The organism is Salegentibacter agarivorans (genome assembly GCF_900113135.1).
Taxonomy (GTDB): Bacteria; Bacteroidota; Bacteroidia; order Flavobacteriales; family Flavobacteriaceae; genus Salegentibacter; species Salegentibacter agarivorans.
The window spans coordinates 1-115,343 of sequence record NZ_FOOH01000002.1 but is presented as its reverse complement, the minus strand read 5'-3'; the positions used below and the strand labels follow the sequence as shown (position 1 = coordinate 115,343).

Annotated in this window: 106 protein-coding genes and 1 tRNA gene (1 of these 107 running past the window's edge); 46 read left to right on the top strand and 61 right to left on the bottom strand. The window is 36.3% G+C overall.

Annotated features, from left to right (window positions below):
- The 12 genes from BM084_RS02525 to BM084_RS02470 form a co-directional block, all read right to left on the bottom strand.
- Positions 1–1,238 carry the 5' portion of a serine hydrolase domain-containing protein gene (locus BM084_RS02525; protein ID WP_093302591.1) on the bottom strand. 61 nt of this gene lie to the left of the window's left edge, so the window shows 1,238 of its 1,299 coding nt (coding positions 1–1,238); its start codon is at positions 1,236–1,238; the stop codon falls past the left edge of the window.
- A 10-nt stretch (positions 1,239–1,248) separates the two neighbouring features.
- Entirely contained in the window at positions 1,249–2,067 is an 819-nt protein-coding gene (locus BM084_RS02520; RefSeq protein ID WP_093302589.1) for a prohibitin family protein, read from the bottom strand.
- Positions 2,068–2,081: 14 nt separating this feature from the next.
- Positions 2,082–4,112 (bottom strand): hypothetical protein, encoded by a 2,031-nt coding sequence (locus tag BM084_RS02515; RefSeq protein ID WP_075326773.1) that lies wholly within the window; start codon positions 4,110–4,112, stop codon positions 2,082–2,084.
- 66 nt (positions 4,113–4,178) lie between these two features.
- Positions 4,179–4,925, bottom strand: coding sequence for a 3-oxoacyl-[acyl-carrier-protein] reductase (fabG, locus tag BM084_RS02510; protein WP_075326772.1), 747 nt, complete (start codon positions 4,923–4,925; stop codon positions 4,179–4,181).
- Between the two features lie 132 nt (positions 4,926–5,057).
- The gene (gene sucD, locus BM084_RS02505) at positions 5,058–5,933 is read right to left on the bottom strand and encodes a succinate--CoA ligase subunit alpha (RefSeq protein ID WP_075326771.1); all 876 of its coding nucleotides are present in this window, start codon (positions 5,931–5,933) and stop codon (positions 5,058–5,060) included.
- Positions 5,934–6,074: 141 nt separating this feature from the next.
- The gene (locus BM084_RS02500) at positions 6,075–6,470 is read right to left on the bottom strand and encodes a nuclear transport factor 2-like protein (protein WP_075326770.1); all 396 of its coding nucleotides are present in this window, start codon (positions 6,468–6,470) and stop codon (positions 6,075–6,077) included.
- 6 nt (positions 6,471–6,476) lie between these two features.
- A complete protein-coding gene (locus tag BM084_RS02495; protein ID WP_075326769.1) occupies positions 6,477–7,406 on the bottom strand; it encodes a UDP-3-O-(3-hydroxymyristoyl)glucosamine N-acyltransferase in 930 nt (309 codons plus the stop codon).
- A gap of 169 nt (positions 7,407–7,575) precedes the next feature.
- A complete protein-coding gene (gene efp, locus BM084_RS02490) occupies positions 7,576–8,142 on the bottom strand; it encodes an elongation factor P (protein WP_075326768.1) in 567 nt (188 codons plus the stop codon).
- An 8-nt stretch (positions 8,143–8,150) separates the two neighbouring features.
- Positions 8,151–8,936, bottom strand: coding sequence for an acyl-ACP--UDP-N-acetylglucosamine O-acyltransferase (lpxA, locus tag BM084_RS02485; RefSeq protein ID WP_075326767.1), 786 nt, complete (start codon positions 8,934–8,936; stop codon positions 8,151–8,153).
- A 5-nt stretch (positions 8,937–8,941) separates the two neighbouring features.
- Positions 8,942–10,342, bottom strand: coding sequence for a bifunctional UDP-3-O-[3-hydroxymyristoyl] N-acetylglucosamine deacetylase/3-hydroxyacyl-ACP dehydratase (locus BM084_RS02480; protein ID WP_075326766.1), 1,401 nt, complete (start codon positions 10,340–10,342; stop codon positions 8,942–8,944).
- Complete coding sequence (lpxD, locus tag BM084_RS02475; protein ID WP_075326765.1) at positions 10,332–11,360, bottom strand: UDP-3-O-(3-hydroxymyristoyl)glucosamine N-acyltransferase; 1,029 nt, start codon at positions 11,358–11,360, stop codon at positions 10,332–10,334. The genes BM084_RS02480 and lpxD overlap by 11 nt, the downstream gene beginning before the upstream one ends.
- A gap of 24 nt (positions 11,361–11,384) precedes the next feature.
- Positions 11,385–12,614 carry an HD domain-containing protein gene (locus BM084_RS02470; protein ID WP_075326764.1) on the bottom strand — a complete coding sequence of 410 codons (1,230 nt, stop codon included), beginning with the start codon at positions 12,612–12,614 and terminating at the stop codon, positions 11,385–11,387.
- Positions 12,615–12,800: 186 nt separating this feature from the next.
- Between BM084_RS02470 and porX the strand changes: the two genes are divergently transcribed.
- The 6 genes from porX (at position 12,801) to BM084_RS02445 (ending at position 17,480) form a co-directional block, all read left to right on the top strand.
- Entirely contained in the window at positions 12,801–14,351 is a 1,551-nt protein-coding gene (gene porX / locus BM084_RS02465; RefSeq protein WP_075326763.1) for a T9SS response regulator signal transducer PorX, read from the top strand.
- Positions 14,352–14,436: 85 nt separating this feature from the next.
- Positions 14,437–14,841 carry a tRNA (adenosine(37)-N6)-threonylcarbamoyltransferase complex ATPase subunit type 1 TsaE gene (gene tsaE / locus BM084_RS02460; RefSeq protein ID WP_075326762.1) on the top strand — a complete coding sequence of 135 codons (405 nt, stop codon included), beginning with the start codon at positions 14,437–14,439 and terminating at the stop codon, positions 14,839–14,841.
- 281 nt (positions 14,842–15,122) lie between these two features.
- Complete coding sequence (locus BM084_RS19075) at positions 15,123–15,269, top strand: hypothetical protein (RefSeq protein WP_177195643.1); 147 nt, start codon at positions 15,123–15,125, stop codon at positions 15,267–15,269.
- Positions 15,208–15,804, top strand: a complete 597-nt coding sequence (locus tag BM084_RS02455) for a hypothetical protein (protein WP_093302586.1) — start codon at positions 15,208–15,210, stop codon at positions 15,802–15,804. Before BM084_RS19075 ends, BM084_RS02455 begins: the two co-directional genes overlap by 62 nt.
- 59 nt (positions 15,805–15,863) lie before the next feature.
- The gene (locus tag BM084_RS02450) at positions 15,864–17,063 is read left to right on the top strand and encodes an alanine dehydrogenase (protein ID WP_075326760.1); all 1,200 of its coding nucleotides are present in this window, start codon (positions 15,864–15,866) and stop codon (positions 17,061–17,063) included.
- 42 nt (positions 17,064–17,105) lie between these two features.
- The gene (locus tag BM084_RS02445) at positions 17,106–17,480 is read left to right on the top strand and encodes a DUF4258 domain-containing protein (RefSeq protein WP_075326759.1); all 375 of its coding nucleotides are present in this window, start codon (positions 17,106–17,108) and stop codon (positions 17,478–17,480) included.
- Positions 17,481–17,562: 82 nt separating this feature from the next.
- Here BM084_RS02445 and bcp read toward each other — a convergent pair whose 3' ends face one another.
- Positions 17,563–18,018 carry a thioredoxin-dependent thiol peroxidase gene (bcp, locus tag BM084_RS02440; RefSeq protein ID WP_075326758.1) on the bottom strand — a complete coding sequence of 152 codons (456 nt, stop codon included), beginning with the start codon at positions 18,016–18,018 and terminating at the stop codon, positions 17,563–17,565.
- Between the two features lie 118 nt (positions 18,019–18,136).
- Between bcp and BM084_RS02435 the strand changes: the two genes are divergently transcribed.
- The gene (locus BM084_RS02435; protein WP_075326757.1) at positions 18,137–18,793 is read left to right on the top strand and encodes an endonuclease III domain-containing protein; all 657 of its coding nucleotides are present in this window, start codon (positions 18,137–18,139) and stop codon (positions 18,791–18,793) included.
- 376 nt (positions 18,794–19,169) lie between these two features.
- On the opposite strand, the gene BM084_RS02430 is transcribed toward BM084_RS02435, so the two are convergent.
- Positions 19,170–19,754 carry an RNA polymerase sigma factor gene (locus tag BM084_RS02430; RefSeq protein WP_075326756.1) on the bottom strand — a complete coding sequence of 195 codons (585 nt, stop codon included), beginning with the start codon at positions 19,752–19,754 and terminating at the stop codon, positions 19,170–19,172.
- Positions 19,755–19,992: 238 nt separating this feature from the next.
- Between BM084_RS02430 and uvrA the strand changes: the two genes are divergently transcribed.
- Both uvrA and BM084_RS02420 read left to right on the top strand, forming a co-directional pair.
- Positions 19,993–22,779: an excinuclease ABC subunit UvrA gene (gene uvrA / locus BM084_RS02425; RefSeq protein ID WP_075326755.1), complete on the top strand. Its 2,787-nt coding sequence runs from the start codon at positions 19,993–19,995 to the stop codon at positions 22,777–22,779.
- 190 nt (positions 22,780–22,969) lie between these two features.
- Positions 22,970–24,175: a hypothetical protein gene (locus tag BM084_RS02420; RefSeq protein WP_075326754.1), complete on the top strand. Its 1,206-nt coding sequence runs from the start codon at positions 22,970–22,972 to the stop codon at positions 24,173–24,175.
- 80 nt (positions 24,176–24,255) lie between these two features.
- Here BM084_RS02420 and BM084_RS02415 read toward each other — a convergent pair whose 3' ends face one another.
- From BM084_RS02415 to BM084_RS02400, 4 genes are all read right to left on the bottom strand, one after another.
- Positions 24,256–25,719 carry an MATE family efflux transporter gene (locus tag BM084_RS02415; protein WP_075326753.1) on the bottom strand — a complete coding sequence of 488 codons (1,464 nt, stop codon included), beginning with the start codon at positions 25,717–25,719 and terminating at the stop codon, positions 24,256–24,258.
- A 4-nt stretch (positions 25,720–25,723) separates the two neighbouring features.
- The gene (locus tag BM084_RS02410; protein WP_075326752.1) at positions 25,724–27,013 is read right to left on the bottom strand and encodes a glycosyltransferase family 4 protein; all 1,290 of its coding nucleotides are present in this window, start codon (positions 27,011–27,013) and stop codon (positions 25,724–25,726) included.
- Positions 27,014–27,021: 8 nt separating this feature from the next.
- Entirely contained in the window at positions 27,022–29,439 is a 2,418-nt protein-coding gene (locus BM084_RS02405; protein WP_093302584.1) for a YfhO family protein, read from the bottom strand.
- A 79-nt stretch (positions 29,440–29,518) separates the two neighbouring features.
- Positions 29,519–29,794 (bottom strand): DUF4834 family protein, encoded by a 276-nt coding sequence (locus BM084_RS02400; RefSeq protein ID WP_093302581.1) that lies wholly within the window; start codon positions 29,792–29,794, stop codon positions 29,519–29,521.
- A 106-nt stretch (positions 29,795–29,900) separates the two neighbouring features.
- On the opposite strand from BM084_RS02400, the gene BM084_RS02395 reads away from it, so the two are divergent.
- Positions 29,901–30,875 carry a transporter gene (locus BM084_RS02395; protein ID WP_075326749.1) on the top strand — a complete coding sequence of 325 codons (975 nt, stop codon included), beginning with the start codon at positions 29,901–29,903 and terminating at the stop codon, positions 30,873–30,875.
- A 184-nt stretch (positions 30,876–31,059) separates the two neighbouring features.
- Here the strand turns inward: BM084_RS02395 and BM084_RS02390 are convergent, their stop codons facing one another.
- The 3 genes from BM084_RS02390 to BM084_RS02380 form a co-directional block, all read right to left on the bottom strand.
- Positions 31,060–32,325: a cysteate-C-fatty acyltransferase gene (locus BM084_RS02390; RefSeq protein ID WP_093302578.1), complete on the bottom strand. Its 1,266-nt coding sequence runs from the start codon at positions 32,323–32,325 to the stop codon at positions 31,060–31,062.
- Between the two features lie 145 nt (positions 32,326–32,470).
- Positions 32,471–33,511, bottom strand: a complete 1,041-nt coding sequence (locus BM084_RS02385) for a cysteate synthase (protein ID WP_075326747.1) — start codon at positions 33,509–33,511, stop codon at positions 32,471–32,473.
- 87 nt (positions 33,512–33,598) lie between these two features.
- Complete coding sequence (locus tag BM084_RS02380; RefSeq protein ID WP_075327961.1) at positions 33,599–35,659, bottom strand: S9 family peptidase; 2,061 nt, start codon at positions 35,657–35,659, stop codon at positions 33,599–33,601.
- A gap of 107 nt (positions 35,660–35,766) precedes the next feature.
- Here BM084_RS02380 and BM084_RS02375 point away from each other — a divergent pair, with 107 nt between their 5' ends.
- Positions 35,767–36,111, top strand: coding sequence for a YbaB/EbfC family nucleoid-associated protein (locus BM084_RS02375; protein ID WP_262506662.1), 345 nt, complete (start codon positions 35,767–35,769; stop codon positions 36,109–36,111).
- 87 nt (positions 36,112–36,198) lie between these two features.
- Here the strand turns inward: BM084_RS02375 and BM084_RS02370 are convergent, their stop codons facing one another.
- Positions 36,199–36,711: a redoxin domain-containing protein gene (locus tag BM084_RS02370; protein WP_093302573.1), complete on the bottom strand. Its 513-nt coding sequence runs from the start codon at positions 36,709–36,711 to the stop codon at positions 36,199–36,201.
- Positions 36,712–36,800: 89 nt separating this feature from the next.
- Positions 36,801–37,829 carry a threonine aldolase family protein gene (locus tag BM084_RS02365; protein WP_075326744.1) on the bottom strand — a complete coding sequence of 343 codons (1,029 nt, stop codon included), beginning with the start codon at positions 37,827–37,829 and terminating at the stop codon, positions 36,801–36,803.
- A 272-nt stretch (positions 37,830–38,101) separates the two neighbouring features.
- Here BM084_RS02365 and prfB point away from each other — a divergent pair.
- The 4 genes from prfB to BM084_RS02345 all read left to right on the top strand — a co-directional run bounded on the left by prfB (position 38,102) and on the right by BM084_RS02345 (position 42,662).
- Positions 38,102–39,200, top strand: a protein-coding gene (gene prfB, locus BM084_RS02360) for a peptide chain release factor 2 (RefSeq protein ID WP_143083614.1) whose coding sequence is annotated in 2 segments (ribosomal slippage) — positions 38,102–38,164 and positions 38,166–39,200 — 1,098 coding nt in all. Because the reading frame shifts where the segments join, the coding sequence is not laid out codon by codon here.
- Positions 39,201–39,270: 70 nt separating this feature from the next.
- Positions 39,271–39,615, top strand: a complete 345-nt coding sequence (arsC, locus tag BM084_RS02355) for an arsenate reductase (glutaredoxin) (protein WP_075326743.1) — start codon at positions 39,271–39,273, stop codon at positions 39,613–39,615.
- Between the two features lie 28 nt (positions 39,616–39,643).
- Positions 39,644–40,015, top strand: coding sequence for a hypothetical protein (locus tag BM084_RS02350; RefSeq protein WP_075326742.1), 372 nt, complete (start codon positions 39,644–39,646; stop codon positions 40,013–40,015).
- Between the two features lie 118 nt (positions 40,016–40,133).
- Complete coding sequence (locus tag BM084_RS02345; RefSeq protein WP_075326741.1) at positions 40,134–42,662, top strand: TonB-dependent receptor; 2,529 nt, start codon at positions 40,134–40,136, stop codon at positions 42,660–42,662.
- A 92-nt stretch (positions 42,663–42,754) separates the two neighbouring features.
- On the opposite strand, the gene BM084_RS19070 is transcribed toward BM084_RS02345, so the two are convergent.
- Positions 42,755–42,931 carry a hypothetical protein gene (locus BM084_RS19070; RefSeq protein ID WP_093302571.1) on the bottom strand — a complete coding sequence of 59 codons (177 nt, stop codon included), beginning with the start codon at positions 42,929–42,931 and terminating at the stop codon, positions 42,755–42,757.
- 182 nt (positions 42,932–43,113) lie between these two features.
- On the opposite strand from BM084_RS19070, the gene fumC reads away from it, so the two are divergent.
- A complete protein-coding gene (gene fumC, locus BM084_RS02335; RefSeq protein WP_093302564.1) occupies positions 43,114–44,511 on the top strand; it encodes a class II fumarate hydratase in 1,398 nt (465 codons plus the stop codon).
- A 167-nt stretch (positions 44,512–44,678) separates the two neighbouring features.
- Here fumC and ccsA read toward each other — a convergent pair whose 3' ends face one another.
- Positions 44,679–47,867, bottom strand: coding sequence for a cytochrome c biogenesis protein CcsA (gene ccsA / locus BM084_RS02330; protein ID WP_093302561.1), 3,189 nt, complete (start codon positions 47,865–47,867; stop codon positions 44,679–44,681).
- 122 nt (positions 47,868–47,989) lie between these two features.
- On the opposite strand from ccsA, the gene BM084_RS02325 reads away from it, so the two are divergent.
- From BM084_RS02325 to BM084_RS02285, 9 genes are all read left to right on the top strand, one after another.
- On the top strand, positions 47,990–48,751 hold the full coding sequence (locus BM084_RS02325) for a Rossmann-like and DUF2520 domain-containing protein (protein WP_093302560.1): 762 nt from the start codon (positions 47,990–47,992) through the stop codon (positions 48,749–48,751).
- Positions 48,735–49,244, top strand: coding sequence for a KdsC family phosphatase (locus BM084_RS02320; protein WP_075326737.1), 510 nt, complete (start codon positions 48,735–48,737; stop codon positions 49,242–49,244). The genes BM084_RS02325 and BM084_RS02320 overlap by 17 nt, the downstream gene beginning before the upstream one ends.
- A 3-nt stretch (positions 49,245–49,247) precedes the next feature.
- Entirely contained in the window at positions 49,248–49,574 is a 327-nt protein-coding gene (locus tag BM084_RS02315) for a DMT family transporter (protein ID WP_075326736.1), read from the top strand.
- A 6-nt stretch (positions 49,575–49,580) separates the two neighbouring features.
- Positions 49,581–50,498: a geranylgeranylglycerol-phosphate geranylgeranyltransferase gene (locus BM084_RS02310; protein WP_075326735.1), complete on the top strand. Its 918-nt coding sequence runs from the start codon at positions 49,581–49,583 to the stop codon at positions 50,496–50,498.
- 78 nt (positions 50,499–50,576) lie between these two features.
- Entirely contained in the window at positions 50,577–51,167 is a 591-nt protein-coding gene (locus BM084_RS02305) for a Maf-like protein (protein ID WP_075326734.1), read from the top strand.
- Between the two features lie 152 nt (positions 51,168–51,319).
- The gene (locus BM084_RS02300; protein WP_075326733.1) at positions 51,320–51,859 is read left to right on the top strand and encodes a mechanosensitive ion channel domain-containing protein; all 540 of its coding nucleotides are present in this window, start codon (positions 51,320–51,322) and stop codon (positions 51,857–51,859) included.
- 166 nt (positions 51,860–52,025) lie between these two features.
- On the top strand, positions 52,026–54,512 hold the full coding sequence (locus tag BM084_RS02295; RefSeq protein WP_093302557.1) for a PIG-L family deacetylase: 2,487 nt from the start codon (positions 52,026–52,028) through the stop codon (positions 54,510–54,512).
- Positions 54,513–54,620: 108 nt separating this feature from the next.
- Positions 54,621–56,327: a sodium:solute symporter family protein gene (locus BM084_RS02290; protein WP_075326731.1), complete on the top strand. Its 1,707-nt coding sequence runs from the start codon at positions 54,621–54,623 to the stop codon at positions 56,325–56,327.
- A gap of 63 nt (positions 56,328–56,390) precedes the next feature.
- Positions 56,391–57,359 (top strand): Gfo/Idh/MocA family protein, encoded by a 969-nt coding sequence (locus BM084_RS02285; protein ID WP_093302555.1) that lies wholly within the window; start codon positions 56,391–56,393, stop codon positions 57,357–57,359.
- Between the two features lie 143 nt (positions 57,360–57,502).
- Here the strand turns inward: BM084_RS02285 and trxB are convergent, their stop codons facing one another.
- Positions 57,503–58,495, bottom strand: coding sequence for a thioredoxin-disulfide reductase (gene trxB, locus BM084_RS02280; protein ID WP_075326729.1), 993 nt, complete (start codon positions 58,493–58,495; stop codon positions 57,503–57,505).
- A 250-nt stretch (positions 58,496–58,745) separates the two neighbouring features.
- Here trxB and BM084_RS02275 point away from each other — a divergent pair, with 250 nt between their 5' ends.
- On the top strand, positions 58,746–59,375 hold the full coding sequence (locus BM084_RS02275) for a trimeric intracellular cation channel family protein (RefSeq protein WP_075326728.1): 630 nt from the start codon (positions 58,746–58,748) through the stop codon (positions 59,373–59,375).
- Between the two features lie 30 nt (positions 59,376–59,405).
- On the opposite strand, the gene BM084_RS02270 is transcribed toward BM084_RS02275, so the two are convergent.
- From BM084_RS02270 to BM084_RS02230, 9 genes are all read right to left on the bottom strand, one after another.
- Positions 59,406–59,819 (bottom strand): DUF6691 family protein, encoded by a 414-nt coding sequence (locus tag BM084_RS02270; protein ID WP_075326727.1) that lies wholly within the window; start codon positions 59,817–59,819, stop codon positions 59,406–59,408.
- 9 nt (positions 59,820–59,828) lie between these two features.
- On the bottom strand, positions 59,829–60,386 hold the full coding sequence (locus BM084_RS02265; RefSeq protein WP_075326726.1) for a YeeE/YedE family protein: 558 nt from the start codon (positions 60,384–60,386) through the stop codon (positions 59,829–59,831).
- 124 nt (positions 60,387–60,510) lie between these two features.
- Positions 60,511–61,407 carry an NAD(P)-dependent oxidoreductase gene (locus BM084_RS02260; RefSeq protein ID WP_093302552.1) on the bottom strand — a complete coding sequence of 299 codons (897 nt, stop codon included), beginning with the start codon at positions 61,405–61,407 and terminating at the stop codon, positions 60,511–60,513.
- Between the two features lie 30 nt (positions 61,408–61,437).
- Complete coding sequence (locus tag BM084_RS02255; protein ID WP_075326724.1) at positions 61,438–62,037, bottom strand: helix-turn-helix domain-containing protein; 600 nt, start codon at positions 62,035–62,037, stop codon at positions 61,438–61,440.
- A 125-nt stretch (positions 62,038–62,162) separates the two neighbouring features.
- A complete protein-coding gene (locus BM084_RS02250; RefSeq protein WP_075326723.1) occupies positions 62,163–63,704 on the bottom strand; it encodes an acyl-CoA carboxylase subunit beta in 1,542 nt (513 codons plus the stop codon).
- Positions 63,705–63,752: 48 nt separating this feature from the next.
- A complete protein-coding gene (accC, locus tag BM084_RS02245; protein WP_075326722.1) occupies positions 63,753–65,195 on the bottom strand; it encodes an acetyl-CoA carboxylase biotin carboxylase subunit in 1,443 nt (480 codons plus the stop codon).
- A gap of 47 nt (positions 65,196–65,242) precedes the next feature.
- The gene (locus BM084_RS02240; protein WP_075326721.1) at positions 65,243–65,728 is read right to left on the bottom strand and encodes an acyl-CoA carboxylase biotin carboxyl carrier protein subunit; all 486 of its coding nucleotides are present in this window, start codon (positions 65,726–65,728) and stop codon (positions 65,243–65,245) included.
- A gap of 180 nt (positions 65,729–65,908) precedes the next feature.
- Positions 65,909–67,249 carry an MBL fold metallo-hydrolase gene (locus tag BM084_RS02235; RefSeq protein WP_075326720.1) on the bottom strand — a complete coding sequence of 447 codons (1,341 nt, stop codon included), beginning with the start codon at positions 67,247–67,249 and terminating at the stop codon, positions 65,909–65,911.
- A gap of 29 nt (positions 67,250–67,278) precedes the next feature.
- Positions 67,279–68,160: a sterol desaturase family protein gene (locus BM084_RS02230; protein WP_075326719.1), complete on the bottom strand. Its 882-nt coding sequence runs from the start codon at positions 68,158–68,160 to the stop codon at positions 67,279–67,281.
- Positions 68,161–68,383: 223 nt separating this feature from the next.
- Between BM084_RS02230 and BM084_RS02225 the strand changes: the two genes are divergently transcribed.
- On the top strand, positions 68,384–69,376 hold the full coding sequence (locus BM084_RS02225; protein ID WP_093302550.1) for an aldo/keto reductase: 993 nt from the start codon (positions 68,384–68,386) through the stop codon (positions 69,374–69,376).
- A 109-nt stretch (positions 69,377–69,485) separates the two neighbouring features.
- Here the strand turns inward: BM084_RS02225 and BM084_RS02220 are convergent, their stop codons facing one another.
- Genes BM084_RS02220 through BM084_RS02205 form a run of 4 tightly spaced genes read right to left on the bottom strand, consistent with a single transcriptional unit; the run spans position 69,486 to position 73,122 of the window.
- Positions 69,486–70,439, bottom strand: a complete 954-nt coding sequence (locus BM084_RS02220) for a Fic family protein (RefSeq protein ID WP_075326717.1) — start codon at positions 70,437–70,439, stop codon at positions 69,486–69,488.
- 56 nt (positions 70,440–70,495) lie between these two features.
- Positions 70,496–71,734: an MFS transporter gene (locus BM084_RS02215; protein ID WP_093302547.1), complete on the bottom strand. Its 1,239-nt coding sequence runs from the start codon at positions 71,732–71,734 to the stop codon at positions 70,496–70,498.
- A gap of 15 nt (positions 71,735–71,749) precedes the next feature.
- On the bottom strand, positions 71,750–72,826 hold the full coding sequence (locus tag BM084_RS02210) for a hypothetical protein (protein ID WP_093302545.1): 1,077 nt from the start codon (positions 72,824–72,826) through the stop codon (positions 71,750–71,752).
- Entirely contained in the window at positions 72,805–73,122 is a 318-nt protein-coding gene (locus BM084_RS02205) for a hypothetical protein (protein ID WP_093302542.1), read from the bottom strand. The genes BM084_RS02210 and BM084_RS02205 overlap by 22 nt, the downstream gene beginning before the upstream one ends.
- Positions 73,123–73,257: 135 nt before the next feature.
- Here BM084_RS02205 and BM084_RS02200 point away from each other — a divergent pair, with 135 nt between their 5' ends.
- From BM084_RS02200 to BM084_RS02180, 5 genes are all read left to right on the top strand, one after another.
- Complete coding sequence (locus BM084_RS02200; RefSeq protein WP_075326714.1) at positions 73,258–73,959, top strand: acetolactate decarboxylase; 702 nt, start codon at positions 73,258–73,260, stop codon at positions 73,957–73,959.
- Positions 73,959–74,315: a hypothetical protein gene (locus BM084_RS02195; RefSeq protein WP_075326713.1), complete on the top strand. Its 357-nt coding sequence runs from the start codon at positions 73,959–73,961 to the stop codon at positions 74,313–74,315. The genes BM084_RS02200 and BM084_RS02195 overlap by 1 nt, the downstream gene beginning before the upstream one ends.
- A 152-nt stretch (positions 74,316–74,467) precedes the next feature.
- Positions 74,468–74,875: a DoxX family protein gene (locus BM084_RS02190; protein ID WP_075326712.1), complete on the top strand. Its 408-nt coding sequence runs from the start codon at positions 74,468–74,470 to the stop codon at positions 74,873–74,875.
- 31 nt (positions 74,876–74,906) lie between these two features.
- The gene (locus BM084_RS02185) at positions 74,907–75,323 is read left to right on the top strand and encodes a DsrE family protein (protein WP_075326711.1); all 417 of its coding nucleotides are present in this window, start codon (positions 74,907–74,909) and stop codon (positions 75,321–75,323) included.
- Positions 75,324–75,494: 171 nt separating this feature from the next.
- Positions 75,495–77,150, top strand: coding sequence for a bifunctional metallophosphatase/5'-nucleotidase (locus BM084_RS02180; RefSeq protein ID WP_093302539.1), 1,656 nt, complete (start codon positions 75,495–75,497; stop codon positions 77,148–77,150).
- A 54-nt stretch (positions 77,151–77,204) separates the two neighbouring features.
- Here the strand turns inward: BM084_RS02180 and BM084_RS02175 are convergent, their stop codons facing one another.
- The 9 genes from BM084_RS02175 to trhA form a co-directional block, all read right to left on the bottom strand.
- Positions 77,205–77,822 carry a class I SAM-dependent methyltransferase gene (locus BM084_RS02175; protein ID WP_075326710.1) on the bottom strand — a complete coding sequence of 206 codons (618 nt, stop codon included), beginning with the start codon at positions 77,820–77,822 and terminating at the stop codon, positions 77,205–77,207.
- Positions 77,823–77,828: 6 nt separating this feature from the next.
- On the bottom strand, positions 77,829–78,443 hold the full coding sequence (locus BM084_RS02170; RefSeq protein WP_075326709.1) for a class I SAM-dependent methyltransferase: 615 nt from the start codon (positions 78,441–78,443) through the stop codon (positions 77,829–77,831).
- A gap of 12 nt (positions 78,444–78,455) precedes the next feature.
- Positions 78,456–79,490 (bottom strand): MBL fold metallo-hydrolase, encoded by a 1,035-nt coding sequence (locus BM084_RS02165; protein ID WP_075326708.1) that lies wholly within the window; start codon positions 79,488–79,490, stop codon positions 78,456–78,458.
- A gap of 51 nt (positions 79,491–79,541) precedes the next feature.
- On the bottom strand, positions 79,542–80,579 hold the full coding sequence (locus tag BM084_RS02160; RefSeq protein ID WP_075326707.1) for a cytochrome d ubiquinol oxidase subunit II: 1,038 nt from the start codon (positions 80,577–80,579) through the stop codon (positions 79,542–79,544).
- A 2-nt stretch (positions 80,580–80,581) separates the two neighbouring features.
- The gene (locus BM084_RS02155) at positions 80,582–81,949 is read right to left on the bottom strand and encodes a cytochrome ubiquinol oxidase subunit I (protein WP_075326706.1); all 1,368 of its coding nucleotides are present in this window, start codon (positions 81,947–81,949) and stop codon (positions 80,582–80,584) included.
- 53 nt (positions 81,950–82,002) lie between these two features.
- The gene (locus tag BM084_RS19650; protein WP_198036109.1) at positions 82,003–82,425 is read right to left on the bottom strand and encodes a methyltransferase family protein; all 423 of its coding nucleotides are present in this window, start codon (positions 82,423–82,425) and stop codon (positions 82,003–82,005) included.
- A gap of 54 nt (positions 82,426–82,479) precedes the next feature.
- Positions 82,480–83,277 (bottom strand): sulfite exporter TauE/SafE family protein, encoded by a 798-nt coding sequence (locus BM084_RS02145; protein ID WP_093302537.1) that lies wholly within the window; start codon positions 83,275–83,277, stop codon positions 82,480–82,482.
- 70 nt (positions 83,278–83,347) lie between these two features.
- The gene (locus BM084_RS02140; RefSeq protein ID WP_075326703.1) at positions 83,348–83,980 is read right to left on the bottom strand and encodes a Crp/Fnr family transcriptional regulator; all 633 of its coding nucleotides are present in this window, start codon (positions 83,978–83,980) and stop codon (positions 83,348–83,350) included.
- A gap of 99 nt (positions 83,981–84,079) precedes the next feature.
- Entirely contained in the window at positions 84,080–84,721 is a 642-nt protein-coding gene (gene trhA / locus BM084_RS02135) for a PAQR family membrane homeostasis protein TrhA (RefSeq protein ID WP_075326702.1), read from the bottom strand.
- Positions 84,722–84,908: 187 nt separating this feature from the next.
- Between trhA and BM084_RS02130 the strand changes: the two genes are divergently transcribed.
- Together BM084_RS02130 and BM084_RS02125 are read left to right on the top strand one after the other, a co-directional pair.
- Positions 84,909–86,126, top strand: a complete 1,218-nt coding sequence (locus BM084_RS02130; protein ID WP_093302534.1) for an exonuclease SbcCD subunit D C-terminal domain-containing protein — start codon at positions 84,909–84,911, stop codon at positions 86,124–86,126.
- 3 nt (positions 86,127–86,129) lie between these two features.
- Positions 86,130–89,153 carry an AAA family ATPase gene (locus BM084_RS02125; RefSeq protein WP_093302533.1) on the top strand — a complete coding sequence of 1,008 codons (3,024 nt, stop codon included), beginning with the start codon at positions 86,130–86,132 and terminating at the stop codon, positions 89,151–89,153.
- A 49-nt stretch (positions 89,154–89,202) separates the two neighbouring features.
- Here the strand turns inward: BM084_RS02125 and BM084_RS02120 are convergent, their stop codons facing one another.
- Positions 89,203–90,078 (bottom strand): cation diffusion facilitator family transporter, encoded by an 876-nt coding sequence (locus BM084_RS02120; protein ID WP_093302530.1) that lies wholly within the window; start codon positions 90,076–90,078, stop codon positions 89,203–89,205.
- A 168-nt stretch (positions 90,079–90,246) separates the two neighbouring features.
- Between BM084_RS02120 and BM084_RS02115 the strand changes: the two genes are divergently transcribed.
- The 10 genes from BM084_RS02115 to BM084_RS02075 all read left to right on the top strand — a co-directional run bounded on the left by BM084_RS02115 (position 90,247) and on the right by BM084_RS02075 (position 97,404).
- Positions 90,247–91,509, top strand: coding sequence for a carboxypeptidase-like regulatory domain-containing protein (locus BM084_RS02115; protein ID WP_143083613.1), 1,263 nt, complete (start codon positions 90,247–90,249; stop codon positions 91,507–91,509).
- A 329-nt stretch (positions 91,510–91,838) separates the two neighbouring features.
- Positions 91,839–91,915 (top strand) — tRNA-Pro (locus tag BM084_RS02110).
- A 212-nt stretch (positions 91,916–92,127) separates the two neighbouring features.
- Positions 92,128–92,802: a hypothetical protein gene (locus tag BM084_RS02105; protein WP_093302525.1), complete on the top strand. Its 675-nt coding sequence runs from the start codon at positions 92,128–92,130 to the stop codon at positions 92,800–92,802.
- 124 nt (positions 92,803–92,926) lie between these two features.
- Positions 92,927–93,217 carry a helix-turn-helix transcriptional regulator gene (locus BM084_RS02100; RefSeq protein ID WP_093302523.1) on the top strand — a complete coding sequence of 97 codons (291 nt, stop codon included), beginning with the start codon at positions 92,927–92,929 and terminating at the stop codon, positions 93,215–93,217.
- A gap of 33 nt (positions 93,218–93,250) precedes the next feature.
- Positions 93,251–93,406: a hypothetical protein gene (locus BM084_RS19065; protein WP_177195642.1), complete on the top strand. Its 156-nt coding sequence runs from the start codon at positions 93,251–93,253 to the stop codon at positions 93,404–93,406.
- Positions 93,393–94,577, top strand: a complete 1,185-nt coding sequence (locus BM084_RS02095) for a VapE domain-containing protein (protein WP_093302520.1) — start codon at positions 93,393–93,395, stop codon at positions 94,575–94,577. The genes BM084_RS19065 and BM084_RS02095 overlap by 14 nt, the downstream gene beginning before the upstream one ends.
- 196 nt (positions 94,578–94,773) lie before the next feature.
- Positions 94,774–95,643, top strand: a complete 870-nt coding sequence (locus BM084_RS02090; protein ID WP_093302518.1) for a toprim domain-containing protein — start codon at positions 94,774–94,776, stop codon at positions 95,641–95,643.
- A 125-nt stretch (positions 95,644–95,768) separates the two neighbouring features.
- Complete coding sequence (mbpA, locus tag BM084_RS02085) at positions 95,769–96,065, top strand: mobilization protein MbpA (protein ID WP_093302517.1); 297 nt, start codon at positions 95,769–95,771, stop codon at positions 96,063–96,065.
- Entirely contained in the window at positions 96,062–96,934 is an 873-nt protein-coding gene (locus BM084_RS02080; protein WP_093302514.1) for a relaxase/mobilization nuclease domain-containing protein, read from the top strand. The genes mbpA and BM084_RS02080 overlap by 4 nt, the downstream gene beginning before the upstream one ends.
- Before the next feature lie 11 nt (positions 96,935–96,945).
- Positions 96,946–97,404 (top strand): DUF6730 family protein, encoded by a 459-nt coding sequence (locus BM084_RS02075; protein ID WP_093302513.1) that lies wholly within the window; start codon positions 96,946–96,948, stop codon positions 97,402–97,404.
- Positions 97,405–97,734: 330 nt separating this feature from the next.
- On the opposite strand, the gene BM084_RS02070 is transcribed toward BM084_RS02075, so the two are convergent.
- The 10 genes from BM084_RS02070 to BM084_RS02025 all read right to left on the bottom strand — a co-directional run bounded on the left by BM084_RS02070 (position 97,735) and on the right by BM084_RS02025 (position 111,338).
- Positions 97,735–98,694, bottom strand: a complete 960-nt coding sequence (locus tag BM084_RS02070) for an arsenic resistance protein (RefSeq protein WP_093302510.1) — start codon at positions 98,692–98,694, stop codon at positions 97,735–97,737.
- An 8-nt stretch (positions 98,695–98,702) separates the two neighbouring features.
- The gene (locus BM084_RS02065) at positions 98,703–99,494 is read right to left on the bottom strand and encodes a cation efflux transmembrane domain-containing protein (protein ID WP_177195641.1); all 792 of its coding nucleotides are present in this window, start codon (positions 99,492–99,494) and stop codon (positions 98,703–98,705) included.
- A complete protein-coding gene (locus BM084_RS02060) occupies positions 99,491–102,037 on the bottom strand; it encodes a heavy metal translocating P-type ATPase (RefSeq protein ID WP_093302508.1) in 2,547 nt (848 codons plus the stop codon). Before BM084_RS02060 ends, BM084_RS02065 begins: the two co-directional genes overlap by 4 nt.
- Entirely contained in the window at positions 102,018–102,173 is a 156-nt protein-coding gene (locus BM084_RS18995) for a SpoIIAA family protein (RefSeq protein WP_394333631.1), read from the bottom strand. Before BM084_RS18995 ends, BM084_RS02060 begins: the two co-directional genes overlap by 20 nt.
- Positions 102,174–102,428: 255 nt before the next feature.
- Positions 102,429–103,040: a cation efflux transmembrane domain-containing protein gene (locus tag BM084_RS02055; protein ID WP_093302506.1), complete on the bottom strand. Its 612-nt coding sequence runs from the start codon at positions 103,038–103,040 to the stop codon at positions 102,429–102,431.
- A gap of 75 nt (positions 103,041–103,115) precedes the next feature.
- The gene (locus BM084_RS02050) at positions 103,116–103,532 is read right to left on the bottom strand and encodes a Fur family transcriptional regulator (protein ID WP_093302505.1); all 417 of its coding nucleotides are present in this window, start codon (positions 103,530–103,532) and stop codon (positions 103,116–103,118) included.
- A gap of 140 nt (positions 103,533–103,672) precedes the next feature.
- Positions 103,673–104,926, bottom strand: a complete 1,254-nt coding sequence (locus BM084_RS02045) for an efflux RND transporter periplasmic adaptor subunit (protein WP_245764323.1) — start codon at positions 104,924–104,926, stop codon at positions 103,673–103,675.
- Positions 104,927–104,944: 18 nt separating this feature from the next.
- On the bottom strand, positions 104,945–109,378 hold the full coding sequence (locus tag BM084_RS02040; protein ID WP_093302503.1) for a CusA/CzcA family heavy metal efflux RND transporter: 4,434 nt from the start codon (positions 109,376–109,378) through the stop codon (positions 104,945–104,947).
- Positions 109,379–109,500: 122 nt separating this feature from the next.
- Positions 109,501–109,827 (bottom strand): DUF6660 family protein, encoded by a 327-nt coding sequence (locus BM084_RS19580; protein WP_317040634.1) that lies wholly within the window; start codon positions 109,825–109,827, stop codon positions 109,501–109,503.
- A gap of 302 nt (positions 109,828–110,129) precedes the next feature.
- Entirely contained in the window at positions 110,130–111,338 is a 1,209-nt protein-coding gene (locus BM084_RS02025) for a site-specific integrase (RefSeq protein WP_093302499.1), read from the bottom strand.
- A gap of 491 nt (positions 111,339–111,829) precedes the next feature.
- On the opposite strand from BM084_RS02025, the gene BM084_RS02020 reads away from it, so the two are divergent.
- Complete coding sequence (locus BM084_RS02020) at positions 111,830–113,038, top strand: site-specific integrase (RefSeq protein ID WP_093302497.1); 1,209 nt, start codon at positions 111,830–111,832, stop codon at positions 113,036–113,038.
- Between the two features lie 240 nt (positions 113,039–113,278).
- Complete coding sequence (locus BM084_RS02015; RefSeq protein ID WP_093302495.1) at positions 113,279–113,680, top strand: hypothetical protein; 402 nt, start codon at positions 113,279–113,281, stop codon at positions 113,678–113,680.
- Here the strand turns inward: BM084_RS02015 and BM084_RS02010 are convergent.
- Together BM084_RS02010 and BM084_RS02005 are read right to left on the bottom strand one after the other, a co-directional pair.
- Positions 113,677–114,297 (bottom strand): SOS response-associated peptidase, encoded by a 621-nt coding sequence (locus BM084_RS02010; RefSeq protein ID WP_093302493.1) that lies wholly within the window; start codon positions 114,295–114,297, stop codon positions 113,677–113,679. The genes BM084_RS02015 and BM084_RS02010 overlap by 4 nt on opposite strands.
- A gap of 791 nt (positions 114,298–115,088) precedes the next feature.
- Positions 115,089–115,343: IS66 family transposase (locus BM084_RS02005; RefSeq protein ID WP_143083611.1), on the bottom strand; the 255-nt coding region annotated here is incomplete at its 5' end.

The following is a 115,343-nucleotide window of genomic DNA, read 5'->3' as shown; positions in this document are numbered from 1 at the left end:
TTTCCTTGAGTTTGCTTCAACAAAACACCAATTATTTGCTCTTCGGGATCGGCGAAATACTGGGTATTGAAATAACCACCCCAATCAAAAGTACCGGCACTACCCTGCCCTCCTGCAATTTCTCCTTTTTTGCTAACTACGCCAAAGGCAATACCATAGTACTGATTTGGAAAATTAAATTTTTCTCCTGTTTGATTTCCCATTATGATATCTACCGTTTTTCGACTTAATAAGCGAGTACCATTATATTCACCTCCATTTAGATACATTTGAAGGAATTTAGCATAATCTTCTGCGGTACCCGATAGCCCGGCTCCTCCTGAAAAAAATGTCCCATCTTCTGTTAGCGGATAATTGGTATTATAAAATGTATTCGGAAAGTTTTCCCATTTTCCATCTTTTTTATGCTGTACAGTCACTAACCGATCTTTTTTCGATGAAGGTTGATAGAACCTGGTGTCATCCATTTGCAGAGGATCGAAAATTCTTTCTTTCAGAAATTCATCAAAACCCTGTCCTGAAATTACTTCTATAAAATAACCCAGTACATCTAAACCTAAACTATAAGTGAATTTTTCACCGGGTTCGTGATGTAAAGGTAAAACAGCCAATTTTTTTACATTTTCTCCAATCCTTACTTCTTCTTCAGTGAACAATTCGGTAATTCCAGCCTTTGCATAAATCTTTTTAATACGCTCGTCACTGTCTATTGCTCCATAACCAAGTCCGGAAGTATGTGTTAGCAAATGCCGAATAGTTATTTCATTCTCAGCTGGCGTAGAAGTAAAACTACTATCAACTTCATTAAAATTCTTTAGAATTTTGGGATCTTTAAATTCAGGGATATACTTTGAAATAGGATCGTCTAAACGGAACTTCCCTTCTTCCCAAAGCATCATCACGGCAGTTGCAGTAATCGCTTTTGTTTGAGAAGCCAACCTAAAAATAGCGTCCTTTTCAAGCTCTTTACCTGAAGCATTTGCATCTCCAAATGCTTCGTGAAAAACAATTTTGCCGTCGCGAGCTATTAAAGCTACCGCTCCGGGAATTTGGTTATCTTCAATTGCCGATTTTAGCATTGCTTCAATCTTCTGTATCCTTTCTGAAGACATTCCAACTTCTTCGGGAGCAGCTGTTTCAAGTGTTCCCGAATTATTTAAAGAACTGGTTTGTGCAGAAAGAGCAAGGCTTCCTATAAAAATAGAAAGCCTTGCGATATTTAATAAAATAGATCTCATCTTTAATAGTTTAATTTGAACCACCTAAAATTAAAGGCATACCATCTTCACCTGAACCTATAATAACGGTTTTAGAGTTACCCGATTTCGCAAGTTCTAATGTTGCCTGAATTCCTTTTTCCTTTAGAATATTGGGTGTTAAAGAGGCGTTTAAGATTTCGTTAGCACGAGCTTTACCTTCAGCATCAATTCGTTGACGTTCGGCTTCTTGTTCAGCTTTGGTCAAGCGAAATTCATATTCTAAAGATTCCTGCTCCTGGCGTAATTTACGCTCAATCGCATCTTTAATATTTGGCGGAAGGGATACATCACGTACCAAAACCTCGTTTACCTGTACATATTGGTCCTGTAGCAAAATTTGAGTTTCTTCTAAGATCTCTTTCTGAATAGCTTCTCTCTTACTGGCATAAAGTTGCTCTGGGTTATATCTTCCTACAACAGATCTTGCAGCTGATCTTACTGCGGGTTGAAGTAAACGCCTAATATATTCTTCACCTTTTTCCCTGTGTAGGCTTCCCAGGTTTGCATAAGAAGGTTGAAACCAGGTAGAAGCATCAATATCAATTTGAAGTCCGTTAGAACTTAGCACTTGCATTTGTTCTTCCAGCGACTGTTGTCTTACTTCATAAACAAAAACCCTGTTCCAGGGAGCTACCAGGTGAAAACCTTCATTTAACGGTGGCTCATCTGTAACTACACCGCCACCAAAAGTTTTATAAAGCACACCGGCTTCACCAGAACCTATGGTAACAGTAGATTTTGCAACAAATATTATTAAAAGTACGATTCCTATAATAATAGGAATTCCGAGTTTAGGTAATCTTTCCATCTATATAATTGTATTTAAATTAATCCTTTGTATTTTCTGAAAAACCATTCTGCGGTGAGTATCAAAACAAGCAGAAATAGAAGGTAATACCAGTCTACCAAAGGTACAATTTTTTGACGGCTTTTCTGAACAGGTTTGTATTTATCGTTGCTTAAAAGTGCATTGCTTATTTCCTGAAGTTCATCTTTGTAATAAACCCTGGTTCCAGAATTTTCTGCAAGCGCCTCCATCGCATTTTTATTAGCTGAAATAAACTGCTGCTCAATATTGTAGGCAATTACTTCAAAGCTACCTGAACGGGATATTTGAGATGTTGTTTCGGTAATAGTAAAATCATAATTTCCGGCAGGTAAATTGCCTAAATCTACTTCATAACCGTTGTTTCTTAGAACTAATTGAGACTCTAGATTCTCTACAGCATTTTCTGCGGAAATCACCAGGTTCGCGTTAGGATCAAACTGATAATTTTGATCGAAGAAATTAGCGGTTATTTTTACAGCTTCATTTTCGTAATAAAATGAATTATAATCTACTGTTAATCGTTCTCGTTGTTGTGTTGAAGCAATATTCTGAACCAGCTTACCAATAAAATTATCAAATTTTTCAAAAGATTTATGCTCTAAAAAGGTATTAGAACGCCATCTCCAGAGATTTTCTCCAAAAATAAAGGCATTTTTATTTTGGCCTTTTCCGGCAATAGCGATTAAAGGCTGTGAAGTTTCTACATTTTCAATTTTCTGAAAATAAATGCTTTCAAAACTATTATTTTGAATATTGATATTTCCAAACTTATCTTCCAACGGAGGAAATTCTGAAAACCCGGTTTCTTCAAACTGAAATTGAATAAAATTGGAATTTTTTACAGCAAAAATTTCCTGTGACTGATTAGTAAAATCTTTTGCCACAAAATCCTGAATTCTATTAATAAAATTCCAATCGGTTTGAGTTCCAGTAACCAGTAGGTAATTTTGATTATTCTCTTTTAAATCTTCAAAGATAGTGGCAAAACCTGAAGTTGGCTGGTACAATATAACTAGCTGATAATCTTCTAAATTTGATAAATTATCCTGAAGATATTTTATATCAAGTTGTCGTTGTTTATTGGTTTCAATAGACTTTTTAAAAGTTCCTATATCGGGATGTGGCGCAGCACTTATTAACAGAATTTTACTGCGTTCGTCAATGACTTCAACGGCAAACTTTTTAGAATTATTTGCTTTGTTTTTTTCATTTTCTAACGGAATAATTTCGGCTTTATAAGAAAGAACACCAAGCTTTGAAGCCGGAAGCTCAGTACGAATTACAGCCGAATTGTTATCTGAATTAAGAGAAATTTTTTCTGAAAAAATTATATTCTCCTCAGATTTAATTACGAATTCTGAATTTATTTGTTCTTCGCCAGAATAGGAAATAAAAGCTTCAACGGGAAAGCGATTATCTAAAAAAGCGTAGGTATTTACATTAAGTTGAGCTAATTCTAAATCTGAATATTGCGTGGTATCACCTACCACTAAGGGATAAATTTCCTGGTTATTTCCGGGTTTAAAGTAACGAAAATCCCTACCCGTGCTTTGATTACCGTCAGAAATAAGAATTACGGCCGTAGCTTTTTTTCGAAATAATTCTTTTAATGATTCCAGCGCAGCGTAAATATTGGTTTGGGAAGCTTTAAATTCGGGTGTGTTAGAGTTTATCAGTTCATTCTCAAAGTTATATTGCACCAACTCAAAACGCTCCTGAAGCGCTTTATTCGACTTTAAGTCTTCTAAAATATCCCGCACTGTATCTTCCTGCTCTAAATGCGCGATAGATTCAGAATCATCTACAGCCAAAATTAAATTCGGTTTTTCGAGTTCGTAAGTTGTTGAAGAAATTTTAGGATTAATAAGTAGCAAAAGAAGTATAAAGACTGAGAAAAATCGTAGAGCAAAAAGAATGTAAATTTCCCTTCTTTTATTTTTATTCTTAAAGAGATACTGAAAAAAAGCAAACCCCAGCGCAGTAATTATGGCCAGGGCTATGAGTATGATGTTGCTTATATTCATTTATGGGAAATAGAGTTAAAAGTTAATGGTAAATCTTTTAACTAATAACTATTCACTTTTATCTGACTAGGTGTGCATTCCGCCGTCTACGTGAAGTACCTGGCCGGTAATATAAGAACTAAGGTCGCTGCCAAGAAAGACACAGGCGTTTGCAATATCTTCTGGAGCTCCACCTCGTTTTAACGGGATAGCCTGTCTCCATCCATCCACAACTTTTTCATCAAGCTTTTCTGTCATTTCGGTTTCTATGAATCCTGGAGCAATCACGTTGGTTCTAATATTCCTGGAACCAAGTTCCTGTGCCATAGATTTAGAAAAACCAATAATCCCGGCTTTTGAGGCTGCGTAATTTGCCTGGCCGGCGTTTCCGGTAACTCCAACTACCGAACTCATATTAATAATACTTCCTTTGCGTTGCTTCAGCATAGTGCGCTGTACAGCTTTGGTCATATTAAAGATAGATTTCAGATTAACTTCAATCACCTTATCAAAATCTTCTTCGCTCATTCGCATTAGCAAGTTGTCTTTGGTGATTCCGGCATTATTAACCACAATATCTATATCTCCAAAATCGGCAGCTACATCCTTTACCAATTGCTCTGCTTCCTTAAAACTTGCCGCATTAGACTGGTAAGCTTTAGCTTTTACTCCAAGTTTACTTAATTCATCGGCTAGTGCATTTGCAGATTCGGCCGAAGAGTTATAGGTAAAAGCTACATTTGCCCCGTGTTGTGCAAACACTTCTGCAATACCTTTCCCTATTCCGCGACTACCACCGGTTATTATGGCATTTTTTCCTTCTAATAATTTCATATTTATAAAAAGATTGGTGTTTATTTAATAGTTTCAAATATAGCAAAAGCTGAAGGCAAGAAATAAAAAATCCTCCTGTATTTAGCCATTATGCCAAATAAGGAGGATTTTAATATAGTTTTAAGCCAGATATTATCCTTTCATAACTTCGGCTACTTTTTTTCCAATTTCAGCTGGAGAATCAACAACGTGAATTCCATTTTCTTTTAGAATAGCTTTTTTGGCTTGGGCGGTATCTTCGCTGCCGCCTACAATTGCTCCTGCGTGCCCCATTGTACGGCCTGCTGGTGCAGTTTCTCCGGCGATAAAACCTACAACCGGTTTTCTGTTTCCATTTTCTTTAATCCACTTAGCCGCATCTGCTTCTAATTGACCTCCAATTTCACCAATCATTACGATGCATTCGGTTTCTTCGTCGTTCATCAATAATTCTACGGCTTCTTTAGTAGTGGTTCCAATAATTGGATCTCCACCAATACCAATTGCAGTGGTAATTCCAAGACCTTGTTTTACAACCTGATCTGCTGCTTCGTAAGTTAAAGTACCCGATTTAGATACAATTCCTACTTTTCCTTTTTTGAAAACAAAACCTGGCATAATCCCAACTTTTGCTTCTCCCGGAGTAATTACACCCGGACAGTTAGGACCTACCAAACGGCAATCTTTATCCTGAATATAATCGTATGCTTTTACCATATCGGCAACAGGAATACCTTCTGTAATTGTAATAATTACTTTAATACCTGCATCTGCAGCTTCCATAATTGCATCTGCAGCAAAAGCCGGTGGTACAAAGATTATTGAAACATCTGCCTCTGTTTTTTCAACAGCCTCAGATACTGTATTAAAAACCGGTTTATTAAGGTGTTTTTGACCTCCTTTACCGGGAGTTACACCTCCAACAACATTGGTTCCGTATTCTATCATTTGTTCAGCGTGAAAAGTACCTTCGCTACCGGTAAATCCCTGCACTATTATTTTTGAATTTTTATTGACTAAAACGCTCATAAATTTTTTGATTTTTGCGATTACAAAAGTAGGTTTTTAAATATAAAACCTAAAGTTTTTTGGTGGTTTATTGGGCTTGTACTCTTAAAATTGAATTAAAGTTTTAACTCAAAATCTTGAATTAATGCGAATCTTTAAAATTTAAGACCAGGGACTTTCATCTATCTCTTCTCCAAGTTGCGAGATTTGTACCCCTTTAAAAAGTTTATTGTCTTTTAATTCCCAAATGGCCATAAAATGCGCAAGCGGCATTTCTTCATCGGGATTTTCTATGGTTTTTACGTGATAAGTAAACTGAATAGCGATTTGATGATCTTCTTCTACTGTCTTTTCAACTTCAGCTTTAAGCGATTCGTAGTTTTTAGACATATCATTTCTAATGGAAAGAATCTCATCAAAATTCAGCTTTTTAAGTCCGGTAGTACCATACCAGGTGAGATTTACATTGGGATGCAAATAATTGTCTAATGTTCCTTTTTCATCCTTAAATAAGGAGGTATAAAAATTCTCAACAATCTCTTTACTTTTTAAGCCCATAGTCTTTTACTTTAATTTTTCCAGCAATTTAGGTAATTGCCTTAAGAGCGCCAACTCTTTTAATTTGGCCCGGGATTCCATTGCCGGGTTTCCTGTATAAATTTTATTAGCCTTTGTAGATTTCGTGATGCCGGCCTGGCCCATAAGAATTCCGCCTTTTTCTACGGTTATCCCGCTGCGCATCCCAACCTGGCCCCAAACAGTAACTTCGTCTTCAATAGTTACAGCACCGGCTATGCCTACCTGGCTGGCGATAAGGCATTTTCTACCAATAACGGTATCGTGACCAACCTGGATTAAATTATCCAGTTTGGTTCCTTCTTTAATCGTAGTATCTCCCGTAACTCCTTTATCTATAGTGCAATTTGCGCCAATTTCTACATCATCTTCTATAACCACACGTCCGCCAGATCTTAATTTATCAAAACCTTCTGGCCGGGTTTTGTAATAGAAAGCATCACCACCCAAAACAGTACCGGAATGTATAATCACGTTATTCCCGATAACCGCATTATCATATATACTTACGTTGGAATGAATTAAGCAATTACTACCTATTTTCACATTATTCCCAATAAAAGTATTTGGTTGAATATGCGTACCCTCCCCTATTTGAGCCGAATCTGAAATAGATTTTTCAGATTTCTGAAAAGGTTTAAAATATTGGGTAAGCTTATTAAAATCTGAAAAAGGATCTTCTGAAATAAGCAAAGCTTTACCTTCAGGACAATCGACTTTTTTATTGATTAAAATTACGGTCGCTGCCGAATTTAAAGCTTTATCGTAATATTTTGGATGATCTACAAAAACAATATCGCCGGGTGTTACCACGTGAATTTCATTCATACCCAAAACCGGAAAATTGGCATCCCCAATGTATTGAGCATCAATAATAGTGGCAATTTGTTGCAGCGTATGTTCTTGTGGAAATTTCATATTGATTAATGTTAACTATAGAAAAAGATTAAAAATCCTGTAACGTCAAGCTGAACTTATTTCAGCTTCTAACATGAATATTAATTTTTATTCTTAGATCCTGAAATATCCCGAAACTTAGGGACAGGATAACGATCTTGTAAATTTTCAATCCTTAATTCTGAAAGAACTACTCTTTAATTCTTTCTTTGTAAGTACCCTTTTCGGTTTCAATTTTAATTTTGTCGCCTTCATTAATAAACAAAGGAACGTTTACTTCAGCGCCGGTTTCAACAGTTGCCGGTTTTGTAGCATTTGTAGCTGTATTACCTTTAACTCCAGGCTCAGTGTGTGATACTTCTAACACAACGCTGGCAGGCATTTCTACTGAAAGAGGAGCGTTATCTTCGGTATTGATTATAACTGTAACCACTTCGCCTTCCTTTAAAAGTTTTGGCTGATCTAAAGCTTGCTCTACAAGACGAATTTGGGTATAATCTTCAACATTCATAAAATGATAAAATTCACCATCATTATATAAATACTGAAACTTATGGGTCTCTACACGAACATCTTCAATTTTATGACCGGCAGAAAATGTGTTTTCTATAACTTTCCCTGTAGTTACGCTTTTAAGTTTAGTTCTTACAAAAGCAGGTCCTTTTCCAGGTTTTACGTGTAAAAATTCAGTTATCTTATAAATATCGTGGTTGTAACGAATACACAATCCGTTTCTAATATCGCTTGTACTAGCCATTTTTTAATTTAATTAGAGCTAAAGTATCCTTTCATGATACCTCGCTGTGAGTTTTTAATGAATTCTAAAATTTCGTCTCTTTCTGCAGTTGCTTGCATTTCAGCTTCAATTATAGCAACAGCCTGGGAGTTGTTATAGTTTTTCTGATATAAAATTCTATAAATATCCTGTATTTCACGAATTTTTTCGGTAGTATATCCTCTTCGGCGTAAGCCAATAGAATTAATACCAACATAAGAAAGTGGTTCTCTTCCCGCTTTTACAAACGGTGGCACATCTTTTCTAACCAAAGATCCACCCGTTACAAAGGCGTGCCTCCCAATACTACAAAACTGCTGAATTGCTGCCATTCCTGCAAGAATCACGTAATCTCCAACATTTATGTGGCCGGCAAGGGTACTGTTATTAGAGAAAATACAATTATCTCCTACAATACAATCGTGTGCAATATGGCAATAAGCCATAATCCAGCAATTTTTCCCAATTACCGTTTTCATTCGGTCTGTAGTACCACGATTAATAGTTACACATTCCCTAATGGTTGTGTTATCTCCAATAACCGTAATGGTATCTTCGTCGTCAAATTTTTTATCCTGCGGAATAGCAGAAATAACGGCTCCCGGAAAAATACTGCAATTCTTTCCAATGCGGGCACCTTCCATTATAGTTACGTTAGATCCTATCCAGGTTCCTTCGCCAATTACCACATTATTATGAATAGTGGTAAAAGGTTCTATCACTACATTTTTAGCAATTTTGGCTCCCGGATGTACGTAAGCTAAAGGCTGGTTCATATTTTTTATTTTGATTTTACAATTTGCGCCATTAGTACAGCCTCGGTAGCTAATTTTCCATTCACATAGGCATAGCCCTGCATTTGGCAAATTCCGCGGCGTATAGGCGCAAGTAATTCTAATTTGAATATTAAAGTATCGCCAGGTACTACCTGTTGTTTAAATCTTACATTATCTATTTTCATAAAATAAGTAAGATAATTTTCTGGATCTGGCACCGATTTTAAAGCAAGAATACCCCCGGTTTGAGCCATAGCTTCTACCTGGAGTACGCCGGGCATCACCGGTTTTCCCGGAAAATGGCCTACAAAAAAAGGCTCGTTCATGGTTACATTCTTTAAACCAATCACACAGCTATCTGTACAGCTATAAATTTTATCTACCAGGAGAAATGGAGAGCGATGTGGCAATATATCCATGATATCGGTAACATCCATTAATGGTTTTTGATCAAAATCTATTTTTGGAACATTATTGCGTTTTTCGGCTTTAATTATTTTAGCCAGTTTTTTAGCAAATTGGGTATTTACATAATGCCCAGGCTTGTTGGCAATAACTTTTCCACGAATTCTGGTTCCTATTAAAGCAAGATCTCCCACCACATCTAAAAGTTTATGTCTTGCAGCTTCATTAGGATAATGTAAGGTTAAATTATCCAGAATTCCATTTGGTTTAACCGAAATATTATCACGATTAAAAGCAATGCGAAGTTTTTTAAAGGTTTCTTCGTTTATTTCTTTGTCTACATAAACAATAGCATTGTTTAGATCGCCTCCTTTAATTAATCCGTGATCTAACAAAGCTTCAAGCTCGTGTAAAAAGCTAAAAGTTCGCGCATTTGCAATTTCATTCTTAAACTCAGAAAGGTGTGAAATTGTAGCGTTTTGCGTGCCCAAAACTTTTGTTTCAAAATCAACCATGGTGGTTACCTGGTATTCATCGGCGGGCATTACAATTATTTCGCTTCCACTTTCATCGTCGTGATAAGTAATTACTTCTTCTACTACAAATTCTTCACGCTCTGCTTCCTGTGCAACTACCCCGGCTTTTTCTAAAGCTTCAACAAAGAACTTTGAAGAGCCATCCATTATTGGAGGTTCAGATGCATCTAATTCAATTACAATATTATCTATATCCATACCTACACAAGCGGCCAGCACGTGTTCTGAAGTTTGGATTTTCACCCCTTTCTTCTCCAGGTTGGTACCTCTTTGGGTATTTACAACATAACTTACATCTGCTTCAATCTCGGGTTCTCCTTCAAGATCCATTCTTTTAAAAACATAACCGGTATTTTCTGCAGCAGGTTTAAATGTCATTTTCACTTTCTGCCCGGTATGCAGCCCAACCCCTTGAAGAGAAATCTCTTTATCTATGGTATGTTGTTTCGCCTGTTTATAAGCCATTTTTAATCTTTTTTTCTAATTGGTTAAGTGTATCTATGGTTTTAGGTAAGTTTTTAAAATGAACATAAGATTTGGCAAAATCTCCATAGCCAAAAGCGGGAGAACCCTGTAGCATTTCATCATCTTTCACATTTCGACCAATCCCAGATTGCGCCTGAATTTTCACCCTGTCTCCAATTTGCAAATGTCCTGCGATGCCGGCCTGTCCTCCAATTAGGCAGTTTTTACCAATTTTAGTAGAACCTGCAATTCCCGCTTGTGCAGCGATAGCTGTGTTAGAGCCAATTTCAACATTATGTGCAATTTGAATTTGATTATCCAGTTTTACACCTTTTCTTATAATAGTAGAACCTAATGTGGCACGGTCTATTGTAGTACCAGCCCCAATATCTACATTATCTTCTATAATTACATTTCCAATTTGAGGAACTTTTGAATATATCCCATCTTCTCCAGGGCTAAATCCAAAACCATCTGCTCCTACTATCACGCCGCTGTGTAATACACAATTATTACCTATAATTGTTTCTGAATAAACTTTTACACCGGGAAAGATAATAACATCATCTGCTATCTTAACATTATCCCCAATATAAACATTAGGATAAATTTTTACGTTTTTACCAATTTTCACATTGTCACCAATATATGCGAAAGCACCCAAATAAAGATTTTCTCCAAACTCAGCTGAATCTGAAACAAAGCTGGGCTGTTCAATTCCTTGCTTGTTTAATTTTATCTGGTTGTAATATTCAAGTAATTTAGAGAATGCTTTGTAAGCATCTTTTACCTTTATTAAAGTGGTTGTAATTGGTTCTTCGGCTACAAAATCACTATTTACAATGGTTATAGACGCCTGGGTAGAATATATATAAGAAGTATATTTAGGATTACTCAAAAAGGTAAGGGAACCTTCCCCGCCTTCTTCAATTTTAGCTAATTCAGATACTTCGACCTCAGGATTGCCCTCAATTTTTCCGTCGAGAATCTCTGCTATTTGTGCTGCTGTAAATTTCATTCTGGCAAAAGTAAAAAAAAAGCGTTAATGTTTGGCCTTCGGGTAGCATATATAATACTTAACCACAGTTTTTGAAAGGGCTTTCAGGTTTAATTGGTCTGATGCTTTAGCTACATCGCTAATCTTCCCATTTTTATGTAAAATATTAATATTATTATTTTCACTTTTATAAGCGGTGTTTGTCACTTCGCCGCTAAACACAAAATAATCTGCTTCTTCTGCTGAAATACTCTCTTTTTCCTGCAGTGCTATGCGACGTTTTTCAAGCTTTTCTACCGATGGTTTTTTCTTCTTAATCTTTACTTTTAGAAGATCCCGGTTTATAATCATATTACATAAATTACTCAGCACAAAATCGTTGTGATATTGCCATTCTTTCATTGCAGAAATAATATCGTAATCGTCTAAACGAGCAAAAACCGATAGGGTTTCAGAAGAAAAATTCTCTGGACCTATCTTATTATAAAGAAAATACGAAAGCGCTTTACTGGCATTAAGTTTTTCACCTTTTTCAACCAGCTCTTTAGCACGTTTTAAAACTCTTATTAAAAGTTGCTCTGCTACCAAACTGGTTTTATGCAGATAAACCTGCCAGTACATTAGTCTTCTTGCAACAAGAAATTTTTCTACTGAATAAATTCCTTTTTCCTCAATCACCAAATCGTCATTTACCACATTTAACATGGTTATTAAACGTTCGCTATTTATGTTTCCCTCTGCGGCTCCGGTATAAAAACTATCACGCTTTAAATAATCAAGCCTATCCATATCCAACTGACTTGAAATTAACTGGTTTAAAAATCTTCGGTTATATGTTCCGCGGAAAATTTGAAGTGCCAGCGTTAAACTTTGGTTAAAGTCACGGTTCATTTCTTCCATAAAAAGCAAAGAAATACTTTCGTGATCTACGCCTTCTACAATGCTATGTTCCATTGCGTGAGAGAACGGGCCGTGGCCAATATCGTGCAGTAAAATGGCAATTTGCAGAGCTTCTTCTTCGGCTTCAGAAATTATAACTCCTTTATGCCGAAGTATCTGCACTGCTTTTTGCATTAAATGCACACAGCCAATAGCATGATGAAAACGGGTATGATGCGCACCGGGATAAACCAAATAAGACATTCCCATTTGTGAAATTCTGCGTAAGCGCTGAAAGTAAGGATGCTCAATAATACTGAAGATTCGCTCACTCGGGATGGTAATAAATCCGTAAATTGGATCGTTTAATATTTTAAGTTTATTAGTTGAAGTCAAGCTTTGTAACGTATTAATTTAAAACAAAGATACATAGATAGACTTTGGAAGTTGAAAAACCAATTATTAAGTTATAAAAAACCTCAATTTTCAATAAACTAATTAGAACAAGTAATTGAAAAACGACTTAAAGTCAAAAATACATAGAAGAAGAAAATCTCATTAAATGAGTAAAAAATATAAGATATGAATAAGATAAAAATACTTTGGGTAGATGATGAAATAGATTTACTGAAACCGCATATTTTGTTTCTTGAATCTAAAGATTATGAAGTGGTTACCAGCCAAAGTGGAACTGAAGCACTAGAACAAATTGAAGAAGAAAGTTTTGATATAGTTTTTCTTGATGAAAATATGCCCGGACTTACCGGCCTGGAAACTCTTGCTGAAATTAAAGAGAAAAGAGAAAATCTTCCTATTGTAATGATTACCAAAAGTGAGGAAGAATATATTATGGAGGAAGCTATAGGCTCTAAAATAGCCGATTATCTTATAAAACCGGTAAATCCCAACCAGATTCTGCTTAGTATAAAAAAGAACCTGGATCACTCCCGACTTATTTCTGAAAAAACCACTTCAAATTACCAGCAGGAATTTAGGAAGATCGCGATGGATTTAAGCCAGGTAAATACTTTTGAAGAATGGGCAGAACTTTATCAGAAACTAATTTACTGGGAACTTCAACTCGAAGGCCTGGAAGACAGTGGAATGTTCGAAATTCTGGAATCGCAGAAAAATGAAGCCAATACACAGTTTTGCAAATTTATAGACAAAAATTATCCTTCATGGTTTGAAAAAGGTGTAGAGGCTCCAATTATGTCGCATACCATTTTTAAAGAAAAAGTTGTTCCAGAAATTAACAACAAACAGCCTACCCTCTTGGTTGTTGTAGATAATTTAAGATACGACCAATGGAAAGCTTTAGAACCGGTGATTTCTAATTATTACAAAAAAGAAAAGGAAGAACCTTATTACAGTATTTTACCCACCGCTACCCAATATGCTCGTAATGCAATGTTCTCTGGCTTAATGCCCAGTGAAATGGAAAAGTTATTCCCACAATACTGGAAAAACGACACTGAAGAAGGCGGGAAAAATAATCACGAAGCTGAGTTTTTAAATGAACAATTAAAAAGACTGGGCAAAAGCTTTAAAAGTGAATATCATAAAATTACGAGTTTAAAAGCAGGTAAGAAACTTGCAGAAAACTTTAAAACTCAAAAAGATAACGATCTTACTGTTGTAGTTTACAATTTTGTAGATATGCTTTCTCACTCAAAAACAGAGATGGAAGTGATTAAAGAATTGGCTTCTAACGATAAATCTTATAGATCTTTAACTTATAGCTGGTTTAAGAATTCCCCGTTATTAGATATTATTCAGCAAGCGCGACAACTTGGTTTTAAATTAATTCTTACCACAGACCACGGAACTATTAATGCTAAAAATCCTTCAAAAGTAATTGGAGATAAGAACACCAGTTTAAACCTTAGGTATAAAACGGGTAAAAGTCTAACTTATGAAGAAAAAGATGTATTGGCGGCTACAAACCCAAAGAGCATACATCTACCCAGTATTAATATGAGCAGTTCTTTTATTTTCGCAAAGGGAGATCTTTTCTTTGCTTATCCTAATAATTACAATCATTATGTAAGCTACTACAGAAACACCTATCAACACGGTGGTGTGTCCCTGGAGGAAATGATTATACCATTTGTAGTAATGGAGCCAAAATAGGGGATTAATCCCTGATTTCTAGCAGAATATAGGGTATATTAAATTATTCCCTATCTTTGTATTGCCCAAAATTTATATATTTAATATGCCGGTTACCTACAATTTAGCCCAAATTGATGAGGCTGTACAATACATAATAAAGAACGCTAAAAATAATGTTCTGTTATTTTATGGTGAAATGGGTGCCGGAAAAACCACCCTTATCAAAGCTTTAGTAAAAGCTTTAGGGAGTGAAGACAAAGTATCAAGCCCCACATTCTCATTAGTGAATGAGTACCATACTCCCCAGGAACCAATTTATCATTTTGATTTTTACAGACTTGAAGACCCCAATGAAGCCCTGGATATAGGTTTAGAAGAATATTTAAATTCACCTGGATGGATTTTAATAGAATGGCCACAAAAAATACAGGATTTCCTGGAAGAAAACTTTCAGAAAATTGAAATTTCAATTCAGGATGAAAATACAAGAACGTTAAATTTATGTTAATGAAAAGTTAATAAAACTCTAAGTGCTTAAAAAATCCAGTGTTAGTATTTTTGGGTGTTTTGGTAGACAGTATTAAACAAAAAAACATAATAAACAGAAAATTTTTATATTTTTGGCTATTAAATTTTTAGCAGTGTAAATTAAAAACCGCTAGAAAATAGCCATTTTTTTGCTTAAAAAAAGGCGCAAAAGTACGATTAATGTATTAATTTATAGCGTTTTATAATTTTATAGGTTTGCTTCAGTAAACAAAACGAAACAACAATCTAAACTATATTATTATGAAACTTAAAGCAGTACTTTTCGCAGCAGCAATTTTTGGAGCAAGTTTTTTTGTAACTTCAACTACAGATAACGATACTAATAATGACCAAATCAAAGAACAAGCTGTCGACAGAACAAAGATCAAAATTCCTGCTGCTGGGTAGTATTATTGCACTTAGTATCGCATTTTCACCTTATTTATTTTATTTATATGAAATTTTCCCAAGCGGCCCCGTTTGGGAAAATTCCTTATTTACTTACAAAAGTCTTTACTATGAAGATGTAATGACAGCTGCCTGGACATATTTAGGTAAAATCACCCCGCTATTTCTTCTTCTTATTTGGTTCTTTACATGTAAACATTGGTGGTATCATGCAATTTTGGTTCCTATAATAATGTACGGTTTTCAATTAGTAGTAGCTTTTTACGAAGATGTTTATTTAGATACTAATCTTGCACTGGATACTGACGGCTTACTATATCTTGCACCTTTCTTTATAATTATTCTTTCACTAGTTTATCTAATTAGAATCAAAATTTTCGATAGAATTTACGGTATAGACCTTAGCGAAATTGATGAAACCGATGTTTCTGTCTTTTCCCCTATTTCAGAATTAGACCGCAGGGAGGTTAAATCTTTTCAGGAAGAAGAGGAATATTGGGAACCAACTCAGGAAGAATACTATACCCGACTTTAATTCTCGGTGTTTTTAAAAATAGTTGTAATTTCCCTTTTCTAAAGTTTTAGCATTTAACTATGGGCAAACAGGTTTCGCCTTTTACCAAAGAGCAATTAATTCCGCAGGAAGAAACCCTGGAAATCTACAAAAACAAGGGACAGTTATTTATTGGCGTTCCTAAAGAAACCTCTTACCAGGAAAAACGTATTTGTTTAAGTCCCGATGCTGTTGCTGCAATCACTGCTCACGGCCATAGGGTTATGATAGAATCTGGAGCCGGAAAATGGGCTCGATTTAGCGATAAAGATTACTCTAACGCCGGTGCCGAAATCACCAAAGACACCAGTAAAGTTTTCTCCTGCCCTACTATTCTTAAAATAGAACCACCTTCTTTAGAAGAGCTAGATTTAATTAATCCGCAAACCATTTTAATTTCTGCGCTTCAGCTTAAAACCCAGTGCAAAGAATATTTTCAGAAATTAGCTTCTAAACGAATTACCGCTTTGGGCTTTGAATTTATTCGGGATGACGACGGGAGTTATCCCATTGTTAGGGCATTAAGTGAAATTGCAGGTACCGCTTCTGTATTAATTGCTTCAGAAATTATGAGCAATAATGTAAACGGAAATGGTTTAATGTTTGGAAATATAAGTGGAGTTCCACCGGTAGAAGTGGTAATTCTTGGCGCGGGTACAGTTGGTGAATTTGCTGCCCGTTCGGCTTTGGGACTGGGTGCAGGTATTAAAGTTTTTGACAGTTCGCTTACCCGGCTAAGAGATATTCAAACCAATCTTAATCAAACATTTTACACCTCTACCATTCAACCTAAAAATTTGAGTAAAGCGATTAAGCGTTGTGATGTTCTAATTGGCGCAGTTCGCGGTAAAAACCGTTCTCCGGTGCTAATTACCGAAGATATGGTAACCAGTATGAAACGTGGCGCTGTAATTATAGATGTTAGCATAGATATGGGAGGTTGTATTGAAACCAGCGAAATTACCACGCACGATAAACCAATATTTACTAAACACAATATTTTGCATTATTGTGTTCCAAATATTCCTTCCAGGTACGCTAGAACTTCCTCACTTTCAATTAGTAATATATTTACGCCATATCTTTTACATATTGCTGAAGAAGGCGGACTCGAAAACACCTTGAGATTTAATAAAGGTTTGAGAAATGGTTTGTACTTTTACCATGGAATTTTAACCAACAAATCTATAGCCGATTGGTTTGATCTTTCTTACAGGGACATTAATTTGCTCATTTTTTAGATCAGTTTCTAATCAGGTTTACTTTCTCAAATTTATAAATAGATGAAACTTATTCATAGAATTGGATATTTCTCGGTGGGCTTGTTCTTCGGGATTGTGATTTTACTTTTCTTTTTAAGCGGAAAGAAAACTTCTTGCGATTATTCTCCCGATGCCCGTGTTTTGAAGAATATAAGGATTAAAGAGCGTATTTTTACTGAAGAGGCTTTTAGCTATTTTGAGAATAATAAATTAGATACCGCCCTGGTTTCTCAAAGTTTAGAAAATGGCGATGTAGACTTTAGCCGAAGCAATACCGATACCGAACCTTGTAATATTTATCTAATTACCAACAAAGTCGATTCAGCAATCCTGGAGCTTCAAATTGAAAATTGCGATAGCACGGCCACTATTCAAAAGGCAATTTTAAAAGATTAATTCTAAAAAGAATTGTCAGCCAGAGCGCAGTCAGAGAGTTTTTAAACATTTCAACTGCACCCAGAGTGACATTTACTTAAATTTATTCAGAGAGAATTTGAGCTGTATGCTCTTTGGTTTTTACCTTTTTAATTACCTCTTCAATTTTACCATCTTCATCAATAATAAAGGTGGTTCGGTGAATTCCGTCATATTCCTTTCCCATAAATTTCTTTGGTCCCCAAACACCGTAAGCCTGGATAACTTCCCTGTCTTCATCGGCTAACAATGGAAAAGGAAATTCGTATTTATTTTTAAAATTGCTTTGTCTTTTCTGTGTATCGGCACTCACGCCCAGAATCGCATAACCTTTTTCCTGAAAACGCTCCCAGTTATCTCTTAGGTTACAGGCCTCTGCTGTGCAACCCGGAGTACTCGCTTTGGGATAGAAAAACAATACTAACTTTTTACCTTTAAAATCTGATAATTTTACTGTATTTCCATCCTGATCCTTTACTGAAAATTCAGGGGCTTTGTCACCCGCTTCTAATGTTGTCATAATTCTTATTTTTGCAATAATTTATCCTTCGGCCTAACCAAAGGATTAGATTTAATTTTTAAAATTTCGACATAAAGGTCGAAGTTATAATCTCACTTATCGAGTAAATTTAAACAATATGACCAAACAAGAAAAGGTACAGTTCGTAATTGATACCTTAAACGATATTTATCCTGAAATTCCAATTCCTTTAGACCATAAAGATCCTTATACTTTATTGATTGCAGTACTACTTTCAGCACAAAGTACCGATGTAAAGGTAAACCAGATCACGCCAAAACTATTTGAAATTGCCGATAACCCAAAGGCTATGGTAAAACTTTCAGTAGAAGAAATTCGGGAAATTATTAAACCAGTGGGTCTTTCTCCTATGAAATCTAAAGGAATTCACGGTTTATCTGAAATTTTACTGGATAAATACAATGGTGAGGTTCCCCCAAATTTTGAAGCCCTTGAAGCTTTACCGGCAGTGGGCCATAAAACAGCAAGTGTGGTTATGGCTCAGGCTTTTAACGTTCCTGCGTTTCCGGTAGACACCCATATTCATAGATTAATGTATCGCTGGAATTTAAGCAACGGAAAAAACGTGACTCAAACCGAAAAGGACGCAAAACGCCTATTTCCAAAAGATCTTTGGAATAAACTTCATTTACAAATTATTTGGTACGGTCGCCAATATTCACCGGCAAGAGGTTGGGATCTTGATAAAGATATTATTACCAAAGAAATAGGGAGAAAAACTGTGATTAGCGAATATTATAAAAAGAAAAAATAGATTTAAAAATAAAGTGGCTGACTGAAAATCTCTTAAGAACGTCATCCTGAATTTATTTCAGGATATAAGATGTTAAAGTGAAAAACATGTTAGAAGCTGAAACCCGAAACTTCCGGACAGCTTGACGAAAAACAGAGATTTTCAAACAGCCACTTTTCTAAATACTAATTAAGAATTGTACCGAATTTAATTCCTCGGGTTTCCACCACTCTTAATGCTTTTGAATAATTTAAAAGAAACTCTACCGTTTCTTTTTTGGGATTCAAGTCCTTAAACTGATCTTTTTTTGATATTTTTTTAGTGTAAAGTTTCCTCATTAGATAATATTTTGCGTTGGTTTCTTATTCTAACGCAATCTTTTGAGGAATATTATAGATTAGTTTGTTAAAACCAAATTATGTTTTTCAATAATCTTCCTAAGATTGATTAAAGCGTAGCGCATTCTTCCCAAAGCCGTATTAATACTTACACCGGTACGCTCAGAAATTTCTTTAAAACTCATATCCTTGTAAATTCTCATAGTAAGAACCTCTAATTGATCTTCAGGCAATTCTTTAATGAGCTCTTTTACATCATTTTCAATCTGGTCTTTAATAATTTGAGTTTCAATATTCAATTCAGAATCACTTAAAACCGAAAAAATATTAAAGTCGCCACTATTATCAAATTTAGGCATACGTTTATTTCTTCTAAAATGGTCAATAACCAGGTTATGCGCAATTCGCATTACCCAGGGAAGAAATTTACCTTCTTCATTATATTTTCCACGTTTAAGGGTATTAATGACTTTGATGAAGGTGTCCTGAAAAATATCTTCAGCAACATCCCTGTCAAAAACTTTAGAAAAAATAAAACTATAAATTCGGTGTTGGTGCCTGTTTATAAGTTTGCTTAGGGCGATTTCATTTCCTTGCATGTATTCACGCACAAGAACAGCGTCAGTGATTTCAACGTTATTCATATCAGTTACTTTTGTTCAGGACGGTTGGGGCTCCTGAGGTTAGGTTATTTAGTTTCTAAAAGTAACTTTATGCTATAGGCAGGTGTAGTTTTATGATTTTTGAATGACCAAATATAGCAAGATATATTTAACAAAAGCAAACAAAAGTTTAAATTTTTAACATTACAATAGGATTTTTATGGCTTTTTACACTGCTTCTTATTAAGTACCTTTGCATTTCTGAACTAGAAAAATAAGCATGAATATTGACGTTGCCGAGGTAAATCCTAAAGAAAATATCATCATAAAAGGTGCAAAACTGCACAATCTTAAGAATATAAATGTAGTTATCCCGAGGAATAAATTGGTGGTAATTACCGGACTTTCGGGTTCGGGAAAATCCAGTTTAGCCTTCGATACGCTGTATGCTGAAGGCCAACGCCGCTATGTTGAAAGTCTATCTTCTTATGCACGCCAGTTTTTAGGCCGATTAAATAAGCCCAAAGTTGACTATATAAAAGGAATCGCTCCCGCCATAGCTATTGAGCAAAAAGTAAATTCCACCAATCCACGTTCTACCGTGGGTACATCTACGGAGATTTACGATTACCTTAAATTACTTTATGCGAGAATTGGGCGAACCTACTCTCCTATTTCAGGCAACGAGGTAAAACGAGACCGCGTGGCCGATGTAATAGATCACGTAAAATCTTTTGAAGAGCGTGAAAAATTACTCTTGCTGGCTCCAATTCATATAGAAGAAGGAAGAACTCTTGCTGAAAAAATTAAGGTTCTCGCGCAGCAAGGTTATAGCCGTATTAAAGTAAAAGACGATGTTCTTAGAATAGATGAGGCAGATCTTGAAAAAATTAAAGCTAAAGATACTTTATTAGTCGTAGACCGAATTATCACCAAAGATGAAGAAGACTTTTACAATAGATTAGCAGATGCTACCGATGCTGCCTTTTTTGAAGGAAAAGGCGAACTTTATATTGAAAACTTAAAATCAGGAAAAAAACGACATTTCAGCAATAAATTTGAGTTAGATGGGATTAGTTTCCTTGAACCTAACGTTCATTTATTCAGCTTTAATAATCCTTATGGTGCCTGCCCTAAATGCGAAGGTTATGGCGATGTAATTGGAATTGATGAAGATCTTGTGATTCCAAATACAGGACTTTCAATTTACGAAAATGCAATTTTTCCCTGGCGTGGCGATAGTATGAGCTGGTACCGGGATCAATTAGTAAATAATTCGCATAAATTCGATTTTCCAATTCATAAACCCTGGTTTCAGCTTACGCAGGAACAAAAAGATTTGGTTTGGAATGGAAATAAACATTTTGAAGGTCTAAACGATTTCTTCCAGTTTTTAGAAAGCAAAGCTTATAAAATTCAGAATAGAGTGATGCTTTCCCGCTATCGCGGAAAAACCCGCTGTAGCACCTGTAAAGGGAAAAGATTACGCCCTGAGGCCGAATATGTAAAAATTGCCGGGCATAGCATTACCAATCTCGTTGAAAAACCATTAGATAAAGTGCGGGAATTTTTTGACGATTTAAAATTAAACGAATACGACCAACAAATAGCAAAAAGGCTTTTAACAGAAATCAATAACCGACTCAAATTTTTATCGGAAGTTGGTTTAGATTATCTCACTTTAAACAGAAAGTCAAACACGCTGTCTGGTGGTGAATCACAACGAATTAACCTGGCAACTTCCCTGGGAAGTAGTTTAGTGGGTTCTATGTATATCTTAGACGAACCTTCTATTGGTTTGCATCCGCGCGATACGGAACGCTTAATTGGGGTGCTTCATAACTTGCGTGATCTTGGCAACACCGTAATTGTGGTAGAACACGATGAGGATATTATGAATGCTGCCGATGAAATTATTGATATTGGCCCCGAAGCAGGAACCCACGGAGGTGAAGTTGTAGCGACGGGAACGCTAAAGCAAATTTTAAAATCAAATTCGCTCACCGCTCAATATCTTAATGGAAAAGAGGAAATTCCCGTACCTAAAGAGCGCAGAGAAGCTTCAGGGGAAATCAGGATTTTGGGAGCAAGAGAAAATAACCTTCAGAATATAGATGTAACAATTCCTCTTAAAACCTTTACTGCCATAACCGGGGTTTCAGGGAGTGGAAAAAGTACGCTGGTAAAGAAAATTCTTTATCCGGCAGTTCAAAAGAAAATTGGAGGTTATGGAGAAAAAGCTGGCCAGTATACCGATATTGAAGGAGATTTTAAAAACCTGGGGAGCGTAGAATATATAGACCAAAATCCAATTGGTAGATCTTCCCGCTCCAATCCCGTAACCTATATTAAAGCTTACGACGATATTCGAAACCTTTTTTCTGATCAAAAATTATCTAATATTCGAAGTTTTAAACCCAAACATTTTTCTTTTAATGTAGAAGGTGGGCGTTGCGAAGTTTGCAAAGGCGAAGGCGAAGTTACCATAGAAATGCAGTTTATGGCCGATGTTCATTTAGAATGTGAAGCCTGTAATGGGAAACGTTTTCAAACAGATGTGCTGGAAGTTCAGTTTGAAGGAAAAAATATTGACGATGTACTGAATATGACCATCGATGACGCCACTAGCTTTTTTGCCGAAAACAAACTCGATAAAATTGTTAGAAAACTTAAACCATTACAAGACGTTGGTTTAGGTTATGTGCAATTGGGGCAAAGCTCTTCTACCCTATCAGGTGGTGAAGCGCAAAGAATAAAACTGGCTTCATTCTTAGTAAAAGGAGCTACCAAAGAAAAAGCATTGTTCATTTTTGATGAACCTACCACAGGACTTCACTTTCACGATATTAAAAAGCTATTGAAATCATTTAATGCACTTATCGAAAAAGGACATAGCGTGGTGGTGATAGAACACAATATGGACCTGGTGAAATGTGCCGATCATATTATTGATATTGGCCCTGGTGGAGGAGTAAACGGCGGAAATATTGTGGCAAACGGCACTCCGGAAGAAATTATTAAATCGAAAAAATCTTTTACCGCCAAGTATCTCAAAGAAAAATTATAGCGATTATTATTTCTGAATAAATACACGCTAAATTTCATTTCTATTGAAGATTTTCTACTGAATTATTCGATTTTCTATATAAAACCTCTAAAAACAAGCTTTTTTAGAGGTTTTCTTTTTTTGGCACGCGGTTTGTATTTTATATATTGATTCTAAATGAGAATCTCTTTAACAACATAAAACGCAAACCATGAAAAATATCGCCATTTTATTCAGCTTTTTATTTATTGGTATTTCGGCAAAGGCTGCTTCAGAAGCTATGCCTCGTAATGCCTATAATAATGCCTTTATTTTCGTTGAAAACGGCGTTGAGTTTGCCGTTTATCCCAACGGGGAATTTGATTTCTATTATAATCCGGAATTCAGAAGAACCAGTATAGTAAATATTTCTACTCCAAATATGAATATCAGTTATAACGCAGGGCATAATTATGATGCGTATGTGCAGTATGACGATTATGGAGCTGTAATTCAAATTGAAAGTGTTCCGGTTTTTTATGATTACTACGGAAGAATTATTCGTGCCGGTGATGTTTTTATAGATTATAACCGTCGTGGCCGTATTGCAAGAGTTGGTGGTTTACATATCCATTACAACCGTTTTAACCGAATCACCAACTATACAGGATTTATAAATCATTATAATAACACTTATGTTTACAGGCCGTGGCACCAGTATTATTCAAGACCTCGCAGTAGTGTGAGCATAGTATTTGGACAGCCTTATAGGGCTTACTATCAGCCAAACCGCGTTACTTACGTGCAACACGTAAATTATTATAATAATCATTATTCTAGTAATGTGCATCAAAATTTTTACAGGCCAAATCAACAAGCGGTTTCTTATAATAAAGGAAGAAGAACTTCTGAAAGACGTGATATAAAAGATATTAGAGGTGACGAATCTCGTGTAGCTTTAAATACAAGAAATGTAAGAAGCAACGCTTATTCTGAAAGATCTAATAACACCGCTAACAGAAGCAGAACGATTAGATCAGAAAAAAATAGTAGCACCAATTCTCGAGGAAATGCTGTAAGATCATCCAGAAGTACTAATACTAGCGATGTTGTGAAAAGCAGAAATAACCGTACAAGAGTTGATGCAAATTCAAGTGTGAATACAAGACGAGCTGCAGTAAATACCAGTAGATCTTCTAATACAAATGTAAACTCCTCTGCAAGGAATAGTAGAACTGTAAAAAGTACTCCTACGAGACAAACAAGTAGAGCCACTACCGCTCCCAGCCCAAGAAGAACGCAGACTACCACCAGAAGTAGTAATAGAAGTAATAACACACAAGCGGCAAAAAGCAGTACGAATACACGATCTTCGGCTAGAACTTCAAATTCTTCTTCTCGAGGAAGAAGTTCGGCACGAAATGTGAATAACAGATAATAAAGAATTCATAATTTAATTTTTTGGTTGGTTAGTTGGAAACCCCTTGAAGCCTCAAAAGCTTCGGGGGTTTCCCGTTTTTAAGAGATTTTTATACCCAAAACCTTATTAATTATAGAATTCACTTCTGAAGAAAAATTCAGAAAATAAGCTAGTCCCACATAGCTTATTCCTATTAAAATAGATTTAAGTGCGATATTTAAAATTGGATGAAAACCGAAATCCCAGAAATAAAACCCAATTGAAAGGGTTATTCCGGTAAAAAGTACCAACCAGGTTTTTGAAGTAAACGGAAGGAAATTAAACTTTTTATGCACCAACCAGATTTTAGAAGAATTATATATAAAAAAAGCTATAAAACTTGCAATTGCCGCTCCTTCTATCCCAAAGCTGGGAATAAATATCAAATTTAAAACAAAGGCTACAAAAACAAGAAGAACACCTATAAACAGTACAATTCGGTAATAATCTGAATTAAAAAGAATACTGTTATTATTCCCAAGAAGATTATCATAAAGCTTTACCAGGGAGATTAATAAAACTACCAATATACTCAACTCATATTCATCGGGAATAAGTTCGTAAAGCTGTTTTACGTTAGTGATTATTAGGATAAAAATGAGTAAGCTTACAATCAATAAGTTTAAAGAACTCTTTTTATAAAGCTCTTCAAGGCTTTTTTTATTTTTGGTATTAAGAAATTCAGCCGTCATGGGGTTTGTAATTTGGTGCATAGCTTTTTGCGGCACCGAAATTACCGTAGCGATATAAATTGCAATTCCGTAGATAGCCACGTTTTCTATCGGCATAAAATATTCTATCATCACTTTATCTAAATCTAATAAAGCGGTAGCGACTGAACCCGCAATAAGAATTAGCGAGGTATATTTTAAAACCGGTGATAAGTTTTTTGGGAACTTAAAATTTAAACGCGGCAAATAGAGCGAAAACGCATAGATCTTCATTGCAATAAGTCGCAGAATAAAAACCCCTGCAATACAGTAGATAAATTGATGCACTGTAATCCAGTTAAAATAAACTCCTAAAAGCAATAAACTGATGCAGAACCTATGAAAAACCTCCTTCATAAAGTTTCCGAATACACTTTTATAAAAAAGCTTAGACCAGGCGAAAAAGATTTCAAAATAGGCGGTGGCAAAACCTATTAAAAAAATTAGCCAAATATACGGTCGCACCAATCCGTTACCCTGGGTAAAATAATTGATTAAAAATGAATAACCAGAAGCCACTATTAATCCCAGCAAGAGTGAAACGATTAGCGGTAAAAACAGCACTAAATTTAGCAGCCTATCTTTTTCTTCCCTGGTTTTATAAAAAGTAAAGAATTTTATTAATGTACTGTGAACTCCAAATCCCATAAAAGGCCAAAGCAAACTTGCCGCTGAAAGTAAAAAGGTCACCAACCCATAATATTCGGGCTCCAGGAAGTAGGTGAATAGAAACAAAGTATTAATCGCGCCAATCGCAAAACCAAAATAGGTGGTAATTAGGTTTTTAAAAGATTGCTTGATTATTATTCCCATAATTCTATAGGCTCTTTATTAAACTGGCCAGATTTTGCGTAAGATTTCTTCTGTGATATTGCTGAATAACTCCTTTTATAAAATTACCGTTGCCTTTTTTATAAGCATCGTAATGTTTTAAAATTAGACTTTTAAGTCGGTCTTTTTCTGAATATTGAAAATATTCTCCAGATCTGGTTTGCTGCAATATTTTCTGAACATCCCATTTTTCGGGTCCAATAGCTAATATGGGCCTTTTTGAACTTAAATATTCAAATAACTTCCCCGGAATAATTCCGCGAGTTTCTTCACTGTCAATTTCAATTAATACTAATAACCTGCTTTTTTGTTGAAGTGCGATTGCTTGCCTATGACTTACATAACCCAATAACTGAAGCTTCTCCCCTAATCCCACAGATTTAATTGAAGCAATTACTTCTTCACTTACCGTACCCGCTAATATTAATTCCAGATCTTCTGAAAAAGCTGAATTTTCATGAACAAGATCTGCTATGGCTTTCCAAAAATTTTCGGGATTTCTTTCTGAAAGTAAAGAACCGATATGAGAAATACTGAATTTAGTATCTAAGTCGGTGGTTGTTGCTTCATTTTCTTCAGCATCAAATCCGTTAGTAATTACGCTTATTGGTTTACTGGTTTTTTTAGCAAACTCAGCTTTTGTGGTAAAACTAGTGGTGATAATTTGGTCGGCAGAATTTAATACCTCCCGTTCCAGGTCTTTGTGCTTTTGTTCACTGCTTTTGGTAAGGTTCAATTTTTTATGATACCCAATTTGTGTCCAGGGATCCCTAAAATCGGCTATCCATTTTAAATCGAGTTCTTGCTTCAATTGTAAACCAATTAGATGCAAGCTATGCGGCGGACCGGTTGTAATTATTTTTTTAATACCTTCTTCTTTCAAATAGGTTTTCAGGAATTTCACCGATGGCTTTATCCAAAACTTCCGTGCATCAGGGATAAATAAATTCCCACGAATAAAAAGTAGGCTTTTCTGTAAAAAGGACTGATTTTTCTCTGCAGCAATAATTCCTTTGCTAATGGTTTTGGTTTGGTTTTTCGCAAAAAAACCGGCTAATTGGTAAGGTTCAAAAATAGGCTTCTTAAGAATAGTTATTCCCTCCGGAATTTCATTTTCTAAAGAATTATCCAACATAGGGTAATTAGGATTTTCAGGAATATAAACCACAGGTTCAATATTAAAATCCCTTAAATACTTCACAAACTTAAGCCAGCGCTGCACGCCGGGACCGCCGGCCGGTGGCCAATAATAAGTTATAATGAGTACCTTTTCCATTTAAGAACTTATTCCCTCTTTCGGGATTTATAGTAAAATCCGCCTAAAATAATTAAAACCAAAATAATGGAACTTGCCAGGGCAATGCTGCTCCCTGTATTTACTACTTCAGGTTCAAATCTAAAAGTCACAGTATGCTCGCCTGCAGGAATATTCATAGCTCGCAACACATAATTTGCCCTCACGTGATCTACTTCTTCCCCATCTAAATATGCCTGCCAACCCGGTTGGTAGTACATTTCAGAAAAAACTGCAAACTGAGGCGATGAGGCATTAGTTTCATAGACCAATTCATTAGGCTGATAGCTTTGCAATTGAATTTCTGCATTTTCGGTGGCTTTAAAATCTTCAGAAACTTCATTTTTAAATTCTGAATTTATAACCGCCGTATTTTGAAGGTCAACTTCGTTTAAATTCAGTATTTCTGCGTTAGTAGATTCAACCCATATAATATCCTTCACAAACCAGGCATTTCCAAAAGCATTCGGATTTTGTTGTGCTTGCGGCTGACCACCTTCAGAAGGAACAATAAAGTATTTAGCATTCAGCATATTTAGAATTTCCATATTATTTTGAGAAATATAGAAATCGTATAAATCCTGCATTCTGCCCGGCTTGGCTGCATGATAACCACCTATGGCATTGTGAAAATAAGAAGTTCTTCCGGTATTAAAAGGGCTTCCGGAAACGTCAAAAACACGGTAATGTGCATCGTCCTGTAAAATTTGTTGATCGGCAGCATTAGGTTGGAATGGACGATCCATCTGTCTAGCGCTTACAAAATCATCATCATTAACATAGCGTTTATCTACAGGAATCAAATCGATTAAAATTAGAAGTGCTAAAGCCGGTACTAACCAGTTTTGCGTGATTTTCTTTTCAATATATAACCAAAGGGCTGCTGCGGTTAATGCGGAAAAAATAAGTGACCTAATAAGATCTTCGGTATAAATTGCCTGCCTGTCTGCCTTTAGAGATCTTACAAAATCGGCGCCCATTTGTTGAATTAAAGCTGAATCTCCCGCACCACTGAAATCAAATAGTACAGAACGGAAAAGCAACAAAGCAATTCCAATTCCACCCACAATTATCCCAGACCATTTAAGCGCGTGAACTTTTACTTCTTTTTGAAGTTTAGGATCAAATAATTTATAAAGGCCGAAAACGGCTAAAACAGGAACGCATAATTCTATAATTACCTGTATGGAAGAAACGGCTCTAAATTTACTGTACAGGGGAACGTAATTTATAAAGAACTCGGTAAAAAATTCAAAATTTTTACCCCAGGAAAGAATCAAGGCTAAAACACTCCCTCCAACAATCCACCATTTTAAACGGCCTCTCACAAGGTAAAGGGCAAAAATAAAGAGAAATAATACTGTGGCACCAATATACGCCGGCGCGCCTACATAAGGCTGATCGCCCCAGTAAGTAGGTGCATTTTCAGTAAAATTAGCCGCCTGTGCCGGGGATGCCCCAAGTTTGAGTAAGGAATCATAAATTTCTGAATCTTTTCCAATATCTTCTGCATTGGAGCCGCCCATAAACCGGGGAGCAAAAAGATTAAAAGATTCCATTACCCCGTAGCTATACTCGGTGATATAATCATAAGTTAAGCCGGCTGCCGGTTTATCTGAACCGTCGGGGGCAATGGTTAAACCGGTATCACCTCGGGTACTGTGTGCGGTATATTCCTGGGTGGCAAGTAGATTGGTAGCATTGGCGCCTATAGCCAGTATAACCGCCACAACCATTACTCCTAAAGCTTTAAAGAATTTTGGAAGTATATTTTTTCGGTAGGCATCAATTAAATAGGCAATTCCCAAAACAATTACCAGGAGAAGCAAATAATACGTCATCTGGAAATGGTTTGCGCCAATTTGCAGCGCCATTCCAATAGCCAATACTAAAAACCCCCATAAATATTTTTGCCTGAAAGTGAGAATAATTCCGCCTAAGACCATCGGCATATAAGCTATCGCGTGAGCCTTGGCATTATGCCCAACTCCAAGGATAATAATAAGATAGGTAGAAAAACCGAAGGCCAACGCACCTAAAAATGCGAGCCTAAAATCGAGTTTTAAGCAGAGTAAAAGAATATAAAAGCCGATAAAATAAAGAAATAGATAATCGGCAGGTCTGGGTAAAAATCTTAAAACTGAATCCAGTTTTTTAACGTAGTTATGCGGATAATAAGCACCTAATTGAAATGTAGGCATTCCTCCAAAAGCAGAATCGGTCCAGTAAGGTTCCTGGCCGGTTTGATCGCGAAAATCGTTTTGCTCTTTGGCCATCCCGATATATTGAACTATATCGCTTTGAAAAATCTTTTTCCCTTCTAGAACCGGACTAAAATAAAATAAAGAAACTATTACGAAGCCTACCAAAACGAGAAGATGCGGTAGAAACTTTTTAAGATTGGCCATCTGAAATTTTTTAGATCACTTTCTGTTAAATTGAACGGGCAGCTTCTTCCCTTTTCAATATAAAAAATTGATCCCGAAATTAATCAATTTCCTCGTAATCTATATATTCCCCAACGTTTTTATTAGAATTCCTTTTTCCTTTCGGCTTCTTGTCAATGCTAACTTTTCCTTCTTTTTTCTGTGAAGCAGGACCTTGTTGTTGCCTGAATTGTTCTTCAAAACGTTTTCCCATTTTCCGAAGGAAATATTTAAGAATAAGCGGCCCAAACCATTTAATTAGCATTTTAAAAGCAAAATATACTAATAGAATGATTAGAATCGTTTGTAATAAATTGGAAAAAGAAGCTTCTAACATTTTCAGGAATTTATGCAAAAATAAAAATAAGCCTTGAGAATAGAAGCTTTGAGCTCCTAAAAAAATAATAAATCTGCTATCTTTGAAAGTAACAAACCAATCTAATATGCACTATTTAAAAGTAGGTATCGCTTTTATTTTCCTCGGAATATTTAGCGCAAATGCGCAATATACTGAAACCATAAACTCCAATCGCCCGGGAGAATCGCAAGGCGCGTATGCCGTGGGCAAAAACGTTTTACAACTTGAAGCCGGTGGTTATTTCGGTAATGATAATCATACCTTATTTAATAGCGACACTGATATTTTAGGTGCCAGTTATGGTTTACGATATGGATTTTTAACTGAAATCCTGGAACTCAATTTCTTTGGTTCTTTTCAGGATCAGGTTACCTCAATTCCCGTGGGAAATAGCAGTGATGAGTTTAGATTTAGCAACTTTAAATCAAATACTCTTGGCGCTAAATTCCTGGTTTTTGATCCAGGGGTTAGTGTAAAAGAAAGAAAAGTAAATTTATATAGCTGGAAAGCGAATCAACGTTTAAATCTACGTAGTTTAATTCCCGCTGTCTCGGTGTATGCCGGCGCTAATTTTAGCTGGTGGGAAAATCCCTATATGTTTGAAGGCGAATCTAAAATTAGCCCTAAAGCTGCTTTAATAACGCAACATAACTGGGGCCGGTGGGTTTTGGTTATGAATTTTATAGCCGATAAATTTACAGAAGAATATCCTTCTTACGGCGGAATCTTTACCTTAACCCACGCTATTACTCCAAAATTTGCCGTTTTTGGGGAATTCCAAACTTATATAAGTGATCTATATGCCGATGATTTGGTAAGAGGTGGCGCAGCTTATTTATTTGGAAAAGATTTTCAGGTAGATATTTCTGGTCTTTTTAATTTTAAAGACACTCCTTCGAGATGGCAGGTAGCTGCGGGAGTTTCTTATAGATTCGATTTTCACGACGATGATGAATATATTGAAGACACTTATGAAGGCGACCGAAACCAACGTGGTGAAGAATTGGAAGAAACCGGATTTTATAAAGAAAATGAAGATGTTAATGGTTCTAAAGATTAATCCTGAACCTAATTTTTTCTAAAATTTAAACATAGAAAAGCCATTTAAAATTTCTTCTTTCAAACGTCATTCTGAACTTGTTTCAGAATGACGTTTGTTTTAAACTAGACCCTGAAACAAGTTCAGGGTGACGAAAAGTGGAATTTTAAACGGCTTTTATTAATTTTTAAGAACTAAATATTTCCTACTCCTTGCTTGCCATAGCTGCAGAAACTGAAGCGGATAACCTTTTGTAAGTTCCGTTTTCTAAACGCTCTCTAATTGCTGAAAAAGCAGTTAAGGTTTCTTCAATATCCTGAAGGGTATGCGTAGCGGTAGGAATCATTCTTAATAAAATAAGTCCTTTAGGAATAACTGGGTAAACTACGATAGAACAGAAAACGCCGTGGTTTTCCCTAAGATCTTTCACCAAAGCCATTGCTTCCGGAATGCTTCCTTTTAGATATACCGGAGTCACACAACTTTGCGTGGTTCCAATATCAAATCCGTTTTCTTTAAGTCCGTTTTGAAGTGCATTAACATTTTCCCACAACTTTTCTTTAAGCTCTGGCATTGTTCTTAGCATTTCCAAACGTTTTAATGCTCCCACTACCAATTGCATTTGCAATGATTTAGCGAACATTTGCGAACGTAAATTATATTTTAAATAATCAATAATTTCTTTATCGGCTGCAATAAATGCACCTGTGCTAGCCAATGATTTTGCGAAAGTGGCAAAATACACATCAATCTCATCCTGAATGCCCTGCTCCTCACCTGCTCCAGCTCCTGTTTTGCCAAGAGTACCAAAACCGTGGGCATCGTCTACAAAAAGTCTGAAATTATATTTTTTCTTCAGCTCAACGATTTCCTTTAATTTCCCCTGTTCACCACGCATACCAAAAACGCCTTCAGAAATCAATAGAATTCCTCCTCCGGTTTGCTCTGCAATTTTAGTGGCACGTTGCAGGTTCTTTTCTATACTTTCAAGATCGTTGTGCTTATAAGTAAAACGCTGACCTAAATGTAATCTTACACCATCTATAATACAGGCGTGAGCATCTACATCATAAACTATTACATCTTGCTTAGAAACTAAAGCGTCTATGGTAGAAACCATTCCCTGGTAACCAAAATTAAGCAAGTAGGCCGATTGTTTGTGTACAAAAGAAGCTAATTCGTCCTGCAATTTTTCGTGAAGCTGAGTATGGCCGCTCATCATTCTAGCACCCATTGGGTAAGCCGAACCGTATTCAGCAGCAGCTTCAGCATCTACTTTTCTTACTTCTGGATGATTGGCAAGCCCCAGGTAGTCATTAATACTCCAGGTAATTACTTCTTTCCCTCTAAATTTCATTCGGTTAGAAATTGGCCCTTCCAGCTTAGGAAATACAAAATATCCTTCAGCTTGCTCTGCCCATTTTCCTAATGGTCCTTTATCTTTATATATTTTTTCAAATAAATCCCTCATCGATCTTTTTTTAGTCGAGCCGCAAAAATACTTAAAATTGGCTCAATTGCACAAAGTTATTTATTCAGCAAATTCAAATAAAAGAAAAGCATCCTACGCGGGATGCTTTTATAAACTTTATTTCTGAATAAATTTCAAAATACTCTTATTTTATAAATTCTATAGGCTGTGCCTCAATTTCATTTTTAGTATCAAAAAAGCCCTGTTCTTCCATCCAATCGTCGCTAAAGACTTTCCCCATATATCGGGAGCCGTGATCGGGAAATATTACTACAACATTACTGTTTTCGTCAAATTCTCCTTCTTCAGCAAGTTGTTTTAATCCCTGGGTAGCTGCACCACTGGTGTAACCTACAAATAAACCTTCGGTTTTTGCAAGTTCCCTGGCGGTATGTGCACTATCTTCGTCACTAACCTTAACAAAACGATCTATAATTTCAAAATCTGTTGCAGATGGAATAAGGTTTTTTCCCAGTCCTTCTATTCTGTACGGATAAATCTCACCAGAATCAAATTCTTTTGTTTCGTGATATTTCTTTAAAACTGAACCGTAAGCATCTATACCAATAACTTTCATTTCAGGATTTTGCTGCTTTAAATATCTGGCCGTTCCAGAAATTGTTCCACCGGTACCGCTACAAGCTACAAGGTGAGTTATTTTTCCTTCGGTTTGTTTCCAAATCTCGGGGCCTGTAGAATTAAAATGAGCATCAATATTCAGCTCATTAAAATACTGATTAATATAAACCGAGCCTTTAGTTTCTGAATGCAATCTTTTCGCAACCTGGTAATAAGATCTAGGGTCGTCTGCTGAAACGTGCGCCGGGCATACATACACCTTGGCGCCCATTGTTTTTAGCATATCAATCTTATCGTTAGAAGCTTTGGAGCTTACCGCAAGAATACATTCATAACCTTTTATAACACTTACCATAGCAATACTAAAACCGGTATTACCAGAAGTAGTTTCTATAATTGTGCTTCCCGGTTTAAGAATACCTTTTCTCTCGGCTTCTTCAATAATATAAAGTGCAATACGGTCTTTAGCGGAGTGTCCCGGATTAAAGGCTTCTACTTTAGCGAAGAATTCCCCTTTAAATTCCTGGGTTATTTTATTCAGTTGTATCAAGGGTGTATTGCCAATTAATTGCAATACATTATCATATACTTGCAAATCTTCTTTCATAAATCGAAGTTCTTTACAAAATTTGGGTTAACAATTTCACTCTTTTTAAGAGCGTAAAATCCCCCAAATTTAAGGCAAATTTTTTAATTAGTGGTCAATTCCTTCCAAATCCAGTAAAAACGCATACTCTTCGGCTACTTCTTTTAGAGCTTCAAAACGTCCGGAAGCCCCACCGTGACCGGCATCCATATTAGTATGGAACAATAATAAATTATTATTGGTCTTTAATTCTCTTAATTTCGCTACCCATTTTGCCGGTTCCCAATATTGAACCTGGGAATCGTGTAAACCTGTTGTTACCAGTAAATTTGGATAATGTTGCGCCACTACATTATCGTAAGGTGAATATTGCATCATATATTCGTAATAATCTTTATTATTCGGATTTCCCCATTCATCGTATTCCCCAGTGGTTAACGGGATACTATCATCTAACATAGTAGTTACCACATCTACAAAAGGAACTGCAGAAATAACTCCGTTATAAAGCTGTGGCGCCATATTAATAACCGCCCCCATAAGCAAACCTCCTGCCGAACCACCCATTGCGTAAAGATGTGCTGCGGAAGTATATTTTTCCTCAATTAAATATTCTGAAACATCTATATAATCGGTAAAAGTGTTCATTTTATTGAAAAGCTTTCCGTCTTCATACCAGTTACGCCCCAGGTATTCCCCACCACGAATGTGTGCGATTGCATAAATGAAACCACGATCTAATAAACTGAGTCTTACTGTAGAAAAATAAGGATCTATGGTAGAACCGTAGGAACCGTAAGCGTATTGTAATAGCGGACTATTTCCGTCTAATTTAGTTCCCTTTTTATAAACCAAACTCACCGGAATTTTAGTACCATCTTTGGCAGTAGCCCAAATTCTCTCAGAGAGGTAATTATTTTTATTAAAATTTTTATCTAAAACTTCCTGTTCTTTTAAAACCGTCTTTTCCCGGGTTTCCATATTAAAATCTACAACCGAAGTTGGCGTGGTCATAGAATTATAAGTGAATCTTAAAATATCAGTATCAAAAGCAGGATTTATTGAGGTATAAGCGGTATAGGTTTCATTATCAAAAGGAATATAATATTCTTCTGAATTATCCCAGCGAATCACTTTTATTTTATTTAAGCCATTGTTACGCTCGCTTACTACCAGATACTTTTTAAAGATATCAATATCTTCAAGTAAATAATCTTCGCGATGGGGAATAACGTCTACCCAGTTTTCTTTTGTGGTTTTATCAACCAGGGTTTTCATAAGTTTAAAGTTGGTGGCACCATCTTTATTGGTCATTACATAAAAGTTATCTTCGTAATGCGCTATGCTATACTCTAAACCTCGTTCTCTTGGCTGAAAAACCTGGAATTCACCAGATGGATCATCAGCCTTTAAAATACGGTATTCTGTAGTTAAAGTACTATGACTTCCTATTATGATATATTCTTTGGATTTAGATTTATATACATAGGTGTTAAAAGTTTCATCCTCCTCTTCAAAAACCAGTTCATCTTCAGCAGAATCAGTTCCTAAAATGTGCTTGTAAATTCGATAAGAACGAAGCGTTTGTTCGTCTTTCTTCGTGTAGAAAAGCGTTTTATTATCGGCGGCCCAGGTAGAACCTCCGGTTGCATTTTCAATTTTATCAGGATAAGTTTCTCCTGTTTGCAGGTCTTTAATTTGAATGGTATATTTTCTTCGGCTTAAAGTATCTACCCCAAAAGCCACCATTTTATTATCGGGACTCACATTCAATCCGCCAAGACTGTAATATTCAAAACCTTCGGCCATTTCATTAACATCAAAAAGCAATTCTTCAGGCGCATCCAGTTCCCGCTTTTTCCTTGAATAAATTGGGTAATCTTTTCCGGTTTCAAAACGAGTTAAATACCAGTAATTATTCAATTTATAGGGAACCGATTCATCATCTTCTTTTATTCGGCCTTTCATTTCCTCAAATAACCGCTGCTGAAAATCTTTGGTATGGGCAGTCATTTTCTGGTTATATTCATTTTCCTGATTTAGATAATCAATAACTTCCGGATTGTCGCGATTGTTCATCCAGTAATAATTATCTATTCTCACGTCTCCGTGAAATTCCAGGCTTTTAGGTATTTTCTTAGCTTTTGGCGGTAAAATTTCTTTTTTCAAATCTGCATTATTTTTAAGCGCTTGCAAAGGTAAGGCTTCCCAACCAAATACATAATTAGTGGGTTCAAATTAACAGGATTAAACCTGTAATTAGTAAATTTGTGTTTATTAAATTTAAAAAAGAGACTATGTTTGGAGATATGATGGGTATGATGAATAAGATCAAGGAAACCCAACAAAAGGTTGAAGAAACTAAAGAACGCCTAAAAACGGTAACTATTGAAGAAAAATCCAGTGACGGACTTCTAAAAGTAACTATTAGCGCTACGCGTGAAATTAAGAATATTAGCGTTGCTGATGAATTGATGGATGATAAAGAACAGCTGGAAGATTATTTGGTACTCACTTTAAATAAAGCGATAAGCAGAGCTTCAGATATTAACGAAGCAGAACTTGCTGCCGTAGCAAAAGACGGGATGCCAGATATTCCCGGTTTAGATCAATTCAAATAGAATTTAATTATCTTAAATCCTGAATTTATTTCAGAATTTAAATCAAAAAAACCTCACAGCTTTCTAAAAACTGTGAGGTTTTTCTTTTTATGCTTCTCCCCTTGCTGGATATTCTTTTTCTACCACAAAATCTATAGCCTTTAATAATTCATCAAATTTTGGCCTTGCGAAAGGCATCGTTTGAATAGAAGCCGCATAAAGGGTATTATCAGGTTTAACAAGAAACAGTCCGGGTTCAAAGAAAACTTCCGGTTCATCGTTAATTCCTTCAGAAATATATAAATCCCATTTCCGGGCATCTTCAGTATTAAAATTATAACCTATAGTAAGATTATCTACTTCCCATTCCTTCACCGTTTTTTCTGCCAGGGACTTATTATTCGCGCTAATGCAAATAACACTCACTCCTTTCTCCTGAAATTTCTCAACTTTTTTATTTAATTCTTCTAAATACGATTTACAAACCGGGCAATGCAATCCGCGATAAAAAATAACCATCGTAAAATTCTCTGGTTTCTGGTCGCGTAAATCCCATTGCATTCCGCTGGTAGTTTCTACTCTTAATCTTGGTACTTCTTTTCTTGGCAATACATTTTTCATAACTTAATTTTGGTTTTTTGAAAATTATGAAATTCAATTCCCGAAACATATTAAAAGCATTGTAAGATTAGGTTAAACTCTATTAAAACCTATAAATTAATTTCCCGTAGAACCTTCAAAAACTTCTGGTGCATTTCTTCGGAATAATCTAAATGGGTAACAATTCTTAATTTTCCCTGTCCCATATTGCTTATTCTAATATTTTCCTGCTGAAGCTTTTTCATAAAAGCAGTTTCATCTGAAGCATTTTTCAGGTAAAAAATAATAATATTTGTTTCCACAGTTTCCACCTCGCCCACATAGCTTGCAGCATCTAAAGTTTCAGCAATTTCTGCAGCTCTTTTATGGTCTTCGGCTAAACGTTCTACGTGGTTATCTAAGGCATAAATTCCGGCTGCGGCCATAAAACCTACCTGGCGCATACCACCACCTAAAACTTTACGAATTCTAATCGCGTTTTTCATAATTTCCTTATCACCAATAAGCACCGATCCCATAGGGATTCCCAGCCCTTTAGAAAGACAAACCGAAATAGTATCAAATAATTTTCCGTATTCTTTTGGATCTTCATTTTTAGCCACCAAGGCATTAAAAAGCCTTGCGCCGTCTAAATGCAAACCTAATTTATGCGTATTGCAAACTTTTCTTATTTTTTTGATTTCCTTTAGATCGTAACAAGCGCCACCACCTTTATTGGTGGTATTTTCCAAACAAACCAAACTCGTTAACGGACTGTGATAAAAGTCTGGCGGATTTATATTTTCTTCAACCTGGGTAGCAGTAATCATTCCGCGATCACCATCTACCAACTTGCAGGAAACCCCACTATTAAAAGAAGCGCCACCACCTTCATAGTTAAAAACGTGCGCCCATTTATCACAAATAAGCTGCTCGGCAGGTTGTGTATGCAATTTTATTGCGGCCTGGTTAGCCATACTTCCGGTAGGAAAAAATAAGGCTTCATCCTTCCCGAACATCTTTGCCAGTTTTTCTTCTAAAGCGTTTACGCTAGGATCTTCCTTATAAACATCGTCCCCAACATCGGCGCCCATTATTGCTTTTAACATTCCGCTTGTTGGGCGGGTTACGGTATCACTTCTTAAATCTATTTCTTTCATATATATTTCTTTTTTATTTCAGCAAAAACAGAAATTATTTCCATTTGATTCATTATAACTAAATTTCTAAAATCAATTTCAAACCTCCAATGCAAAATTTCTTTTTCAGAAGAAATTATATTATTCTGGAAAGTGAGAAACTGACTAACAGCAAAATAAGTGAAAATTGCTGCATTTACGTGCTTTTATAGGAAGTCTAAAACTATAAAAATATCGTTAAATACTTTCCCGTCGCAGTCTTAAATTCTATTTTTACCTTATAAAATTTAGATATGATTACAACTGAGCAGATCAAAGATCTCAGAGAGCGCCTTGGTGCGTTAAGGAGGTATCTTTGACATTGATGCCAAAAAAATAGAAATCTCCAACCAGGAAGAAAAAACCTTTGCTTCAGATTTTTGGGACGATCCTAAAAAAGCTGAGGCACTAATGCGTGATCTCAATACTGAAAAGCAATGGGTAGACGAATTTGAAAAAGGAGAAACCCTGGTAGAAGATTTAGAGGTTTTGTATGAATTTTATAAGGAAGATGAAGCTACGCAAAAAGATGTGGAAGAAAAACATAAGCAGGCCTTGGACCTTATAGAAGACCTTGAATTTAAAAATATGCTTTCGGAAGAGGGTGATAAATTGAGTGCGGTTTTACAAATTACTGCCGGTGCCGGTGGTACCGAGAGTTGCGACTGGGCCGAGATGCTTAGGCGTATGTACTTGATGTGGGCCGAAAAACGCAGGTTTAAGATAAAAGAATTGAATTACCAGGCCGGTGATGTGGCAGGAATTAAAACGGTAACGCTTGAAATTGAAGGCGATTTTGCTTTTGGATGGTTAAAAGGAGAAAATGGCGTACACAGGCTGGTACGAATTTCCCCATTTGACAGTAATGCGAAAAGGCACACCTCTTTTGCTTCGGTTTATGTTTATCCATTAGCCGATGATTCAATTGAAATAGACATTAATCCTTCTGAGATTTCCTGGGAAACTATGCGTTCTTCTGGAGCTGGGGGACAAAATGTAAATAAGGTTGAAACCGCGGTTAGATTGCGCCACGCTCCCACGGGAATTGTTGTAGAAAATTCTGAAACACGATCGCAGCTGGAAAATAAGACCAAGGCAATGCAGCTTTTAAAAAGTCAGTTGTATGAAATAGAACTTCAGAAACAACAGGCCCAACGTAGGGAAATTGAAGATTCTAAGATGAAAATTGAATGGGGATCTCAAATTAGAAATTACGTGATGCATCCTTATAAATTGGTTAAAGACGTAAGAACTGCAGAAGAAACCGGAAATGTAGATGCCGTGATGAATGGTGATATTGATATGTTTTTAAAAGCTTTTTTAATGATGATGGGACAACGGCAGGAAGATTGATAAGTTTATACTCATAAATTTTAGAATTAGAATTTATTGTTTATTTTAAAGAAGCCAAAACCAAAAAATAATGATTACAGTTTACCATAACGCCAGATGTAAAAAATCCCGGGAAGGATTGGAAATCGTTAAAAACTCAGGAAAAGATTATGAGGTTAGAGAATATTTAAAAGAACCTCTTTCTGAAACTGAATTAAAGCAAATTCTGGATAAATTAAGTTTTTATCCTATGCAGTTAATAAGAACCAACGAAAAGATCTGGAAAGAAGAATATAAAAATAAAGATCTTAGCGACAGGGAATTAATTACTGTAATGGTTAAAAATCCAAAATTAATTGAAAGACCTATTGTAGAAACTAAAGATACTGCGGTTGTAGGTCGCCCGGGTTCTAAAATTGAAGATTTACTACAATAAAAGTTTTGGTAATTCAAACCAGTAAAAAATGAAAACTCAACATAAAATAGCTATAATTGGAGCCGCCGGATTTCTAGTTGCGGGATTTGTTTTTTCCCATTTTTACCTGCATAGAAAAAGCAGAAAAGAACTTCTTGAAATTGCAAGGGAATTAGCCTATACCTGGAAAAGAGAATTAGAACTGGATTTTGAACAAACCGGTAAACTTGAAGATCTTATTATAGAATATACCCTTAAAAAGAATGAAATCCTTAATACTACGGCTTTACATGAAGATGAAATAATCTTTAAACTCAAGGAAATTCAAAAGGCAGAACATAGAAAGTTGCAGAAATTAATGAGCCAAAAGCAGTTTGAAAAATATCTTGAATTAAATAAGAAAATTAGTCGTAAATCTTAAGTATTGAAGCTCAGTGATAAAAGTACTTTTAACATTTAAAAGTCGTATTTAACGCGAGTTTAACCCAAATTCCATTAAACCATTTCAAAAAATTGGAGTCAAAGAATAAAATTTTTCTATGACCACCAAAATCTTGAGTACGCTCAGTGTAGCGTTTTTTCTTTTTTTCAGCCTTAGCGGCTTCGCCCAATCGGGCCCGCATAAAATTTCCGGAAAAGTAATGGACGAGGAGATGAATGTTCCTCTGGAGTTTGCAACAGTTTCTGTAGTTAATGCCAACGAACCTGCAGATGTTACAGGAGTTGTAACCAATTCCCAGGGAAATTTCTCTATAGAAGTCCCAGAAGGCACTTATAATGTTATTGTTGAATTTATCTCTTATGAAACTAAAGAATTCAATGATCGTAAGGTAGATTCAGATATTAATTTAGGTACTATCTCTCTGGGGCTTGATTCAGATAGTCTTGACGAGGTTGTAGTCCAGGCCGAAACTACACAGGTAAGCGTCCAACTTGATAAAAAGATTTATAATATAGGAAAAGACCTTACCACCGCAGGAGGTACTGTTAGTGATGCTCTTAATAACGTTCCTTCGGTTTCTGTAGATGTTGAAGGCGGAATTAGCTTAAGAGGGAATCAAAATGTTAGAATTCTAATTAACGGTAAACCATCGGCAATGGCCGGGTTTGGAGATAGCAATGTTTTAAGCCAGCTTCCTGCTGAAGCTATTGAACGTGTTGAAGTTATTACTTCCCCCTCGGCTAGATATGATGCTGAAGGAACGGCAGGTATCCTAAATATCATTCTTAGACAAAAAGAAACCCTTGGATTCAACGGTTCAGTAAATTTAAACTTAGGTCATCCTGATAATGCCGGACTTTCCACCAATCTTAACTATAGAACTGAAAAATTCAATCTATTTACTAATATTGGATGGCGCTATTTTGATGCTCCCCAAAATAACTTTAGTGATACCGAATATCTAAGACGATTTAATTCTGATGGGGAAATTGTTAGACCCGAGTATGATAGAATTCGCGAGGAACGGGAAACAGAGCGTTTAAATAGAAACTACAACGGTAATTTTGGAATTGAATATTTCCTTACCGAGCAATCTTCGCTTACAGCCAGTATTTTTTATCGCTACGGTGAGGATGAAGATGAAACCTTAAATAATAGCGATCGCTATATTGGTGGCAGTTTAGTTGAAGAAACTTTAAGAAGAGAGTTACAAAGTGAAGAAGATAATAGCTACCAGATTTCAATAAATTACCAGAATAAATTTAATGATGAAGGTCACGAACTAACAGCCGATTTTCAATATGAAAACGATGCCGAAGTTCAAAATACTTTTATAAACGAAGAATATATTTCTACAAATCAGGAAAATCCTGAAGCTTTTCAACGAGAAGAAGTTTATACCGAAGAAGATCAAAAAGAATATTTAATCCAGGCAGATTATGTTTTACCGCTTGGGGAAGACGCTAGATTTGAAGCCGGTTACCGCGGAAATTTTGAAAACGAAATTACAGATTACCGTCTACAGCAGGAAGATTTAGCTACCGGAAATCTGGTAACTAACGATACGCTTACCAATATCTTTGATTACGAAGAAAACGTAAATGCCCTGTATTCTCAATACGGAACCAAATTTGGTAAATTTTCATTTCTCTTAGGTTTAAGATTAGAAAACACTCAACTTAAAGGTGATATAAATTCAAGACTAAGTGATGAAGAACTTGTTGAAGCTTTTGGATTCCCAATTCAAACAAAATTTGACAATAATTATTTAGGCTTGTTCCCAACAGTTAATTTAATTTACGAATTATCCAGTGACGGTGGCGAAGAAGAAAATATAACTGTAGGTTATAATAGAAGGATTAACCGCCCTAGAGGTTGGTATATTAATCCGTTCCCATCTCGTTCAAGTCGTACTAACGTATTTCAGGGAAATCCTAATTTACAACCGGCTTTTGCCAGCGCTTTTGATATTGGATACTTAAAACGATGGGATAAAATAACCTTTACTTCTTCTGTTTATTATCAACACGAAACAGATTCGTTTGAAAGAGTTGAAGAAAATACAGGCCAGGAAACTACAGATGGTATTGATATTATTAGAACTATCCCTATTAACCTTGCTACTAATAAAAGAACCGGTGGAGAACTTGGTATTCTTTACAACCCGGCAGACTGGTTAAGATTAAATAGTAGTTTTAACTTTTTTCAGTTTGAAACTGAAGGTGAATTTAATGGAGTAGATTATGGAGCAAAAAATACAAGCTGGTTTGCAAGGTTTAGCTCTAAAGTAACACTTCCCGGTGCTATAGATTGGCAAACCAATGCTTTCTATCGTGGTCCACAGGAAAATGCACAAACTAAAAACGAAGGGATTTTTTCTATAGATCTTGCTTTTAGTAAAGAAATTCTAAACGATAATGTTACGCTTTCTTTAAACGTAAGAGATTTATTAAATTCAAGAAAAAGAAAATCATTTACTTCTACTGAATTCTTTAACAGGGAAAGTGAATTCCAATGGAGACAAAGACAAATTAACCTTTCAGTAATTTATAGATTCAATCAGCAAAAACGCGAACAACGACGTGGTGGTGAAGAAGATTTTGATGATCCCGGATTTGAAGGATAATTTAGAACTAATAAAACCGGCTTAAATAAGCCGGTTTTTATTTTATTGTAAAAAATAAAGCATAAAAAAAGGGACATTAACCGTCCCTTTTTTTATGCTTTTTCTTCTTTAGCTTTTTTTCTAGCTTCTTTCTTTTCTTTAAGCAATTCAGCAACCGAACCGCCTATCCAATAGGGTAAGATAGCCATTAGGAAAATCATAAGCCAGAATCCCATAGTTAAAATAACCAGGAAAGCCAGGAAACCGAGGTATTGATCGAATTCGAACATAATATCAAAATTTTTTTGATCTGGTCAAAGATAGTAAGCTTTGCCGGCTTATCACAATTAAATTGTGAGAAATTCACACTTACTTGACGAAAATCAGAAAAAATACAGGCTAAATTCTTTGTTTTTATACCTATAAAAAAGCCGCTAACTTGTAAATTTGTGTCACAACTAATATATTAATTATGGACTATAGAATAGAAAAAGATACTATTGGAGAAGTAAAGGTTCCGGCCGATAAACTCTGGGGTGCACAAACGGAACGCTCCCGGAATAATTTTAAAATTGGTCCTGCCGCCAGTATGCCTCTGGAAATAGTTTATGGTTTTGCTTACCTCAAAAAAGCTGCTGCATACACCAACTGCGAATTAGGTGTTTTGCCGGTAGATAAAAGAGATTACATTGCCCAGGTTTGTGACGAAATTCTTGAAGGGAAACATGATGACCAATTTCCTTTGGTAATATGGCAAACCGGAAGCGGTACTCAAAGCAATATGAACGTAAATGAAGTTATTGCCAACCGCGCGCACCAACTTGCAGGAAAAACTTTGGGAGAAGGAGACAAAACCCTGCAACCAAACGATGATGTAAATAAATCGCAATCTTCTAACGATACTTTTCCTACGGGAATGCATATCGCAGCTTACCAAAAGATTACGAAAGTTACCCTTCCGGGTGTAAGACAGCTTCGTGATACTTTAAAGAAAAAGTCAGATGAGTTTAAAGAAGTTGTAAAAATTGGGCGTACGCATTTTATGGATGCCACTCCCCTAACCCTGGGCCAGGAATTTAGTGGTTATGTGGCTCAACTAGATCACGGAATTAATGCGCTGGAAAATACGCTTCCGCATTTAGCCGAATTAGCACTTGGTGGTACCGCTGTTGGGACGGGATTAAATACTCCAAAAGGATATTCAAAGCGCGTTTCTGAATTTATCGCAAAATTCACTGAATTACCATTTATTTCCGCAGGAAATAAATTTGAAGCTCTTGCCGCACATGATGCTTTTGTAGAAACTCACGGTGCTTTAAAGCAATTAGCGGTTTCCCTTAATAAAATAGGAAACGATATTAGAATGCTTTCATCAGGACCAAGAAGTGGAATTGGAGAGATCAATATTCCTGCAAACGAGCCCGGCTCTTCCATTATGCCAGGAAAAGTGAACCCTACGCAATGTGAAGCTTTAACTATGGTTTGCGCACAGGTAATGGGTAACGACGTAGTCATTGGGGTTGGCGGAATGCAGGGCCAGTTTGAATTAAATGTATTTAAACCGGTTATGGCTGCTAACTTATTACAAAGTGCAGAACTTATTGGTGACGCCTGTGTATCTTTTGATGTTAATTGTGCTCGTGGAATTGAAGCGAACACCCCAAGAATCAAAGAACATTTAAATAATTCTTTAATGCTGGTTACCGCTTTAAATACCAAAATTGGATATTATAAAGCCGCTGAAATTGCTAATAAAGCTCACGAAGACGGCACTACACTTAAAGAAGCTGCTGTTGAATTAGGTCATCTTACCGAAGAGCAATTTGATGAATGGGTACAACCTAAAGATATGGTTGGAAATATTAAATAATTGATTCCTTTGTATAAACTCAAAAAGCCTGTCTAAAAAATTTAGACAGGCTTTTTTATTCGTCATCCTGAACTTGTTTCAGGATCTAAGTTGTTGTGAATCTATACATATTAGAAGCCTCACCACCTTACTTTAAACACGAGATTTTTCAGTTCGCAATTTTCTAATTATTTTTCAATCTTCTTCTTGGGCTTTTTAGCATAAAACTTCTGGAATCTCCAGTAAGAAACTGCACCAAGCAAGGCTACTATAGCCACGGCGTAATAAATAAATGTTGGCGTTATCACTTTATCTCCGCTTGCGTAAGAGTGTAAACCTGCTAAGTAGAAGTTTACTCCAAAATAAGTCATTAAAATACTGGCAAAAGATACAACAGCCATAAGATTAAAGAACCATCTACTTCGTAATCCCGGCACAAGTCGCATATGTATTACGAAGGCATAAACCATAATACTAATTAAAGCCCAGGTTTCTTTAGGGTCCCAGCCCCAGTAACGTCCCCAGCTTTCATTAGCCCATTGTCCTCCAAGGAAGTTTCCAATGGTTAGCATTACCAAACCTACAGTTAACGCCATTTCAGTAATAATGGTGATCTCTTTTATATTGAGATCCATTTTCTTTTTATTCTTTTCAGTAGTAAAAATCATTAAAAGCAATGCCACTGCCCCCAGAATCATTCCCAGGGTAAATGGGCCGTAACTTCCCACAATTACTGAAACGTGAATCATTAACCAATAGGAATCTAACACAGGCTGGAGGTTTGCTATAGATGGATCCATCCAGTTCCAGTGCGCAATCATCAAAATCATTGAAGTTACAAAGGCTGTAGATGCAATAGTTAAGGTACTTTTTCTTCCAAAAGCCAAACCAAAGAACATTGTGGCCCAGGCTACGTAAATCATAGACTCGTAAGCATCACTCCAGGGTGCGTGTCCAGAAATATACCACCGGGCAATTAAACCTAAAGTATGTAAAACAAAAAGAACAATTATAACGACGGCGCTTATTTTAACCAGCCAATCAATAAATTTATTTTCTTTAAAAATCTTTACAATTACAATAACCAGCATAAATAAACCGGCTACCATATACATCCAAAAAAGATTCCTAAAAATATCGTATTTGTTATAAGCAATTTCTGCATTAACCTTTTCTTCTGAAGGCAATACTTCGGCCCCGAATTTCTTTTGAAATCCTTTTATACTTTCCAGAAACTGGTTTGCTTTAGAATAATCTCCACTTTCAACCGCATCAGAAAGGGAAGTCATATAAAGTGGAAGAATTTGTTTGGTGTACACCGAATCCATTCCTTTAAAAGCACCTTCTTCATCTTCTAATTCAGGATAAGAAACCCATTTATTATTTTCATGTTCCGGAATTGGGAAAATTCTTAAAATCTTACCCTGAAGCGCACGATATAATAAATTCACTTTTTTATCGGTATTGATAAAATCTTTCTGAAATTTATTAGGCACAGCAGCCTGGTAGGCTTCTTCTAACAGCGGAGAAAGTTTATAATTCCCCATCTCGTCAAAGAAACTACTAAGGGTAAGGTATTTTTTCCCTTCTTCTACCCCAAGAAGATTATGTAAACTATCGTTATGTTTTTCAACATAAATAATAGGTACATTATACCAAATCATTGGGTTTTGAGTAAGTGAAACTAAAACCTGGTCTGAACTTAAGCCTTCGTAAGAATCAGATTTGCTTAATTTCCGAAGCAATTCTGAAGAATACGTATTAGCGGGTTTCATCCTTCCGCCGGCATCCTGGATTATAAGTCGGCCAAAATCAGCAGCGTGCTCTTCGCTTATGGCGTTGCTTTTAATAATAGAATCTACTTCTCTTTTGGCCGATTCAGCATGCTCGTGCTCGTCTCCCGGTGTTTGTGCAAACATAGAGCCGGTAGCCATAAAGAAAATAAGCACCGTAGTTAATTTTTTCTTTTTGTCTTTTACTTTTTCAAGCATATCCTTAAGGTTTCCAAAACGGGAACCTTTATCAAACAAGATGAGCATTAATCCCAAATAAAGTAGAAAATAACCTATATAAGTTACCCAGGTACCCCAGAAATCGTGATTTACAGAAAGTACTGTACCGCTTTCATCTGGCATAAAACTGGCCTGGAAGAATCTGAAACCTTTGTGATCTAAAACGTGGTTCATATAAATCTCGTAGGGAACATTTTCTTTTCCTTCTTCCACAATTTCAACTTTACTTTTAAATGAAGAATAACTGTTTTCAGTTCCCGGATATCTATTGGCAATAAAATCGTTCAGTTTTAATGCAAAAGGCAATTCTATCTCTTTACTACCGTAGTTAAGGAATAGTTCCAGGCCGGCAAGTTCTACTTTATGAGGTTCACTGGGAATTCCCTGGCCACCCAAAATAGTAACTGTTTCAGATTCCCCTTCAGAAGTAACTTTTACCGTTAGAGCATCGCTCTGGCCGTCGGTTTTTTCTGGGGTTTTTATAATATCGTATTTTCCTTTAACCACCGGTTCAGGAATTACAAATTGCATAGCCCCTATATTATAAAGAGAGCGCAGCATTAAGTTTTGGGTAGAATCTTTAACCAAATTCCCTTTCTCCTGGTCGGCCATTCGCATATAATCGCCTTCAAATGGAGAGTTTATAGTGTATTTTCCGGTTTCTTCCTCATACGTTATATTAATCGCTCCCTCGGTAGGTTCATTTAACGCGAATAAGACATTGTGTATGTTTTGAACTTCGCCCTCTTTTAAATAATGGTCGTGACGATTACCACCACCGGCTTCTACCAATTTAAGATGATTCTCTCCATCTTCGGCAGGAACTAATTCTTCTTTAGCACCATAAATAAAATTAGTAGCTTCAATAGTAACCGGTTGCCCATTATAATCGGTATTTAATACGTAGTCATTCTCGGTTTCAGGGGCAAAAAGCACCTGTTCTTCCAAAACCCTTCGGCGAGGTTCGCCGTCTATTTCCCCGTCAATAAATGCGGTAAAATAGGTTTTTTCTGAAAGCATGATATTTGTTGTTTCACCTTCCGTGATAGGCATCACACCTTCATAACTAATATAACGGGTAATAAAGGCACCAACTAAAATTAATACAAACGATAAATGGATTAAAAGTGAAGACCATTTTTCGCGTTTATGAAGGTTATACCGTTTAATATTTCCGGCGAAATTAATCACAAAAAATACCATAATGGCTTCAAACCACCAGGCGTTATAAATTAACACTCTCGCGGTTTCTATACTGTACCAACTTTCAATAAATGTTCCCAACGCCAGGGCTATTGCATAGACCACAAATAAGACTGCCATTATACGTGTAGAAAATATGACAGAGGCTATTTTATTCTGCATGAAGTAACTCTTTTAAGCCCGCAAATTTAGGGAATTTTAACGGTTTGAAATAGTAAAAATCAAGACATTCTCCTACATGAATGTTAATTTTATTGCCTCAATATTTTTAATAATTTAGCCGAATGATAGAAGTGGTAATTTTAGGTGCAGGGAATGTTGCATTTCATCTATTTAGAGCATTTTCTGAAGCAGAAAACACCAGGGTAATCCAGGTGTATAATCACCTGGAAGAAAACCTGAATTATTTTAAAGATTACACCAATACCACAAACAGGATCAGCGACTTAAAATCGGCCGATTTCTATTTACTCGCTTTAAAAGATGATGTAATTGCCGATGTTGCCCATAATCTAAAAGACCTTCCAGGGATAGTTTTACATACCTCGGGCGCGGTAAGTTTAAATGCGTTGGAAAATTTGAGTAATTTCGGAGTGTTTTATCCGTTGCAAACTTTTTCTAAAAACAAATTGGTAGATTTTGGGGAAATCCCGGTTTGCATCGAAGCAAATTCAGCTGAAAATTTAGAAAAAATTAAGAAACTGACTTTAGAAATCACCAAAGACGTTAGAGAAGTAAATTCTGAGCAACGCAAAGCTTTACACCTGGCAGCAGTTTTTGTAAACAATTTCAGCAATCATTTATATACTCTTGGCGCAGAAATTTGCGAAAAAAACCAGGTAGATTTTAGTATTTTAAGACCACTTATTAAGGAAACCGCTTCAAAAATTGAAAGCTTAGCACCAAAAGATGCTCAAACCGGCCCGGCCATAAGAAATGACCAAAAAACGATTGAAGCTCATTTAAGACTTTTACCAAAAAAAAATAAAGACATTTACAGCATTTTAACCCAATCTATTCAGGATTTTCATGGAAAAAAATTATAAAGAATATTTAAACCAAATCAACACTTTTGTTTTTGATGTAGACGGTGTGCTTACCGATGGGAGCATTCAAATTAGTACTCAGGGTGAACTTCTTCGTACTATGAATATTAAAGATGGTTATGCTTTAAAAGCAGCTAAAAATGCCGGTTTTACGGTTTGTATAATTTCTGGAGGGAAAAACGAAGGTGTTCGCAAACGTCTTAGAGACCTTGGAATTACAGATATTTATCTGGGCATTCACGATAAAGTGGAACAAATGGACGAGTTCTTCGATATTTATGAAATTAACGCCGAAGATGTTCTATATATGGGAGACGATATTCCCGATTATTATCCTATGAAACTTGTTGGTTTACCTTGCTGCCCCCAGGATGCGGTAGCCGAAGTAAAAGAAATTTCAAAATATGTTTCGCATAAAAAAGGCGGAAAAGGTTGTGTAAGAGATGTGATTGAGCAGGTGATGAAAGTGCAGGGTAAATGGATTGATAAATAATAAATGAACTGGATTATACTTATTCTCGCCGGACTTTTTGAAGTAGGTTTCGCTTTTTGTCTGGGAAAAATGAAAGTCACCTCGGGAAATACCAGTACCCTTTGGTTTGTTGGCTTTTTATTTTCGCTCACGCTAAGTATGGTTCTACTTTACAAAGCTACCCAAACGCTACCCATAGGCACTGCTTACGCGGTTTGGACAGGTATTGGAGCTGTGGGCACCGTTTTGCTGGGTATTTTTATCTTTAAGGAACCCGCGCATTTTTGGCGTATCTTTTTCTTAAGCACCTTAATTATTTCCCTCATAGGTCTAAAATTTGTTTCTGAATAATTAAATATGATAGCATACCTCAAACTAATTCGGTGGCCCAACCTGGTTTTTATTGCACTCACTTTAATCCTGATTAAATTTTCATTTTTCGAGGAATTTGGCGCTGCAATTACGCTTAGCACTTTTGGGTATGCGCTCCTTATGCTTGCCACACTTTGTATTGCCGCTTCGGGATACGTAATTAATGATATTTATGATGTACAGGCCGATAAAATTAACAAACCGGAAAAGCTGATTATAGGCAATAAAATTTCAGAAAAAAAAGCGAATAATTTATTTATAATTTTGAATGTTATTGGCGTAGGAATTGGTTTTTACCTTGCTAATTTACTGGGCAAACCCGGGTTTGTTGCGATTTTCATCTTTTCTTCAGCTTTACTCTACCTTTATGCCAGTTATTTAAAGCAAATTCCTGTGCTGGGGAATGTTTTAATTAGCTTGCTTGTTGGCTTTGTGGTGCTTTTGCCTTCAGTTTTTGATCTTTTTCCTGCAATAAATTCACAAAATAAACAGGTTCAATCTTTACTATTTTCAATTTTACTGGATTATGCAATTTTTGCATTTCTAATAAATTTACTTCGGGAAATAGTAAAAGATCAGGAAGATGCGAAAGGAGATTATAACGCCGGAATACAAACCTTACCTATAATTCTTGGGCATAGCCGCACCAATAAGATCATTTTTGCAATAGGCATTTTACCCGTGGCCGCAATTGTATATTATATTTACAATTATTTATTTGAGAATACTTTCCTGGTAATATATACTCTTATTTTTATACTCGCACCCCTACTCTATTTCCAGGTTAAAATTTGGGAAGCCAAAAAGAAGAAACATTTTTCACACCTAAGCTTATTATTAAAAATAATAATGTTTTTCGGACTAACTTCTATAGGCTTATATCAGTTTATTCTTGTTTCATAGAATTTACACCTGGTATACTTCACTCAACAAAAAATTTTACAAATAATCTTATCTTACAGGGATTTTAATAAAATAATTATGCTTAAAGAACTTTTAAAGAAGAAAGAAATAATTCTCGCATCAGGCTCTCCAAGACGTCACCAATTTTTTAAAGATTTAAATATCCCTTTTAAAATTGATGTGAGACCGGTAAAAGAAGTATGTCCAGATTACCTTAAAAAAGAAGAAATAACCGATTTTCTCTCACAACTAAAAGCTGAAGCTTTTCAGAAGGAATTAAAAAAAGATCAGATTTTAATTACCAGCGATACCATAGTGTACAACGAAGACAAAGCTATGGGAAAACCTGAAACTACGCTTGAAGCTAAAGAGATGCTTAGATCATTATCGGGTAAAACCCATAGTGTTTTTACTTCGGTATGTTTTACTACGCACAATCATCAATCTACCGTAAACTGCGAAACAAAAGTAACTTTTAAAGAACTTACCAGCGGGGAGATTGATTATTACGTTGAAAATTTTAAAACCTTTGACAAAGCTGGCGGCTATGCAATACAGGAATGGATTGGCTTAATTGGAATTACCAATCTGGAAGGAAGTTATTTTAATGTAGTAGGGCTTCCAACCCATTTAGTTTATAACGAACTAATTGACCTTGCTTCTATTTAAATTATAATTAATTGATTATAAAATCATTAAATAACATAACCTTAAGCTTTAAGTTAACCTTAAACTGAAAGTAAAAATTTTAAATAAGTCCATAATTTTTATTTGAAAATAGCTTTTAAAATCTACCTTTATATAAAATTATTAGCACTAAAATGTTTGAAGTTTTAACTCAATACAGATCTGAAATTACCTACACGATAATTACTGTATTTGCCTTATTAATCGTCCAGTTTTTGTTAAAAAAAGCTGCTCATAGGGTTGGAAAACGAAGTGAAATAGACTTCACCCGAACCCGGTTAATGTTTAAATACATTAATATACTTATCCTATTTATCGCGGTTTTCTTATTAGCCATTGCCTGGGGAATGGGACTAACCGAACTTTCTTTAATATTTTCTTCGGTTTTTGCAGTGCTTGGGGTTGCGCTTTTTGCTATTTGGTCTATTCTTAGCAATATTACTTCAGGTGTAATTCTTTTCTTTTCATTTCCGTATAAAATTGGAGACAAAATAAAGATTCACGATAAAGATCTACCTATTGAAGCTATTATTGAAGATATAAAGGCTTTTCATTTACACCTCAGAACTTTAGAGGGAGAATTAATAACCTACCCAAATAACTTAATTCTTCAAAAAGCGGTTTCTTTAGTTGCCAAAGATGTTTACCTGGATGGAGATAAAAGCAGTCTTTAAACCATTTAGAAATCTTTTGCTTTCCAAATTTCTGCTGTTATTATTGTAAATTATAAATAGTCCTTACATAATTAAATCACGATTACCGGGTAAAAGCAGTTAATTTTCTATCTTCAGGCGGCTAAAGTTTTTATATTTGGATGTCTTATTAATCGCCGTGAAATTTATGCGAAAACTATTTAGTTTACTTTTCTGTTTTTTCCTGTTGAATTTACACGCACAGGAACCCGAAAAATTAAATGCTTCTGAAATATTTCAGAAAATAAAAAAGCTGAATTTCCTTGGTTCGGTTTTATACATTGGCGCACACCCCGATGATGAAAACACCCGATTAATTTCCTATTTTTCAAACGAAAAACACGCCCGAACCGCATATTTATCCTTAACCCGAGGTGATGGTGGTCAAAACCTAATTGGCCCAGAACTAAGAGAACAACTGGGCTTAATAAGAACCCAGGAATTACTTGCGGCGAGAGAAATAGACGGTGGAGAGCAGTTTTTTACCCGTGCTAACGATTTTGGTTATTCTAAAACCCCGGAAGAAACCCTTAAAATTTGGGATAAAGAAAAAGTATTAAGCGATGTGGTTTGGATAATTAGAAATTTTAAACCAGATGTGATTATAAATCGGTTTGATCATCGCACCCCCGGGAGTACTCACGGGCATCACACTTCTTCTGCCCTTCTAAGTTTAGAAGCTTTTGATGCTGCTGCTAATCCCAATAAATTTCCAGACCAATTAAATTATACCAACACCCACCAACCAAAACGTGCATATTTTAATACTTCGCCCTGGTTTTATGGCGGTGAAGAAGCTTTTGAAGAAGCCAGTAAAGATAGATTTATAAGTTTTGACACCGGAGTTTATTTTCCGCTACTGGGACTTTCAAATCCCGAAATTTCATCTTTAAGCCGAAGCCAACACCAATCTCAAGGCTTTGGAAGTACTGGGTCCCGTGGTAAACAAATGGAGTATTTAGAACCAATTAAAGGAGATACCATACGCTCGCAAGATGTGTTTGAAGGTATAGATACTTCCTGGAACAAATTAGAAGGTGGTGCTGAAATTAGTAAAATTCTACATCAAGTTGAAGAAAACTACAGTTTTACAAATCCTGCCGCTAGCCTACCCCAACTTCTTGAAGCTTATAAGCTGATCCAGAAATTACCAAATGAACATTGGCGGGAATTAAAAACCAAAGAAATTAAAAATATTATTTACGCCAGCACAGGCTTATTTTTAGAAGCAGTAGCTTCTCAGCCTTCAGCAACTCCAAAAGATAGCGTAACAATTAAACTGGAGGCTATTAACCGAAGTGATTTTCCTGTAATTTTGAGTTCAATAGAATTAAGTCCGAATGACTCTAAAGTTCAACCCGAAACCGAACTAAAAAATAACGAAAACTGGCAAAATAAGATCGCATTAAAGGTTCCGGAAAAAACATCTTATACCACGCCATACTGGTTAGAGGAAGAATCAAAAAACGGAATGTATATTGTAAAAAACCGTGAGCTTATTGGGCTACCCGAAAGACCAGGTCTTACTAAAGCAGTTTTTAAGCTCAATTTTAAGGATGTTTCCCTAAACTTTGAAAAACCTATAGTTTATAAATATAATGATGCTGTTTTTGGCGAAACCTATCAACCTTTTGAGGTTATTCCTAAAGTTTCCCTCGCTTTTGAAGAAGATGTAATCATTTTTGAAAATGAGGAATCTAAAAAAGTTTCAGTAAAACTTACCTCTGGAAAACCAAATATTCAGGGAGAGGTTAATCTTACTGCCGGGGAAAACTGGAAAATTAAGCCCGAAAATCATAAATTTCAGCTTCAGCAAAAAGGGAGTTCAGTAACGGTCACTTTTGAGATTACTCCGCCCAAAGAACAGGAAGAAACTTTTATAATTCCTTCAGCAACGATAAACGGAGAGAAATTTTCAGAAAAACTCATCAGTATAGATTACAAACACATTCCGAAACAAAACCTGGTAGTTCCTGCAAAATTAAAAGTTGCAAGACTGGAAATCGAGAAAAAAGGAGATTTAGTAGGGTACATTGAGGGTGCGGGTGATGTTGTTCCAGAAAGCCTTCAGCAAATTGGCTATCGAGTTAATAAATTAAATGTGGCTTCAATTTTACAGGCTTCATTGCAAAAATATGATGCGGTGGTACTGGGAATTCGTGCATTAAACACCGTAGAAGCCTTAAAATATAAGCAACAGGCTCTTTTTGATTATGTAAAAAATGGCGGCAATCTTATTGTGCAATACAACACTAACCGTGGGTTGGTGACAGAGAATATTTCTCCTTTTCCGCTGGAATTATCTAGAGACAGGGTAACCGATGAAACGGCCGAAGTTAGGTTTTTAGCCGAAGATCACCCTATCTTAAATTTTCCGAATAAAATCACCGAAAAAGATTTTGAAAATTGGGTGCAGGAACGCGGACTTTACTTTCCTGATTCCTGGAGTGAAGAATTTACGCCAATCCTTTCTATGAACGATAAAAATGAAACTCCCAAAAATGGAAGTTTAATGGTTGCAAAATATGGAGAAGGATATTTTATTTATACCGGTTTAAGCTTTTTTAGACAGTTTCCGGTGGGAGTTCCCGGCGCTTACAGGCTTTTTGCTAATATGATTTCAATAGGAAAATAATGAAGAAACCCGAGAAATTTACCTGGAAGAAATCCTATACTTTTGTTCTTTTGGCCAACGCAGCCTACATAATCATGTTTTATTTTATAATGTCTCAATTCACCTAATATGCAATTAATAGACTGGATTGTTCTTCTTGGTACGCTCACTTTTATAGTTACTTATGGCGTTTACAAAACCCGAAATAATAAGGGAGCACAAGATTATATTCGCGGTGGCAGCGAAACCCGTTGGTGGACAATTGGGCTTTCTACAATGGCAACTCAAGCAAGTGCCATCACCTTTCTATCTACACCGGGCCAGGCTTTTCACGATGGGATGGGTTTTGTACAGTTCTATTTTGGGCTACCTATTGCAATGGTAATTATTTGTATGTTTTTTATTCCCATTTATCGAAGACTCAACGTTTATACCGCATACGAATATTTAGAATCAAGATTCGATAGAAAAACCCGAACATTAACTGCAGTCCTGTTTTTAATTCAGCGTGGTCTTGCAGCCGGTTTAACTATTTTTGCCCCTGCAATTATTCTTTCAGCTGTTTTAGGCTGGAACCTCTCTGGTTTAACAGTGCTAATTGGTTCCTTAGTTATTATTTACACGGTTGCCGGCGGTACAAAAGCCGTGAGCGTTACTCATAAGCAGCAAATGGCAGTAATTCTCACGGGAATGTTTGCTGCATTTTTTATTATTCTAAGCTATTTACCCGAAAATATTAATTTTAGCAATGCTCTTGAAATTGCCGGTGCCAGCGGCAAGATGGATATTCTGGATTTCTCTTTCGATTTTGAAAACCGATATACTTTTTGGAGCGGAATTATTGGAGGAAGCTTTTTAGCACTTTCCTATTTTGGAACAGATCAAAGCCAGGTGCAGCGCTATTTGAGTGGAAGATCGGTTAACGAGAGCCGAATGGGAATGATTATGAACGGGATGCTTAAAGTACCATTACAGTTCTTTATTTTGCTTGTAGGTGTCCTGGTTTTTGTATTCTATCAGTTTAACAACGCTCCTTTAAATTTTAATCCCGCAGCCACGGAAACTGTTTTAAATTCCGATTACGGAAATCAATATGAAGATTTAATGCTGGAGCACGATGAGATACAGCAGGAAAAACAGAACCTGCATTTACAATTTGCCGAAAACAATAATTTCACTCCTAAAAATAATTCTACTTATCGCGAAAACCTGGCTACTTTAAATGCTTCAGAAAACGAAACGAGACAAAAAGCAAGGAAATTAATAGACGCATCAGACAAAGATGCCGAGAGCAACGATAAAGATTATGTATTTATTCATTTTATTCTGAATAACCTTCCACGCGGATTAATTGGTTTGTTATTAGCAGTAATCCTATCTGCAGCCATGTCTTCTACCGCTTCCGAATTAAATGCGTTGTCCTCAACAACTTCCATAGATCTATATAAAAGAAGCCGAAAAACCGAAATGTCTGACGAACATTATGTAAAAGCTTCCAAATGGTTTACGCTACTTTGGGGCGCCATTGCCATTGCCTTTGCAAGCTTTGCCAATTTATTTGATAATCTCATCCAGCTGGTAAATATCATCGGTTCTATTTTCTACGGAAATGTTTTGGGAATATTTTTACTGGCATTTTTTATTAAAATTGTAAATAGTAATTCGGTTTTTGTAGCCGCAATAATCACACAAATTATAGTAATAATTCTCTATAAATTTGATGTGATGCCCTATTTATGGCTCAATTTAGTAGGATGTTTACTTGTCATGGCACTTGCTCTAATCCTGGAATTATTTATAAAAACCCCGGAACATAAAATTAAAAGAAGCACCTAGTTTTCAGTTTAAAATTTGGGTTTTTCAATAAAAATTAACTTTCTAAAATAAATTTTATTTAAGATGAAAAATATAAAATGGGGAATCCTTGGCCTCGGAAAAATTGCCGGAAAATTCGCCACTGCTTTAAATAACGTTGAAGGCGCCGAACTTTACGCGGTTGCCAGTAGATCTAAAAACAAAGCTGAAACATTTGCAAAAGAACATGCGGCTACAAAATTATTTTCCAGCTACGAAGCAATGTTAAAAGATGAAGAATTAGATGTGGTTTATATCGCAACCCCACACGTTTTTCATTACGAACAGACCCTTCTTTGCCTTGATCATAAAAAAGCCGTTTTATGCGAAAAACCTTTTGCAATGAACAAAAAGCAGGTGGAAGAAATGATCGCAAAAGCCAAAAAGGAAAAGGTTTTTCTTATGGAAGCGATGTGGACGCAATTTCTTCCGCATTTTAAGTTTGTAATAGAACAAATTAAGTCTGAAAAATATGGGAAAATCAAAAATCTAAAAGCCGATTTTGGATTTCCGGCACCGATAGATCTAGATAAACGCCTTTACAATAAAAACCTGGGTGGCGGTAGCTTACTGGATATTGGCATTTACCCTATCTTTATGGCAATGAGTGCTCTGGGAGCTCCAGAGAGAATTCAGGCGAAAGCCAGTTTTCATGATACCGGAGTTGACGAAAACTGTGATATTATTTTTGAGTATAAAAATGGTGTAGAGGCAGAATTGGGTAGTTCTATTATAAAACAAACCCCTACCGCAGCAATTATTCAGTTTGAAAAAGCTACGCTTACACTAAATACCAGGTTTCACGAACCTACAAGTATTATTATACAAACACCAGAAGGTGAAGAAACCAAAGAGTTTAAAGTGAATTCCAATGGTTATAATTTTGAAGCGGAACACGTTCAAAAAATGCTAAGCGAGGGCAAAACTGAAAGTACCGAAATGACCTTTGAAAAAAGCCTGCAATTAATTGAGCTACTGGATAAAGTTAGAACTAAAATAGGGTTGGAATATTAGTATTTATAACAATTATCAATTTAACGTGATCCTGAACTGGTTTCAGGATCTAAGCTGATTTTTTTTGTGATTTTATTTAAAAACAAAAAAACCTCACAGGTTTTGATGACCTGTGAGGTTTGATATTCTTAAAATTATGAGGATTAAGCTTCTACCTTTTTGGTAGTTTTTACTTCTTCTCCCTCTTCGCTTTCAATTTCAGCTAAATAACGTTCAGCATCAAGAGCAGCCATACATCCAGTTCCCGCTGCGGTTACTGCTTGGCGATAAATTTTATCCTGCACATCACCTGAGGCAAAAACTCCCGGGATATTGGTTTTAGTAGATTTACCTTCGGTAATTAAGTACCCGGTATCATCCATCGTTAATTTACCTTTAAAAATATCGGTATTTGGTTTATGGCCAATGGCGATAAACAACCCGGTAATATAGATTTGCTCTTTTTCGCCAGTTTCTTTATTCAGCATTCTTAGACCTTCTACTACCTGTTCGCCTATTACTTCGTCTACTTCAGTATTAAACCTAACATCAATATTTTTAGTACTGTTTACTCGGTGTTGCATTGCTTTAGATGCACGCATCTGGTCACCTCTTACAAGCATAGTAACTTTGCTACAAATATTAGCCAAATAGGTAGCTTCTTCTGCGGCGGTATCTCCACCACCAACTATAGCTACATCCTGACCTTTATAGAAAAATCCGTCACAAACAGCACATGCTGAAACTCCACCACCACGTAAACGTTGCTCACTTGGTAAACCAAGGTATTTAGCCGTAGCACCGGTAGAAATAATAATCGTTTCGGCTTCTACCCAGGTTGCGTTATCTACACAAGCTTTGTGAATTCCGCCGGGTTTATCGGTAAATTCAACTTCGGTTACCATGCCCATTCTTACTTCGGTACCAAAACGTTCGGCTTGCTTTTGCAGATCCATCATCATTTTTGGCCCATCTACTCCATCGGCATAACCGGGAAAGTTATCCACTTCGGTTGTTGTAGTTAACTGTCCACCAGGTTCCATTCCTGTATACATAACAGGTTTAAGGTCTGCTCTTGCCGCGTATATTGCTGCAGTATATCCTGCAGGTCCAGATCCTATAATTAAGGTTTTTATTCTTTCTATTTTATCGCTCATTATTTCTTGTTTTTCTGTCTTACAAAAGTAATAACTTTAGTTATAATCTATAGGCCTTACTAATTAAGTTTTCTTATTAGCAAATAATTTGAAGGTATAGATTTCATTCAGGAAATAAAAATTAAGGGCTTCCAAAATTTAACTATACCTTTGTTTAAGAATTCTCTAGCGAAAACCGCGAGATATTCAGGTTTAACTTTTTTAATTTCGGGAAGTCCCCGAAGCTTTTAAAATCTCGATTATCGAGTAAATGGAACTTACTTTATTTAATATTCTAGATATCCTGGGGACTATAGCCTTTGCTATATCTGGCGCATTGGCTGCTATGGATCGCCGGCTGGACCTCTTTGGTATTTTTATTATTGGTTTTGTAACTGCCATTGGTGGTGGTACGTTACGCGATACTTTAATAGGTAACACTCCAGTAACCTGGATGGAAAATACCATATATATTTACCTAATTGGCGTTGTAACCATTCTTGCCATTATTTTTAGAAACAAAATTAATTATCTAAAAAAATCCCTCTTTCTTTTTGATACCATTGGGCTGGGAGTCTTTACTATTACCGGTGTTGAAATAGGCATTAGAAATGGGCTTGATCCCATTATTTGCATTGCACTTGGTACTATGACGGGTACTTTTGGTGGTGCAATTCGAGATATTCTTTGTAACGAAATTCCCGTGATCTTTAGAAAAGAGATCTACGCCACTGCCTGTATAATGGGCGGACTCGCTTTTGTAATAATGCACGAGCTTGTTATAAATCGTGATATCATTTACCTTACCACCACGCTAATTGTAATTTCAATTAGACTTGTTGTTGTAAAATACCATATTTCCCTACCCTATTTCTATATTTCTTCGGAAAGTAAAAACTAATTTCTTTCCCGCCGAAACCCAAAATTTTTATTAATGCGGAAGTTTCTTCCGAAGCAATCCGTATAAAAAAGTGCCTAAAAGCGAACCTATAAATACGATTAGAATTGGTAAAAATCCTGCACCAATTAAGGTGAAAATTGGTCCCGGGCAGGCACCGGCTAACGCCCAACCTAATCCAAAGATAATTCCGCCGTACATATAGCGGCTAAAACTCTTTTCTTTTGGTGTAAACGAAATTCGTTCTCCAAAAAAAGATTTCAGGTTCTTACGTTTTATAATTTGAACGCCAATAACTCCTAAAAATAATGCCGAACCTATAATTCCATACATATGAAACGACTGGAACTGGAACATTTCATAAATTCTGAACCACGAAGCCGCTTCAGATTTAAACATTACGATTCCAAAAAATATACCTATCAATAAATATCCTATACTTCTCATAATTTCAATTTAAAATATTAGAGGAAATAATAAATGTACCATCACCAAACCACCGATAAAAAATCCGATAACGGCAATTAAAGAAGGTAATTGCAAATTACTAAGTCCAGAAATAGCGTGCCCAGATGTACAACCACCGGCATAGCGAGCACCAAATCCAATTAAGATTCCGCCTACCAGTAAAATGATAAGCGCTTTAATTCCGCCAACTGCTTCCCAACTATATATTTCAGTTGGTAGGTAAGCTTCACCGGCACTATTAAAGCCAAGGTCATCTAAAATTGTAATCGTATCAGGATTTATTGCTACAGAAAGATCGTTACTTAAAAAATTTGCTCCAATAAATCCGCCAATAATCGCTCCTGCAACCACAATAAGATTCCATCGTTGAGATTTCCAATCGAAATTGAAGAAATCGGCTTTAGAATCGGCACCGCAGATTGTACACATGGTTCTAAGGTTGGAAGACATTCCAAACTGTTTCCCAATAAAAATTAGTAAAAACATTATTAAAGCAATAAGCGGACCCGATACATACCAGGGCCAGGGCTCAAAAATCCATTCCATAGTTCATTTTTTTAATGAGGTGCAAATTAACTGTAATTTACGAAGTAAGACAGTAACAAATGTTACAACAAAAAACCTCATAGGTTTTGAAAACCTTTGAGGTTTGAATTATATATTTTGAGGTTTATTTGAAATAAGATTTCAAATTCTCCAATACCTTTTCAGATAAGCGTTTTTGAGTTTCAGCACTCCAACCTGCGCTTTTAGTATAAGAAATTACACGATCTAATGCTTTTGTATCTTTAGAAAGTGAAGCTCCCCCATCACCATCAAAAATCCCGAAATTACCTTCAGATTTTATCCAGTTTGCAAAAGCTCCTTCCTTAAAAGGAAGTCCCAGCGAAGTATTGATTAAAATTTTTCCCGCACCAAAAGTTTTAAATTCTTCTTTTCCAAGGAGCCTGGTATTTTTTGGAAGATGAAGCGAGATAATTTCTGAAGTTTTCAGCAATTTTTCCAGTTCTAAATACTTGACTCCTTTTTCTTCACAGTCTTTTTTTCTACTTCTGCTGAAATAATAAAGATCGGCTCCAAGCGGCAATAAAGCTTCGGCCAGAAGTTGCCCGGTGGTTCCCAAACCAATAATTCCAATCTTTTTATCGATAAGTTCCACCGGCATTTCTCGCCATTGATGTTTACCAAATCCGTGCAGTAATCTTATTAATTCCGAAATAATGAATTCTATAACCCCAGGATCGCCATAATCGAAAATACCTTTCACGGTAATTTCTTGCTTCCTGGCAAAATCTACAGCAACATTCGCCGATTCATCATCATAAAGGCTGCAGGCCATCCCAATATATTTAAGGTTGCTACATTCTTTTATAACATTTTCAGGGATTTGCGTTTTCCAGGAAACTATTACCGCTTCTGCATCGCCAATTCGTTCAATGAGCTCTTTTTCTGAATCCGGACTTTCTTTATAAACCTTTACTTTAGCTTCGCTAAATTCCTGGAGTTCTTCTATGGCCCAGTCTTCTAATTTTGTATGGTCTACACAAACAATTTTATTGAATTTCATATATTATTTTTAGCAACATATACTACAAACCTACCTTAAAAATGGTATTCTAAAAAAATATAAAACATTCTTTTCAGCCTTCAATCGAAATGAATTATAAAGAACGATGACTAAATTAAACAGGTAAAGAAAACAGATTATCAACCAAAATATTATAGGATTAAGCAGTAAAGATGGAGTAATATACGAGGCTGTTTGTACACGGTAAAAATTAATACTAATAAACCCTATACAAGTAAGAAACAACAGAATACACCAGGTAATCTCAAAATTCAATATTTCTTTGCTTGTTTTATTAATATTATGAATTTCATTTTTCTTAGATATCCACATCACTAATGGAACTAAAATCCCTAATACTGGAAAGAAAAGAAAACTTAATGCTGAACTATTCAGTAATGCGAGATAACTATTATTTTTCTCTAATTTCCAATCAATAAGTTCTTCAGAAGTTACGCCAAGCCCTTTGGCAATTCGCTGTAAAGTATCTTCTCTTGGCTGGGTTTCTCCATTTTCCACTCTTTGAATAGTTCTAAGGCTAACTCCAGATTCCTCGGCTAAAAATTCTTGAGAAAATCCCTTTCTATTCCTTAGCTCAATTACCCTGTTTGCTAATTCATTGTTCTGCATAATTATAAGTTTATATGTTTCAGCAAATCTACAGTGAGGTTTAAAAAAATATTGCGACAGCCTTGCGACATATTTACGTCAAACTTGTTAAATGCAGTAGAATAAGGGTTTTAAAGGTCTAAAAACTATAGAGGAATATTCCCGTGCTTTCGCTTGGGTCTAAGCACTTTTTTATTTTCCAGCATACTAAAAGCTTTCAATAATTTTCTACGGGTTTCTTTAGGCATAATTACTTCATCAATAAATCCGCGTTGAGCGGCTTCAAAAGGATTTGCAAATGTTTCAGCGTATTCAGCCTCTTTTTCAGCTAGTTTCGCTTCGCTATCTTCAGCTTCCTGAATTTCTTTTCTAAAAATAATCTCACTGGCACCTTTGGCTCCCATTACCGCAATTTCTGCCGTTGGCCAGGCAAAATTAAGATCAGCGCCAATGTGTTTGGAATTCATTACATCATAAGCGCCGCCATAAGCTTTTCTGGTAATTACGGTCACTTTTGGAACGGTGGCTTCGCTTAGTGCATAAAGTAATTTTGCGCCGTTGAGAATAATTCCATTCCACTCCTGGTCGGTTCCGGGTAAGAAACCGGGAACATCTACCAAAACTAGCAATGGAATGTTAAAACAATCGCAAAAACGGGTAAATCGAGCTGCTTTTTTAGAGGAATCTACGTCTAAAACTCCGGCAAGACTCATTGGTTGATTGGCAACAATCCCAATACTTCTTCCGCCTAAGCGCGCAAAACCAACAATAATATTATCGGCGTAATCTTTATGAATTTCATAAAATGAATCTTTGTCTATGATTCCGCTAATCACCTCGTGCATATCGTAAGGTTTATTGGAACTATCTGGAATCAAAGAATCCAGTTCCTCCCTAATTTCATCACCTAATTCATACGGAAGTTTCTCCGGTGCCTTTTTGTTATTTCGAGGTATATAACTCACCAGTTTCTTTATATCTTCAAGACAGGCGATATCGTTGAATGACGTGATATGAGTTACCCCAGATTTTGTAGCGTGCGTTGAAGCCCCACCAAGTTCTTCGGAAGTTACTTCCTCATTAGTTACCGTTTTCACCACATTAGGCCCGGTTACAAACATATAACTGGTATCCTGAACCATAAGTGTAAAATCTGTCATTGCAGGTGAATACACTGCTCCCCCGGCACAAGGGCCCATAATCGCCGAAATTTGCGGAATAACCCCAGATGCTTTTACATTTCTATGAAAAATATCGGCATAACCTCCTAAAGATTTTACGCCTTCCTGAATTCTGGCTCCACCAGAATCGTTTAAGCCGATCATTGGCGCTCCAACTTTTACGGCCAGGTCCATAACTTTACAAATTTTTTCGGCGTGTGTTTCAGAAAGGGAACCTCCAAAAACCGTAAAATCCTGGGCAAAAATATACACCAGTTTTCCGCTTATGGTACCGTAGCCTGTTACGACTCCGTCTCCATAGATCTTTTGATCTTCCATTCCAAAACCGGTAGTTCTATGAGTTACCAGAATGCCAATTTCTTCAAAAGAACCTTCATCCAGTAAATAATCTACACGCTCCCGGGCGGTAAGTTTCTTTTTTTCGTGTTGCTTCGCTATGCGTTTCTCGCCACCACCAAGATGTGCCTGCTTAATTTTATCATTTAACTTCTCTATATTCTGACTCATCAATTTATTTTTTACGCGATAATCTAGATTAAATGTTTGAGGTTACTTTTAGTTTATTGGTAACCTCAACTCCTGTTGATCTTTGAGATATTGCTTTAAAGCTACAATAGCCGCTAATTTAGCTTCTTCTTCAATTTCATTTTCAAGTTTCTCAGCGGAATAATATTTTTTTACAAAATGGGTATCAAAATTTCCGCTTCTGAAGGCTTCGTGTTCAAAAACAAATTTTCCAAACGGAAGGGTCGTCATTACGCCCTCAACTTCATATTGCTTTATCGCCTTCAGCATTAATTGAATGGCTTCCTCGCGGGTTTTTCCGTAAGTAATCAATTTTGCCAGCATTGGGTCGTAATAAATAGGAACTTCCATGCCTTCTTCAAAGCCGTTATCTACACGTATATTTTCACCTTCAGGAATACTGTATTTATCAAGTGTTCCCACACTTGGCATAAAATTATCCATAGGATCTTCAGCATAAACCCTGAGTTCTACCGCGTGCCCTTTTATTTTTAGATCTTCCTGAAGCAATCTCAGTTTTTCCCCCCGGGCAATTCTAATTTGTTGTTCTACCAGGTCTACACCGGTAATATATTCCGTTACGGGATGTTCAACCTGCAAACGAGTATTCATTTCCAGGAAATAGAAATTTTGATCTTCATCGAAAAGAAATTCTACGGTTCCGGCGCCAACATAATCACAGGCCTTTGCTACCTTTACAGCAGCTTTGCCCATTTGTTTTCGAAGTCTTGAATCTAGCACTACCGATGGCGCTTCTTCCACCACTTTTTGATGCCTACGCTGCACACTACATTCCCTTTCGAATAGATGAATATAATTCCCGTGGGAATCAGCTAAAACCTGAATTTCAATATGCCTTGGTGAAGAAACATACTTCTCTATAAAAACCGAACCATCACCAAATGCTGATTCAGCTTCGCTAATGGCACGTTTCATTTGGTCTTCCAAATCTTTTTCCTTATCAACGATACGCATTCCCTTACCACCGCCACCGGCAGAAGCTTTTATTAAAATAGGAAAACCGATCTCTTTAGCGATTTTCTTCGCTTTTTCTGGATCGGTAATCGCCTCGTCAATTCCGGGAACCATTGGAATGTCATATTCTTTTACCGCATCTTTAGCGGCAAGTTTGCTCCCCATAATTTTAATGGCTTTAGAACCGGGACCTATCCAGGTAATGCCGTTTTTCTCTACATTTTCGGCAAAGCCTGCATTTTCACTTAAAAATCCGTAGCCAGGATGAATCCCATCTACATCGAGTTCTTTAGCTACTTCAATAATTTTATCGCCCTTTAGGTAAGATTCGTTAGAAGGGGCTTCGCCTATGCAAACCGCCTCGTCGGCAAACTTTACGTGGGGCGCATTTCTATCAGCTTTAGAAAAAACAGCTACGGTTTTGATCCCCATTTTTTGAATGGTTTTCATTACCCGCAAAGCAATTTCTCCCCTATTGGCTACTAATATTTTCTTCATTTTATTTCTTTTGAATTCTAATTATTCCCATTTGGAGGATTAAGGGTTTATTCCATTTCAATTAATAACTGGTTCTTTTCAACAGTTTGTCCGGTTTTTACTGAAACCGATTTCACCACACCATCCCTGGGTGCAATAAGTGTATTTTCCATTTTCATAGCTTCTAAAACCAGCAAGTAATCCCCTTCTTTAACTTCAGCACCTTCCTCAACATTAACTTCCAGAATTAACCCCGGCATGGGCGCTTTTATATCATTTATCATTTGCGCGGTGCCAAGAGAAAGTCCCATTTCTTCAATAAGTAAATCCAACTCATTGGAAATAGCTACTTCATAGGTATTAGAATTGATTTTAATATCGTACTTGCGTTGAAGAAAGTTTTCGGTAAGAACCTCAGCCTTAAAACTGCGATTTTCTTTTAATAAATGGTAATGTTTAGTGGCAATTTCCTGTGTATCTAAAGCGGTGATCTGGTCTTTGGTAAATTCAAATTCAAATAAATTATTCACCTTAACCTTATATTTTTTTTCCATATTTCGTAGTTTTCAAATCTAATTTGAAGCTTGTGTTGTAAATATAGAAAAAGTTTGGAGCTTTTACTTATGAGTTTTCAAGATTTAGATTCTGGATATTACCAATCTGTGTACAATTAAACATAAAAAAAGCCCTGTAAATTCAATTATCTACAGGGCTTTAAAATAATAACTAATTAATTACGAAAACTCTTTAATCGCTTCACTTAGATCATAAACTTTAGTGTTTTTAAATTTATTTTCAAGAATACTGCTTCCTGCAGCAGAACGATATCCTCCGGCACAATGTACCATAAACGGTTTGTCATCTGGTAATTCATCGGCACGGTTTCTTAGCTCATTCAACGGAATTGCTTTAGCATCATCAAAGATCTTCCCTTCTGCAATCTCGCTTTCATTTCTAATATCTACAATAGTGTATTTATCTTTATTGGCTTTAAAATCTTCTAAATTGAAATCATCCGAAGATTTTGAAACTTTTTCAGATAAAGTCACTACACCTTTCATTTGCTTTTCATAACCGATTTTCGCAGTTCTTTCCAGTAAATCGTCAATTTGATCTACGCTTTCAGCAACAAGATAAAATTCCTCTTTAGGCTCGATAATAGCACCCAGCCAGGTTTCATATTTATCACTTTCAGACCGGGCCATGATATTAATACTATTGGGTAAATGTCCCTTTTTATACGCATCCCCATCACGAGTATCTACTACAGTAATTCCTTCTTTTTCTACAGAATCTACATAAAGTTTTACCGGAACTTCATACTTCGCTTTTTGAACATTTAAAGCTCCTTTTCGGTTTAACTCTACACTAAAACCAAAATAGGCAGGAATAAAAGGCTGATCCTTTAAAATTTCTTCTACAAACTCCTCTTCGGTTTGATCTTTAAAAGCCCAGTTTCCCTGGCGTTCATTTCCAAGAGTACTTGAAGAAGCATCACTCATATTTTTTCCGCATAGCGAACCTGCACCGTGAGCCGGATAGATTATGGTATCATCTGGCAATTCGTTAAATTTGGTTTGCATGGTATTGTACATTTGCTTCGCCAATTCTACACGTTTTGCTTTCATATTTCCAGCTTTTTCACGTAAATCTGGCCTTCCAACATCGCCTATAAAAAGTGTATCCCCACTAAACATAATGGTTTCACCGTTTTCTTCAGCTATAAATGTTAAACTATCTGGCGAGTGACCGGGAGTATGAATAGCCTTTATACTGGCATCTCCAATTTTTACTTCGTCCCCTTCATCAAATGGAGTATGCGTATATTCTACACCAACATTTTTACTAATATAAACGGTGGATCCTGTCTCCTGCTGAATTTGTAAATGTCCACTCACAAAATCGGCGTGCGGGTGCGTTTCAAAAACTGCTACTATTTTTGCATTATTTTCTTCGGCATATTTATAGTATTGCATAGGGTTACGGCTAGGGTCTACCAGGGCCATCTTTCCATTACTTACAAGTGCGTAAGAATAATGCGCTAAAGGATCGTCTTTAAATTGTTTTATCTTCATTTCTTTAATTCTTTTAAATTATAAACTGTTTATTGTGCGTTCTTTTTTCTAAATGGAAATACCATTTGATTTTTAAAATCTTCAGGAAAATCTTCATCTCCTTTAAAACCTAATTCTATATCTTTTCCTTCCTGCGGAATATATGCTGTGCCAAATAAATAGTCCCAAATGCTTAGGCTTAAACCGAAATTCATTCCATAAGGCCTGTCTTTCGGAAGTTCCTTTGAATGATGCCAGATATGCATTTTAGGGTTATTTAAAAGATAACCAAAAATTCCATAGTTCCAGCCTACATTTGCGTGGTTTAAATGCCCAATAAATACAGCAAACATATGTACCACAAAAAATTGCTGAATTCCAAAACCAATCATTGCCAGCGGAATATACTGCACGGTTTTATAAACAATAGTTTCCATAAAATGAAACCTAAATTGTGCCGCAAATCCCATTTCCTTAACGCTATGGTGTACTTTATGAAATTCCCAAAGCCACGGCTGCTTGTGTAATTGCCGGTGGACATTCCACTGGATAAAGTCTGCAATCACAAACATAATAAGCAACTGTACCCAAACAGGGAAATTTTGTACTTCTATGGCTATAATATTAGTGATTCCAAAAATGCCCAGGAAATCATTAAATAATTCTACTGCAACATTAGAGATCGCGTTATAACCAACTAGCGAAAACAGGAAAAAATTAAATAAAATATAGAACGTATCCAGCCAGAAATCCTTTCGAAATATCTTTTGATCTTTTCTCCAGGGGATTAAAATTTCCAATACCCAAACTAAAAGGGACAATCCAATAAGCCAATAAAAATAATTGGTCCAGGACGGATTGCTAATTTCATTAACCAGGTAATTAAAATAACCTGAAAATGAATTGGCAATTATGTTTAAGTACTTTTCCAACCGGTTAATTAAGTTTTACAAGGCAAAAATATAATAATCCTACGTTTAGGGCAGTAACTTTTGTTACAGTACTAAATTTCACCTGCTTTTCTTAATTAAGTGCATCTTAACAAAGGCCGGGCAAAAAATGTTAGTCTTTGTTAAATAGCAATGACGTAAGGCTTTTCTGTTTTAATTTTAATATTGAAAATAATAAGAAATCAAGATATAAAACTATAAAATTATGAGTCAGTTTATATTAGAACATAAATTCGGTTTAGGCGGAGTCGCCATTGGTAACGGATTTAAACAAATAAGCGATGCTGAAGCTGAAAAAACACTGGAAGGAGCCTGGGAAGCCGGCGTGAGATATTATGACACCTCGCCCTGGTATGGATTAGGCTTAAGCGAAAGAAGATTTGGGCACTTTCTACATAATAAAAAACGAGAAGATTACGTACTTTCTACCAAAGTTGGCCGGGTTTTAAAAGCCACTAAAAATGTTCCTGAAACAATGTGGAATAATCCTGCACCTTTTGATTATAAATATGATTATTCAGCTGAAGCTGTGCGCCGCTCGGTAGAAGACAGTTTGCAGCGCTTAGGTGTAGAAAGTATAGATTATGCTTTTATTCACGATCTCTCACCAGATCATAATGATGAGTACGAGGAAGGAACCACCTGGGAAGATCATTTTGAAGTTGCGAAGAAAGGCGCAATACCAGAGCTTGAAAAAATGAAAGAAGAAGGTCTCATTAAAGCCTGGGGATTGGGAGTAAATACCATAGAACCTATTTTAAAAACTTTGGAAGTTGCAAAACCAGATGTTTTTCTTTCGGCTATTCAATATTCTTTGGTTCACCATAATGATGCCCTGGAACGTCTATTACCGGCAATAGAAAAAAGCGAAGCCACTTTAATAAATGCTGCGCCATTTAATGCAGGCTTACTTGCCGGACAAAAGCGTTATAATTATGATGGAAAAATGCCCGATGATATTTCAGATCGATATAAAAAAATATTGAAAATTGCTGAGAAACATAAAGTAAACCTCGTGGCTGCATCGCTTCAGTTTTCTTTAGCTCCAAAGGCAGCAGGAACAGTTTTGGCTGGAGCCAGCAAACCGGAACAGGTTCAGGAAAATATTAAAGCCCTGGAAGAAAAAATCCCAGCGAAATTCTGGGAAGAACTAAAATCCGAAAATCTTATTGAACAAAAAGCAGAAGTACCAGCTTAAAAAATAAAAGCCAGGAATTCACTAATTATTTATTATTTGTGAATTTCTGGCTTATTAATTTATAACCTCAGAAAGGTATAATTACTTTTCACCTTTAGAGAAGAACAAACTATCGCTTCCTTTTTCTGTTTTTAATATACTCATGAATTGCTTCTTTAGTAGTAAGCCAATTTCTGCCTTCTTTATAGGCGTCAATTTTTCCCTGCCTTGCCAGTAAACTAATATATTCCTGGCCATAAGGTAATTGCTCCTCCTCTACCAAATTAGAAATTTCAGTATAATTTGCATCATTATCTGGCAGCGCCTGAATATAAATATTTAAAGTACGCTCTAAGGCCTGGCACATTAATAGTGCAAGCTTGTTATAATCTCCCTTATTTGCAGCATTTAGTGCGGCATAATATTTTTTGCGATCGTTACGTAGAATAATAGCTGGTGGAAAACCTGCATTCATTAAAATAAGGTTCATCGCCAAACGCACCGTTCTTCCATTTCCATCAAAAAATGGATGAATCCAAACAAATTTATGATGAAAAACCATCGCCAGTTCAATTACATTTAACTGCTGTTTATTTTCATTTACAAAATTCACTAATTCATCAAATAACCCGGAAACCTTTTGGGCATTAGGCGGCACAAAATTTGCCCCAGCGATACGCACACCAGAATTTCTTAATCTCCCGGCAAAATCATCTTCTATGCTTCTTAAAACCAGCTCGTGTAATTTGAGAATATCTTTACCATTTAATTGATAACCCGGTTTAACCAGGGTGTACAGATAATCTAAAGCGGTTTCGTGGTTTTTAGCTTCAAAATGCTCTCGCAGTGACTTTCCCTTTACGGTAATTCCTTCTTGCAACACCATTTGAGTTTCCCTAAGGGTAAGGGTATTCCCTTCTATACTATTTGAATTATAAGTCCATTCTATAGAAAGAACTTCTTTCATTTTTTTCAAAGCGATATTGGGCAACGGCCTGGCTTTTTCCAGCATTGCTCTCTTTTCGAACAAGCGTTCAAAAGTGCTTTGCATCTCTTCTCTATATCTTACATCTACTTCCCACATAGCACAAAGATACAAATTATCGGTTGAAGTTATATATAACCTATCCGATATTAAAGTTAATTTTTAAATTTAAGTAATTTCACAGCCTTATTGTCTTTGTAATCCATTCGAAGAAAAATAATTCCGGCTGAAATTAAAGTTAGAATTCCTATTAACATAATCGCCGCTTCAATACTCACCAAATCTGCAATTACCCCGGTTAAGATAGCTCCTATCGCGTATCCCAGGTCACGCCAAAGTCTAAAAATACCAATACTTTTTGCCCGATCCTGCGGATGGGTGTTATCGGCAATAGTTGCAAGGAAAGTCGGGTAAACCATTGCGGTTCCCCAGCCCAGTAAAGAAGAAAGTATCACAAAATGCGTCATTGTTTCAGCCCAAACTAATATTACCAGAACTATGGCCTGCAGAAGCATCCCAATAAACAGCATATCTTTCTTACTAAAAATATCGGCCATTCTTCCGGTAAACAGTTGGCCTATTCCCCAAACTGCAGGATAAAGTGCGGTAACAATTCCTATTTGTTCAAGATTAAAACCTTTTCCGGAAAGTAAAATAGGAAATAATCCCCAGGCCATTCCATCATTCAAATTATTGATTAACCCCGCCTGACTAACGGAACCAAGGTTTTTATCTTTCCAGGTGGTATCCCAGAAAATATTTTTTAATCGCAACATATCGCTGCTTCCCTCCTCTTTGGCAACGTGGTGGCGCGTATCTTTAATTAGGAAAATACTAAAGAGCAACCCCAGAATCATAAGTCCAATTCCCAGGTAGAAAGGATAAGGTCTTACCCCATATTCCGAAGCGATCCAACCCGTAAGAAAAGCTACAACAGCTACTGCAAAATACCCGGCAAACTCATTTAAACCCATTCCAAAACCACGCTGCTTTTCACCCACCAGGTCAATCTTCATCACTACGGTACTACTCCAGGCCAATCCCTGGTTTATTCCGAGTAAGACATTGGCGGCGATTATCCAATTCCAATTTTCAGCATAAATGAGGATAAAAGGAATGGGAATAGCAAAAAACCATCCCAAAACCAACAGGTTTTTTCTTCCATACCTATTTGCCAATGCCCCGGCGTAATAATTGGAAATTGCCTTTACCACTCCAAAAACTACAATAAAAGATAAAATGGCACTGGTTGCCGCAATACCAAATTCTTTTTCGGCAATTTCAGGCAAAATACTTCGTTCCAGCCCTACCATTCCGCCAACAAAGGCATTTACCAATACCAATAAACTAAATTGTTTCCAGTTCTCTTTTAATCCTAATTTTATATTTTCCATTCCTGTTTTATAACTTTAAAAATTGAAGTTGGTAACAAAATTTAATTGATTAAAATTACTCTTATTAAAAATACTCTGGGCATCGGTGTGGTTGTGATTTCTTCTGTAAATCCATAAAATATTAAAATTCAAACCTTCCAAAAATCCGTGTGCGCGATAACTTAAATGACTATTTATCTGGAACGATTCATCAACATTATATTTATTAAATTCAAACTTACCGGTTTCAGGACCTTGTAACTGTTGCATTTCTATTCCAATATGAAGATCGGGTTTTGGAACGTGGTATGCTGCTTTTAAGATAAAAACATCTGCATTTCCCAGGCCTTCCAGGCGTGATCTGGAAATGGAAGTAAAAAAACGATCCCGCCCTAATTCCTTTGGAAATAAAAACCGGCCGGTATCAAAAGCGTGGGTATAGCCAAGCGCGAGATTGAAACCCGATTTTCCCCAACTAAGCTGAGAACTCAGTACCTGTCCATTTTCTCCAGGTTGCACATATCTATTCACGTAAGACAGGTCTTCAGAAAAGGAAAAAGGATTTTGATAAACATATTGAACTCCAAAGTTAAAATCGGCCAGGTTGTACCCTATTTCTGCCCAAATTGTATTCATTACTTTATCCTGGTAAAAATCATAGAAATTAAGCTTAAAATTATCTTTTCTAAAATTGTAGTTTAAAATCCCAATCCCTGATGAAGGATAAAACTCGTGATAATCAGCCATTTTTCCATTGGGTTGAAATCCGTTATAGAAAAGTCCGAGCGACTCATCCATACCAAACCATTCGGTGGTTGACCGCGGCGAAACCCCATCAAGCCAACCCAAATTAACCTGGTGTTTTGAATTGAAATTTAAATGGGCCCAGCCTCCCCTATGTGCAAAAGGTTTCATTCGGCCATCGCTATGGTTTAAAAGTGGTGTGAATTCGGTTTCAAACTTACCATAACTTAAATATGAATTTCCAAAGCGATACCTTAAAAACAACTCCTCCAACCTATCAAGATCCCTAAAGTTTCCTTTATTCAATACATCATAAAGTTCGTACTCCCATTTAGCATTTTTTCCCGTTACCTCATCCTCAACACCCAAATCACTGCCAAAAGTTTGTAAGTAAAAATTCCTTTTACTCCAACCTCAAAACCTTTAAAATTTCCGGTAGTAAATCCAATTGCACCGCCGCTTGCATTGGTATAATAATCCTTTAAATCACCCCGGTTAATGGTATTCATATAGAAATTACGAATATGGCCGTGGAAGGTTGCGTTTTTAAATATATCTATAAGTTGAGGCCTTTCTTCTTTTAAGGAATCGGAAGATTGAGCCTTAAGATTAAGACTTAAAACCAGGTATAAAAATAAAGTAAGTAAATTAAGAACTTTCAACATTTAAGATTTTCAGATTCAGATTGCAAAAGTCTCTATTCTTGGAGACCGCTGCAGTAACAAGGGTTACCTTAAACAAAATTGTTTTGTAACATTAGTCACGCTATTATTAAAATCTTCTAATTACTTTTGCGAAATATGAAGCGAAAACATCTAGCACTATTACTTCTTGGCGTTCTTACTGGCTTTACAGCTACGGCTCAAAATAACGGCGTGAAAGTAGCCGGAGCGATGAAAAATGTGATGAAAAAAGGAAAACTTCAGGGTACAATTTCCCTGGATTCTGTAGCTAAAAAAGGTGTTTACGGACTTGGGCCAGTAGAATTCCTTAGTGGTGAACTGCTTATTTTAGACGGAGAAGTTTTTAAATCAGCTGTTAGGAATGAAAATTCAATGGAAGTTGAAAAAACAAATGCTGTTAAAGCACCGTTTTTTGTTTATGCTGAAGTTGAAAAGTGGAAATCTGTTTCACTTCCAAACTCAGTAAACTCATTGGAGAATTTAGAAAATTTTTTAAATGAAAGGACGCCTGATGATGCGGAAGCTTTTCCATTTCGACTAAAAGGAAAAATCAATTCAGCTAAAATTCATATTGTAAATTTACCTCACGGCCAAAAAGTGAGTTCTCCAAAAGAAGCTCACGAAGGACTTATAAATTATACTTTAGAAGATAAAGAGATAGAAATTCTCGGATTTTTCTCTCGTAAACACCAGGCGGTTTTTACGCATCACAATACCTATATACATCTTCATTTAATTACCGAAGACGAAAAGCAGATGGGGCACCTGGACCAGGTTGAGTTTGATGCAAATAATTTAAAACTCTATCTTCCCGAATAATGCAAATCAAAGCTTACATAGCGATTTTCCTTACCGTGATTTTCTTCGGAAAATTCCTGATGCTGGACGCAAAAGTGCTGAATAGTATTTTGGATGCTGAAGGAATTGCACTGGTAAACCCGTTTTGTAAGAAAAAATCCCAAAAATCGATAGATGATAAAACCTTCACACAAGATTCTTCGGTATTAGTTATTAGCAGTGATGCCGTTTGTAATCCGGCTTTTAACCTGGCAAAAATAGCCTGGTTCGAGACCGAAATAAAAACAAATTTTCAGGATTACAATTACCTCAATCCTGCGGTAATTTCAACCTATTTCTCCAAAAATTACCCTCCTCCAAAGGAATTAGCAGCATAATGAATTTAATTTTATCGGTGTCTTTGCCGATGAATGAGCTATTAACTCCATAATCGAGATTTAAATACCGGGGCTTGCCTCGAAATTAAAATTTTATATCTATGACAGCCTTATGAGCTTGCTCTTAGGTAGTTTAATAATTCTAAACTTCAATGAAAACGAACATTTTAGTGAGTCGTCGCTCTGTACAGGTTTTACGGGTGATGCTTAGCGGGATATTTCTCGTGGCCAGTTTTAATCATTTACTAAATATTGAAAAAACAGTAAATAGAATAGACCAGGCAAATTTTAAAGGAATCGCCTATTTCTTCGGTAACCCGGAGTTGCTGGTAATGATCTCAGGAGTTGTAATGCTTATCGCCGGGATTGGATTACTTATAGGTTTTAAAACCCGTTGGGCAGCCACGATATTGCTCGCCGTTTTAATCCCTATAACCTTAACGGTGCAGGTAGGGCAAATTACCACGTTGGGACCGCTATTTAAAAATATTGCGATTTCCGGCGGACTCCTGTTTTTTATTCTAAACAATTTTAAAAATCAACAAACAACAAAAATATAACCGGCTGTTTCAGCCATAAATACTAAAAAAAATGAAAAAGTCAGTTTTAATTTTTACAGCATTTATAATGCTGTTCTCTCTAACTACAAATGCTCAAAACAACAATACTACAAAGAATAATTATGTAGTTTTAACCAAGAAGATTCCGCAATTGCAACCCATTTTAATTACAGCGGAAGAATTAAAAAAAGAAGATGGGCACCACTTCGGTGATTTTCAGGTTATCGTTTGTGGCCAAACCGTCACAGGGCTAACCGAGAAAAAGGAAATGCAGAAATATTTAGACCGTGCTAAAAAAGCCGGAGTGTCTATAAAAGCCTGCGGATTTTCACTAAAGAAATTCGGTGTGAATCCAGAAGAAATTCCTTCTACAATGGAAGTTGTAGATAATGGAATACTTTACGATTTTCAACTACAGAAAAAGGGATATTTCAGTATAGAACTTTAAAATTCAAAAAACTTCCTGCAAGGTTTTCGAAACCTTGTAGGTGTAATTCGTCATCCTGAATTCATTTCAGAGCCTGCCCCGATTTTTATCGGGGATATTACTAATTATAAAAATTAGATACTGAAACAAGTTCAGCATGCCGTGATAACTATAATTCAGAAAACAAAAAATATGAATTTCAAAAAAAGAATAAAACCAATTTTACTCCTTTTTTCGGGAGTTTTAGGACTTTCACTTTTTACCTCTTGCTTAAATGCTGAAGGTAAAAACAAAAATAGTAAGCGAGAAAACACCACTAAAATTACCATTCTTCAAACTGCCGATATCCACGGCCAGTTAGATGCACATCCAGAATTATTTTGGGAAAATGAAGAAATCAAATTTAAAAATCGTGGTGGTTTGGCACATATCCAAACCTTGTTTGAAGAAGAAAGAGCCAAAAACCCCAACACCATAATTTTGGATGGCGGCGATCTTATTCAGGGAAGTGGGTATGCAGCACTTTCTGAAGGAAAAATATTTCCTGATATTATTAAAAATATGGATTACGATCTTATCGTACCCGGAAATTGGGAAGTGGTTTATGGAAAACAAGTAATGATGGACGTTCTACAGGGTTTTGAAACCCCGGTGATTGTTCAGAATATGTTTCACGAAAAAGATAAAAAAGAACTTTTTCCACCTTACTGGACCAAAGAAATTGAAGGTGTAAAACTTGGATTTATCGGAATAAACGATCCCGATGTTCCTGTTCGGCAAAATCCAATTTTTAGTGAGGGAATTGGTTTTAGCGGCTTAGACGAAGGCGTTCAGGAACTTATTCAAAAAATGAAGACCGAAGAAAAAGTTGATGCGCTGTTTCTAGTGACGCATTTTGGAATTTTTAAGCAAATTGAATTAGCCAACAACCCAATAGCTAAAGATGTAGATTATATTTTCGGCAACGATACCCACGAAAGGGTTCGCCAACCCATTGAAGGGAAATATGCGAAGGTTACAGAGCCCGGTGCTTTTGGTTCTTTTGTGGGGAAATTAAATCTTTACTTTAGAGATGGTGAAATTGTAGATGAGGAATATGAATTAATGGAAGTTGATCCTGAAAAATATGCTGCAAATCCAGAAATAGCTGGGTTAGTTAAGAAAGCTAAAGCTCCTTACAAAGAGCACCTGGAAACCGTAATAGGTTATACTGAAACTCCGCTTTATCGCTACTTAACCGTAGAAAACCCGATGGATAATATGATTACCGATGCAGCTCGTTGGAAAACCGGTGCCGATATTTCTATCTCTAACGGATTTCGCTTCGGAAATCCTATAGTTCCCAAAAACGGGGAAGCTGCACCAATTACAAGAGCAAACTTGTGGAATTTATTACCGGTAAACGAAAAAGTAAAAACCGGAAAAGCCAGCGGAAAACAAATTAAAGAATGGTTGGAAAATGAAATGCACAATGCATTTGCCCAAAACTCAACCGAACGATTTGGTGGCTGGTTGGTAAGATTTTCAGGAATGGAAGTCGATTTTAATTCTCAGAATAAAAAAGGAGAACGCATACAATCGGTTACAGTTAAAGGCGAAGAAATGCAGGATGATGAATACTACACGATCTCAGCCTGTGTTCGGCCCGGAGACCCAATTGATAATCTTTGCCGAATGCCAAATGTAAAAGACGTTGAAGTAAAAGATTATACCATTCACGAGTTGGTAGAAGAATATTTACAAAAACATTCGCCGGTCTCTCCAAAATTAGATGGCCGCGCTTATTGCGAATATTTAGGCGAAAAATCTTTTTCTACAGTTCCGGGAACCGATTATAAATTTCAATAATTTAAAAAACCTCAAAGGTCCAGATGTTTATCGGGATCTTTGAGGTTTAATTTTTCAGTTTAATGGCTTTTTCGCTACAAAACGAATTACTGCTGCTTTTCCCTGGTGATATTTTCCTTCTGAAAGTTCAGTAATTAGATCTTCAAATTCCTCAAATTCGTAGCCGCTAAAATAGGTTTGCAACTCTTCTTTAGAAAAAAGCATTTCAGCATTTTTAGGTCCGCCAGATTTTGGATTCTCTTTCTGAATATCTATTTGTTCTTTACTAAAAGCTTCAAAAATAATTACTCCACCACGTTTCAGTAACTTTTTAAATTTCTTTAGATAGTTTTCCTTTTTTTCTTCCGAAAAATGAGCAAAAATCAAAGCAATCACATCAAATTGCTCGTCCTTATAATCAAGGTCTGGCAGGTCACCTACTTTGTAATTAATTTCTACGCTTTGGTTATTAGCCAGGTTCAGAGCTTTTTCCTTACCTTTTTCACTAATATCAAAAGCAGAAACATCCCAATCGAGGCTTGCAGCATGCACCGCATTTCTCCCTTCTCCCTCTGCCGGCAGTAAAATTTTACCGGGCTGCATTTCATCAATCTTCTCTTTAAAATATTTATTCGGTGCCTGGCCGTAAAGATAATCTTTATCGGCGTAGCGTTCGTTCCAAAAATCTTTCATAATATTTTATTTTTTTCTAAAACAACAAAATGTAAAATTCTGAATCGCCCCGGTTGGAGTTGTATGATCTAAATTTTCGCATTTCAAAAGAGCAAATTTATCCTGCAATAAGTCCTGAAGATCTTCTTTTGAATATTGCTTAATTGTTCTTCCACTACATTTTTCTGGTCCCTCTTTTGAAAATGTTGCCAAAATTACAAATCCACCGGAAGCTACTGAATTTTCCAAGGTTCTTATATAATTTTCTATCTGTTTTTCTTCAGTTAAAAAATGAAAAGCAGCGCGATCGTGCCAAAGATGATAAACCTGTGTAGCTTCAAATTCTGAAGCATCAGCAACGATCCAGTTTACCTTTTCGGCATCATTATTTAAACGTGTTTTTGCTTTTTCCAGGGCTTTTGCAGAAATATCCAAAACCGAAATATCCCGATAGCCTTCTTTTAATAAGTAGTCTACAAGATTAGAATCTCCTCCCCCTACATCTATAATTTTTGAACATTCAGGCAAATCCAGTTCAGCGATAAATTTTAAAGATGTTTCAGGTTTTTCCTGGTACCAGCTGGCATCTTTGTAAGACTTTTTATTATAAACCTCTTCCCAATGCGACTTTGTTTCCTTCATAATTCAATTCTTTTATTCAAAATTCCACCATTCTTCCTGTGAAAATTGTTCTCCTAAAACATAAGCTTCACCAATTCTTGGCGAAACTACTTCTTGCTTTTGTATTCTGGTTTCTGCCATTAGTCTCCTAATAGGTTCGTTCCAGGGATGTACCGAAAGCACAAATTTCCCCCAATGCACGGGGAACAAAATTTTAGCATTTAGATCTTTCGCAGCTTTCGCGGTTTCCTCAGGAAACATATGTATTTGGGGCCAATATTTACCATATTGTCCGCATTCCAGAAAAGCGAGGTCAAATTCCTTAAATTTTTCTCCAATTTCTTTAAACTGCGAACTGTAACCCGAATCACTACCAATATATATTTTAAAACCCTCCCATTCCAGGGCGAAAGAAGCCCACAAACTCGTGTTTCTTTTTACGTTTCTGCCAGAAAAATGACGGGAAGGCAAAGCGGTAACTTTTAAATTTTGATGTACTTCCTCACTTTCATTCCAGTTGAGCTCGGTAATTATATCAGGTTGTGTATTCCAATATTCTAAATGCTCTCCTACTCCAAGGGGAGTAACTATTTTTAAAACTTTTGTCTTTAATTGTTTTAAAAATTTATAATCCAAATGGTCATAATGATCGTGAGTAAGAATTAGCAAATCAATTTTTGGAAAATCTTCGGCTTGATACAGATCGGTCCCCGGGAAGGATTTTCCAAGGAATTTAAAAGGGGAAGCGAATCCGCTAAAAACGGGATCTACCAAAATATTATAGCCATTAAAACTTAATAAGTAAGAAGAATGTCCAAACCAGACCACTGTCGGTTTTTTGGTATTTATATTTAATAAATCAGCTTTTTTATGAGGAATTTCTGATGAAGGCCGAACCGTTTTTGGCCTATTCAGCATCTGTTTCATTATTTTAAACATAGAAACATCTTCTGGCTGCACCGCGGTAGGTTCTATATTTTGAAACTTGCCGTTTTGTGTATTTTCGGCATTATTTATTCGCTTCAGCCTTTCTCCAGAAGGTTCTTTTCCAAATCTTTTTAAGATCATTAGCTATTTTTTGAATGAGATTACCAAATTCCGCAATTAATTCAGTAAAAATTATTCGTACTCCTTCGCATTTTTTTCCAACACTTTAATCATATTAAAAGATTTCATTAAATGAAAAAGTCCTGGTAAAATAATAAATCCGCCTATTAGCAACATAATCGCCAAATTACTAATGGTAGATTCTGGTGCCAGGTTTTCTAACAGACTTATCTCTTTATCGGCAGTGATTATAATATAAGGAAAATGTGCATAAAGCGCAGCAAAAAGTATTAAAACTACCTGGAAACCGGCTAAATATCTACTGGCAATGCGATATTCTTTTTTTATAAATTTCCAAAGCGGAAATAAAAGAATTGCCGATAAACCAACGCAAGCTAAAGAAACCGGATTATGAATAAAATCTTCAGCAAATTTTATCCCGCTGAAATATCCATAACTGATAAGGATAAAGCCAAGCACCACCAATACAACCGTAAAAAAAGCCGAGTTTTTAGCGTAGTGTTTTCGTGCTTTTCCATCGGCCTCTCCAATTAATAAAGTTGAAGCTAAAAAAGCACAAAGGGCAGCATAAAACAAACCTACCAGCAAAGCGAAAATATTAAGCCAATGCTGCATAAAAAGATCGTAGAAACCATAGGTTTCATAATCTTCAGTAATTATTATTTCCCCACCAATTAACGCTCCAAAAGACATTCCCAGGAAAACCGGTGTTACAAAACTTCCTATTCTAAAAAGCCAATTATACCAAAACTGAGATTTATCTAAAACCGCATCATAATGCCGAAAAACAAAAGCAACACCCCTAAGCGTAATTCCCAATAAGACAAGGCTTAAAGGAATGTGCAGGTAAATAATCATCACATTAAAATAAGCCGGAAACGCCACCCATAAAATCACCAACATAATAATTAGCCAAATATGGTTTGCTTCCCAAATTGGCCCCATTACCCGGTAAATTGTATCGCGTGTATGTTCTTTATTCTTAGCCGAAGAAAACAACTCAACGATACCAGCACCAAAATCGGCGCCACCAAGGAGTACATACAGGAACAGTGAAAACAACAGAAAAAACAGAACTACATATAACATAACTAATCTTTGCTTTTATTTCCACCCGTAGGCTTAAAATTCTTTTCTGAAGTATTTTCAGCCTTCTCTTCAGCAGTTTCCCGGTTAAGCGATCTTATTTGGCGGCTCATTAACCAGGCTACAGTTATGGCGAGTACGGTATAGAGAAAAAGGTAGTAGAAAAAACTATATTTCATCCCCGGCATTGGGGTTACGGCATCTTCGGTTCTCATAATCTGGTGAATAATCCAGGGTTGTCTTCCCACTTCGGTCACTATCCATCCGGCTTCAATAGCCACAAAGCCAAGTGGCGCAACCGCAATAAACAACAACCAGTAATATTTATTCTGAAGCCAGTTTTTCTTTCTTAAACTTATAAAATAGATCAATCCTGCAAACATTAGTAAAGTACCAATACCCACCATAGTTTGGAAGGCGTAATGTACAATTGCCACCGGTGGTAATTCATCATCGGGAAAATCGTTTAATCCTTTTACTTCGGCATTAAAATCGCCAAAAGCCAGGAAAGAAAGTGCTTTGGGAATTTCTATTTTATTAGAAACCGTACGGGTTTCTTCATCTACAATTCCACCAATGTAAAGCGGCGCACCCTTTTGCGTTTCATAATGTGCTTCCATAGCAGCGAGTTTTACCGGTTGACGTTCTGCGACATCTTTTGCTGAAAGATCGCCACTAATAGGTTGTAGAAACGCTGCGATTGCTCCAAAAACAATAGCAATTTTAAAAGCCCTGATATGTAATTCTACATTTCGTTTTCGGAAAATTTGAAACGCGTGAATCCCGGCAACTCCAAAACTCGTGGCTACAAAAGCCGCTAAAGTCATATGTAATGCCTGTGTAAACCAGGCCGGATTTAATAAAGCAGCCACCGGGTCTATATTGGTAAATTCTCCATTTATATAATCAAAACCCGAGGGCGCATTCATCCAGCCATTAGCCGAAACCACGAGAATACCTGAAGCTACTCCTGCAACGCCAATAATAACCCCGGTAAACCAGTGAAATTTTTCAGGCAGTTTATTCCAACCATATAGATAAAAACCGAGAGCGATGGCTTCTACAAAAAAGGCAGCACCTTCTAAAGAAAATGGCATTCCAATTATGGGCCCCGCGTGTTTCATAAATTCCGGCCATAACATTCCCAACTCGAAGGAAAGCGCAGTTCCTGAAACCGCTCCAGTAACAAAAAATATTGCTACACCTTTTAACCAGGCCATTGTTAATCTTTTATATATGGGATTTCTGGTTTTCAACCATTTGTGGTGTGAAACCACCATAAAAAAAGGCATCACCATCCCAATACAGGCAAAAATGATATGAAAGCCCAGGGTAAACGCCATTTGCAGACGTGCATAATCTAAATTCTCCATCAAATTGGTTTAATTGATTTGCTGTCTTTTAAAAAGACTTTTCAATATAATTTTCAATGAATAAATTTAGGGAAAAATCTACCGGTGTTCTGCCGGTAATGACGATAATTTGGATACTTTAAGCATAATTGCTCTTCTTCGAATTCAGATTTAAACCAGAATAAAATAAGCAATAAGAACACGATCCCTATTTTATAACCAGAGCCAAAATATAATGAAAGGAAAAAGAGGAAAATTAGAATTCCGGAGTAAATAGGATGCCTTATATATTTAAAGAGCCCGCTTGTTATTAAAGTTGCATTTTCTTTTGGCTTAGGAAAAGGGGAAAGATTGGTGTTTAGTTGAAGGATTGAAATTAAAACGATTAAAAAACCTATTCCGCTTAAAACTAAAAAAACCGGCTGAAAAAATTCCAACCGGTTAAATTTTAAAGTTTCAATTTCAAATAGCCAGGCAATGAAAAGCAAAAATTGCATCCCGACATAAAAATAGTTTTTAAGAGCCATCACCTCAGTTTTCCTGATTGAAATTTACGAAATTTCAGCCCAAATGATGTAAATACCCATTATTAATACAAACCAGCCAAAACCTTTTTTCAGTTTTTTTCCGTCTATAAATTTATTGAGATAAATTCCTATAAACATTCCTACCATGGAAAGTCCGGTGAAAATTCCTAAAAACAGCCAGTTAATATTCATATTTTGGACATCTCCAATAAAACCTATAAGTGATTTAATGGCAATAATTAATAAAGAAGTTGCTACGGCCTTTTTCATAGGGAGTTTTGCTAAAAGCACTAGAGCCGGGATAATTAAGAATCCGCCGCCGGCCCCTACAATTCCTGTGAGAACACCTACAACAATTCCTTCAAGAACAATTAAGGGATAATTATAACTTATCTTTTCATTTTCAGTTTTTTTCTTGCCATTTTCCCTAATCATAGAAACTGAAGCCAAAATCATAATAATGGCGAAAAACAGCATAATCCCAATATTCTTCGTTATTTCAAATTGGCCAATACTAAAAAGAGATTCCGGAATGGCAGGTACCATCCATTTTCTTGTTGCATATACCGCAATAAACGCAGGAATAGAAAAAACAATGGCGGTTCTAAAATCTACCAATTTTTTCTGCATATTTTTAAAAGCGCCCACTAGAGAAGATGCTCCTACAACAAAAAGAGAATATGCAGTTGCGGTAACGGGGTTAATGGCTAGCAAATAAACCAGCACGGGAACCGTTAAAATAGATCCTCCGCCCCCAATAAGGCCCAAAACAATACCTATTACCAATGCCCCAAAGTAACCCAGTATTTCAAGTATTTCCATATTATATTTTTATTACGCTGCAAAAATACCTGCAATATGGCTGTTGTACAGTAACAAGGGTTACAAAGAATTAAAGTTCTAAAACTTCTATGCTGTTACGCTGCAGTTTTATTCTACCGTCAATTTCCAGTTTTTTTAATAACCTGGAAATCACTACCCGGGAAGTATGTAAATCGTAAGCAATTTGTTGATGTGTAGCTGCAATTACTTCATTTTGATTGATTTTTGCTTTATCCTGAAGGTATTTCATTAAACGCTGATCCATATTCATAAAAGCAATGGTATCTATAGTTTCCAGCATTTCGTTAAGTCGGGCGTGGTAACTTTCAAAAACAAAATCGCGCCAGGATTTATATTTAGAAGTCCATTCTTCCATTTTTTCAATAGGAATCATGATCAACTTTGTGTCGCGTTCGGCAACTGCTCTAATTTCACTTTTGGTTTGGCCAAGACAACAGGAAAGCGTCATTGCGCAGGTATCGCCACGTTCAAGAAAATACAGGAGAAGTTCATCTCCATCTTTATCTTCACGCATCACTTTAATAGCACCTTCCATTAATAGAGGCATCATTTTTACATAATCGCCAATTTCAATGATCTTTTCACCGGCAACAACATATTGTAAACTACCCACCTGGGCGATTTCTTCGATTAGATCGTCTTCAAAAATAAATCCGTAGGCTTCTTTTAATTCCTGTAGCATAAAATTCTGGCTGAACTATTATTAATTCTGAATTTGAATTTTTCAGAATCTAAAATTAGTATTAAAATTGAGAAAATTCCACATTTTTAGCTGGAAAGTCTATCCAGGCAAAACATAGAAATAAATAGAAAGATAATGACAAAACGTACCAAAAAGCACGAAAATATGGAAGATGGCGTGGTTAAATTTCACCCTATCAAGACTAAATAACACAGCACCAATGGTGTAAGAGAGTCCGCCGCCAATGAGCCACCATAAACCTTCAGAGCTTAAATTATCGTATAAAGGTTTAATTGCAAATACAATTATCCAACCCATTACCACATACATTATTGTGGACAGCGTTTTATATTTTCCAATGTAAAAAAGCTTAAGAATAATCCCGGTAAGGGCACAAGCCCAAACCACTCCAAAAATAGTCCAACCTACCCAACCTTCTAAAGTTACCAGGGCAAATGGGGTGTAACTTCCTGCAATAAGTACGTAAATTGAAGCGTGATCCAGAATATTTAACCTGTATCTCCAGTTTTTATTTGTGGCTGAATGATATAAAGTAGAAGCCGCATAAAGTAAAATCATACTCGCTCCAAAAATACTAAAGCTCACCAGGTGCACCATTTCTCCAAGTTCATTGGCTCTTGAAATCAATAAAACAAGACCCAGTATGCTTAAGGCAAAACCAAAAGCGTGAGAGATCACATTTAATTTTTCTTCTAAAGGCTCATATTGGTTAATTGGCATTTTTTGCAAGTTTTGGTGGGAGAATTTTAAATACAAAGAATTATAATTCCAACAAGGTTAAAAAAACCTTGCAGGAAAGTTGATGACATAAATTTAAAGATATTCAGGCTTAATTGGAATATTTTAAACGGGCAATTTTTATTAATTTCGAACTTTCACACCGGCATTAATTCCTTAAGCGATTCTTATGAAAATTCTGCATACCGCCGACTGGCATATTGGTAAAAAACTGCATAAGCATAGTTTACAGCCAGATTTTGATCTTTTTATAGATTGGCTGTGCGATTGTATTGCGGAAAATAAAGTAGAAGCTTTACTGGTTTCGGGAGACGTTTTTGATCTTGCCAATCCTTCTTCTGAAGCAAGACAGCAATATTTTAAAGCTCTAATGAAGCTGAAACGTTTGGATTGCAAAATAATTCTCACCGGTGGCAATCACGATTCTCCCACAATGCTAAATGCGCCTCAGGAAGTTTTGCGCGAACTGGATATTCATATTATTGGCGGCTTGCCTATTGAACTTTCAGAATGTATTATTCCTGTAAAAAATAAACAAAACAAAACCGAAGTTGTGATCGCTGCCCTACCCTATTTACGGGATGCTGATCTTAGAACTGCGAGCCAGGGAAATTCTTATGAAGACCGCTTAGAAGCTTTACGAAAAGGAATTCAGCAAACGTTTTTAGATGCCGCTGAAATTTGTAAAATTCAATATCCTGGCGTTCTAGCTATTGCTATGGGACACCTTTTTGCTGCTGGCGCCGAAACTTCAGAAAGCGAACGGGATATCCAAATCGGAAATCAAGCCGCATTTAATGCGCTTCAGTTTGGCGATTATTTTAATTATATCGCGTTGGGACATATTCATAAACCGCAAAGGGTAAATGCTACTACCCCTACTTTTTATAGTGGTTCGCCCATTGCACTATCCTTTAGTGAACGCAGTAATAAAAACCGCATTCTACTTTTAAATACCGTAACCGGCTGGGAACCGGAAAGTATAGAAATTCCTGTTTTTCGGGAATTACTCAAAATTACCGGTAACCTGGAAAAACTTCAGCAGAAATTACTGGAGCTACAACCACGCAACGGACTCGCTTCTTTAATTGAAATTGAATTACAGGAAGAGAATTTCGATTCTAATAAGATTTATGAACTGGATCAACTGGTCGATAATTTTAAAGCGGAAGGATATGAGATCGTAAAACATCGCGCAACTTTTGAAAATAAAATAAGTGGGAGTGGCGAACTTTATGAGCAAAAACAGCAATTGGAAGATCTTCAGCCTTTAGATGTTTTTCAAAAATTAGTAGATAAGCAGGAAGAAGACGAAGAAACCCGAAAAGAATTAATGAGTGCTTTTAATGAAATTCTCGAAGAAGTGCATCAATCAAAAAGAGGCTAAAAAATGAAAATCTTAAGCATTGCTTTTAAAAATATAAACTCTTTAAAAGGCGAAAATTTCATTGATTTTGAAGCCGCTCCGTTTTCGGGAAATACGCTTTTTGCCATTACCGGTCCCACTGGTAGTGGTAAAAGTAGTATCCTAGATGTTATTTCGCTGGCGCTTTTTAACCAGGTGCCGCGCCTGGGGAAAATTAGCAAAAAAGAAATTAGGAAAAAAGGTGCAATTCTTACCCGAAACCAAAAAGAAGCTTACGCAAAAGTTACCTATGAAACCGGCGCCGGTCGCTTTACTTCTTCCTGGAGCATTGAGGTGAACCGAAACGGAAACCTGAACGATTATAATATGGATATTGCTAATCTCCAGGATAATTCGATTTTAGACCTTAAAAAATCTGAAGTTCCGGCGAAAAATGAAGATCTAATCGGTTTAAATTACGACCAATTTATTAAATCGGTTTTACTGGCGCAAGGTGATTTTGCCAAATTTCTTTCGGCTAAAAAAGAAGAGCGAGGAGAATTATTAGAAAAAATTACCGGGACCGGTATTTATAGGCAATTGGGAATAATGGCGTATGAACGTTTTAAAGCTGAAACTTCTGACATTGAAAAGCAGCAAGAGGAGATAAAACTGATTAGCTCGTATTTACTTTCTGAAGATAATTTGACAATTTTCAAGAAAGATCTTAAAGAAAAAACCGCTCAAACTGAAAGTCTGCAGAAGGATTTAAAGTTGATTGAAAAACAGCTGGAATTAAAGAAAACCATTACTGAACAAGAAAAGGCAATCAACGGTTTAGAGGCTGAAGAATTAAAATTGAATGCGCAGCTTAAGGAATTTGAAAATCAATTTGGAGAAAGCCTTAAACAACACGAAAAACTACAGCCAATTGCGGAAGAGATACAATCCTGGAAACGCTTTCAACAGGAATTAGAAGTTATAAAGGACGGATTGAATAAAATTTCAGAAAAAATTGAAGCGAATAAAAAGAATACAGGCGATTTTATACAACAGGTGAAAGTTTTTGTTAAGGAGGAAATTTCCAAAGAAAACCTCAGGGAAAAACTAACTGAATTTACAGAGAAAATAAGAAAACTCCAGGAAGAAAAAGCTGCCCTGGGACGCGATTATAAAAGTAAGCTACAATTATTTAAAACTGAAATCAGGGAATTAAATCTCGATTTTCCAGAGAATAATTTAAAAGCCGGTAAAGAAATCCTGGAAAATCTTAAAACTAAAAAAACTAAACAGAAAAAGCAGCTGGAGAATGATTTAAAAGAAGTTGATTTAGAAAATATTGCTTCAGAAAAGAATCGTTTAAGAACCGAATTAGAAAAAAGTCGGGAAGCGAGAAGTTTTTCAGAAAGAAACCTGGAACAAAAGCAAAAGCAAATAGATTTAAAAAAAGAAATTGATTCCCTTAAACCGGAATTGGAGAATCTGCCAAAAATTATTCAGGAAGAAAAAAACCTGCTTATTTCTTTAAAAAAGGATCACGAAATTCTTCAGCTTAAAAAAGAAAACCAGTTAAAAACAGCGCAATTAGAAGATCTTAGAAATTCGCTAAAAACAGGAGAAGCCTGCCCGCTGTGTGGATCAAAAGAACATCCTTATTCTGAACACCTTCCCCACTTTGAAGACGATCTTGCGGCTAAAATTTCAGCAAAATCTTTAGAAATAGATGAGCATAATTCGAAGCTTACTCAGGCGCAAGCTAAATTAACTCATTTAGATGAGTCGCTGCAAAAAACGAAAAAGCAATTAAACGAAATTGAAATCGGTATAACCGAAAACGAACAAATTCTCAGGAAGAAATACCCTGAATTTAAAGAGCCGGAAGTTATTGATTGGGAAACACAGGTTTCTCAGATAAAAAGTACCATTGAAAAATTAGAATTTTTTGAAACTATAAATCCGCAATTAAAGTCCATAGATAGCGGATTACCAATTTTAGAGGAATTAGAGAAAATACTTCAGCGCGGGAAATTACTGCAACAGGAACTTCAGCAAAAATATTCAGGAAAAAGTATTGGTGAGGATAGTCAGCGGTTAATGGATGATTGGAATTCATTACTTCAGGAAAGAAAATATCTTCTAGAAAATGAAGAAGAGCAAAAAGATCCATTTCAGGAAAAATCTAAGATTTATAAGGATTTACAGGAAAAACTAAAACAGCAGGTTTTAGAAAAAGATTTTGAAAGTCTGGAAAATGCGTACCATTCACTTTTACCGGGAAATAAATTCTTTGATTTAAAAAAGCAAAAGGATAAGCTTTTAAAACAGAAAAGCATTGCTGAAACCGGAATTTCTACCCTGAAAAAACAACTAAAACAATTCAAAGAAAATGAAAGTAAACGTTCTGAAGATGATCTAACTGCGGAGCTAAAACAAAAAAAAGAAGCTTTTGAATCCACGCAATCTAATTGCGAAGAATTGAGAAGAAAACTAAATAATAATGCAGAAAATATTTCTCGTCTAAAAGAGCTTGAAAATCAAATTGCCGAAAAGGAAAAAGATTGCAGAAGGTGGCGTTTGCTTAACAATCTTATTGGTAGCAGAACTGGTAAAGAATTCAATAATTTTGCGCAAGATTTAACTTTATCTCAGCTAATTTATTTAGCAAATATTCGGTTAAAAGATTTAAGCGAACGCTATAAAATTGATAAAGCCCTTGAAGGTGAAGACGATGGTTTGGTTGCGATAGACGAAGATATGGGCGGACAAAGGCGATCTGTAAAAACGCTCTCTGGTGGGGAAACTTTTTTATTGAGTTTATCTCTCGCATTGGCTTTATCTGATCTCGCTTCCAGAAACGTAGAAATTAATAGCCTATTTATAGATGAAGGTTTTGGAACACTAGATCCTGAAACTTTAGACCAAACCCTGGATACATTAGAAAAACTCCAGGCAGAATCTGGTAAAACTATTGGGATTATTAGTCACGTTGCTTCGCTAAAAGAAAGAATTAGCACTCAAATCCAGCTAACCAGAAATGGGCAGGGTTATAGTAGTTTGGTGGTGAAATAGGGTTGAGGGTTGCGGGTTGCGGGTTGCGGGTTGAAAATAAAAATTATTTTTACTCTAAACTGCAGGTTTCAGAATCCAGTTCAAATTGAATGGTAAAATGTTCAAAATTATAGGTTTTTAAAGAATCCAGGACTTCAGATTTAAGGTTTAGATATTGCTCAACACTATTAATATTTTCCAGTTTTACGTGAGCCGTAAAAACGTGATGCTCTCCCTCCTGCGACCAAATATGTACGTGATGTGTAGAAGCTACCCCTGGAATTTCTTTAATTTGTTGTTTTACCTCATCAAGATTAATATCAGATGGGGTGCCTTGTAGAAAAATAAAAAGCGTTTCTTTTAACCTTTTAAAGACATTCCATAAAATATAGATGGTAATAACCAGAGACAAAGCCGGATCGAGGTAATGAATGTCTTTAAACTGCAGAATAATTGCCACCACCAAGATTGAAGCCCAGCCCAGCACATCTTCCATAAGATGCCAGGAAATCACTTTTTCGTTCAAGGTTTTCCCACTGCTTAATTTCCAGGCGGCAAAGCCGTTAACAATTACTCCCATAATTGCAAAAACCATCATTCCTTCTGCATCAGAATGTTCGGGAGCCATTAGCCTGCCTACCGCTTCATAAATCACATAAACCGAACCGGCAATAAGTATTAAACTATTAAGCAAAGCTCCTAAAAGCGAAAACCTGCGATATCCAAATGAGAATTTTGAGTCGCTTTTTTGTTGAGATTTATGATCTAAATACCAGGAGGTTCCCAGTGAAAGGCTATCGCCAAGATCGTGAACAGCATCTGAGATAATGGCTATACTATTTACATAAATTCCGCCAATAAATTCAATAATGGTAAACCCGAGATTGAGAAAAAATACAAGTCTTAGATTTTTTTCAGAAGAATTCTTGTGATGATGGTGCCCCATACTGCTGGAAAACTTAGGTCAATTGCTTTTCACTTCGAAATTAATCATTTTTAATGTATTTATAAACCTTCTTCATCTTCGGTAAGAAATATTGTGTTCAGTTTAGATTTCACTATTAATTTTCTTCAAAATTTCGTATATTAGGATGAATATCAAAAACTTATAGCTGTGAAAAATTTAAAAACCTTAATGCCATTTCTAGTGGGTATGCTTATTTTCTACGCGCCCCTAAAAGCTTCGCCATTTTTACAGGATTCCGATCAGGATTATGTAGAATACAAAGGTGAAGTGATCAACTCCAATAATGAGGATGTGATCGTGAACGCCCATTTATCTGTAAATGAAACCAATATTTCTACGGTGACGAATTCTGAAGGTAAATTTTCTTTAAAAGTTCCAAAAGGAACGAGTCCTGCTACGGTAAATATTTCTTATTTGGGATACCAAAGCAAGAATTTACCTCTTAGTTACTTTAAACCCAGGGGAACAATTATTTACCTGGAACCCGTGGTAGAAGAACTTTCTGAAGTTAAAGTTTATGAAGCGGGGGATGCAAGAAGGCTGGTACGTACCATGTTGGCTAACCGGGGAGATAATTATATTGACGATCCTACCCAAATGACCGCCTTTTATAGAGAAAGTATAAGCAAAGGGAATAGAAATGTCTCCTTGAGTGAAGCCGTGGTGAAAATTCATAAAAAACCGTATAGTGATTTTGGCGAAGAAGACATTGAACTTGTTAAAGCCCGAAAAACGGCTGATTATGAACGTTTAGACACCCTGGCCCTAAAATTGCGTGGCGGCCCCTTTAATACGCTGTTTATAGATGTAATGAAGTATCCAGATTACCTCTTTTATGAGCGGGATTTAGATAATTATGAATTCAGTTTTGAAGAGCCTACTCAAATTGATAACCGCTACTTGCATGTAGTGCGATTTGAAGATATGAATAAAGATATGCCCTGGTTCTTTGGAACGCTGTTTATAGATGCTGAAACTCAAAGCCTGGTAAGAGCCAAATTGAATATGAATGTAGATAACCGGCGCGCTGCTACCAATATGTTTGTAAATAAAAAACCGGGGGGCACTAAAGTGTACCCTATTGAGGTGATGTATGATATAGACTACCATCAACAAGATGGCAAATGGTACTTTGGATATTCCAATGCGCAGCTTCTTTTTGTGGTAAATTGGAAGAAAAAATTATTTAATTCCAGATACTTTGTAGATTCTGAAATGGCTGTTACCAACTGGCAACCACAAAGCGAAGATAGAATTAAGAAAGGGGATAACTTTTTAAACAAAAGAGTAGTGATGGCCGATGATATTTCTGGTTTTACCGATCTACAATTTTGGGGAAGCAATAATATTATAGAACCCGATAAATCTATACAAAACGCCATAGAAAAGATCCAGGAAAATATTCAGTAATACCGAAAGGAAAAGCTCATTATTGAATAAAATATTTTAAAAAGAATATTGATGGTTGTTTAGAAAGCGTGCTAACTTTCTAAACAACCTTTTTTTATGAAAAATAGGTTTATATAAATTAAATAAACTTAAAACTGATGCTCAGGTATTTAAAGAATATCCAAGCTTAAGTTCTTAAAAAATGACATTTTCGCTTTGATAATAGTAAATAAGCACTTTAATTTGTGACTTGAATTAAATAGATGACTTGCTCTTGCTCAAGATAGGTCGTTAATGAACCACGTTTAAAATAGGTAGTTCTAAAAATTGAAATTGAGCATACTACAAATCGGGATGTGGCGCAGTCTGGTAGCGTATACGCCTGGGGGGCGTGGGGTCGCAAGTTCGAATCTTGTCATCCCGACCAGTAAATACGGGGCTTCCGAGAGATCGGAAGCCTTTTTATTTTATGTCCGTACAACATACGTACAACAATTTTCAAGCCTTCTTTTTAATGCAAAAATCCCATAAAAGATTTTATTGAAATAAAAATTCCCTCTTAAAATAATTTGAACCTTCCCGGGAATGGATGATTATTTTTCTTTTAACTATATTTAATAGACTGTAGCGATATTAAATATGGAAAAGTTTATCCTTGAATCTGGAAAAGCACTGGCTAGATTAAGATCTGGAATAAATGATTTCATTGAGGACAAAATAGAGGGAAATGTCACCTACCTAATTCTTTTTATCCTGTCTTTTTTTATTCTTTTCGTCACCAGCTTCAGTTTAATTTTTGGTGTCAAAACCATAATAGATGGTTATGTCTATTTTCTAATACTTCTTATAGTCCTGGCGGTAGTTTTGGTTTGGCTGGCCATATTCTATGAATCAGATAAACACCTGGAGACCGACCGGCATAATTTTAAGGTGGAGCCCATTAATAAGTTTCAAATAAGGTTTGAATACATCAACCTTGATAAAAACGCTAAAGAGCAATTCTATAGGTTAATTAAAGGCCGAAAGGTTCAGGAGAAGATCAATTTTACCGTTGGGAATAAAAGCGGGGATTCCGCAAACCACCGAATTCTTTTTGTTTTGTTCGATGAACTATTAGTTGGTGGCATCCAGGATTTTTCCGGAGAACGGAAACGTGACTTTTTTCAATTGCTGATGAATTCCTTTTTGATGAACAACGAACCGCTCAAAGAAAACACTTTAAAAACCAGTTTTTCCGCCTGGAAAAACGACCAGGAAAAAATAAATTCCCGAAACCAGCGAAAATTCATTCGACAGATGCTAGCTAAAGAATAATTATAGCATAATTCCCTTCTTATTTGAATTACTCTATTGATTTATAGGTATTTACTTTCCTAAGTTTGTCCTGTACAAAATCGTAAAAGGCCTTTTACTCATTTTTAATTTTAACCATATAGTTATGAATGAGCAGGAACAAGTAGTGGGTTTATTGGAGGATATTAAAGTTCTTCTTTCTCACACCAAAAAAGTAATGAACGTGGAAGATCTGGCACTATATACCGGACTTTCCAAAAGTAAGATCTACAAGCTTACGCATTTGAAGCTTATCCCGATGGGGAATAATCCTAACATTCGTCAGAAGTTTTTCGATAAGGAAAAGATCGATGCCTGGCTCCTGGGAGAACCGGACTTGTCCGATGCTTTCCTTGAGGATCAGTTTAATAAGAGCCTGATAAAAAACCGGAAATAGGCACTTGCCTTTTACTCATCCTTTAAAAATTTTATGATGAAAAATCTAACCTATATCCGGGTGGGCATTAATTACTATACAATGGTAGTGACGCCTATTATTTCCTGGAATATCAATGAAGTTCCGATACTCTATAATATACTTTCAGGAATAGAAGGTTTTAAAGCTTTGGGTTATGAAGAAATTTGAATCCAAACTCTATCAGGTTTCTGAGCAGAAGAAAAAAACGATCTACGACGCTGTGGATGAGTATGTGTCTGAAAAATATGATATCAGGTTTAACGAAATATCTCACGAGTTTCAGATTCGGATTAAGGAGTCAAATATCTGGGAAGATTTTGAAGTGAATTCACTACTTATAGAATTAGCTAAATCAAACATAGAGATTAATCCGGGCAAACTGGACATCTATTTACGGTCTAACCTAATTCCTAGATTTAACCCGATTGCGGAATACTTTGATAAGCTTCCAAAATGGGTAGGTGGAGATCATATAAGAACACTCGCTTCCTATCTTCCGGCTAAAGAACCAGAGCAATTTCTTTATCATTTTAGGAAATGGCTGGTGAGAACAGTTAAGTGTGCATTGGATGAACATTACTTTAATAAGCAATGTTTGGTTTTAGTGCATTCAGAACAAAATTCTGGAAAATCTACCTGGTGCAGGTTTCTCTGTCCTCCGGCTTTATCAAAGTATTTTGCTGAAGATATGACCACAGATAAAGACGCGAGGATCCAACTTACCAGGAATTTCATCATCAATTTAGATGAATTATCTGTGCTGGCCAGAAAAGAAATAAATGCGCTTAAAGCTTATTTCTCTAAAACGATGATCAATGAAAGGCTGCCTTATGATCGGAAAAACTCCAACCTGCGAAGGACCTGCAGTTTTATAGGATCTACAAACAGGGCAACCTTTCTTAATGATGAAACCGGTTCTGTGCGCTGGTTATGCTTTGAGCTAAATGCTAAAATTGATTTTTCTTACTCCAGGGAAGTTGATATAGACAAGGTATGGGCTCAGGCTTATTACCTGGCGTATGTGGATGAACAATTTAACCCGGAATTGACCCTGGAGGATATCATTGCAAATGAAGAAAGGAACAAAACTTATCGGGAAGCCAGTATGGAAGAAGAACTGCTCTGTAAATACTATCTCAAGAGTTCAGATCCCGCCGACTTTAAAACGGCCTCAGATGTAGTCTTAGAGCTGAATTGTATTAACCCGAGACTGAATATTTACAATATGGGTAGAGCAATGAGAGCCTTGAACTTTGAAAGGGTAAAATCCACCCAAAATGAAAGATATGGCTACCTAGTCAAACAGCGGTTCAAGACCTCTCCTTTAGAAGTTTTATAAAATCTATTTACCCTAATTACCCAAACTTTGGAAAAGGCTGTAAACAAAGGGGGTTTCACTGGGTAAATAGAATTTAAAATAATCTACCCAAATTACCTTTTTGGGTAATTAAGGTAGATACGAAAAACAATAAAAAAATGAATTAAAACCCAGTGTCTACAAGGCTTGGGTAAATAGGTAATTAAAAAATCAAAAAATGAACTTAAATAACTTATCGTGTAAAAGTGCCCGTAATATTTGCATCGTAAAAACGCTGGCAAAATTAGGGCACTTTCCCACCAGGACAACGGAAAAAGAAGCTTGGTTTCTGAGTCCCCTGCGGTCAGAAACGCAAGCCTCTTTTAGCGTCTCTTTAATTAAAAACTTATGGTTTGATTTCGGGTTAGGAAAAGGAGGGAATACTATAGATCTCATTATGCTTATAAGATCCTGGTCTGTAAGGGAAGCCCTGGAATTTTTAAAGAATGATTTGGGATCTCTCTCTTTTAGCCCGCAAAATATTGAACATCTTATTAAGGAACCAGAAATTAGTATTCTGGATGTTCAAATTATTCACCTGAAAGCATTAATTGATTATCTGCATTCCCGCAATATACCTTATGAGATTGGTAGAAACTACTGCAGACAGGTTTGGTATCGCTGTAAAGGAAAACGGTTTTTTGCGCTTGGCCTTGAAAATTATAAAAGAGGCTGGGAACTTAGAAATAAATACTTTAAAACATCCAGTAGTCCAAAGACTTTTTCATTTTTTGAAAGAGGATCCAGACAACTACTTATCACGGAAGGGATGTTTGATTTTCTTTCTCTGGCAACTACCGATGAAGACTTAGTACAAAACTCAGACTGCATCATTTTAAATTCCCTGGCTTTTTTGGAAAGGATTAAAATGTTCATCCCTAAATATGAAAAGGTTCTTATCTATCTGGATAATGACCCGGCAGGTAAAAAAGCAGCCGGCTCGCTTTTAAGCCAGTTTGATAATATAACCGATTGTAGCAATTCCTACTTTGGCTATGTAGATCTGAATGAAAAATTGAAAGCTGAAAAATCCTTGACTTTAAAATAAGGAGGCGTTGGTAAATAGGGAACGCCTATCGGAGATTTTCAGTTGAAAGGGAAAAGCAAGATGTGTCATTGTAATGACAATCTTGCTTTGCGCCCGATGGTTGCAAAGGTTTTAAAAGGAAAAAAATGAAAAGGGAATACATCCAGGTTCGTTGCTCGATTTACGAGAAGAAGCTGCTCCAAAGAAGGGCGGCCAGGGCAGGAATTTCCCTTTCAGAATATATCCGAGGGGCGGCTTTTGATAAAAATATTGTAGAAAGGATTACCCCGGAACAATTAGAGACTTATAAGATGCTGGTCCAGTACAAGAACAATTTTACCCGCATTGGGAATATGTTTAAAAAGAGGGATCCGAAGCTGGCCAGAGAAGTGGAAGATCTGGCCAAAGAAATCAGAACGCACTTAAAAAACTTTAAAAAATGATAGGGAAAGGACACGCAATTTCCGGGACAAAAGTATCAATATCTTATGGCTGGAATCAGGAGAAAGAGGCCGAAGTCGTGCTTAGAGAGCACGTTGCCGGAGATACCCCTGCAGAAATAGCCGAAGAGTTTAGGATTATCCAGTCGCAAAATGAACGCTGCATAAATAACACCTTAAGCTTTATCGTAAGCCCGACGATTGAAGATGGACAGGATCTGAGTAAGACAGATCTGGAAGAGATTGCCAGGAAGTTTTTAAAGGAAATGAATCTGCAGAACAATCAATCCATTGGGTTTGTACACCGGGATAAAGCGCATACCCACGTTCATATCTATACCAATAGGATTGGCTTTGATGGCAAAGCCTATAACGACAGTTTTATTGGAAAGCGAAGCCAGATAGCCGCTGATAATGTTGCAAAAGAATTAGGACTTACCAGGGTTCGGCAAGTACAGCAGGAAAGACTTAATGAGTTAAAGGGCCTCAGACAGGAAATCAAAAATATACATGATCGGGTACTTCATTCGAGGCCAAAATCGCTGGATGAATATATAAATAGAATGAAAGCCCAGAAGGTTGAAGTGATCCCAACCATCAATAAAGCGAATCAACTACAGGGGTTTCGGGTGGAATACAAAGGATTCAACCTTAAAGCAAGTGAAGTCGATCGGTCGATGAGCGGGAATAGATTAATTCCACAGATCGCCCAAAACAGGAGTTTTACAAGGCTAAAAGAAGTACCTAAAACCTTCCAGGTATTGGATAAGACAGTGCAGCTAAGCAGTAACCTGTCAACCAAAATCGCTAAAGAGATTTTAAAAGGAATAGTAAAAACATTAAGAGATACCGGTATAGGTATGGGATATTAAACCGTTGAGTTATGAAAAAACTAGATGAAATTATGGAACTGATGGCCGATGAAATGGAGGATTTTAAAACGGCAGTCTTGGAACTCAAAAAGCTTTCGGGACAATTGGCAAAGATGAGCATCCCCATTAGCACGGAAGCATTGGAAAAGAACCTGAACACATTCCTGCAAAAACAGGAAGCAGAAAAGGAAAAAACAGATGAAATACTAAAGGAGATAGACCGGAAATTAAAGCGCGTCAGGATCATACCCAATTACCTGCTGATCCTTTTTGGTATCTCAGGAGTTATTGCACTAGGTTCAGTGGGATATTTTGGATATACTTCTAAAGAAAAGGTAGAAGACAATTTTGAAGTTTACCAGACGATCATGGAATCTCAGAATAAATCTTACCAAGATTATTTTGCAGCATTTCCAGAAATCCAGCAGGCATACTGCGAGTGGATACAGGGTGGATACCAGGGTTTGTAATGACAAATGCCCCTTTGAAAAAATTAGTAAAATTGCGGCAAATGCCCTGAAATCCTCAGTAAAACCGTTGAAATTTGCGGCAAAAATTTAGTAAAGTTTAGTGCAATTTTTTTAAGTCGTTGTTGCGAAACGAGGAGATTACCAGTAAATGGCCTGGAAAACCCTGAAAACAGGTTGAAATTTATTGGTTTAGAACAAAAGAGTAGGCAGCGCCCTATGCTGTTTTTACTTGACGCTTAACTTCCCGTACACTATAAAAACAGCATAGGATCCTGCGCAAGTTATGGTAGATATTGGGGTCTTAAACACTATTTCAACCGTAATCTAAAACTACTTATAAGCTTTTCTAATCTTTAATAAAATTTGAGAAATTAAGGTCAATATGGGTAACTCCAACAAAGGCCCTATCACCAATGCAAGTGAAATTAATGGATCATTTGGAAAAGCGGTAAGAGAAACGGCCAGAGCAATAGGTGAGTTTCTTGCAAGAGTGGTTAAGCTCAGGCTTGCAGAATCCTTATAATTAAATTTTAATAGTAAGCTCGCAAAACGTCCTACCAGAAAATTAATCAAAAAGAACAGAAGTATTGGAATCAGAAGAATGTAAATTACGCTAAGATTTTTTGTTAAATATTCTCCCTGCGATGCAAACATAGCAACAATGGCCAAAGCCAGTAAAATGATTTGTGCAGTTTCGGAAAAAGGAAGAACTTTCTTGCGCATCAATTCTGTTTTTCTAAGTTTAGTACTCCAGTATTTTATAAGCTGCGCAATTAGAAATGGAACTAAAAGCACCAAGAGAATACTTTCCCATAAAATTGCTGTATCAACGGACCCGGATTTCCCGAAAAACAAGAACAGATAAACCGGAAGAAGAATTAATTGTAAAATTAGATTTACCGGCAATACAGCTGTTGACAAGGAAGTATTTCCTTTGGCAATTCCGGTAAAGATCAGGTACCAGTCCGTGCAGGGTGTTACCATTAACATTACAAAACCTATCCATAAACTCAAATGTTCTTGTAAAAGGAGTAATCCCAAAAGATAGGCAAAGATTGGCGTCCAGAGGAAATTGATTATCAGATTTGCCGAGATGAATTTAAGATTGGAAAAACTGGAAAGTAGGTTTTTAAAGGGAATATTCATGAACAAACCAAAAAGCATCACCATTAGGAATGGGACGATAAGATATTCTGAAAATCTTTTGATAACTGAAATTTGCCCAAGAAGTAAACCCACACCAACTGCTACTGCAATTATTAATGTGTGATATTTGTTTAATTTATTCAAAAAGGTTTTTATTTCGCAAGTTTTAAAATTTTAATTGCTCCACGCATTACAAATGTGAAAACTATTCCTCCTATGATCAAATCAGGCCATTTGCTCTTCAGAAAATAAACAAGGATACCAGCCAATATTACCCCACCATTTACGATAATATCATTTGAAGTAAAAATCGCACTGGCCTGCATATGAACCTCTTTACTCTTAGCTTTATTAATCAGCCATAATGAAATCAAGTTTCCTCCAAGTGCCAGAAAAGAAATAACAATCATCCATTCAAACAACGGAGTTTCACTGCTCATAAAAAACCTGCGCAAAACCTCTATAAATCCAATTGCCGCCAAAAACATTTGAAAATAGCCGCTAAATTTTGCAACTTTCTTTTTTCTAGAAACAGCACCTCCTACTGCAAATAAGCTTAACGCATACACTATTGAGTCTGCAAGCATATCAAGCGAATCGGCAATAAGGCCCATAGAAGAAGATATCCAACCGGTAGTCATTTCAATAAGGAAGAAGCCAGCATTAATACCCAGCACCCACCAAAGAACATTTTTTTGTTTTGTTTCATTTTCTCCAACTGGAACTTCAGCTTCCTCTGATCCCAAAAATTTATCACCTAATTTTAATTCTGAAATCGAAGATTGAATTTCATAGACCCCTCCAAGGTGATATACTTCAAGTTTTCTTTTAGGAATATCAAAGTCCAGATATTTTATCTGGTCAAAAGTTTCCAATTTCATCCTTATCATCTGCTCCTCGGAGGGGCAGTCCATTTGACTTACTATAAAGGTACTTTTTTTCATTTTTTATAAGCTAAAAGTCTTAATGCATTAAATACTACAAGCAGTGTAGAACCCTCATGAATTACTACTGCCACTCCGATATTCGCAAATCCAAAAATAGTTGCCGGTATAAGTAAAGCTACAATTCCAAGGCTTACCCAAAGGTTCTGTCTGATAATCGCCTTTGCCTTCCTGCTTAAGCCTATGGCAAAGGGCAGGGTCTCCAACTTATCGGCCATAAGGGCAATATCGGCGGTTTCCAGAGCAACATCGCTACCCGCAGCACCCATCGCTATTCCTACGGTGCTATTTGCCATGGCAGGTGCATCGTTAACACCATCGCCCACCATAGCCACTTTAGATTCTTTCTTTTTTAATTTTTTAATGGCTTCCACCTTTTCTTCCGGTAGTAAACTCCCCCAGGCCTCGGTCAATCCTATTTCTTCTGCTACAGCATCTGCCACCTTCTGGTTATCGCCGGTAAGCATGATCATCCGTTTAATACCTATTTTCTTCAATTCAGAAAGGGTCTTTTTTGCTGCCTCCCGTGGGGTATCCATTAAGGCTATTATGCCTATATATTCTTCATTTTTACGAAGTAACATCGTGGTATTTCCACCACTTTCAAGACCACGTACTTTTGTAGCTATTTCTTCCGATGGAAGAGTATCCTTTAATCCTTCATATAAATCCAAATTACCAACATAGATCTTATCATTTCCCAATGTTGCTTTAATACCTTTTCCTAACACAGCTTCCAGATTGGAAGCATCCGGAATTTCCTCGCCTTCCAGGCGCCTCTTGCCATCACGGACTACAGCTTTTGCTAGGGGATGATCACTCAAACTTTCCACGGCTATTGCTATTTTGAGAAGTTCATTTTCTGAAATATCCCCAAGTGGTACTACTTGCGTAAGTTTTGACTTTCCTTCCGTTAGAGTCCCGGTCTTATCAAAGGCGAGGGCGGTCAATTCTCCCAGATCCTCTAGTGGTCGGCCTCCTTTAATTAATACCCCACCACGGGCCGCCCTGGCCACTCCACTCAATACAGCACTCGGGGTCGAGATTGCCAACGCACAGGGACTTGCAGCTACCAGTACCGCCATTGCCCTGTAAAAGCTGGCGCTAAAGGGTTCGTCAATAACTAAGAATGCGAATAAAAGAGCTCCGACCAAAATAAGGACGGATGGTACAAAATATTTCTCAAACTTATCAGTAAGCAACTGGGTAGGTGATTTTTGGGTCTGGGCTTCATTAACCAATTTGACCAGCCTTGACAATGTAGAATCCTTGGCTGCTTTGATCACTTTAATTTCCAAAGTATTGTTCCCATTGATAGTTCCGGCAAAAACGCGGTTTTCATCTTTGATATCATCTACCTCTGAGTAATTCTTCTCAACATCTTCTACGGGAATTTTATCTACCGGTACACTCTCCCCGGTTATTGGAGCCTGGTTTACACTACTCTGCCCATCTACAACTACGCCATCTGCGGATATTTTACTATTAGGTTTCACCACAATGATATCCCCAATATTGAGTTTTTCGATACCAACTTCTTCCGTTTTACCATTTTTTTTAACCAAAGCTGTTTTAGGTGCCAATTCTGCCAATGCGGCTATAGATTTTCGTGCTTTGTTCATCGCATAATGCTCCAGGGCATGTCCCAAGCTAAAGAGAAATAATAACAAAGCACCTTCAGCCCATTCCCCTAATATAGCTGCTCCAATAGCTGCGACCAACATTAGAAAATCAATTTCAAAACCACCTTTGGCCACGGTTTCCACAGCTTCTTTCGCGGTATAAAAGCCTCCAAAGAAATAGGCTCCAATATAAAGTGCAAGGCTAACCCATTGGGGAACTGAATCTACAAAGGATAATCCAAAACCAATCCCCAGTAAAACACCACAAATAATGGCAAATATAAGTTCTGTATTTTTCCCAAAAATACCTCCGTGGGAGTGTGAATGTTTTTCCCCGGCTCCGTGACTATCACCCTCTTTATGATTCAGTTCATCTTCATCTTCATGTTGGTGTTTCTGACTCATCTTATTTTTTTTAATTAATTCATCAGAGGTTTTTTCCGAGGATTTAAAACCATTCTTATGGCCAGAGGAGCTTTTTTTAACTTGTAGGTTTTCCTTTTCAAGCCTTGCATTTATCGCTTCAAAACTAGTCTCACGCTTATCATATTCTAAACGGATCATTCCTCCGGCATTGGCGGAAGCTTCCAAAATGCCTTCGATATTCAGCAGAGTCTTTTCTATAGTTCTTGCATGGCGGGTATGTCTAATCCCCTCAACCTCTAAAAGAAGATGACCATATTTTTCTGTAATTTCTGCCCCGGCATTTTCCGCCAAAGATTGAATGCGATCAATAGAGATAACGTCAGGATCATAATGAAAACAAAGTAGTGGAACCGAATCTTCCTTTTCATCTGCTATATGAACCCTCTCAAGGCCTTCCTCGGCTTCTAGATCATTAATAAGTCTTTGTACACAGGTATCTTTTTCATTCGGCACCTGAGGTAGCAGTACCGGAATTTTAAGTTGTAATTTTTTCATTTTCCTTTTGCTTTAAAATCCATCTTTTAGTCTCTTCTTTTTCAGTAAGGTCGAAATATCTAACCTGCGAGCTGGCAAAGAATTCAGTAGCTCCAGCAGCCCATTGCTGCCATTCTTTTTCACCCACAAAGGCCATTTTCCATAATCGGAAATATGAGCTGCGTCAACCTTTAAATCTGCCTATAAGCCTTTGAAATCAAATCCCTTGAAATTGACCAGCTCAAAAAAAAATATACTTTTTCCTCATTTTTGACAATTTCAAGGGATGGATTTTCTCTATATCCTCCTTAGATACCTTACCACTGAACGTAGCGGATATCAGATTGCATCTTTCTGTTTTCATTATATGAATCACGGTTATTTCTTTCTATTACGTAATACTAGAGTTGATTTATCTTGTTTTGGTATAGGCTTCCCAACCTTCCTTTGCCGCATAAGGTACAATGAGCAGAGCTGCGACAGGATCTGCCCACCACCAGCCCAACCAGTTTACCAATAGCAAACCGGCAAGAACAACTACGGTTTGGTATAGGCAAATAAAAGTATCTTTGGCATCAGCAAGTAACGCTGGACTGTCCAGCTTATGTCCATATTTTCTTTTGAAATAGATTAGAATGGGATTTATAATCAAAGAAATGATTAAAATGATTAGCCCCATGGTACTCCAACTTGCAGTTTCCTGACTAATGAGCTTTGTGATTGAATCATAAGAAATAAATATGCAGACCAAAGTAAATGATCCTGCAATCACATATAGAGTGATCTTTTTACGTCTTTTTACTTTTTCTTCGTCAAGGCCCTTGAGCTCGCCGTGCAGTCGCCAGCCTAATGTGGCCGCACTTACCACCTCTATTGTACTGTCCAGTGCCCATCCTACAAGAGCAGAACTATTGGCAGTTATCCCTGCAATTAGAGATACTATTACTTCAATAGTATCATAAATGACATTCCATATTTGAAGCGTTCTTGCTTTTTTTAAATCTTTTTTTCTTTTTGCTTCCATAATCTAATTTTAGTGATCTCCATACTAAATAGTTCCGTTTTACCTGTATTTTTATGCTTGCTTCCTTTTCAAAAATTAAACAGCACTACATTTCTCACATATTCCCTTTACTACCAGATTTACATTTTCTGGAATATAGCCCTCTGGCAGGTTAATATGTGGAATCTTATGGTCAGTTAAACAAACAGTTTCATCACAATTATTACAATGAAAGTGGATGTGCAAGTCTTGTTCTACTTCGCAGTTACAATCATTCTCACAGAGCGCATATTTTGGTATACCTGTGCCATCATCTATTTGATGAACAATATTCTTTGTTTCGAAGGTGCGTATTGTTCGAGATAATGTAGCCCGATCTGCTTTTCCAAAGGCATTTTCAATTTCTGTAAGTGTAACAGCCCGATCATTTTTTGCCATAAATTTATAAATCAGAATTCGCATGGCTGTCGGTCGAACACCCTTTACCTCTAATTTTTTTTCGATTTCATTCATTCTCTTCCTATTTAACTCTTATCGGTTTCGTTAAAGCTTTTAATTCTTCATTCGTGAAATAATTTGCGGTAATTAAGAATAATTCTCAAAAGTTTTAGTAAACCAAAACTAAGAGCTTATTATAATATTTATTAATCTACTTAATGACCATGAGATGTTTGACTTTTCTGCATTTCAGAAATCAAATAATAGGCATTATTATAGGCAACTATGGCATCTTTCGGAAGTGGTTCCAGGAGTTTGATTTCAACCCATCCATCTTCCTTTATTCCAGTTCTTACCTGTACTGGTTTTAGCTCCCACTCGGTTGTACCATCTTTCTGGTGCTTTTGGGCCGTAAAGATGTAATGGTTTCCCTCTTCCTCAATCACTGCCTCTTCCGGCAATGCAGGTACTGCATCCTCTCCTGTTCTAATTCTTCCTTTTATATACATACCAGGAATTAGATAATCTTCCTTATTATCTATCTCGGCGTGAACGTGTACCGCTTTGGGATTTTGTTCAAATTGCTTGCCTACGGAATAAATTTCTCCCGTTAAATTACTGCCAGGCACTGACTCCAGCGTAAAAGAAATTTTTTGACCTTCTTTAACCTTATAAATATCTTTTTCAAAAACCATTAAATCGGCGTGAACATGTTCATTATCAACTACCATAAACATGCTGGTTTGGGGTTCTACATATTGGCCAATTTGCACCTTTACTTTTTCTATATAACCTTCAATAGGGCTTACTACCGGGATATATTCGTAAAGTTCCCCATTTCTTATTTTGGAAGCATTTAGGTTTAACTGACGTAATTGTGATTCATAGCCTCGTACTTCACCTTGTACAGACTGATAATCTGCCTGGGTTTGTTGAAAAGACTTCCCAGATCCTACTTCGGCCTCATATAATCGTTTCTGTCTTGCGAATTCCTTTTCCAAAAACTCCATCCGGCTGTATGCATTTATATAATCCGTTTGGATTTTAGTCAGATTGGGATGGGAAAGGTAAGCCAGTACCTGGCCCTTATTCACTTTATCTCCTTCAATAACTTTTATTGAATTAATATTCCCCCCTAATACGGCTGTAACTGTAGCTTCGTATTGAGGCGGCACTTCTAATTGGCCGTTGGCTTCTACTATTCCTGATAATGCTTTGGTTGGCAAAGTATCCACCTTGACCCCGAGACTGTTGAATTTCATTTCTGAAAGATGTACCGAACGCATTCCGCCCTCTTCTTCGGCGTGGCCTCCAGCTTTTTCCTCCTTATGATTTTCACCTTCTTCAGCATTAGCGGAGGTCGTAGCCTCTTGTGAACTATCTACTTCTGCATCTGAATTCTCTTTACATCCAAAGAGCAGACTTAGTGATAAAGCAAACATTAAAATATTTATTGATCTTATATTCATATCGTTTTTTCTTAATTTTTAATTTGAATTTTCGAGGTAATATTCAAGTTGGTACCGGCTATCGAGATAATCATTAAAAGCGCTCCAGGCGTTTACCTCGATACGAATGGCATCCCTTATATTTTGAAGGAAGGTTACATAATCTATAGCTCCTTCCCTAAAAGCTAATACAGCTCCATCCTGTTGCTCTTTAGCTAATGGAAGCGCTTCATTTTTATAATAATTCCAGGAGTTTCTCCATTTGATGAATTCTTCGCGCATGTTTTTATAGGCGGTTTCCAGTTCGAGTTTATCCTGGTAAAAATTTTGCTCGGCAATCTTTCGATTGACTTTAGCTTCTTGTGTACGTCCTAATTCCGGTCCAAAAAATAGCGGGATTTGAATTCCCAGTTGATATTGATAGAATCCTGATTGTCCATTTATTTCCTGCCTGGCATACTGGCCCTGAAATTTGGGCAGAAATTCTGATTTTCGTTCTCTGGTAATTGCTTTTGCAACATCCACCCTTTGTTCAGAAACCTGAAGCGATGGATGATTTTCAAGGGACTCTACCAGAAAGTTCAAAGGTTCGTCTAAGGTTACAACGGGCAAATCTGGTACATCATAGATCGTGTCACTGGCAAACCAGAGGTTTAGGCGCTGCAATGATTTCAGGTAATTTCGATAGGACTGTTCTAATTGTATTTTTACCTCATTCCCCTGATTAGAGGTGGCAAGATATTCGAGTTTAGAGGTAGCTTCTGTCTCATATCGAATTCTTGCAGCCCTTTCAATGTCTTCAAAAATTGAGTCCATCTTCCGGTAAACCTGATACATTTTTTTTCGGGTATAAACTGATGCCCAGGCTCTACTTACTTCACGTTCAACTTCTAAAGTATTTAATTCTAAAGCATTTTCGGCTAATGCGACCCTTTCTTTCTGCAATTTTAACCGCGGGGCAATTCCGAAAACATCTATGCCTTGTTGTTGAATACCAATTTGGGTATAAATCCCATCAGAACCATTTCCTACTTCTTCCTTTCCTGTAAAGATTTGGGTATTTCCAAAATCATAAGCGGTTTTACGCAGTACTTCTTCTCTTTCAATTTCAAGTTGGGCAGCTTTTAGCTGGGGAAAATTTTTAATTGCGAGTTCTCTAGCCTCTTCCAAGCTAATTGTTTGTAAAGTATCCTGTTGTGAATATTCTGATGACATTGCATCAGATTGTGCATTTGCAGAAAAGGTTCCGCCTAAAACCAAGCCAATTATCAAAATCGTAGCTAAAGATCGGGAATTGGAAGAACCTAGTTTATTCTTTTCTTTTTTCTCTCGCTTTCTTTCTACAAGGGTATATAGTACTGGTAATACAACCAGCGTAAGCAGTGTAGCTGTTAGCATCCCACCTATAACCACCGTAGCAAGTGGTTGTTGAACTTCTGCACCGGCTGATGTGGAAAATGCCATTGGTAGAAAACCGAAAATATCTGTTGTTGCTGTTAACATAATAGGTCGTATTCGTTCTTTGGTTCCTGTAAAAATTCTATCTCTTATACTGGTTACTCCTTCTTCTTTTAAAGAATTGAATCTATTTATTAGTACCAGCCCGTTTAAAACTGCAACCCCGAACAGTACAATGAAGCCTACACCTGCGGAAATACTAAATGGCATACCTCTTAACCAAAGGGCAAAAACACCTCCTATAGCAGCCAATGGTATCGCCATATAGATCATAATAGATTGGGAAAAAGACTGTAAAGCAAAATATAGAAGTACAAAAATCAAGAATAAAGCTATTGGTACCACAATCACTAATCGATCTTTGGCACTCTGAAGGTTTTCGAACTCCCCTCCATAAGTTATATAATAACCGGGAGGTAATTCTAATTCTTCATCTAATCGTTGTTGAATATCATTTACTACTGACTCCACATCCCTTCCACGGGCATTTACACCCACATACGTCCTTCTATAGGTGTCATCCCTTGAAATTTGCATAGGGCCCGGTACATATTCGATATCTGCTATTTCTTTTATCGGCACCTGCGTCCCGTCTGGAAGATCGATATACATTCCGCGCAAGTCATCAATATTCTTTCTATGTTCCTCATCAAATCGAACTACTAAATCGAATCGCTTTTCTCCTTCAAAAATCACCCCAGCGGTTCCTCCCGCAAAAGCAGTACTTATGTAATCATTTGCTTTTTGGATATCCAGGCCATATTGAGCAATTTTATCACGGTTAAATTTCACGGTCATTTGTGGCAGCCCGGATGTTCGTTCAGGATTAACATCTCCAGCTCCTGGTACGGTCTGGATAATATTAGCCATTTTCTGTACCTTTTCCGACAAAACATCCAGGTCCTCTCCATATAGTTTAACCGCAATATCTTCTCTTACTCCTTCTAGTAATTCGTTGAACCTTAATTCTACAGGTTGGGTAAATACAAGGTTTACCCCAGTAAGTTCTTTATTCAGTTTTTCCTTGATCTGTGCTATAAGTGCTTCTTTAGTTTCAGCGGTTGTCCATTTATCCTTATCCTTTTCAAGGATGAGATACATATCTGCAATATCCATTGGCATTGGATCTGTAGGAATGTCGGCTACTCCAATCCTTGCGGTTACCGTTTTAATTTCAGGGAAATTTTCTAAAAGTATGTTTTCTATTTTTTTAGAAACTTCAATAGATTCTGTCAATGAACTTCCGGGTCTTATTAAAGCCTGCATCGCAATATCCCCTTCATCCAGTTGAGGCACAAATTCTCCTCCCATTTTGGAAAAAAGGAAACCGGATAATACAAGTAGAACAGCAGCAGCACCTACAACAATGAGCTTCAGTTTTAATGCCCCTTTCAGTAAAGGCATATAGACTCTTTGTATTCCTCCAATTATTTTATCACTTAACCTTTCCAACCAGCGTTCAAACCTTCCAAACCAGTTCTTTTTATTTTGAATTGGTTTCATAAATAGGGCAGACATCATAGGGACATAGGTAAGGCATAAGAATATGGCCCCTATCATTGCAAAACCGAAGGTGTAAGCCATAGGTTTAAACATTTTTCCTTCTACCCCGGTAAGAAAAAGAATGGGTGTAAATACGATAAGAATTATAATTTGCCCAAAGAACGCGGAACTCATCATCGTACTCCCAGCATCATAGGCTACTTCATCCATTTTAGCCTGAGTAAATTTCAGTTTACCTGATCTAATCCGTTTTTGTATTTCATACACGGTTCCTTCGATGATAATCACTGCACCGTCTATAATGATTCCAAAGTCAATAGCGCCCAAACTCATTAGATTGGCCCATACATTGAATTGCTTCATTAAAATAAAAGCAAAAAGCAGTGATAAGGGAATAGTGGTAGCAGTAATAAGTCCACCTCTTAAACTACCTAATAACAATACCAAGGCAAAAATCACTATCAATGCACCTTCCAGTAAATTTGTTTTAACGGTATCAGTTGTTCGTGCTATTAATTCACTTCGATCAATAATGGGCTCTATGGTCAAACCTTCAGGAAGTGACTTTTCAACTTCTGCCATTCTATCTTTAACATCCTGAATTACGGCATTGGGATTGGCGCCTTTCAACATCATAATGATACCGCCTACGGCTTCCTCTCCATCTTGCGTGAAAGCTCCGTAACGTACTTGGTTTCCAAACTGAACATTTTCTGCAACATCTCCAATCGTTATCGGAACAGCATTTTCGGTGGTAATAGCAATTTTCCTTATATCCTCAAGTGAACGGATTAAACCTTCTCCTCTAATAAAATTCGACATTTTATTTTTCTCGATATAAGCTCCTCCGGTATTTACATTATTTCGAGCAAGGGCCTCGTAAACCTCAGAGATACTTATACCCATACTGTTTAATTTTTCAGGGTTTATTGCTACCTCATATTGTTTTATGGAGCCTCCAAAAGAATTTACTTCCACCACACCATCTAGTAAGGTAAGCTGCCTTTTAACTATCCAATCCTGAATAGTTCTAAGTTTCATAGGGGAATATTCTGTGTCGTAACCTTTTTTTGGTTGTATAGTATACTCATAGATTTGACCTAAACCGGTTGAAATAGGCCCCATGGAAGGACTTCCAAATTTATCGGGTATGGTCTCGCCCAATTCATTAAGCTTCTCCTGTACAAGTTGACGAGGAAGATAGGTTCCCATATCATCTTTGAAAACTATAGTAACTACCGAGAGTCCAAAGCGCGAAATAGAACGAATCTCTGTAACCCCTGGTAAATTACCCATAGAAAGTTCTACAGGGTAGGTTACAAATTGTTCAATATCTTCTGTGGCAAGATTAGGTGACTGGGTGATCACCTGAACCTGATTATTAGTAATATCTGGCACCGATCCCAGGTTGACGGTCATCATGGACCAAATACCTGTTCCAATAAGCGCTAAGGTAAGCAGCCCAATAATAAATTTATTATTAATGGAAAATGAGATGATTCTATTAATCATATAAAAAATTAATTCAGTTAAACATTTCGATATTTTTCTAAGAGTTGAAAAAATCGATAATATAGGCCTGAAGATTTCGTAGAACCTCAGGAAAGGATATAGCTATCCTATAAAAAACTGAACTATACTTTTGGGGGATCTAAAAAAGAAAGGATAGGTTCTTCGGCTGAACTATCAAAATGAGCGAAAGCCTTGGAAGGAATTTCCGTGATTAAAGGTTTGAAATTAGAAGAACCAAAATCTATTGTATGTACATGGCAGCAATGACAGCTGCAAAATGGAGGACATAAATCTGCTTCCTGATTATGGGTGTGATCGAGGTCCAGATTCTGGCCGGATACTATGGTTATTTCTGAATCATATGTTAATTGTGACGAATCACTGTCATTACAGGCTAAAAAATTTAGCCCAAATACATATATAGATAGTATGAATGCAACTATTTTCACAATGTAAAGATAACAAAATACCTATGCACAGGGTGTGCAAAAAAATTCTATCCATATCCAGAAGATATTGTTTTTATTTTGACCTAAAATTTATCCAGAGCAATCAATTTGCAACAGAGATTCACATGGATAACTTTCTTTTCTACGAGCTTAATGAAACTCTACACGTAGTTCAAAAAGAACAGCAAATAAATATAACTGTTTTTAAATACGATAAGACGGGGGTTAGCTTTTAAACTGAAGAGCATAAAACCTTGGAATATATCGAATACTTTGTGAAAAACTATAGTCTACCTTGGGAATTAAAGTAGTAATTCACTTGCTGCATCCAATACTGAGCTATCCAATTCTTTCAAGTAAGCCTGGGTTATAGTTAGGTTTTGATGTCCCAGTGACTCGCTTATAATATCTGTGGCAACGCCCATTTGCTTTAAGCTATTCGCAAAACTATGTCGAGCTACATAGCTGGTTAAAGTTTTATCAATATTACAGATAGTAGCGATCTCTTTTAAATCTTTATTATACTTACTTAGCGTCTTATGTTTTCTGTTCTCAATTTGTAGTGGGGTCATATTATCTTGTAAGAGTAAAGGAAAAACATATTTTGTGCCAATAGATCTTGCCTTAAAATAATTCAAAATATCCCTAACAGGTGGCAGAATAGTAATATTAAAATTTCCTTTTGACTTAGAGCGGGTGTAAAATATTTTGTCACCATTAATTTGAGACCATTTTAAATTAATTTGATCAGCGAAATTCATTCCCCGGGTATAAAAGCTGAAAACAAAATATTTATGACTATGTAAAAGATGAGGATGTTTTGATATATCCATCTTTACTATTCTCATTATCTCGGTAAAGTCAAGAGCTCTTTTCGCAGGCTTACTTTTAAGCTTAGAAATTTTATAATTTTTAAAAGGATAAATGTTCGCTGGAATTATATCCCTGGCAATGGCTTTATTAAAAACAGCCCTAATTGTTCGCATTCGTAAGCTAATCCCTCCATCATTTCCACCTTGTGAACGCAAATGCGTTTCAAATTTTGACAAGTAGGTAACCGTAATGTCTTCGAACTCCAGTCGAGTGGATAAATTGAATTTTTTAAGGGCTAGAAAAGCTTCATTATGGATTCTTGCATTTCCAGTTCTGCCGGCTGAGTTAAATTCTTGAATTAAATCACTCCAGAAACAAAAAATTTTTTTTGATTCAGGATTGGAGGTTACTCGAAAAGCATTTTCAAACTCAGAAAGTCGAAAACTTTCATTTTTAAGCTGTAGCTCGGAATAAATCCTAAACGCCCGTTCTTTAAATTTTAAAAGTAGCCTATTGTCCTGAAGATGGTTTGCATGTCTTTTATTAAATAATTCCGCACTGGCATCCCATTCTTCAGGAAATACATTAAAAATGGTTTTAAAATATTTTGTTTTCCTGTTTTTAGTTACTCTTAAGCTGACAGGAAAAGTACCATCAGCACGTTTAACTTTATGCAATACTATTTTTACAACCGCCATTTTGAATTATTAATGTTCTAAATCCGTACAACAAATACCTACATCCATACTATTAACGCTTTAAAACGCTACAATAAACATTTTAAAATCCGTACAACATACGTACAACAAATTACCATATAAAGGTAAAACAAAAGAATTTAGATACACTCGAAAAAATCATAAAATACTGATATTCAATGCATAGGAAAACAAATCTAACTAAAAGAAATGTAAAATTTGAGCCTGGGGGGCGTGGGGTCGCAGGTTCAAATCCTGTCATCCCGACTTTTTGAGTATCAAATTACATCAAAAAACACCTAATTAAATGATTTTCAGTGCTTTTAGCAAAACTGGGAATCATTTTTTTTTGTTTGATATCAAACAAAAAGTTACCTATTCGGTTACCTAATCGGTTACCTTTTTTTTCTTACCTTTTCCCTATCCAAGGGCCTTTAATCCGATTTGGGATGTAATTAATTGAGTAAAAAAGTTACCTAAATATTAAAGTTATGAATAAAAAACCCACATTTCGTATTTTATTTTGGTTACACACCGCAAAAACCAAAGAAAACCTAGCCCCTATTTATGCAAGGGTTACCGTCGATGGCCGTCGAGCAGAAATTAGTTTAAGAAGGCAATGCAATCCAGAATCCTGGGATGATAGATCTCACCGGATTAAAGGAAGAAACCCAGAAGCCACTCGTCTAAATAATTATCTAGATGCTAAATATGCCAAATTACTTGAATGTTATGAAGAGCTATTAAAAGAAGATTCTATCATCACAGCCCGAGCAATAAAATCTAGATTTCTAGGAGCTGATGCCGCTTTTAAATCTTTAAAGGATATCCTGGAATATCACAAGGAAACAATGGTAGACATTCTTAAGTATGGTACTCTTAAAAACTATGGAGCAACTGAGAAGTACTTAATGCAATACCTTGCCTCAGAGCATAAAGCAAAAGATATCTTCTTAAAAAACCTTTCTTTTCATTTTATCACAGGATTTGATAAGTTTCTAAGAACAAGAAAAGATAAAAGAGGTAATAAGCAATTAAGTAATAACGGAATTATGAAACACATGGAGAGATTCAAAAAATTAACTAATTTGTCTCTTAAATTAGGATGGATTGAAAAAGATCCTTTTCAAAGTTATAAGCTTAAATTTGAAAAATATGATCGTGCTTTTCTAAATAATCGCGAACTAGATTATCTGGAAGAAACTGAATTTTCTAAGCTATCTCTAGAAAATACCAAAAACATTTTTCTTTTCGCCTGTTACACCGGCTTGTCTTATATCGATGTCAAGCAACTAACTAAAGAGAATTTGATAAAAGGTGTTAATGGAAAGGAATGGATTTTCAGTAGAAGAGAAAAGAGTAAGGAAATTATTAAAATACCCTTATTAGAAAAGGCTCGTAACATTTTAAAGTCATACGAAGATCCAACATCAGAATTCCTTCTACCCTGCTACAGTAACCAGAAGATAAACGCCTACCTCAAAGAAATTGCTACACAATGCAAAATTTCTAAGAAACTTAGTTTTCACGTTGCACGACATACTTTCGCCACTACTATCACATTGTCTAATGGTGTACCTATAGAAACTGTTTCTAAGCTTTTAGGCCATTCTAAATTATCTACAACACAAATCTATGCCAGAGTATTAGATCAAAAAATTGGAGAGGATATGGATCTTCTACAATCCAAACTATTGTGAGTTTAAGTAATACTGGAAGAAAGTTCTAAAACCTAAACAAACAAGAACACATTATGAGCTTGGAATGTCCTTATTCCTGGAAAAGACCCCGTGTATAAACTTAGCTTTCGTTTACGGGAAGAAGTTTGCTAATTTTCATTTACTTTAAGTTGGAATTATTCCTAATTTTGGATATTTTCCTATATTTGGAATTTAGAAGTATTAGTTTTTTAGCAGAACAAAATTCTATTTTTAGCAATTATGTACACCTCTCCACTAAGGGAATTTTCAAGAAATGATTATTTCGACAAGTCTATTATCAACGATGATATGGCCGAATATACTTTTGATTATTTCTTCTCGGGAAAGCGAATTGGATCAAGAAAGGATCTTATCGATTTATTTGTAGTAACCTGGATAATGGACGATGTGGAAAACATATTTATTCGTTATTCTATTTATTCTGGAGATAAAACAAGCTGGAAAGATAAAATTACCGAACAGTTAAAAAAGCTTATGTATGATATAAATGTAAGTAAGGAAGTTGCTAGTGGACGGTTGAGATATTTTGAAGTGGAAACAGAAAAATATTTACCTACTGAATCTTTTGAAAAAAAATTTTTGGAAACGAAATCTAAAATGAGACGATTTCAAGAAAATTAAGCTACTTCAGTTGCAATTAATGGTACTTCATAGGGAAATGCAAAATTAGAATGATCCTGACCATTTAGCCAGGCCTGATGATCCTGTTGTTTTAATACCACCGGCATTCTTTTTTTATTATTATGAATTTCAGACATCAACTCATTTGCTTCAGTAGTTACAATGGAATAAGTATTAAGAGCTTCGTTTGTTTGTGGGTTTATCCAGTTAGAATAAATTCCTGCGAATGCAAAAATTTCCTGATCTGTTGGAGTAATTAGATACTTTTGTTTGTCTTTACCTTTGGGATCTTTCCATTGCCATTCATAGTAACCATCAGCAATAATCAAGCAACGTTTTTTCACTGAATTCCTAAAGGATGGCTTTTCAGATATTGTCTCAATTTTAGCATTCAGGGTCATTTTTTTGATTTTATCATCTTTGGCCCAAAATGGTATTAATCCCCAATTAAACATTTGGATTTCCCCTTGGTTTTCATCTGAAATCACTGGAGTTTTTGAAAATGTAAATGCATTGATTTCCTGTTGTGGTTTATATGCATCGGGTTCAATAAATCGCGCTTCTAAAGTACGTTCTATATCACTGAGTTTAGCATTGAGTTTAGTTCTATAGCACATAGTTCTAATTTTATATAAATTTAATAAAATCTGTTGAATTATAGGGGCAAGTAAACCAAAAGGAGCGTGCCGTTGCGAGTAGGAACAAGGGTGGTGTGGGGTTAGCACGTAGCAGCGGAGTGCGTCCCACAGTTATGTAGCATACTCAGCTGACGGATTTTTTGACCTTTCTAGTTGAGATCAACAGGCTTAAGGAGGAGCCAGCGAAGAGCGACGAGGTAGCGTCTAGGTGAAGTGCACCGACTTATGCCTGTGTGAGGGCAAATAAGGGCTTTGCTTGTTGATTTAACCTCAGCATTACTATATGTCAGCATTTTATTTTAAAAGGCTACAATTTATAATTAAAGTGGAAAGCTGTTATGCCCTGAGTACAGGTGCTTCATTTAACCTTCAGTTTCTTATGGAAAATTAATTCAAAAAATATGACAGCACCTACGCCGTTGTGACCTCGCAGGCTCGCACAAAGTGAAGTTGCGGTTTGCCCTTAATTCAGTTTACTCACGCGGTAGCGTGAAACTTTATTGGATTTTAAGGGCAAAAGATAGCAACGCGTGAGGATGGAGTGGAATGTGTGAAATAAAACAAGCGACCAGGTTTAAAAACCTGAGGACGGAAGGTTTTTAGGCCGTGGGAACGGTAAGTGCAAAATGCTTAGGAGTTGGGGTTTAGAAAGAAGTGGGTTTCTCCAAAGAGTTCCCCACCTTTGTGGGGAAGACAAACCTATTTTGCAATGTATCCAGTCGGCTAAGTGCCCCTTGTAATTCTAAAATAATCTTTTAAGCTGTATTTGTTTATTTACTCAGCTGTAATTTTTTATAATTTTGTGGATAGAGGTTCTTAATATCCTTGTACTTTATAGTCATGATATTCTCTAAGGTATATTTTAACCACTCATAGGGATTCACCTCGTGTTTTTTACAAATAGCAAAGAAGGAATAAATTGCTGCAGCTCTCTGAGCAGCCTTATGAGATCCGGCAAATAAGTAATTTTTCCTTCCCAGGGCAACTGGACGAATTTTATTTTCTATGAGATTATTATCAATAAG

What these genes read in the sequence shown, in the direction of transcription:
- BM084_RS02520 (WP_093302589.1), bottom strand. Translation starts at nt 2,067, where the DNA reads ATGGAAAGATTACCTAAACTCGGAATTCCTATTATTATAGGAATCGTA.
- BM084_RS02515 (WP_075326773.1), bottom strand. Translation starts at nt 4,112, where the DNA reads ATGAATATAAGCAACATCATACTCATAGCCCTGGCCATAATTACTGCG.
- fabG (WP_075326772.1), bottom strand. Translation starts at nt 4,925, where the DNA reads ATGAAATTATTAGAAGGAAAAAATGCCATAATAACCGGTGGTAGTCGC.
- sucD (WP_075326771.1), bottom strand. Translation starts at nt 5,933, where the DNA reads ATGAGCGTTTTAGTCAATAAAAATTCAAAAATAATAGTGCAGGGATTT.
- BM084_RS02500 (WP_075326770.1), bottom strand. Translation starts at nt 6,470, where the DNA reads ATGGGCTTAAAAAGTAAAGAGATTGTTGAGAATTTTTATACCTCCTTA.
- BM084_RS02495 (WP_075326769.1), bottom strand. Translation starts at nt 7,406, where the DNA reads ATGAAATTTCCACAAGAACATACGCTGCAACAAATTGCCACTATTATT.
- efp (WP_075326768.1), bottom strand. Translation starts at nt 8,142, where the DNA reads ATGGCTAGTACAAGCGATATTAGAAACGGATTGTGTATTCGTTACAAC.
- lpxA (WP_075326767.1), bottom strand. Translation starts at nt 8,936, where the DNA reads ATGAACCAGCCTTTAGCTTACGTACATCCGGGAGCCAAAATTGCTAAA.
- BM084_RS02480 (WP_075326766.1), bottom strand. Translation starts at nt 10,342, where the DNA reads ATGGCTTATAAACAGGCGAAACAACATACCATAGATAAAGAGATTTCT.
- lpxD (WP_075326765.1), bottom strand. Translation starts at nt 11,360, where the DNA reads ATGAAATTTACAGCAGCACAAATAGCAGAGATTCTCGACGGAAAAATT.
- porX (WP_075326763.1), top strand. Translation starts at nt 12,801, where the DNA reads ATGAATAAGATAAAAATACTTTGGGTAGATGATGAAATAGATTTACTG.
- tsaE (WP_075326762.1), top strand. Translation starts at nt 14,437, where the DNA reads ATGCCGGTTACCTACAATTTAGCCCAAATTGATGAGGCTGTACAATAC.
- BM084_RS19075 (WP_177195643.1), top strand. Translation starts at nt 15,123, where the DNA reads ATGAAACTTAAAGCAGTACTTTTCGCAGCAGCAATTTTTGGAGCAAGT.
- BM084_RS02455 (WP_093302586.1), top strand. Translation starts at nt 15,208, where the DNA reads ATGACCAAATCAAAGAACAAGCTGTCGACAGAACAAAGATCAAAATTC.
- BM084_RS02450 (WP_075326760.1), top strand. Translation starts at nt 15,864, where the DNA reads ATGGGCAAACAGGTTTCGCCTTTTACCAAAGAGCAATTAATTCCGCAG.
- BM084_RS02445 (WP_075326759.1), top strand. Translation starts at nt 17,106, where the DNA reads ATGAAACTTATTCATAGAATTGGATATTTCTCGGTGGGCTTGTTCTTC.
- bcp (WP_075326758.1), bottom strand. Translation starts at nt 18,018, where the DNA reads ATGACAACATTAGAAGCGGGTGACAAAGCCCCTGAATTTTCAGTAAAG.
- BM084_RS02435 (WP_075326757.1), top strand. Translation starts at nt 18,137, where the DNA reads ATGACCAAACAAGAAAAGGTACAGTTCGTAATTGATACCTTAAACGAT.
- BM084_RS02430 (WP_075326756.1), bottom strand. Translation starts at nt 19,754, where the DNA reads ATGAATAACGTTGAAATCACTGACGCTGTTCTTGTGCGTGAATACATG.
- uvrA (WP_075326755.1), top strand. Translation starts at nt 19,993, where the DNA reads ATGAATATTGACGTTGCCGAGGTAAATCCTAAAGAAAATATCATCATA.
- BM084_RS02420 (WP_075326754.1), top strand. Translation starts at nt 22,970, where the DNA reads ATGAAAAATATCGCCATTTTATTCAGCTTTTTATTTATTGGTATTTCG.
- BM084_RS02415 (WP_075326753.1), bottom strand. Translation starts at nt 25,719, where the DNA reads ATGGGAATAATAATCAAGCAATCTTTTAAAAACCTAATTACCACCTAT.
- BM084_RS02410 (WP_075326752.1), bottom strand. Translation starts at nt 27,013, where the DNA reads ATGGAAAAGGTACTCATTATAACTTATTATTGGCCACCGGCCGGCGGT.
- BM084_RS02405 (WP_093302584.1), bottom strand. Translation starts at nt 29,439, where the DNA reads ATGGCCAATCTTAAAAAGTTTCTACCGCATCTTCTCGTTTTGGTAGGC.
- BM084_RS02400 (WP_093302581.1), bottom strand. Translation starts at nt 29,794, where the DNA reads ATGTTAGAAGCTTCTTTTTCCAATTTATTACAAACGATTCTAATCATT.
- BM084_RS02395 (WP_075326749.1), top strand. Translation starts at nt 29,901, where the DNA reads ATGCACTATTTAAAAGTAGGTATCGCTTTTATTTTCCTCGGAATATTT.
- BM084_RS02390 (WP_093302578.1), bottom strand. Translation starts at nt 32,325, where the DNA reads ATGAGGGATTTATTTGAAAAAATATATAAAGATAAAGGACCATTAGGA.
- BM084_RS02385 (WP_075326747.1), bottom strand. Translation starts at nt 33,511, where the DNA reads ATGAAAGAAGATTTGCAAGTATATGATAATGTATTGCAATTAATTGGC.
- BM084_RS02370 (WP_093302573.1), bottom strand. Translation starts at nt 36,711, where the DNA reads ATGAAAAATGTATTGCCAAGAAAAGAAGTACCAAGATTAAGAGTAGAA.
- BM084_RS02365 (WP_075326744.1), bottom strand. Translation starts at nt 37,829, where the DNA reads ATGAAAGAAATAGATTTAAGAAGTGATACCGTAACCCGCCCAACAAGC.
- arsC (WP_075326743.1), top strand. Translation starts at nt 39,271, where the DNA reads ATGATTACAGTTTACCATAACGCCAGATGTAAAAAATCCCGGGAAGGA.
- BM084_RS02350 (WP_075326742.1), top strand. Translation starts at nt 39,644, where the DNA reads ATGAAAACTCAACATAAAATAGCTATAATTGGAGCCGCCGGATTTCTA.
- BM084_RS02345 (WP_075326741.1), top strand. Translation starts at nt 40,134, where the DNA reads ATGACCACCAAAATCTTGAGTACGCTCAGTGTAGCGTTTTTTCTTTTT.
- BM084_RS19070 (WP_093302571.1), bottom strand. Translation starts at nt 42,931, where the DNA reads ATGTTCGAATTCGATCAATACCTCGGTTTCCTGGCTTTCCTGGTTATT.
- fumC (WP_093302564.1), top strand. Translation starts at nt 43,114, where the DNA reads ATGGACTATAGAATAGAAAAAGATACTATTGGAGAAGTAAAGGTTCCG.
- ccsA (WP_093302561.1), bottom strand. Translation starts at nt 47,867, where the DNA reads ATGCAGAATAAAATAGCCTCTGTCATATTTTCTACACGTATAATGGCA.
- BM084_RS02325 (WP_093302560.1), top strand. Translation starts at nt 47,990, where the DNA reads ATGATAGAAGTGGTAATTTTAGGTGCAGGGAATGTTGCATTTCATCTA.
- BM084_RS02320 (WP_075326737.1), top strand. Translation starts at nt 48,735, where the DNA reads ATGGAAAAAAATTATAAAGAATATTTAAACCAAATCAACACTTTTGTT.
- BM084_RS02315 (WP_075326736.1), top strand. Translation starts at nt 49,248, where the DNA reads ATGAACTGGATTATACTTATTCTCGCCGGACTTTTTGAAGTAGGTTTC.
- BM084_RS02310 (WP_075326735.1), top strand. Translation starts at nt 49,581, where the DNA reads ATGATAGCATACCTCAAACTAATTCGGTGGCCCAACCTGGTTTTTATT.
- BM084_RS02305 (WP_075326734.1), top strand. Translation starts at nt 50,577, where the DNA reads ATGCTTAAAGAACTTTTAAAGAAGAAAGAAATAATTCTCGCATCAGGC.
- BM084_RS02300 (WP_075326733.1), top strand. Translation starts at nt 51,320, where the DNA reads ATGTTTGAAGTTTTAACTCAATACAGATCTGAAATTACCTACACGATA.
- BM084_RS02295 (WP_093302557.1), top strand. Translation starts at nt 52,026, where the DNA reads ATGCGAAAACTATTTAGTTTACTTTTCTGTTTTTTCCTGTTGAATTTA.
- BM084_RS02290 (WP_075326731.1), top strand. Translation starts at nt 54,621, where the DNA reads ATGCAATTAATAGACTGGATTGTTCTTCTTGGTACGCTCACTTTTATA.
- BM084_RS02285 (WP_093302555.1), top strand. Translation starts at nt 56,391, where the DNA reads ATGAAAAATATAAAATGGGGAATCCTTGGCCTCGGAAAAATTGCCGGA.
- trxB (WP_075326729.1), bottom strand. Translation starts at nt 58,495, where the DNA reads ATGAGCGATAAAATAGAAAGAATAAAAACCTTAATTATAGGATCTGGA.
- BM084_RS02275 (WP_075326728.1), top strand. Translation starts at nt 58,746, where the DNA reads ATGGAACTTACTTTATTTAATATTCTAGATATCCTGGGGACTATAGCC.
- BM084_RS02270 (WP_075326727.1), bottom strand. Translation starts at nt 59,819, where the DNA reads ATGAGAAGTATAGGATATTTATTGATAGGTATATTTTTTGGAATCGTA.
- BM084_RS02265 (WP_075326726.1), bottom strand. Translation starts at nt 60,386, where the DNA reads ATGGAATGGATTTTTGAGCCCTGGCCCTGGTATGTATCGGGTCCGCTT.
- BM084_RS02260 (WP_093302552.1), bottom strand. Translation starts at nt 61,407, where the DNA reads ATGAAATTCAATAAAATTGTTTGTGTAGACCATACAAAATTAGAAGAC.
- BM084_RS02255 (WP_075326724.1), bottom strand. Translation starts at nt 62,037, where the DNA reads ATGCAGAACAATGAATTAGCAAACAGGGTAATTGAGCTAAGGAATAGA.
- BM084_RS02250 (WP_075326723.1), bottom strand. Translation starts at nt 63,704, where the DNA reads ATGAGTCAGAATATAGAGAAGTTAAATGATAAAATTAAGCAGGCACAT.
- accC (WP_075326722.1), bottom strand. Translation starts at nt 65,195, where the DNA reads ATGAAGAAAATATTAGTAGCCAATAGGGGAGAAATTGCTTTGCGGGTA.
- BM084_RS02240 (WP_075326721.1), bottom strand. Translation starts at nt 65,728, where the DNA reads ATGGAAAAAAAATATAAGGTTAAGGTGAATAATTTATTTGAATTTGAA.
- BM084_RS02235 (WP_075326720.1), bottom strand. Translation starts at nt 67,249, where the DNA reads ATGAAGATAAAACAATTTAAAGACGATCCTTTAGCGCATTATTCTTAC.
- BM084_RS02225 (WP_093302550.1), top strand. Translation starts at nt 68,384, where the DNA reads ATGAGTCAGTTTATATTAGAACATAAATTCGGTTTAGGCGGAGTCGCC.
- BM084_RS02220 (WP_075326717.1), bottom strand. Translation starts at nt 70,439, where the DNA reads ATGTGGGAAGTAGATGTAAGATATAGAGAAGAGATGCAAAGCACTTTT.
- BM084_RS02215 (WP_093302547.1), bottom strand. Translation starts at nt 71,734, where the DNA reads ATGGAAAATATAAAATTAGGATTAAAAGAGAACTGGAAACAATTTAGT.
- BM084_RS02205 (WP_093302542.1), bottom strand. Translation starts at nt 73,122, where the DNA reads ATGTTGAAAGTTCTTAATTTACTTACTTTATTTTTATACCTGGTTTTA.
- BM084_RS02200 (WP_075326714.1), top strand. Translation starts at nt 73,258, where the DNA reads ATGAAGCGAAAACATCTAGCACTATTACTTCTTGGCGTTCTTACTGGC.
- BM084_RS02195 (WP_075326713.1), top strand. Translation starts at nt 73,959, where the DNA reads ATGCAAATCAAAGCTTACATAGCGATTTTCCTTACCGTGATTTTCTTC.
- BM084_RS02190 (WP_075326712.1), top strand. Translation starts at nt 74,468, where the DNA reads ATGAAAACGAACATTTTAGTGAGTCGTCGCTCTGTACAGGTTTTACGG.
- BM084_RS02185 (WP_075326711.1), top strand. Translation starts at nt 74,907, where the DNA reads ATGAAAAAGTCAGTTTTAATTTTTACAGCATTTATAATGCTGTTCTCT.
- BM084_RS02180 (WP_093302539.1), top strand. Translation starts at nt 75,495, where the DNA reads ATGAATTTCAAAAAAAGAATAAAACCAATTTTACTCCTTTTTTCGGGA.
- BM084_RS02175 (WP_075326710.1), bottom strand. Translation starts at nt 77,822, where the DNA reads ATGAAAGATTTTTGGAACGAACGCTACGCCGATAAAGATTATCTTTAC.
- BM084_RS02170 (WP_075326709.1), bottom strand. Translation starts at nt 78,443, where the DNA reads ATGAAGGAAACAAAGTCGCATTGGGAAGAGGTTTATAATAAAAAGTCT.
- BM084_RS02165 (WP_075326708.1), bottom strand. Translation starts at nt 79,490, where the DNA reads ATGATCTTAAAAAGATTTGGAAAAGAACCTTCTGGAGAAAGGCTGAAG.
- BM084_RS02160 (WP_075326707.1), bottom strand. Translation starts at nt 80,579, where the DNA reads ATGTTATATGTAGTTCTGTTTTTTCTGTTGTTTTCACTGTTCCTGTAT.
- BM084_RS02155 (WP_075326706.1), bottom strand. Translation starts at nt 81,949, where the DNA reads ATGGAGAATTTAGATTATGCACGTCTGCAAATGGCGTTTACCCTGGGC.
- BM084_RS19650 (WP_198036109.1), bottom strand. Translation starts at nt 82,425, where the DNA reads ATGCAATTTTTGCTTTTCATTGCCTGGCTATTTGAAATTGAAACTTTA.
- BM084_RS02145 (WP_093302537.1), bottom strand. Translation starts at nt 83,277, where the DNA reads ATGGAAATACTTGAAATACTGGGTTACTTTGGGGCATTGGTAATAGGT.
- BM084_RS02140 (WP_075326703.1), bottom strand. Translation starts at nt 83,980, where the DNA reads ATGCTACAGGAATTAAAAGAAGCCTACGGATTTATTTTTGAAGACGAT.
- trhA (WP_075326702.1), bottom strand. Translation starts at nt 84,721, where the DNA reads ATGCCAATTAACCAATATGAGCCTTTAGAAGAAAAATTAAATGTGATC.
- BM084_RS02130 (WP_093302534.1), top strand. Translation starts at nt 84,909, where the DNA reads ATGAAAATTCTGCATACCGCCGACTGGCATATTGGTAAAAAACTGCAT.
- BM084_RS02125 (WP_093302533.1), top strand. Translation starts at nt 86,130, where the DNA reads ATGAAAATCTTAAGCATTGCTTTTAAAAATATAAACTCTTTAAAAGGC.
- BM084_RS02120 (WP_093302530.1), bottom strand. Translation starts at nt 90,078, where the DNA reads ATGGGGCACCATCATCACAAGAATTCTTCTGAAAAAAATCTAAGACTT.
- BM084_RS02105 (WP_093302525.1), top strand. Translation starts at nt 92,128, where the DNA reads ATGGAAAAGTTTATCCTTGAATCTGGAAAAGCACTGGCTAGATTAAGA.
- BM084_RS02100 (WP_093302523.1), top strand. Translation starts at nt 92,927, where the DNA reads ATGAATGAGCAGGAACAAGTAGTGGGTTTATTGGAGGATATTAAAGTT.
- BM084_RS19065 (WP_177195642.1), top strand. Translation starts at nt 93,251, where the DNA reads ATGATGAAAAATCTAACCTATATCCGGGTGGGCATTAATTACTATACA.
- BM084_RS02095 (WP_093302520.1), top strand. Translation starts at nt 93,393, where the DNA reads ATGAAGAAATTTGAATCCAAACTCTATCAGGTTTCTGAGCAGAAGAAA.
- BM084_RS02090 (WP_093302518.1), top strand. Translation starts at nt 94,774, where the DNA reads ATGAACTTAAATAACTTATCGTGTAAAAGTGCCCGTAATATTTGCATC.
- mbpA (WP_093302517.1), top strand. Translation starts at nt 95,769, where the DNA reads ATGAAAAGGGAATACATCCAGGTTCGTTGCTCGATTTACGAGAAGAAG.
- BM084_RS02080 (WP_093302514.1), top strand. Translation starts at nt 96,062, where the DNA reads ATGATAGGGAAAGGACACGCAATTTCCGGGACAAAAGTATCAATATCT.
- BM084_RS02075 (WP_093302513.1), top strand. Translation starts at nt 96,946, where the DNA reads ATGAAAAAACTAGATGAAATTATGGAACTGATGGCCGATGAAATGGAG.
- BM084_RS02065 (WP_177195641.1), bottom strand. Translation starts at nt 99,494, where the DNA reads ATGAAAAAAAGTACCTTTATAGTAAGTCAAATGGACTGCCCCTCCGAG.
- BM084_RS02060 (WP_093302508.1), bottom strand. Translation starts at nt 102,037, where the DNA reads ATGAAAAAATTACAACTTAAAATTCCGGTACTGCTACCTCAGGTGCCG.
- BM084_RS18995 (WP_394333631.1), bottom strand. Translation starts at nt 102,173, where the DNA reads ATGGCCTTTGTGGGTGAAAAAGAATGGCAGCAATGGGCTGCTGGAGCT.
- BM084_RS02055 (WP_093302506.1), bottom strand. Translation starts at nt 103,040, where the DNA reads ATGGAAGCAAAAAGAAAAAAAGATTTAAAAAAAGCAAGAACGCTTCAA.
- BM084_RS02050 (WP_093302505.1), bottom strand. Translation starts at nt 103,532, where the DNA reads ATGAATGAAATCGAAAAAAAATTAGAGGTAAAGGGTGTTCGACCGACA.
- BM084_RS02045 (WP_245764323.1), bottom strand. Translation starts at nt 104,926, where the DNA reads ATGAATATAAGATCAATAAATATTTTAATGTTTGCTTTATCACTAAGT.
- BM084_RS02040 (WP_093302503.1), bottom strand. Translation starts at nt 109,378, where the DNA reads ATGATTAATAGAATCATCTCATTTTCCATTAATAATAAATTTATTATT.
- BM084_RS02025 (WP_093302499.1), bottom strand. Translation starts at nt 111,338, where the DNA reads ATGGCGGTTGTAAAAATAGTATTGCATAAAGTTAAACGTGCTGATGGT.
- BM084_RS02020 (WP_093302497.1), top strand. Translation starts at nt 111,830, where the DNA reads ATGAATAAAAAACCCACATTTCGTATTTTATTTTGGTTACACACCGCA.
- BM084_RS02015 (WP_093302495.1), top strand. Translation starts at nt 113,279, where the DNA reads ATGTACACCTCTCCACTAAGGGAATTTTCAAGAAATGATTATTTCGAC.
- BM084_RS02010 (WP_093302493.1), bottom strand. Translation starts at nt 114,297, where the DNA reads ATGTGCTATAGAACTAAACTCAATGCTAAACTCAGTGATATAGAACGT.